Source organism: Paraglaciecola sp. 25GB23A, from assembly GCF_040012495.1.
GTDB lineage: Bacteria > Pseudomonadota > Gammaproteobacteria > Enterobacterales > Alteromonadaceae > Paraglaciecola.
Genome location: NZ_JBDYKM010000017.1, coordinates 1 through 92,959, shown reverse-complemented (window position 1 = coordinate 92,959; position 92,959 = coordinate 1). Strand labels below are relative to the sequence as shown.

At 40.7% G+C, this 92,959-nt stretch carries 87 protein-coding genes and 1 pseudogene; 57 read left to right on the top strand and 31 right to left on the bottom strand.

From position 1 onward, the window contains the following. Nucleotides 1-504 precede the first annotated feature (504 nt). Nucleotides 505-1,056 (top strand): gamma carbonic anhydrase family protein, encoded by a 552-nt coding sequence (locus ABKW31_RS17545; protein ID WP_348617874.1) that lies wholly within the window; start codon nucleotides 505-507, stop codon nucleotides 1,054-1,056. On the opposite strand, the gene ABKW31_RS17540 is transcribed toward ABKW31_RS17545, so the two are convergent. The 9 genes from ABKW31_RS17540 to ABKW31_RS17500 all read right to left on the bottom strand — a co-directional run bounded on the left by ABKW31_RS17540 (nucleotide 1,033) and on the right by ABKW31_RS17500 (nucleotide 7,955). Further along, on the bottom strand, nucleotides 1,033-1,278 hold the full coding sequence (locus tag ABKW31_RS17540; RefSeq protein WP_348617873.1) for a DUF1488 family protein: 246 nt from the start codon (nucleotides 1,276-1,278) through the stop codon (nucleotides 1,033-1,035). The genes ABKW31_RS17545 and ABKW31_RS17540 overlap by 24 nt on opposite strands. Then, nucleotides 1,275-2,093: a shikimate dehydrogenase gene (gene aroE, locus ABKW31_RS17535; RefSeq protein WP_348617872.1), complete on the bottom strand. Its 819-nt coding sequence runs from the start codon at nucleotides 2,091-2,093 to the stop codon at nucleotides 1,275-1,277. The genes ABKW31_RS17540 and aroE overlap by 4 nt, the downstream gene beginning before the upstream one ends. Before the next feature lie 141 nt (nucleotides 2,094-2,234). Next, entirely contained in the window at nucleotides 2,235-2,921 is a 687-nt protein-coding gene (locus ABKW31_RS17530; protein WP_348617871.1) for an OmpW family outer membrane protein, read from the bottom strand. 159 nt (nucleotides 2,922-3,080) lie between these two features. Continuing rightward, on the bottom strand, nucleotides 3,081-4,001 hold the full coding sequence (gene hemF / locus ABKW31_RS17525) for an oxygen-dependent coproporphyrinogen oxidase (protein WP_348617870.1): 921 nt from the start codon (nucleotides 3,999-4,001) through the stop codon (nucleotides 3,081-3,083). 3 nt (nucleotides 4,002-4,004) lie between these two features. After that, the gene (locus ABKW31_RS17520; protein ID WP_348617869.1) at nucleotides 4,005-4,568 is read right to left on the bottom strand and encodes a Sua5/YciO/YrdC/YwlC family protein; all 564 of its coding nucleotides are present in this window, start codon (nucleotides 4,566-4,568) and stop codon (nucleotides 4,005-4,007) included. A 77-nt stretch (nucleotides 4,569-4,645) separates the two neighbouring features. Next, nucleotides 4,646-5,218, bottom strand: coding sequence for a topoisomerase DNA-binding C4 zinc finger domain-containing protein (locus tag ABKW31_RS17515; protein ID WP_348617868.1), 573 nt, complete (start codon nucleotides 5,216-5,218; stop codon nucleotides 4,646-4,648). A gap of 34 nt (nucleotides 5,219-5,252) precedes the next feature. Continuing rightward, nucleotides 5,253-5,729 (bottom strand): DUF494 family protein, encoded by a 477-nt coding sequence (locus tag ABKW31_RS17510; protein WP_348617867.1) that lies wholly within the window; start codon nucleotides 5,727-5,729, stop codon nucleotides 5,253-5,255. 1 nt (nucleotide 5,730) lies between these two features. Continuing rightward, nucleotides 5,731-6,861 (bottom strand): DNA-processing protein DprA, encoded by a 1,131-nt coding sequence (dprA, locus tag ABKW31_RS17505; protein ID WP_348617866.1) that lies wholly within the window; start codon nucleotides 6,859-6,861, stop codon nucleotides 5,731-5,733. A gap of 17 nt (nucleotides 6,862-6,878) precedes the next feature. Beyond that, nucleotides 6,879-7,955 (bottom strand): LysM domain-containing protein, encoded by a 1,077-nt coding sequence (locus tag ABKW31_RS17500; RefSeq protein ID WP_348617865.1) that lies wholly within the window; start codon nucleotides 7,953-7,955, stop codon nucleotides 6,879-6,881. Between the two features lie 212 nt (nucleotides 7,956-8,167). Between ABKW31_RS17500 and def the strand changes: the two genes are divergently transcribed. The 4 genes from def to trkA are packed head-to-tail and all read left to right on the top strand — an operon-like array spanning nucleotide 8,168 to nucleotide 12,373. Continuing rightward, nucleotides 8,168-8,677 (top strand): peptide deformylase, encoded by a 510-nt coding sequence (gene def / locus ABKW31_RS17495; protein ID WP_348617879.1) that lies wholly within the window; start codon nucleotides 8,168-8,170, stop codon nucleotides 8,675-8,677. A gap of 8 nt (nucleotides 8,678-8,685) precedes the next feature. Beyond that, nucleotides 8,686-9,633, top strand: a complete 948-nt coding sequence (gene fmt, locus ABKW31_RS17490; RefSeq protein ID WP_348617864.1) for a methionyl-tRNA formyltransferase — start codon at nucleotides 8,686-8,688, stop codon at nucleotides 9,631-9,633. A 7-nt stretch (nucleotides 9,634-9,640) separates the two neighbouring features. Next, nucleotides 9,641-10,966, top strand: coding sequence for a 16S rRNA (cytosine(967)-C(5))-methyltransferase RsmB (gene rsmB, locus ABKW31_RS17485; RefSeq protein ID WP_348617863.1), 1,326 nt, complete (start codon nucleotides 9,641-9,643; stop codon nucleotides 10,964-10,966). 27 nt (nucleotides 10,967-10,993) lie between these two features. After that, nucleotides 10,994-12,373: a Trk system potassium transporter TrkA gene (trkA, locus tag ABKW31_RS17480; RefSeq protein ID WP_348617862.1), complete on the top strand. Its 1,380-nt coding sequence runs from the start codon at nucleotides 10,994-10,996 to the stop codon at nucleotides 12,371-12,373. Between the two features lie 33 nt (nucleotides 12,374-12,406). On the opposite strand, the gene ABKW31_RS17475 is transcribed toward trkA, so the two are convergent. Then, on the bottom strand, nucleotides 12,407-13,858 hold the full coding sequence (locus ABKW31_RS17475; protein WP_348617861.1) for a TrkH family potassium uptake protein: 1,452 nt from the start codon (nucleotides 13,856-13,858) through the stop codon (nucleotides 12,407-12,409). Between the two features lie 320 nt (nucleotides 13,859-14,178). Here ABKW31_RS17475 and ABKW31_RS17470 point away from each other — a divergent pair, with 320 nt between their 5' ends. From ABKW31_RS17470 to polA, 3 genes are all read left to right on the top strand, one after another. Beyond that, a complete protein-coding gene (locus ABKW31_RS17470) occupies nucleotides 14,179-15,519 on the top strand; it encodes a pitrilysin family protein (protein ID WP_348617860.1) in 1,341 nt (446 codons plus the stop codon). Beyond that, nucleotides 15,503-16,888, top strand: a complete 1,386-nt coding sequence (locus ABKW31_RS17465) for a pitrilysin family protein (RefSeq protein WP_348617859.1) — start codon at nucleotides 15,503-15,505, stop codon at nucleotides 16,886-16,888. The genes ABKW31_RS17470 and ABKW31_RS17465 overlap by 17 nt, the downstream gene beginning before the upstream one ends. 509 nt (nucleotides 16,889-17,397) lie before the next feature. Then, nucleotides 17,398-20,169: a DNA polymerase I gene (gene polA / locus ABKW31_RS17460; RefSeq protein ID WP_348617878.1), complete on the top strand. Its 2,772-nt coding sequence runs from the start codon at nucleotides 17,398-17,400 to the stop codon at nucleotides 20,167-20,169. 616 nt (nucleotides 20,170-20,785) lie between these two features. Here polA and yihA read toward each other — a convergent pair. Further along, the gene (gene yihA, locus ABKW31_RS17455; protein ID WP_348617858.1) at nucleotides 20,786-21,409 is read right to left on the bottom strand and encodes a ribosome biogenesis GTP-binding protein YihA/YsxC; all 624 of its coding nucleotides are present in this window, start codon (nucleotides 21,407-21,409) and stop codon (nucleotides 20,786-20,788) included. 203 nt (nucleotides 21,410-21,612) lie between these two features. On the opposite strand from yihA, the gene ABKW31_RS17450 reads away from it, so the two are divergent. The 6 genes from ABKW31_RS17450 (at nucleotide 21,613) to ABKW31_RS17425 (ending at nucleotide 27,393) form a co-directional block, all read left to right on the top strand. Further along, nucleotides 21,613-22,236: a c-type cytochrome gene (locus ABKW31_RS17450; protein ID WP_348617857.1), complete on the top strand. Its 624-nt coding sequence runs from the start codon at nucleotides 21,613-21,615 to the stop codon at nucleotides 22,234-22,236. Nucleotides 22,237-22,726: 490 nt separating this feature from the next. Further along, nucleotides 22,727-23,251, top strand: coding sequence for a Der GTPase-activating protein YihI (gene yihI, locus ABKW31_RS17445; RefSeq protein ID WP_348617856.1), 525 nt, complete (start codon nucleotides 22,727-22,729; stop codon nucleotides 23,249-23,251). 12 nt (nucleotides 23,252-23,263) lie between these two features. Beyond that, nucleotides 23,264-23,704, top strand: coding sequence for a DUF2489 domain-containing protein (locus ABKW31_RS17440; protein WP_348617855.1), 441 nt, complete (start codon nucleotides 23,264-23,266; stop codon nucleotides 23,702-23,704). Nucleotides 23,705-23,949: 245 nt separating this feature from the next. Next, nucleotides 23,950-24,858 carry a glycine--tRNA ligase subunit alpha gene (gene glyQ / locus ABKW31_RS17435; RefSeq protein ID WP_348617854.1) on the top strand — a complete coding sequence of 303 codons (909 nt, stop codon included), beginning with the start codon at nucleotides 23,950-23,952 and terminating at the stop codon, nucleotides 24,856-24,858. Continuing rightward, nucleotides 24,858-26,927 (top strand): glycine--tRNA ligase subunit beta, encoded by a 2,070-nt coding sequence (gene glyS, locus ABKW31_RS17430; RefSeq protein ID WP_348617853.1) that lies wholly within the window; start codon nucleotides 24,858-24,860, stop codon nucleotides 26,925-26,927. Before glyQ ends, glyS begins: the two co-directional genes overlap by 1 nt. A gap of 88 nt (nucleotides 26,928-27,015) precedes the next feature. Further along, nucleotides 27,016-27,393 (top strand): hypothetical protein, encoded by a 378-nt coding sequence (locus ABKW31_RS17425; protein WP_348617852.1) that lies wholly within the window; start codon nucleotides 27,016-27,018, stop codon nucleotides 27,391-27,393. A gap of 105 nt (nucleotides 27,394-27,498) precedes the next feature. Here the strand turns inward: ABKW31_RS17425 and gyrB are convergent, their stop codons facing one another. Genes gyrB through dnaA form a run of 4 tightly spaced genes read right to left on the bottom strand, consistent with a single transcriptional unit; the run spans nucleotide 27,499 to nucleotide 33,559 of the window. Next, a complete protein-coding gene (gyrB, locus tag ABKW31_RS17420; RefSeq protein WP_348617851.1) occupies nucleotides 27,499-29,919 on the bottom strand; it encodes a DNA topoisomerase (ATP-hydrolyzing) subunit B in 2,421 nt (806 codons plus the stop codon). 4 nt (nucleotides 29,920-29,923) lie between these two features. Then, nucleotides 29,924-31,021, bottom strand: a complete 1,098-nt coding sequence (recF, locus tag ABKW31_RS17415; RefSeq protein ID WP_348617850.1) for a DNA replication/repair protein RecF — start codon at nucleotides 31,019-31,021, stop codon at nucleotides 29,924-29,926. Between the two features lie 27 nt (nucleotides 31,022-31,048). After that, entirely contained in the window at nucleotides 31,049-32,155 is a 1,107-nt protein-coding gene (gene dnaN / locus ABKW31_RS17410; protein ID WP_348617849.1) for a DNA polymerase III subunit beta, read from the bottom strand. An 18-nt stretch (nucleotides 32,156-32,173) separates the two neighbouring features. Next, on the bottom strand, nucleotides 32,174-33,559 hold the full coding sequence (gene dnaA, locus ABKW31_RS17405; protein WP_348617848.1) for a chromosomal replication initiator protein DnaA: 1,386 nt from the start codon (nucleotides 33,557-33,559) through the stop codon (nucleotides 32,174-32,176). A gap of 529 nt (nucleotides 33,560-34,088) precedes the next feature. Between dnaA and rpmH the strand changes: the two genes are divergently transcribed. From rpmH to ABKW31_RS17285, 24 genes are all read left to right on the top strand, one after another. Then, complete coding sequence (gene rpmH, locus ABKW31_RS17400) at nucleotides 34,089-34,223, top strand: 50S ribosomal protein L34 (RefSeq protein ID WP_007615483.1); 135 nt, start codon at nucleotides 34,089-34,091, stop codon at nucleotides 34,221-34,223. A gap of 14 nt (nucleotides 34,224-34,237) precedes the next feature. Then, complete coding sequence (gene rnpA / locus ABKW31_RS17395) at nucleotides 34,238-34,591, top strand: ribonuclease P protein component (protein WP_348617846.1); 354 nt, start codon at nucleotides 34,238-34,240, stop codon at nucleotides 34,589-34,591. After that, entirely contained in the window at nucleotides 34,561-34,809 is a 249-nt protein-coding gene (gene yidD, locus ABKW31_RS17390) for a membrane protein insertion efficiency factor YidD (protein ID WP_348617845.1), read from the top strand. Before rnpA ends, yidD begins: the two co-directional genes overlap by 31 nt. A gap of 100 nt (nucleotides 34,810-34,909) precedes the next feature. Beyond that, entirely contained in the window at nucleotides 34,910-36,556 is a 1,647-nt protein-coding gene (gene yidC / locus ABKW31_RS17385; protein WP_348617843.1) for a membrane protein insertase YidC, read from the top strand. 104 nt (nucleotides 36,557-36,660) lie between these two features. After that, nucleotides 36,661-37,143: a YajQ family cyclic di-GMP-binding protein gene (locus ABKW31_RS17380; protein ID WP_348617842.1), complete on the top strand. Its 483-nt coding sequence runs from the start codon at nucleotides 36,661-36,663 to the stop codon at nucleotides 37,141-37,143. 8 nt (nucleotides 37,144-37,151) lie between these two features. Further along, nucleotides 37,152-38,534 (top strand): tRNA uridine-5-carboxymethylaminomethyl(34) synthesis GTPase MnmE, encoded by a 1,383-nt coding sequence (mnmE, locus tag ABKW31_RS17375; RefSeq protein ID WP_348617840.1) that lies wholly within the window; start codon nucleotides 37,152-37,154, stop codon nucleotides 38,532-38,534. 78 nt (nucleotides 38,535-38,612) lie between these two features. Continuing rightward, a complete protein-coding gene (gene mioC / locus ABKW31_RS17370; protein WP_348617839.1) occupies nucleotides 38,613-39,059 on the top strand; it encodes an FMN-binding protein MioC in 447 nt (148 codons plus the stop codon). Beyond that, nucleotides 39,059-39,739 carry a DnaT-like ssDNA-binding domain-containing protein gene (locus ABKW31_RS17365; RefSeq protein WP_348617838.1) on the top strand — a complete coding sequence of 227 codons (681 nt, stop codon included), beginning with the start codon at nucleotides 39,059-39,061 and terminating at the stop codon, nucleotides 39,737-39,739. Before mioC ends, ABKW31_RS17365 begins: the two co-directional genes overlap by 1 nt. A gap of 27 nt (nucleotides 39,740-39,766) precedes the next feature. Next, entirely contained in the window at nucleotides 39,767-40,585 is an 819-nt protein-coding gene (locus ABKW31_RS17360) for an ATP-binding protein (protein ID WP_348617837.1), read from the top strand. Nucleotides 40,586-41,171: 586 nt separating this feature from the next. After that, nucleotides 41,172-43,085 carry a tRNA uridine-5-carboxymethylaminomethyl(34) synthesis enzyme MnmG gene (gene mnmG / locus ABKW31_RS17355; RefSeq protein ID WP_348617836.1) on the top strand — a complete coding sequence of 638 codons (1,914 nt, stop codon included), beginning with the start codon at nucleotides 41,172-41,174 and terminating at the stop codon, nucleotides 43,083-43,085. Further along, nucleotides 43,085-43,723 (top strand): 16S rRNA (guanine(527)-N(7))-methyltransferase RsmG, encoded by a 639-nt coding sequence (rsmG, locus tag ABKW31_RS17350; protein WP_348617835.1) that lies wholly within the window; start codon nucleotides 43,085-43,087, stop codon nucleotides 43,721-43,723. Before mnmG ends, rsmG begins: the two co-directional genes overlap by 1 nt. Before the next feature lie 63 nt (nucleotides 43,724-43,786). Then, entirely contained in the window at nucleotides 43,787-44,575 is a 789-nt protein-coding gene (locus ABKW31_RS17345) for a ParA family protein (protein WP_348617834.1), read from the top strand. A gap of 40 nt (nucleotides 44,576-44,615) precedes the next feature. After that, nucleotides 44,616-45,476 carry a ParB/RepB/Spo0J family partition protein gene (locus ABKW31_RS17340; RefSeq protein WP_348617833.1) on the top strand — a complete coding sequence of 287 codons (861 nt, stop codon included), beginning with the start codon at nucleotides 44,616-44,618 and terminating at the stop codon, nucleotides 45,474-45,476. Between the two features lie 162 nt (nucleotides 45,477-45,638). After that, a complete protein-coding gene (locus ABKW31_RS17335; protein ID WP_348617831.1) occupies nucleotides 45,639-46,028 on the top strand; it encodes an ATP synthase subunit I in 390 nt (129 codons plus the stop codon). A gap of 65 nt (nucleotides 46,029-46,093) precedes the next feature. Next, nucleotides 46,094-46,894 carry a F0F1 ATP synthase subunit A gene (gene atpB / locus ABKW31_RS17330; RefSeq protein WP_348617877.1) on the top strand — a complete coding sequence of 267 codons (801 nt, stop codon included), beginning with the start codon at nucleotides 46,094-46,096 and terminating at the stop codon, nucleotides 46,892-46,894. 123 nt (nucleotides 46,895-47,017) lie between these two features. Beyond that, the gene (atpE, locus tag ABKW31_RS17325) at nucleotides 47,018-47,257 is read left to right on the top strand and encodes a F0F1 ATP synthase subunit C (protein ID WP_007634685.1); all 240 of its coding nucleotides are present in this window, start codon (nucleotides 47,018-47,020) and stop codon (nucleotides 47,255-47,257) included. A gap of 43 nt (nucleotides 47,258-47,300) precedes the next feature. Next, nucleotides 47,301-47,771: a F0F1 ATP synthase subunit B gene (gene atpF, locus ABKW31_RS17320; protein ID WP_348617830.1), complete on the top strand. Its 471-nt coding sequence runs from the start codon at nucleotides 47,301-47,303 to the stop codon at nucleotides 47,769-47,771. Nucleotides 47,772-47,784: 13 nt separating this feature from the next. Then, a complete protein-coding gene (gene atpH, locus ABKW31_RS17315; RefSeq protein WP_348617829.1) occupies nucleotides 47,785-48,318 on the top strand; it encodes a F0F1 ATP synthase subunit delta in 534 nt (177 codons plus the stop codon). A 14-nt stretch (nucleotides 48,319-48,332) separates the two neighbouring features. Then, entirely contained in the window at nucleotides 48,333-49,874 is a 1,542-nt protein-coding gene (atpA, locus tag ABKW31_RS17310; RefSeq protein ID WP_348617828.1) for a F0F1 ATP synthase subunit alpha, read from the top strand. 61 nt (nucleotides 49,875-49,935) lie between these two features. Beyond that, nucleotides 49,936-50,796 (top strand): F0F1 ATP synthase subunit gamma, encoded by an 861-nt coding sequence (gene atpG / locus ABKW31_RS17305; protein ID WP_348617827.1) that lies wholly within the window; start codon nucleotides 49,936-49,938, stop codon nucleotides 50,794-50,796. A gap of 31 nt (nucleotides 50,797-50,827) precedes the next feature. Further along, nucleotides 50,828-52,213 (top strand): F0F1 ATP synthase subunit beta, encoded by a 1,386-nt coding sequence (gene atpD / locus ABKW31_RS17300; RefSeq protein WP_348617826.1) that lies wholly within the window; start codon nucleotides 50,828-50,830, stop codon nucleotides 52,211-52,213. 47 nt (nucleotides 52,214-52,260) lie between these two features. After that, complete coding sequence (locus ABKW31_RS17295) at nucleotides 52,261-52,674, top strand: F0F1 ATP synthase subunit epsilon (RefSeq protein ID WP_348617876.1); 414 nt, start codon at nucleotides 52,261-52,263, stop codon at nucleotides 52,672-52,674. 210 nt (nucleotides 52,675-52,884) lie between these two features. Then, entirely contained in the window at nucleotides 52,885-53,244 is a 360-nt protein-coding gene (locus tag ABKW31_RS17290; protein WP_348617825.1) for a hypothetical protein, read from the top strand. A 62-nt stretch (nucleotides 53,245-53,306) separates the two neighbouring features. Next, nucleotides 53,307-53,645 carry a DUF5329 family protein gene (locus tag ABKW31_RS17285; RefSeq protein WP_348617824.1) on the top strand — a complete coding sequence of 113 codons (339 nt, stop codon included), beginning with the start codon at nucleotides 53,307-53,309 and terminating at the stop codon, nucleotides 53,643-53,645. Nucleotides 53,646-53,702: 57 nt separating this feature from the next. On the opposite strand, the gene ABKW31_RS17280 is transcribed toward ABKW31_RS17285, so the two are convergent. After that, on the bottom strand, nucleotides 53,703-56,768 hold the full coding sequence (locus tag ABKW31_RS17280; protein WP_348617823.1) for a response regulator: 3,066 nt from the start codon (nucleotides 56,766-56,768) through the stop codon (nucleotides 53,703-53,705). Between the two features lie 333 nt (nucleotides 56,769-57,101). Here ABKW31_RS17280 and ABKW31_RS17275 point away from each other — a divergent pair, with 333 nt between their 5' ends. Continuing rightward, entirely contained in the window at nucleotides 57,102-59,084 is a 1,983-nt protein-coding gene (locus ABKW31_RS17275) for a hypothetical protein (RefSeq protein WP_348617822.1), read from the top strand. Between the two features lie 18 nt (nucleotides 59,085-59,102). Further along, entirely contained in the window at nucleotides 59,103-59,468 is a 366-nt protein-coding gene (locus ABKW31_RS17270; RefSeq protein ID WP_348617821.1) for a methylated-DNA--[protein]-cysteine S-methyltransferase, read from the top strand. 14 nt (nucleotides 59,469-59,482) lie between these two features. On the opposite strand, the gene ABKW31_RS17265 is transcribed toward ABKW31_RS17270, so the two are convergent. The 6 genes from ABKW31_RS17265 to ABKW31_RS17240 all read right to left on the bottom strand — a co-directional run bounded on the left by ABKW31_RS17265 (nucleotide 59,483) and on the right by ABKW31_RS17240 (nucleotide 67,372). After that, on the bottom strand, nucleotides 59,483-59,665 hold the full coding sequence (locus ABKW31_RS17265) for a hypothetical protein (RefSeq protein WP_348617820.1): 183 nt from the start codon (nucleotides 59,663-59,665) through the stop codon (nucleotides 59,483-59,485). A 278-nt stretch (nucleotides 59,666-59,943) separates the two neighbouring features. Continuing rightward, nucleotides 59,944-61,077, bottom strand: a complete 1,134-nt coding sequence (gene nagA, locus ABKW31_RS17260) for an N-acetylglucosamine-6-phosphate deacetylase (RefSeq protein ID WP_348617819.1) — start codon at nucleotides 61,075-61,077, stop codon at nucleotides 59,944-59,946. 7 nt (nucleotides 61,078-61,084) lie between these two features. Continuing rightward, nucleotides 61,085-62,083 carry an SIS domain-containing protein gene (locus ABKW31_RS17255; protein ID WP_348617818.1) on the bottom strand — a complete coding sequence of 333 codons (999 nt, stop codon included), beginning with the start codon at nucleotides 62,081-62,083 and terminating at the stop codon, nucleotides 61,085-61,087. A gap of 10 nt (nucleotides 62,084-62,093) precedes the next feature. Continuing rightward, nucleotides 62,094-62,975 (bottom strand): BadF/BadG/BcrA/BcrD ATPase family protein, encoded by an 882-nt coding sequence (locus tag ABKW31_RS17250; protein ID WP_348617817.1) that lies wholly within the window; start codon nucleotides 62,973-62,975, stop codon nucleotides 62,094-62,096. 138 nt (nucleotides 62,976-63,113) lie between these two features. Beyond that, nucleotides 63,114-64,595, bottom strand: a complete 1,482-nt coding sequence (locus ABKW31_RS17245) for a tryptophan halogenase family protein (protein WP_348617816.1) — start codon at nucleotides 64,593-64,595, stop codon at nucleotides 63,114-63,116. Between the two features lie 44 nt (nucleotides 64,596-64,639). Beyond that, complete coding sequence (locus tag ABKW31_RS17240; protein ID WP_348617815.1) at nucleotides 64,640-67,372, bottom strand: TonB-dependent receptor; 2,733 nt, start codon at nucleotides 67,370-67,372, stop codon at nucleotides 64,640-64,642. A gap of 225 nt (nucleotides 67,373-67,597) precedes the next feature. Between ABKW31_RS17240 and ABKW31_RS17235 the strand changes: the two genes are divergently transcribed. After that, complete coding sequence (locus tag ABKW31_RS17235; protein ID WP_348617814.1) at nucleotides 67,598-69,061, top strand: tryptophan halogenase family protein; 1,464 nt, start codon at nucleotides 67,598-67,600, stop codon at nucleotides 69,059-69,061. Between the two features lie 45 nt (nucleotides 69,062-69,106). Here the strand turns inward: ABKW31_RS17235 and ABKW31_RS17230 are convergent, their stop codons facing one another. After that, a complete protein-coding gene (locus tag ABKW31_RS17230) occupies nucleotides 69,107-69,970 on the bottom strand; it encodes a YicC/YloC family endoribonuclease (RefSeq protein WP_348617813.1) in 864 nt (287 codons plus the stop codon). A 144-nt stretch (nucleotides 69,971-70,114) separates the two neighbouring features. Between ABKW31_RS17230 and rph the strand changes: the two genes are divergently transcribed. Genes rph through tusA form a run of 3 tightly spaced genes read left to right on the top strand, consistent with a single transcriptional unit; the run spans nucleotide 70,115 to nucleotide 71,766 of the window. Further along, nucleotides 70,115-70,828 (top strand): ribonuclease PH, encoded by a 714-nt coding sequence (rph, locus tag ABKW31_RS17225; RefSeq protein ID WP_348617812.1) that lies wholly within the window; start codon nucleotides 70,115-70,117, stop codon nucleotides 70,826-70,828. A 34-nt stretch (nucleotides 70,829-70,862) separates the two neighbouring features. Further along, the gene (gene pyrE, locus ABKW31_RS17220) at nucleotides 70,863-71,504 is read left to right on the top strand and encodes an orotate phosphoribosyltransferase (RefSeq protein WP_348617811.1); all 642 of its coding nucleotides are present in this window, start codon (nucleotides 70,863-70,865) and stop codon (nucleotides 71,502-71,504) included. A 7-nt stretch (nucleotides 71,505-71,511) separates the two neighbouring features. Then, the gene (gene tusA, locus ABKW31_RS17215; RefSeq protein ID WP_348617810.1) at nucleotides 71,512-71,766 is read left to right on the top strand and encodes a sulfurtransferase TusA; all 255 of its coding nucleotides are present in this window, start codon (nucleotides 71,512-71,514) and stop codon (nucleotides 71,764-71,766) included. Nucleotides 71,767-71,845: 79 nt separating this feature from the next. Here tusA and ABKW31_RS17210 read toward each other — a convergent pair whose 3' ends face one another. Beyond that, entirely contained in the window at nucleotides 71,846-72,388 is a 543-nt protein-coding gene (locus ABKW31_RS17210) for a DUF1285 domain-containing protein (protein WP_348617809.1), read from the bottom strand. A gap of 3 nt (nucleotides 72,389-72,391) precedes the next feature. Then, nucleotides 72,392-73,204, bottom strand: coding sequence for a DUF3014 domain-containing protein (locus ABKW31_RS17205; protein WP_348617808.1), 813 nt, complete (start codon nucleotides 73,202-73,204; stop codon nucleotides 72,392-72,394). A gap of 244 nt (nucleotides 73,205-73,448) precedes the next feature. Here ABKW31_RS17205 and ABKW31_RS17200 point away from each other — a divergent pair, with 244 nt between their 5' ends. The 3 genes from ABKW31_RS17200 (at nucleotide 73,449) to ABKW31_RS17190 (ending at nucleotide 75,600) form a co-directional block, all read left to right on the top strand. Further along, nucleotides 73,449-74,687, top strand: a complete 1,239-nt coding sequence (locus ABKW31_RS17200) for a sterol desaturase family protein (RefSeq protein ID WP_348617807.1) — start codon at nucleotides 73,449-73,451, stop codon at nucleotides 74,685-74,687. A 55-nt stretch (nucleotides 74,688-74,742) separates the two neighbouring features. Next, entirely contained in the window at nucleotides 74,743-75,054 is a 312-nt protein-coding gene (locus tag ABKW31_RS17195) for a DUF6482 family protein (protein ID WP_348617806.1), read from the top strand. A gap of 78 nt (nucleotides 75,055-75,132) precedes the next feature. Continuing rightward, a complete protein-coding gene (locus tag ABKW31_RS17190) occupies nucleotides 75,133-75,600 on the top strand; it encodes a CreA family protein (protein ID WP_348617805.1) in 468 nt (155 codons plus the stop codon). Here ABKW31_RS17190 and ABKW31_RS17185 read toward each other — a convergent pair. From ABKW31_RS17185 to ABKW31_RS17175, 3 genes are all read right to left on the bottom strand, one after another. After that, nucleotides 75,597-75,719: a hypothetical protein gene (locus ABKW31_RS17185; RefSeq protein ID WP_348617804.1), complete on the bottom strand. Its 123-nt coding sequence runs from the start codon at nucleotides 75,717-75,719 to the stop codon at nucleotides 75,597-75,599. The two genes, ABKW31_RS17190 and ABKW31_RS17185, sit on opposite strands and share 4 nt — an antisense overlap. Before the next feature lie 108 nt (nucleotides 75,720-75,827). Continuing rightward, the gene (locus tag ABKW31_RS17180; RefSeq protein ID WP_348617875.1) at nucleotides 75,828-76,319 is read right to left on the bottom strand and encodes a DUF6702 family protein; all 492 of its coding nucleotides are present in this window, start codon (nucleotides 76,317-76,319) and stop codon (nucleotides 75,828-75,830) included. A gap of 29 nt (nucleotides 76,320-76,348) precedes the next feature. Then, entirely contained in the window at nucleotides 76,349-78,829 is a 2,481-nt protein-coding gene (locus ABKW31_RS17175) for a M1 family metallopeptidase (RefSeq protein WP_348617803.1), read from the bottom strand. 275 nt (nucleotides 78,830-79,104) lie between these two features. Here ABKW31_RS17175 and proB point away from each other — a divergent pair, with 275 nt between their 5' ends. The 4 genes from proB (at nucleotide 79,105) to ABKW31_RS17155 (ending at nucleotide 82,529) form a co-directional block, all read left to right on the top strand. Further along, nucleotides 79,105-80,199 carry a glutamate 5-kinase gene (gene proB, locus ABKW31_RS17170; RefSeq protein WP_348617802.1) on the top strand — a complete coding sequence of 365 codons (1,095 nt, stop codon included), beginning with the start codon at nucleotides 79,105-79,107 and terminating at the stop codon, nucleotides 80,197-80,199. 73 nt (nucleotides 80,200-80,272) lie between these two features. Next, nucleotides 80,273-81,523, top strand: a complete 1,251-nt coding sequence (locus ABKW31_RS17165; RefSeq protein ID WP_348617801.1) for a glutamate-5-semialdehyde dehydrogenase — start codon at nucleotides 80,273-80,275, stop codon at nucleotides 81,521-81,523. A 174-nt stretch (nucleotides 81,524-81,697) separates the two neighbouring features. Beyond that, complete coding sequence (locus ABKW31_RS17160) at nucleotides 81,698-82,105, top strand: GFA family protein (RefSeq protein ID WP_348617800.1); 408 nt, start codon at nucleotides 81,698-81,700, stop codon at nucleotides 82,103-82,105. Between the two features lie 43 nt (nucleotides 82,106-82,148). After that, nucleotides 82,149-82,529, top strand: a complete 381-nt coding sequence (locus ABKW31_RS17155; protein WP_348617799.1) for a hypothetical protein — start codon at nucleotides 82,149-82,151, stop codon at nucleotides 82,527-82,529. Between the two features lie 42 nt (nucleotides 82,530-82,571). Here the strand turns inward: ABKW31_RS17155 and ABKW31_RS17150 are convergent, their stop codons facing one another. Both ABKW31_RS17150 and ABKW31_RS17145 read right to left on the bottom strand, forming a co-directional pair. Next, nucleotides 82,572-83,873 carry an amidohydrolase family protein gene (locus ABKW31_RS17150; protein ID WP_348617798.1) on the bottom strand — a complete coding sequence of 434 codons (1,302 nt, stop codon included), beginning with the start codon at nucleotides 83,871-83,873 and terminating at the stop codon, nucleotides 82,572-82,574. 45 nt (nucleotides 83,874-83,918) lie between these two features. Beyond that, nucleotides 83,919-85,379, bottom strand: coding sequence for a M20 family peptidase (locus tag ABKW31_RS17145; RefSeq protein ID WP_348617797.1), 1,461 nt, complete (start codon nucleotides 85,377-85,379; stop codon nucleotides 83,919-83,921). Between the two features lie 171 nt (nucleotides 85,380-85,550). Here ABKW31_RS17145 and ABKW31_RS17140 point away from each other — a divergent pair, with 171 nt between their 5' ends. The 5 genes from ABKW31_RS17140 to ABKW31_RS17120 all read left to right on the top strand — a co-directional run bounded on the left by ABKW31_RS17140 (nucleotide 85,551) and on the right by ABKW31_RS17120 (nucleotide 91,888). Then, nucleotides 85,551-86,456, top strand: a complete 906-nt coding sequence (locus ABKW31_RS17140; RefSeq protein ID WP_348617796.1) for a DMT family transporter — start codon at nucleotides 85,551-85,553, stop codon at nucleotides 86,454-86,456. 228 nt (nucleotides 86,457-86,684) lie between these two features. Further along, the gene (locus ABKW31_RS17135) at nucleotides 86,685-87,629 is read left to right on the top strand and encodes a sodium-dependent bicarbonate transport family permease (RefSeq protein ID WP_348617795.1); all 945 of its coding nucleotides are present in this window, start codon (nucleotides 86,685-86,687) and stop codon (nucleotides 87,627-87,629) included. Between the two features lie 65 nt (nucleotides 87,630-87,694). Then, entirely contained in the window at nucleotides 87,695-88,285 is a 591-nt protein-coding gene (gene can / locus ABKW31_RS17130; RefSeq protein WP_348617794.1) for a carbonate dehydratase, read from the top strand. Between the two features lie 231 nt (nucleotides 88,286-88,516). Continuing rightward, nucleotides 88,517-90,448 (top strand): prolyl oligopeptidase family serine peptidase, encoded by a 1,932-nt coding sequence (locus tag ABKW31_RS17125; RefSeq protein ID WP_348617793.1) that lies wholly within the window; start codon nucleotides 88,517-88,519, stop codon nucleotides 90,446-90,448. A 207-nt stretch (nucleotides 90,449-90,655) separates the two neighbouring features. After that, on the top strand, nucleotides 90,656-91,888 hold the full coding sequence (locus ABKW31_RS17120; protein WP_348617792.1) for a multidrug effflux MFS transporter: 1,233 nt from the start codon (nucleotides 90,656-90,658) through the stop codon (nucleotides 91,886-91,888). 188 nt (nucleotides 91,889-92,076) lie between these two features. On the opposite strand, the gene ABKW31_RS17115 is transcribed toward ABKW31_RS17120, so the two are convergent. Next, nucleotides 92,077-92,226, bottom strand: coding sequence for a hypothetical protein (locus tag ABKW31_RS17115; protein ID WP_348617791.1), 150 nt, complete (start codon nucleotides 92,224-92,226; stop codon nucleotides 92,077-92,079). A 277-nt stretch (nucleotides 92,227-92,503) separates the two neighbouring features. On the opposite strand from ABKW31_RS17115, the pseudogene ABKW31_RS17110 reads away from it, so the two are divergent. Further along, nucleotides 92,504-92,959, top strand: a pseudogene (locus ABKW31_RS17110) (transposase); the annotation flags it as partial.

Sequence of the window (92,959 nt, the reverse complement as noted above, 5' to 3'; positions counted from 1 at the left end):
AGATTGTCTTGTTATTAATTGTTAAAGAGCGTTTAGTACAGGATTGTTGAAGCGAAATGCGTGAACGTAGTGAACACAGATTTCTGAAACAACGCTTGTACTGGGTGACCATCCTATTTGACGACCGCCGTTTAAATCTTGTCTGCTTAAGCTGTCAGAAGACCCTCTTAAGCGGGAGGCGCATATTACGCTATCCGTTTACTTTGTCAAGAAAGTTTTTAAATTATTTTTTAAAACCTTTTCTCTACAACCCGCTAATCACTTGACTCCGAGGAGTCTCGTATCACCGGCCGAAGCCTGTGTCGTGTCAGACGTTTATTGTCTGTCCCGAAGCGAGGAGGCGCATTATAGACAAGCCATCATCACTTGCAACACCTTTTTTGAAATAATCGTTTAAGTGCTTATTTAAGCAGCAAAAGCAGCTGTTTTGCGTTTAAAAGCAGCAATTCTAACGATGATTTTGTTAAGCTTTAAATCGATAAAGCTATTTAACAGGAAGATTTTATGTCATTACGCAGTTATAAAAATATTACACCTACTATTGAGCATGGTTGTTATGTTGATGAATCGGCCGTTATTGTTGGAGACGTAAAGTGTGGTACCGACGTCAGTATATGGCCGCTAGTTGCTGCGCGAGGCGATGTTAACTATATCAAGATTGGTGCACGTACTAATATTCAAGATGGAACGGTTCTGCACGTTAGCCGTGTCAGTGAGGCAAACCCTCATGGTTTTCCATTGATTATTGGTGAGGATGTAACGGTAGGGCATAAATGTATGTTGCACGGTTGTGTATTAGGTGATCGCATCTTAGTGGGCATGGGCGCTATTATTATGGATGGTGTAATAGTTCAAGATGATGTCTTTATAGGCGCAGGTAGCTTGGTACCCCCTAATAAAGTACTGGAGTCTGGTTATCTCTATGTCGGCAACCCGGTAAAACAGGCAAGACCGCTGAAGGAAAGTGAATCGGTCTTTCTTAAACAGTCTGCCCTTAACTATGTGAAACTTAAAAACGAATATCTAGCAGAATCAGATAATTTGCTCGACGTTTAGCTTAATACTGCCATCTTCATCAAAGGTTTGTTGTTCTATAAGTGATTCAAGTCTTTCTTCTATATCAAACTGGTGGTCGCTATAAAATGCCAATAGGGTCTTTTCATCGCCACCGGCTATATAGCAGGTAATGAGTTGACCTTGGTAAAAGCCTTCTATCTTCAAACATTCTAAACGCGCAACGTAGGTCGCTCCATCTAAGATTTGGATCGCTTGATTCATAACTTTTCTCTCAGAGCTTGAATGACGGGTTCAACCATTGGCCTCACACCGCGCCAAATAAAAAAGCTTTCGGCCGCCTGCCCCACTAACATTCCCAGACCATCGTATACATTTGTAAGACCTAGGTTTGCAGCATGTTGCATAAAAACTGTTGGTTTATCACCGTAGCTCATATCATAAACATACTTTGCTGCTGCAATCACCGACGGTTCAACTGCGGGTAACTCAGCGGTTAAACTAGCGGAGGTAGAATTTATGATTAGGTCAAAAGAGGAGCCAGCAGAATTCAATTCGTTAAAACCACAAGCTGTTAAGTTGTCGCTTGGAATAAGTGATGCGAGTAAAGTTGCTTTAGAAGGCGTTCGGTTAGCCACCATCAGAAGAGCGGGTTGCTGAGCCATCAAGGGTTGTAAAACTCCTCGCGCTGCACCACCTGCGCCTAAGATAAGGATCCGTTTGTTTTTGAGTGGAATTGATAAGCGCAGTAAATCCTGAACGAGACCTGGTCCGTCGGTGTTATCACCAAAGATACTGCCGTCTGCACATTTTTTCAGGGTATTGACCGCCCCAGAAATAGTGGCCCTGTCAGATCGATTACTAGCAAACTCAAAAGCTGCCAGTTTAAAGGGTGCGGTTATATTGGCGCCCTTTCCACCATCGGCAAAAAACTGAATAATAGCAGAGTCGAAGCCATTAATTGCCGGTTCTACTCTTGTATATTCGAGGCTTTGTTTGGTTTGAGTGGCAAACAAACTATGAATTAGTGGAGATTTACTTTGACTAATTGGTTTACCAAAAACGGCGTAGTGATCCATGAGTGTCTTGTGAAGTCTTTGCTGTAAATAGCAAGGTTAACTGATTTATGGAGAAGACTAAACTAGCTCAGCAAAGAAACGAAGGGAGATTTTCAACATTATGGCGTATAACTACACCACAATGTGAAAACAGTTATTTATCTAAAATTTATAACCCAACATCGCTGAAACAACCCAAGGATTAATATCAACGTCGACCTTGCCTGTTGTTGCAAGCACGTCAAAATTTGCTTGAGTATCGATATCGATGTAGCGCACAGAGGCGTTAAGCAACCAATTATCTTGCAGCTGGTAGTCAAATCCCGCTTGCAAGGCCAAACCAAAGGAGTTATCTAATTTCACATTAGCAAAAGATTGGGCTTGCCTGTCTGCTGTGAATTTTTCATCAAAGAACACCGTATAATTAAGACCAGCACCGATGTATGGCTGCATAGCAGTATTGGTATTAAAGTAATACAACACACTGACTGTAGGCGGCAACTGCTTAGCATTGGCTAGCTTACCATCTCCCAGTCCTAGCGCATTATCTGTGGTATCAGTTAACTTGATATCGTGAGAAAACGGCGTTGCAGCCAATACTTCAATGGCCAAACTTGAATCAAACATGTAAACAAAATTTAAGCCTAATTGGGTATTATTATTGACTTGAGCCGCCATACCCACATTACCCACTCCCTCAACAACAACACTACCACTGTCGTCGTTAGGAATAACAGTGGTCAAGCCACCTCGAACGATTATATCTCCAGACTCATGGGCCCATGCTCCACCAGCAGTAACAAGGCCAGCTACTAATATGGTTTTTATAACACTATTTAATTTTTTCATTTTTCCACTCCGTTAAGTTAATAACGATAGTGTAAAGTGATCAAAGAGCAATACCTTGATCTGGCTCAAGTTCTGTTGCCTATGGTGGAAATATATACACATTAAAAGAAACATTATCTTTAGCTTTCAAACAGGCTCTGACTGATTTAAACCAGCGGCTTATTCAACCCAAGTACGAGGATGCAGATATTCTTTATACAATATTTCTTCTTGGCTACCGACTTCTGGCTGATAGTCGTATTCCCATCTCGCCAAAGGTGGCATAGACATCAAAATTGACTCGGTGCGTCCGCCACTTTGTAAACCAAATAAGGTGCCGCGATCATAAACAAGATTAAATTCTACATAACGCCCTCGGCGGTATAATTGAAAATCTCGTTCTGCTGGCGTAAATGACAATCCTTTGCGTTTCTCAACAATCGGAATATAAGCATCAAGAAAACCGTCACCTACTGCTTGCATAAATTTGAATGAGCGCTCAAATCCCCATTCATTAAGGTCATCAAAAAACAAGCCACCTACGCCACGAGTTTCATTGCGGTGCTTTAAATAAAAGTAATCGTCGCACCACTTTTTATACGTCGGATAGACCTCGGTGCCGAAAGGTTCACACAGCTTATGTGCCACTGTATGCCAATGCACAACATCTTCTTCTATAGGATAAAACGGTGTGAGGTCAAAACCACCACCGAACCACCAAACAGGTTCCTCACCTTCTTTTTCAGCAATGAAAAATCTCACATTTGCATGTGATGTAGGTATTTTAGGGTTGTGAGGATGAATGACCAATGAAACCCCAACCGCTTGAAAACTGCGACCCGCTAGTTCTGGGCGAGCGGCTGTTGCGGAGGGCGGTAACATACCACCAAAAACATGGGAAAAATTCACTCCACCCTGCTCAATAACAGCACCACCAGTAAGCACGCGGGTGCGGCCGCCACCACCTTGCTCACGTTGCCAATTGTCTTCTTTGAACTCGCCCTTTCCATCGGCTAACTCAAGAGTTTGGCAAATATTGTCCTGTAACTTTAACAAATACCGTTTTACTTTTTCTAATTCAATTATTGGTTTATCGCTCATTATTTAATTGTCTCTTATTACCTTGCCACTGATACCGTGACGGATCATGCTAGGTAATAAAGACTCACCTAGTTCACCTGAAATTAATATTACCTGATTGCCAAACTGCGCCAGGACCTCTTGAGTAGTTTTTGCTGCTGGCATACCGGACAGATTCGCACTGGTTGATACCAATGGTTTTTGAAATAGCTCACATAATGCTTTTACTACTGGATGATTTGAGACCCGCACCGCAATTAAATCTGACCCGCCAGTTAGCCAATGGGGTGCGAGAATTGAAGCGGGTAAAAGCCAAGTATGAGGCCCAGGCCAACTGGAAAAAACATCAATCCGAATTTTTTCTGTTATGGCTCTATCATCTACATAAGGCAAGATTTGCCCATAATTAGCAGCGACTAATATCAAACCTTTTGACAATGGCCGTTTTTTTAAAGCGAGCAAACGCATAACCGCGACTTCATTATCTGGGTCACAACCAAGACCAAACACAGCTTCTGTCGGGTAAGCAAAGATATGCCCTTGTGAAAACTGTTTTTGCAGTGACTGTGGGTCGTGAGTTTCTAACATGAATTAAGCTAACTAGAAATTAATGAGCAAAAGTGTAAAGCACTGCTCTCACTCAATAAAGCAAATTATCAATAGTATTATTTATCTTGCTTGTATCCACATAAACGCTGAGGACATTGTAATACCATGCCATGAGCCGATTTTTTCTCGATCATTATTGGCCATTCGCATGCAGGACAGGCCATTTCTATTGGTTGAAAGTTGACGACATATTTACATTTTGGATAGTTATCACAAGGATAGAATTGTTTGCCAAATTTATTGGCGCGCTTAATTAGATGACCGGATTTGCAACTGGGGCAACTTACTTTGATTTCATCTTCTTTGCTATGCGACTCAGTAGATGACTCAATATAGGTACATACAGGGAAATTACTGCAGCCAATAAAAAGGCCGAAGCGCCCTTTTTTAATCACTAAATTGGCACTGCAGTCGGGGCAAGAAGAGCCTTCTATGACTTTAACGTCTGCAGTTTCGTACTCATGCAATGGTTTAGAAAAATCACATTGGGGATATTGGCTACAACCAATAAAAGCGCCGGACTTTCCGTGTTTAATATTCAGTGTAGATTGACACTTGGGACACGAGCCTGTGACTTGTTGCAAAGCGTGTTCATTGGCTTTAAACAATGAGTGATCGATTTTAGACACTAACAATCACTCATTGAAATGTTCACAGTTGAAATTAGTGTAAAGGGCCTTCCGGCTCTTCAAACAGCAAGTCTTCCATTTGTGCATAAGCATTTTCTTTTCCGGGTACGTTAAATAACACCATTAATACTACCCATTTCATGTCCTCAAGGCAGAATTCTTTTGAATCGATTTCCATTACTCGATCGATAACCATTTCACGAGTAGAAGAATCGAGAACATTAATTTGCTCTAAAAACATCAAGAAGCCACGACATTCAACATCAAGACGCATTTCTTCGTCATGGGTATAAATGCGGGTGGAATAAGTTGCCGTGCCCTTAACTAGATAGGGATTGATATCCGTTTCTTGTAAAGCAGCTAACTTTTCTAACCAAGACAGAGCCTTGTAAATTTCATCGTGGTGAAAACCCGCGCGGATAAGTTCATCGGTAAGCTCATCTTGGTCGACACGAATTTCAGTTTCACTGTGAATGAAGTTTTCAAATAGATACATGAGGATATCGAACATATTATTTTTCCCCCAATTTGATGTAGCCGCCAGAAACAGCAACCACTAAACCACGCAACTCATATTCTAATAATTGTGACATAACCTCTGACGCTGGCATGCCGCTGCGCTCGACCACTATATCTAGCGGTGTGGCTTCAAAATCTACACTATCTAACAAACGCTCTGTTGCCAAGCTTTGAGTGCATTTTTTTTGTATTTTATTTTCATTTGTAACATTAGTGTTAAATTCAAGATGACTAAACTCCTCATTGATATCGGCAAACTCGGTCACTAACTTTGCTCCCTGTTGAATTAAATAATGACAACCCTTCGACAATGGGTTGTTTATATTCCCAGGAATAGCAAAAACGTCTCGATTTTGTTCAGTCGCATAACGAGCAGTGATCAGTGACCCACTTTTTAGAGCTGCTTCTACCACCAAAGTTCCCAACGATAAGCCACTTATAATGCGATTGCGCCTCGGAAAATTTTCTGGCCTTGCAGGGGTTAAAGGAGCAAATTCAGATACTATTACGCCACCTGCTGCCAAAATATTTTCTGCTAGTTGTTGATGCCGCTTAGGATAAACAGTATCAATGCCAGTACCTAATACTGCGATGGTAATAGCCTTTGCTGCTAATGCTCCTTGGTGAGAAAAGCCATCTATCCCTAGTGCAAGCCCGCTGGTAATAGTCCATCCAGCCAAGCCTAATTGTTGTGCAAATAACTTAGCGTTAGCTTTACCATTCAAACTAGGATTGCGACTTCCCACCATGGCAATTTGTAAGTTTGATAGTTTTTGTGGATCTCCATAGCCGAATAACAATAAGGGGGGGCTAGAAATCTCTTTTAACAGGGCAGGATAACGTGGGTCTTCATAATGCAAAATGAAGCTATTTTTGTTACACCCAAGCCAATCTAAACTACGCTGAATGCCCTTTTGGTCAGGATGTTGAATACATTCAACTTGCTTGGAGTTTAGACCTGCTTGCAGTAACTCGCCCTGTCCCATACACAGCAGATCATGTGCTTGGCAAGCCAACTTTTGGCTTAGTTTAGTTAAGCTTGCTACACCAAATCTGGGGATAGAAGATAGGTGTAGCCATTTAATAAGTGTTTCTTGATAGGGTATTTCAACATCCTGTCGCATACATGTTCCTTCATCAATCAAGGTCTCGCAACAATTGCTCCTCTACTTATTACTTTAGATGACCGTGTGATAAGTGCATAACTTGCCTTCTCAAAAACTTTAAAAACAACTATCTCGCCAATTTTCAATGCGGGCTGAATAATATCACTGTCTAGTATGAAGGCATTGGCTAAAGGATTGTTTTCACCTTTATATTTAGGCGTAACATCATCAATAATGTTAGGGCCTTGAGCATAAATACCCATAACCATTCCAGCGGATACTTGATCACTGCCCAAATCCACAATAACCACGTTGTATTTACCTAGAAGTCGATGTTGTTCCAAATCGTCAATGATAAAACCGCGCTGATCTGTCGCCCCACTCAAGGTAATACTAGTAGGCTCGTTATCTTCTTGGGGAACTAAACGGTCGCCTCGTTGCACTTCGTAGTTAGCATCTTCTATTTTAATTAATCTCTGATTGTCTAAATCAGCATCTACTGCTTCAGCATTAGCAACATGCCTGACCTGCAAGCCAATGAAGTTACCTGCCATATCGTAAATTTCGTTCTGTTTGTGCAATACGTTAAACTTTGTCTGATATGAACGTGAGGCTTTACTCAAGGCGATATTATTACTGGCAAAAAGCACTGAACCCTCTTGGTTTCCCAAAATATAGGGATGACGGTCGTACTCTACTTGCTGCATTATTTGGTCGTTTTCTATAAATGGTCTAATTGTCGACCACGGCAATGCGGGAATGGGTTCGGCCAGTTTGACTGATTTAGTGCCTTCTGGAGATATTTTTATTTCCGCTTTAGCTGGCTGACGAACAAGGTCAATAACAGTATCGCCTTGCTCATTCTTTCGCAAACTGAGTTCATCGCCAGGATAAATTAGGTGGGGATTTTTAATATAAGTATTGGTACGCCATAACTCTGGCCACAGCCAAGGTTTATCTAAATACATTTTGGAAATATCCCATAGGGTATCGCCTTTTTGCACGACGTATTTTTGTGGTGCATCCTGTTTAATATTAATGACATCGGCCCAACATAATGTAGGGAGTAGCATTAACACCGTAAAAAATCTCAGTAACTTTTTGCTCATCATTGTTTAAGCCTTGCCGCTTGCACTATTATGTTTTGGATCCATTTAGGCTAGAATAGCCCAAAGTAGCCGTTGTTAAATAGTCAATTCTATTTGCACGTATAGTTAACAATACATGCTTTGCAGGTATTTGATCCATATTTTACGTAAAATATGGATAGTTATTGAAACATGTTCCGCAAATAATAGGCGGACCCTTAATAGATGAAAGCACTATGGCGATATTAGAAGTATTACGTTTCCCAGATGAACGCTTGCGCACCGTTGCAAGTCCAGTAAAAAAAGTAGACAAAACAATCCTTAAATTGATAGACGACATGTTAGAAACCATGTTGGATGAAAAAGGAATTGGTTTGGCTGCTACCCAAGTTGACATCCATCAGCAGGTTGTGGTGATTGATGTGTCTGAAAAGCAAGATGAGCCTTTAATTTTAATTAATCCGATCATTACTCACAAAGATGGTGTCACCATTAGTGAAGAAGGTTGCTTATCTGTGCCAAATAACTACGCAAAAGTTGAACGAGCTGAAAACATTACCGTTAAAGCCTTAAATAAGGGCGGTAAAGAATTTAGTTTGGATACAAGTGGTTTATTAGCTATTTGCATTCAGCATGAGCTTGACCACCTTAAAGGTAAGTTATTTGTTGATTACCTTTCTCCGCTAAAACGCCAACGCATTAAAACTAAACTAGAAAAAGAAGCACGTTTAGAAGCAAGAGGCTAAGAGCTGCATTGAATACTCCGTTAAAAATTGTATTTGCTGGTACACCAGAATTTGCCGCCATTCATCTCCAGGCTTTAATCAATTCACACCATGAGATAATTGCCGTATACAGTCAACCAGATAGACCTGCGGGAAGAGGCAATAAACTGCAAGCCAGTGCAGTAAAACAATTAGCGCAAATCCATAACATTCCAGTATTTCAGCCTGAATCATTAAAAGATAGTCAAGCGCAAGACCAACTGAGTGCGCTTAACGCAGACATTATGATTGTGGTCGCCTATGGCTTGCTTTTGCCAACTAAGGTATTAAACACGCCTAAATTGGGTTGTTTAAATGTGCACGGTTCTTTGTTGCCTCGTTGGCGCGGAGCGGCGCCTATTCAGCGAGCCATTTGGGCGGGAGACCAAGAAACGGGTATCACCATTATGCAAATGGATGAAGGTTTAGATACTGGCCCTATGTTGCTCAAAAGTAGAGTTGCCATAGAAGCAAAAGAAACCAGTGAGTCGCTGTATCATAAGTTATCGTTGAATGGCCCCCAAGCCTTATTAGATTGCTTAGCGCAGATTCACCAGCTACCACAGGAAATTCAAGACAACAAATTGGCCAACTACGCCAAAAAGCTCAGTAAAGAAGAAGCGAAAATAGATTGGCATACGGATGCTGAGCAACTAGAAAGAAACTGCAGAGCATTTAATCCGTGGCCTATCAGTTATTTTGAGTTAGCGGGATTAAATATAAAAGTGTGGGAATGTGATGTAGTGGCAAACATCACCGACAGTGGTCATAAAATCGGGGAAATAGTGGCAATCAATAAACAAGGTATAGTCATTCAAACCGGTAAAGATTGTTTATGTTTACGTAAGCTTCAACTACCCGGTAAAAAACCAATGTCCTCTAGTGATATTCTCAATGGTCGAAGTGACTTGTTCACTCTTGGCACAACCATAGCTTGATGGAAGCATGAAACATAATCAGTCAAAAACTTTAGCACGAAACCTTCGAGCCGATGCTACTACGGTACTGTTTCAAATACTTGAGCAAGGAAAAAGCGCTAGAGAATGTTTACCCGCCATGCAGCTATTGCATAAAGACCAAGATAAAGCCTGGTTGCAAGAGATGGTTTATGGAGTATTAAGACAATTACCCTTATTACAATACTGGTTAAGACACTTACTTGAGACACCTCTCAAAAATAAATTCAAAATAACTGAGCATCTCATTTTACTCGGATTTTACCAATTGGCCTTCAGTCGCGTCAGTCAGCATGCGGCAGTATCTGAAACCGTCAATGCCTGTCATTCTCTGCGTGTAGAAGCCATGCGGGGTTTGGTTAACGGCATATTAAGAAACTTTATTCGCAATGAAACAAGCAGCAACAAACCAGATGACGAGCAGATTAATTCCGGTCTCCCGAAGTGGTTATACAAAAAGTTAGCTCAAGCTTATCCAGAGAATTTTTTAGGTCTCCTCGCGCAAATTGAATCTAAAGCACCAATTTGGTTGCGAGTAAATCGCAAGCAAATTGCAGCTGCTGATTTTCAGCAGAAATTGCAGGAGCATGCGATTGATTTTAGTTTGTCATCCCACCATCCCGATGCCATCATTTTAACCAAAAGTATGGATATAACCCAATTGCCTGGCTTTGAGCAGGGTTGGTTTGCGGTACAGGATGGAGCAGCACAATTGGCTGCGGCTTATTTAGCGCCGCAGGAAAATCAAAAAGTGTTAGATTGTTGCGCTGCACCAGGTGGTAAAACAGGACATCTACTTGAGGTCGCAGATAACTTAGACCTAACAGCCTTAGAAATTGATCATCAAAGAGCGAATAAAATTGAAGAGAATCTGCACAGATTAGGTCATCAAGCTAACTTACTCATTGGTGATGCAAGTCAACCGCAAACTTGGTGGGATAATCAGCAGTTTGACCGCATACTACTAGATGCACCTTGTTCGGCCACCGGCATCATTAGACGCCATCCAGATATTAAATGGCTGCGCAAAGCCACTGACATTCAATCTCTTGTTGCTATTCAACAAGCTATTTTAGATGCTTTGTGGCCATTACTCAAAATCAACGGCAGCTTGCTCTATGCCACGTGTTCAATATTACCTGAAGAAAACTATCAGCAAATAGAGCACTTTTTATCACGCACACCCAGTGCGAAACTGGACCCTGACTTTCCACACGACAAGCACCACCCTGGCCGACAGATACTACCCGGCGAACAACAAATGGACGGTTTCTATTATTGTAGACTGATAAAATCAGGCGAAAACAATGCCTAAATTCCAACACGTTAGATTCGGAACACTATGAAAATCATTATTCTTGGCGCAGGACAAGTTGGGGCGACTCTGGCGGAAAATCTAGTCGGAGAGAAAAACGAGATCACCGTAATCGATTCGGATGCGGACACACTAAGAAACTTGCAAGATAGGCTTGATTTGCAAGTTGTACATGGTGTCGGTTCTCATCCTGATGTATTGAAAAAAGCTGGGGCCGAAGACGCTGACATGTTAATTGCAGTGACCAACAGTGACGAAAGCAACATGATGGCTTGCCAAGTCGCTTACACCCTTTTCAAAACTCCAACTAAGATTGCCCGCGTGCGCTCAGAACAATACATTATTTACCAAGAGCAATTATTCAAACACCAAGACATACCCGTTGATCATCTCATCGCACCCGAACAATTAGTGACTAAAGCGATTAAACGCCTTATCGACTATCCAGGCGCACTGCAAGTCGTTGAATTTTCCGATGGTAGAGCGAGCTTAGTGGCGGTGAAGGCCTATTATGGCGGTTTATTAGTGGGTCACGCACTTTCAACCTTAAAAAAACACATACCTAATGTTGAAACCCGGGTAGCGGCTATATATCGCCGCGGTAGACCCATCCGTCCTTTAGGCACAACGATCATCGAAGCAGATGATGAAGTATTTTTTATCGCAGCTACCAAACATATTCGTACTGTGATGAGCGAATTGCAAAAATTAGAATCGAGCTATAAACGTATAATGATAGCCGGTGGTGGCTTAATCGGTGCAGGTTTAGCTAAATTACTGGAACACAATCATAATGTTAAACTGATTGAATTCAATCAGGAGCGCGCCAAGTACCTTTCTGCGCACTTAGATAAAACCATTGTTTTTTGCGGTGATGCCTCTGACCATGAATTATTAACCGAAGAAAATGTTCAGCAAGTTGATGCCTTTATCGCAGTTACCAATGACGATGAAGCCAACATAATGTCAGCGATGTTGGCAAAGCGACTGGGGGCGCAAAAAGCCATGGTGCTTATTCAGCGCAGCGCCTATGTCGATTTAGTCCAAGGCGGAGAAATCGATATTGCATTCTCTCCTCAGCAAGCAACTATTTCAGCCTTGCTTACACATATCAGACGTGGAGACATTGTTAACGTTTATTCATTACGCCGTGGCGCTGCCGAAGCAATTGAAGCTATAGCTCATGGCGATGAAAAAACCTCAAAAGTTGTCGGCCGAGAAATTAGAGAAATCAAACTACCACCGGGCACCACTATCGGTGCAGTAGTAAGACACGAAGAGGTTATCATTGCCCATAGCACGACAAAAATTCAGGCTAATGACCACGTTATTCTCTTTTTAGTTGATAAGAAGTTTATCGGAGATGTTGAAAAGCTGTTCCAACCTAGTGCTTTTTTCTTCGGTTAATTAACCTAAGCTCGACTCCCTGATTAGTCGAGCTTAGCTGCGCCAAAATGTAGGTGAAAATAAAACAAGTAATGAAAAGACCTCTAAGCGACCAAATAACATAGCCAACACCAATAACCATTTACCACTATCACTGACTTCAGCGTAGGTTCCAGCAACAGAGCCTAAGCCGGGACCGAGGTTATTAAGAGTCGCAGCCGTTGCCGTAAAGGCTGAAACATCATCCATTCCTGTACCAATTAAACACACCATAATAATGACAAAAATCATCGCATAAGCAGAGAAAAACCCCCATACGGCCTCTACTACCCGGTCAGGTAGCGCCCTGCCTCCTACTTTTACAGAGTAAATTGCTTTTGGGTGTATCAAACGGTTTACCTCTCTTTTACCTTGCAGGTAAAGTAGAAAGACTCGTATTACTTTCAAGCCACCACCCGTTGAACCGGCACAACCGCCGATAAAGCTGGAAAATATTAACATAATAGGCAAAAAGGCAGGCCAATGAGCAAAATCGGTAGTCGCAAATCCTGCCGTAGTACTCATCGAAACTGACTGAAGTAAGGCTTGATCTAATGCTATGCCTGCATCTTCAAACCATGAATATTCAATAAGTGTGACAAAACAGATCAATACGAGGGCTATCTGTATGATAAAAAACACCCGCAATTCAGGATCGTATAAATACCCTTTAAGTGTTCGACCGTTTACTGCCGCATAGTGCAAGGCAAAATTCAATGCCGCTATCCACAAGAACACCACACAAACAAGGTTAACAAAGACACTATCAAATTGCCCTAAACTTGCATCATAGGTTGAAAAACCGCCAATAGCTACTGTAGAAAAAGAATGACAAATTGCGTCAAACCAGCTCATTCCGGCTAGCCAATATGCTATTGAGCAGGCGATTGTTATAGAAAAATAAATGTACCAAAGATGTTTTGCCGTATCGGCAATTCTTGGCGTCATTTTTGAATCTTTAACTGGCCCAGGGGTTTCTGCTCTATATAATTGCATGCCTCCCACCCCTAAGAGGGGTAATATAGCAACGGCTAATACGATAATCCCCATGCCGCCAAACCATTGTAATTGTTGGCGATAAAATTGAACCGCCTTGGGTAAGTAATCAATACCTTCAATCACTGTGGCACCGGTTGTTGTCAAACCGGAAAAGGCTTCAAAAAACGCGTCAGTTGCACTCATTTCTGGTTGTTCAAGCAATAAAAAGGGTAGCGCACCAAAACTGGCTAGTACTGTCCAGAACAATACGACAATGAGAAACCCTTCTTTAGCTCTAAGATCTTTGCGGAATCGGCGATTTGGATACCAAATTAATAGCCCTGTGATTAGACACAAAACAAAGGCCATAATAAAAGGTAGACCACTACCATCTTGAAAAATTAACGAAACAATAGCGGGGGGGATCATGGTGACACTAAAAAGTGCCACTAGTAGTCCCAGAATTCTGACAATAGTGCGGTATTGCATAGTTTAAATTGAACTCACAGCTGAATCTCGATGTTATTCACAAACAAGTAATTAGAGTTTATTGCTAAAGCAGTCGTAAATCATTGATTTATTCATCTTATTAATAAATATATTGTTTTGCACTCATTACCGTAAGCACAAACCTATATTATCGACAAAACACTATTGACTGAGAATCATGTCACTAAGCACTCTGTTTTTAATCTTGTAAATAGTTTGAAACAAATTGCTGGTGGTAAAATCAAGCATTTTACTGCGCTTTCCTTTCAGCAAATAAGTTAACTGGATACACTGCGGCAGCATAACTGGAGAATTATTAAATGAAAAATCTATTTCAAGGAATATTGTACACCCTATTGCTGTGTTCGTTTACGAGCCAAGCAATAACAAAAACTGAAGACATACAACAGTTTACACTTAACAATGGAATGAAGATTATCGTACTCGAAGATCAGTCAATTCCCAACGCTAACATGTATCTATTTTGGCGTGTTGGCTCACGTAATGAATACCCTGGTATCACAGGACTTTCGCACTTTTTTGAACACATGATGTTTAACGGTGCTAAAAAATATGGCCCTAAGAAGTTTGACCAAGCAATGGAAGCCGCGGGCGGTGCCAACAATGCTTATACCACAGAGAATTCTACTGTTTATACCGACTGGTTCCCTACTGAGTCAATGGAATTGATGTTTGATTTAGAAGCAGACCGTATTCAAAATTTAAATATTACCCCCGAGGTTCTTGAAAGTGAACGAGGTGTGGTTACCTCTGAACGTTCTACCGGCTTAGAAAACTCAAACTTTCGCATGTTGAGTGAGCAAGTTAAGGCGACGGCTTTTAGAGCCCACCCTTATAGTTGGTCTGTCATTGGTCATGAATCCGATATCGCTAATTGGAAACTACAGGATTTAGTGGACTATCATAGAATTTACTACGCCCCTAACAACGCTACTGTCGTTATCGTAGGTGCCGTTAGTGTGGCTGAAGTAAAAAAACTAGCCACTCAATATTTTGAACCTATACCAGCACAAGCACCACCGCGGGAGGTTCATACGGTAGAGCCTGAGCAAACCGGAGAACGCCGGGTTTACGTTAAAAAAGCCTCCGTTTCTACCCCCAATGTTTTGTTTGCTTATCATGTGCCCAAAACCCAAAGCGATGACTACTATGCCCTGTCTATCTTAAGCAGCATTTTAAGCAGTGGTAACAGTTCACGATTGAACAAGGCCTTGGTCTACGACAATAAGACCGCAAGCGAAGTGTTTACTTACTTACCTTTATCGATCGACCCTAATCTATTCTATGTTAGTGCTGTCGCCGCACCGGGAGTGTCCAGTGCTGAACTAGAACAGGCCATCATTACACAATTAAATGAGGTTATGACTAAGGGAGTGTCAGAGCAAGAATTGCAAAAAGTAAAAAATCAAGCCTTGGTAGATTTCTACCGCGAAATGTCAACTATTAATGGCAAGGCCAATACCATCGGAAGTTATGACTTTTACTTTGGTAGTTACAAAGCCCTTTTTGATGTACCTGCACAATTATCAAAAGTGACCTTAAGCGATATACAAAGGGTTGCAGCAAAATACTTGAGAAAAGCCAACCGCACGACAGGTGTTCTAGCCTCACAGGAAGATAGCAATGAATATGATCTTTAAATCTGCCCTACTGGCAACGATTGCCCAATTTAGTGCAACAGCATTTTCAGTAGAATTTACCCTGCCTCACTATGAAAAAATACGTTTAGAAAACGGCTTGAACATCTATCTGATGGAACAACATGAAGTGCCGCTTATAGATGTCACGCTAGTGGTAAAAGCGGGTGCAACATTGGATACCATTCCGGGTTTAGCGAAAACCACAGCAGAGAATCTGTTACTTGGTACACAAAGCTTGAGTCGTGCTGAATTTGAACAACAGGTGGAATTTGTGGGTACACAAATCGATTCTGGAGCAGGAATTGAGTCCTCTTATATTAGCGCATCAATGGCGAATAAAGATCACAAACTTATCATTCCAATGCTACGCGACATATTACTCAAACCTAGATTTGATGAAAAAGAATTTGCGGCACAAAAAGAAAGATTAATCGCAGATTTAGAGCGGAAAAAAGAAAGCCCTAGAGCAGCTATTGGTGGTTACTTTAATGCCCTTTTGTTTGATAAACACCCTTATGCCAATGATATAGATGGCAATTCGCAGTCTCTCGCAAGTATGGAATTGGCCGATATAAAAGAGTTTCATAAGGTTTGGTATACTCCGGATAATAGTGCCATCATTATCGCAGGCGACTTTAAAAGTAGCGAAATGCTGAACTTACTAAAAAGTTTATTCGGCCAATGGCAGGGTTCCACCAAAAACGTTGCGCCAACTATTGCCTTACCAATACCCACTCAATCAAAAGTATTGTTGGTCAATAAAGGCGACGCCACTGAAAGTACTTTTGTTATTGGAGGCCCCGGCATCGCAAGGGACAATAAGGATTTTGTCGCTATATCAGTTGTTAATACTGTTTTAGGGGGACGTTTCACCAGTTGGTTAAACGATGAACTACGAGTTAATAGTGGCTTAACTTATGGCGCTAGGAGTCGATTTGACACTAAAATCCAGGGTGGAAGCTTTGTCATTTCAACTTTTACTAAAACTGAAACGACTCAACAAGCAATTGATTTAGCCTTAAAAACCTACGCTAGAATATGGGAAAAAGGTATAGATTCAGAAACCTTGGAATCAGCAAAAGCGTATGTGAAAGGCCAATTCCCACCGCGCTATGAAACATCAAGTGATTTAGCCTCTCTATTGGCAGATATGTTTATCTACGACTTTGATGAGCAATATATTAATAGCTTTTCTGAGCAAGTTAATCAGCTTACGCCAGAACGAAGTAAAGAAATAATTGCAAAATATTTTCCGAAGAGCAATTTACAATTTGTGGTAATTGGGCAGTCAGAAGTGCTTAAAACACAACTGCAAGCATATGGGAAAATCATAGAAACTGACATTAAGTTCGATAGTTTTTCGCTATAAATATAAAAATCAAAAAAAAGGTCACTTTCATAGTGACCTTTTTCAAATACAGAGCATGTTAGTAAGCACCAACATACATAAAAATATATTTTTTGTTGGTTTTAATTCAATTTTTACCCTATGACTCAGCTATAGGCTGCGTCCTTAATGACTTATACTTTTTTGCCACTATAGACTGGCAGGTATAGTCTAATTTTTTATGTAGAAATCGCTTTAATTCCTCGGCATTTATGTGTATCTTCTACTTCCAATTTTTAGCTTTGTAGATTTTTCTAGAAAGTTATCCCCAAATTAAAATTTAGCTTCTCCAATTTTATCAACATTGCTGTAATGCCCGCTTTAAAAGGGTTTATGTCTTAAATCGCGCACAACTACAGTGTCAATTTTTTCCTTTATTAAATATTAATAAACAGAGTTATCCACATTTCTGCTCACAGTCAAAGTGGATGAAGACACTTTGTTGTGGCAAACTCTATTTCAGCAACAAAATCACTCTGAGTACCTTATATATGTCATCAGCACAAACCTTAGCCATTAGTTCTCCTCTTATCCTAGTTGATGGTTCTTCCTATTTATTTCGCGCTTATCATGTGCCTTACCTGCAAGCCTTAAGGACATCAAAGGGGCAACCTACAGGCGCCATTACAGGGGTTCTTAATATGATTAAGAGCCTGCAAAAAGACTACCCCACTGGCAATGTAGTGGTTGTTTTTGACGCCAAAGGCAAGACATTCAGAAATGATCTTTACCCAGAGTACAAAGCCAATCGACCTCCTATGCCAGATGATCTTCGTACGCAGATTGAACCATTACATAAAATAATAACAGCGATGGGGCTGCCGCTACTGGTGATAGAAGGTGTTGAAGCAGATGACGTTATAGGCACCTTAGCATGTCAAGCAACCCGCTTAGCCATTGAAACCATCATATCGACGGGTGATAAAGATATGGCGCAACTGGTCAGTCCCCATGTCACCCTCATCAATACGATGACAAGCCAAAAATTAGATGAAGCAGGTGTAATGGAAAAGTTTGGTGTAACGCCAAACCAAATCATCGACTACTTAGCCTTAATGGGCGACAAGGTTGATAATATACCGGGAGTAGACAAGTGTGGACCTAAAACAGCAGTAAAGTGGCTGGCTGAGTTTGGCAGTTTACAAAAAGTAATGGTGAATGCTGACCAGGTTAAAGGCAAAGTCGGAGAAAACTTGCGAGCAGCATTAGAAAAATTGCCATTATCGTACGAATTAGCCACCATTAAATTGGATGTAGAACTGCCCTTCTCTGCTGATCAACTGAGGGCAGGCCCGCAAGATACTGAATCGCTAATTGCCTTGAGCACGGAATTTGAACTAAAACGTTTACTTAATGAAACACAAAAGACAAACACGCAAAATAGCGCAACTAGCAATACGCAGAGCAATGCTTTACCTGCGGACTCTGCCAACGAACAAGCGATAATAAGCCAAGAGAAATATGAAACCATACTCACTTGGGGCAAACTTGAAGTATGGCTAGAAAAACTGAAAAAATCAGAGCTATTTGCCTTCGATACCGAAACGACTAGTTTGAACTATATGGAAGCTGATTTAGTTGGTATGTCATTCTGTATTACTGAGGGAGAAGCGGCTTACTTGCCTCTGGCACACAACTATCCTGATGCCCCAGAGCAATTAAATCTAAAAGAGGTACTTGCGCTTTTTAAACCTATTTTAGAAAACCCCAACATTAAAAAAGTAGGACAACATCTAAAGTACGACAAAAACGTGCTGGCTAACTACGATATAGACTTAAACGGCATTGCATTTGACACAATGCTTGAATCTTATGTGCTAAACAGCGTTGCTTCAAGGCACAATATGGATAGCCTTGCATCACACTACTTAAATCATCAAACAATCCATTTCGAAGATATTGCCGGCAAAGGAGCTAAGCAAATTAGCTTTAATTTAATTCCTTTAGTTGAGGCCGCTCCGTATGCAGCTGAAGATGCTGATATCACTTTACGATTACACCACGTTTTGTGGGCTAAATTGTTGTCCGAAAAACCTCTAGCAGAGGTTCTACAACACATTGAGTTACCCTTACTTACGGTATTAGCCAAAATGGAACAGTTCGGCGTATTAATTGATAGTCAAAAGTTGGCACAACAGAGCCAAGATTTAGCCACTCGAATTTTGCAATTGGAAAAAGAAGTACACGAATTAGCAGGGCAAACATTTAACTTAGGCTCTACCAAACAATTACAAGAAATATTGTATGACAAAATGAATTTGCCTGTTTTGAAGAAAACGCCTAAAGGCTCACCTTCTACATCTGAAGAGGTACTTCAGGAGCTTGCCTTAGACTATCCCCTGCCTAAACTGTTAATGGAATACCGTGGGCTGACTAAACTAAAAAATACTTATACAGATAAGTTACCCAAGATGATTAATGCTAGAACTGGGAGAATACATACCTCCTATCATCAGGCTGTAGCAGCTACCGGACGATTATCATCAACCGAGCCAAACTTACAAAATATTCCAATAAGAACAGAAGAAGGTCGTCGGGTTAGGCAAGCCTTTATTGCTCGGCCCGGTTATAAAATAGTGGCAGCTGACTACTCGCAAATTGAATTGCGCATTATGGCGCATTTGTCCAAGGATGAAGGTTTAATTAAAGCGTTTGCTGCCGGAAAAGATATTCACTCGGCGACTGCAGCTGAAGTATTTAGTGTTGCATTAGCAGACGTTTCAACCGAGCAGAGGCGCAATGCCAAGGCCATTAACTTCGGCTTAATTTATGGCATGTCAGCCTTTGGTTTATCTCGTCAGTTAAATATATCTCGTCATGACGCACAGAAATATATGAATCTCTACTTCGAGCGTTATCCGGGGGTATTGCAATACATGGAAGAAACCCGTCAATTAGCCAAAGAACAAGGATATGTTTCGACCGTTTTTGGTCGCCGACTCTATCTACCAGAAATAACGTCGAGTAATGCAATGCAAAGAAAAGGAGCAGAGCGAGCGGCTATCAACGCACCTATGCAAGGAACAGCGGCCGATATTATTAAAAAGGCGATGATTTCTGTTGATGCTTGGATTGATACCTTAGCCACGGACGAGGTCAGAATGATCATGCAGGTACATGACGAACTTGTTTTTGAAATAAAACAACAGGAATTAGAAAGTTACCGAATGAAAATAATCAGTCTAATGGAGCACGCCGTTGAGCTTGACGTGCCTTTAATTGTTGAAGCGGGTGTTGGAATTAACTGGGACGAAGCTCACTAAACTCTTATTAAAATCGTAATTTACCCTCTTTTTTGTAATTAAATTACAAAAACTCATTGGCTTTAGTTTCATATTTGAATAGACTTGCTGATGTAGGGTACAGAGGTTGGAGTTTCCATCCTTTGATTTGGCCTCGGCAAATTGCCGAGGTTTTTTTTGTTAGAAATTTGAAGGTCTCTGAATTTTTCGTAAATGACACGTTTAGTCATGTAGAACTTATGTGGTTGCCTAGTGCCTACAATAGTTTTATGAGATTTTTTTATCTGCATCATTTTATTATGCAAACGTGAACTTATAGAGGATATGACACTCTGACTATATAGTTTTCATGTGTGTTCCCAAAGTCCCTTAGCCCCATAGTTTTATGGGGCTTTTTTTATTTCCAAATTTTATTTGGCAACTCTGAACTTAATAGAGATATTACACTCTGAATATATAGTTTTTATGTGTGTTCTCGAAGTCCCTTAGCCCCATAGTTTTATGGGGCTTTTTTTATTTCTAAATTTTATTTGGCAACCCTGAACTTAATAGAGATATTACACTCTGAATATATAGTTTTTATGTGTGTTCTCAAAGTCCCTTAGCCCCATAGTTTTATGGGGCTTTTTTTATGTGCTTATTTTACTTCTGCTTTTGCGGTTTTAGGTGCATAGCCAAACCATTCATCCAGCTTTAATTGCAGCTCTTCAAGACCTACACCACTGAGGGACGAAAAAACATTAACCGTAACATCTCCGCAAAATGCTAACGCAGCCTCTCTCGCCATTAGTAGCTGATTTTTACGATTGCCCGATTTAAGCTTGTCCGCCTTGGTTAATAGAGCTAGAACAGGAATTTGGGCGCTCACTGCCCAATGTATTAAATCTTGATCGGAGTCTTTAAAAGGGTGGCGTATATCCATTAATACGATTATGCCCTTTAAACTTTCACGTTTTTGCAGATACTCACCGAGAGATTGTTGCCATTTTTCTTTAATTGCCATAGGTACTTTTGCGTAACCATAGCCAGGCAAATCAATTAGTCGCCGATTTTCATCTAAGTCAAAAACATTGATTAGCTGAGTTCTTCCGGGTGTTTTACTGGTTCTAGCCAAGGCATTTTGACGAGTTAGTTTATTTAATGCACTGGATTTGCCAGCGTTAGATCTGCCGGCGAAGGCGACTTCAATACCCTCATCTTTTCCTAGATGCCGAATATCAGGCGCGCTAATACTGAATTTGGCTTGATTATAATGACTCACAACGCGATCCCTATTGGTACTTAAACGTAATAATTGATGTAATTATGCAAAGTATATCAGTAAAACGTCGGAATTCTTTGCTTCAAATAGTAGATTATATTTAACTTAAATTGTGGAAGTTATTTTACTGTTGCTGTAAATGTGTAAAATAAGGCATCGATAAAAAAGAATAGTCAGCTAATCAAAAGCTTAATGAGAAAATTATGAAACAACTAAGTCTGTTAATTTGTTTGGTATTAGGTGTGAGTGGCCCAGCACTAGCGCAAGGTAATGCTGAAGAAGGTCAGAAAAAGTCTGTGGCATGTGGTGCATGTCATGGGGCCGATGGTAATAGTGCTATTGATATTAATCCCAAATTAGCCGGTCAATACGCTGGTTACCTTGTGAAGCAACTAAAAGAATTTAAATTGGCGAGCCAAACCGGCGGCAAACAAGGCCGCAACAATGCTGTAATGAATGGTATGGCTGCAGCGTTAAGCGAAGAAGATATGCTTGATATTGCAGCTTATTTTTCAAGTCAAAAAGCAAGCCCTGGGGAAGCACCTGAGGATGTAATCGTTGAAGGTCAGAAGCTATATCGGGGCGGCGATACTGCGCGTGGAGTCACTGCTTGTATTGCCTGTCATGGCCCACATGGCGATGGTACAAGTTTATCCGGATTTCCAGATATCAGCGGTCAACATGCTGCCTACCTGAAATCGCAGTTAGAGTTGTTTCGTTCTGGCGATCGGAATAACTCACTCAACGGTATGATGGGAGATATTGCAAAACGGCTTACCGATAAAGATATCGATATACTCTCTAAGTATATCGCCGGTTTATATTAGACCGAACGAAGAGAAAGCGACTTAGGTCGCTTTTTTTTGTCAAAAATTCGGTCTAATGAATGTCGTATTGAAAACTTTCAATTGTAAAGATATTGTAATTTTTTGTTAACAGGGTATTATGCTCGGCAATTAAAACAACAAGGACTACAAACCTTAACGTTTGTCATGGAAGAAAATAAAGATGGTTTATATCATCTACTTAAAAAGCTAACTCCTCCAGGGAGCTACAGGGACTACTAATAAAGAGTCAGGAAGACCTTAAACGATAAGTAACTTCGTTAATTATAATAAAAAGAGAGTTACAGTCAGATTCATCGTTCAAAATGGTGAATCTTTATTGGGAGATGTGTCAGCTGACACTATTATCTGCAAAAAGGCGATGGTTCTATCCATCGCCTTTTCTAATTATGCCATCTAGTCAACTATATTGACGCAGCCAAGTTAATTTTAAGATAGAATGGCGCCATTAATTTTGTATGGATATTGTGCCATGGCTAGAAAAACCAAATCTCGAAAAATAGGCCTCATAGGTGTGCGTAAATCACCAGATTTCAAACGTGTTGAAAAAGAAAAACGTGCTAAAAAAGCCTTAGGCAAGCCTGCGGGAAATCGAAATAGTCTTATTGCTGCAAAAGAGGCAAGTAATTCGAAAATAATTATAGACCCCCGCTTAGGCAGTAAAAAACCCGTTGAATTGTTTGTAGCGCTTGATGAAAACAAAAACAGCCCAAGGAAAATTACCAATAAGCCACTGATCAAACATGCTGCTCCAGAAGCTGAATTGGCGCAAATCGAAGGTGACGAAAGACTAACTGAATTGCTGGGCAAAGCCGATTCTGGCCTAAACTTAGATAGAAAAGATCAACTTTATGTCTCTGAAAAATTGGCGCGACATAAAGAGCTGTGTGAATTGCTGGGAATATCTGATGAACTAAAAGATTCTAGTTCCACCGACGAAGATGATCTGTACGAGATGTTTGAAAGTATTGATGTGAACAAACTCAATAATTTTTAGGCCCATTATTATATGACCTTACCCATATTAGCGCTGATGTTAGTAATTGTTTTACCACTGGCATTTTATGCTGGAACTTTGGTGTTTAGGGTACGGGCTCAGTCTCAAAAAAACAGACAAAGAACAACAGAGCGTATTGATAAAATTGTTGAAAGTATTACTACCATAGCATCGGCTATGAACCAACAACAATGTAATATGTCAGAGGGCTGCATTAGGTTATACCATTTATTAGAAGCCCTTCCTCTCGTTGAGAGACCAGATTATAGTAGGATTTATGCGGGTGTATATTCTTTGTATAACGACGTAAAAGAACTAGCTTCCCATGAAGCGAGAGCAGGACTCTCACCTCAAGAACGTCATGCCCAAGATACATTCAGAGAAGAAAGAGAAGCACTGTTAGAAACGGCTATTTTAAGGGACGTTGATCAATTAAGACGTTTTTCTATTTAGATCGAAAATCAATCAAGCCGCATCTGTTAACTTCAAATTACGGTGATTACCCATAAAGATTAGCTTCACCCAAATTCCCTACTCCAACTCACTTTGTCTCTAACACTTAATTAAACCATCGCGTCTAAATATATTCTCTTTTCAGGCTTTTTATTAAGTAATTAGCTTATTTGGCCTACATTCGGCCATTCACAGAAGGTATACTTACGGCCATTTTTTAGTTTTTGATATATTGGCAGAGGAAGATGCAGAAATTTGACTGTAAAACGTTTCAGGGCCTAATCTTGGCCTTGCAAGATTATTGGGCAAGGCAAGGTTGTGTCATTATCCAACCCCTCGATATGGAAGTGGGTGCTGGTACTTTTCATCCAATGACTTTTCTACGTTCAATTGGTCCTGAGCCAATGAGCAGCGCATATGTGCAACCTTGTCGTCGTCCTACTGATGGCCGCTATGGGCAAAATCCAAATCGTCTTCAGCACTACTATCAGTTTCAAGTTATGCTCAAACCCTCTCCCGATAATATTCAAGAATTGTATTTGAAATCTCTCGAAGAGTTGGGGTTTGATCCCTTAGTCAACGATATTCGCTTTGTAGAAGACAATTGGGAATCACCCACTTTAGGAGCATGGGGATTAGGTTGGGAGGTTTGGCTAAATGGCATGGAAATAACTCAGTTTACTTATTTTCAGCAAGTTGGCGGCATTGAATGCTCGCCTGTTACAGGCGAAATCACCTATGGTTTAGAACGTTTAGCCATGTATATTCAAGAAGTAGATAGTATCTATGACCTTGTGTGGACTGATGGTCCCATGGGCAAAGTGACCTATGGTGATATTTTTTTACAAAATGAAATCGAGCAGTCTACATATAATTTTGAACACGCCGATGTCGCAGCCATGTTTGCCAATTTTGACCAGTACGAGAGTAGCAGTCAGAAACTTATTGCTGAAAACCTTCCTCTACCAGCTTACGAGCAAGTCATGAAAGCCTCTCACGTATTTAATCTGCTAGACGCAAGGCACGCTATTTCAGTAACAGAGCGACAACGCTATATATTACGAGTCAGAGCGTTATCTAAGGCCTGTGCAGAGTCTTATTTTAAGGCCCGTGAAGCATTAGGGTTTCCACTGTGTAAAAAGGATGAAAAATAATGAATTTGGAAAATTTACTTATTGAAATAGGTACTGAAGAATTACCGCCAAAATCATTAGTTAAGCTAGCAACTAGCTTTGCATCCAGTGTTGAGAATGCTCTGCTAGCAGCCGAAATACAGTTTTCGGAGGTTACTTGGCTCGCGACACCACGTAGGCTTGCTGTTTCAGTAAAACAATTATCACCGGTGCAAAAAGACAGGCTTATTGAAAAACGTGGACCTGCAGTAGGTGTCGCTTTTGATGCAGAAGGAAAGCCCACTCAAGCAGCACTTGGCTGGGCTCGTTCTAATAATGTAAATATTGAAGATGTAGGCCGTTTAAAAACCGACAAAGGTGAATGGTTGTTGTACCAAGGTTCAGAAAAAGGCTTGCCCATCAAAACAACTTTACCTGATATCATTGAAAAAGCCCTTAGCAGTCTGCCGATACCTAAACCAATGCGTTGGGGGGCGGGTTCCATTCAATTTATACGGCCGATTCATACGCTTACTATTGTGTTTGGAAGCGAACTTGTTCCGGCTAATGTTTTAGGTATTGAGTCAAACCGACTAGTTATGGGTCATCGTTTCTTAGGTGAGAAGAGTTTTTTACTTAATCATGCTGATGATTATGTGGAAGAAATGAGACGTCACTTTGTCGTTGCTGATTATAACGAACGAAAAGAGAGTATCCGCGCAGCAGTAAATGACATGGCCCTAAAAGAAAACGCTGTGGCCGATATGAATGAAGAGTTATTAGAAGAAGTTACTGCTCTAGTTGAATGGCCTGTGGCAATGACGGCAAGTTTTGATAATTCATTTTTAGAAGTGCCAAAAGAAGCACTGATTTACACCATGAAAGGCGACCAAAAATATTTTCCTTTGGTGGATAATAGGGGCAAGCTTTTGTCTCGTTTTATCTTTATCAGTAACATCGAAACCGCACACCCAGCCCTTATTATAAGTGGTAATGAAAAAGTTATCCGCCCTCGCCTTGCAGATGCTCAATTTTTCTTCGCAACCGATCGTCGACATACACTTGAGTCAAGACTAGACAGTTTAGATAGTATTTTGTTTCAAAAGCAATTAGGCACTTTGCTTGATAAATCTAAGCGTATTGCTGATTTAGCTGGTTCAATTGCAGCGCTATTAAATCAAGACATTGCGGCAGCTGCGAGAGCGGGATTGTTAAGCAAAACTGATTTAATGACCAATATGGTAATGGAATTTCCGGATGTACAGGGTGTCATGGGCATGTATTATGCAAAACTGGACGGCGAATCTGAAGAGGTTGCAAATGCCCTCAACGAGCAGTATAAGCCAAGATTTTCAGGGGATTCTTTACCCACTTCACCGGTTAGTATTGCAGTCGCTTTAGCGGACAAAATTGATACCTTAGTTGGAATATTTGGCATCGGACAAACGCCTAAAGGAGACAAGGATCCCTTTGCATTAAGAAGAGCAGCAATTGGTGTATTACGGATAATCGTAGAGAATAATTTGGCGCTCGATTTAAATACCCTAGTTGAAAGTTCAATTGATTCTTTTGGCGATAAGGTCATTAGGCAAGGATTGAAAGATAGCGTTATAGACTTTATCTTGGCACGTTTCAAGGCTTGGTATCTTGAACAGGGAGTGACGGTTGATGTTATTCAAGCCGTATTAGAAGTAAGGCCGACAAAACCTGCTGAGTTTGCAGCGCGAGTTGATGCAATACAGCAGTTTAAGTTAAATGTTTCGGCAGAAGCTTTGGCTGCTGCAAACAAGCGTGTAGCCAACATACTTTCAAAAAATTCAGTTGAGCTTATTGGTAAGATAGAAACGTCTCTATTAGGTGATGAAGCTGAAATACGGCTTTATGAAGCCCTTAATCATACTCAAAGAGAAGTAGACTCTTTAGTATTGGTATCCGATTACATTGGGGCATTAAATCGCTTAGCAGAACTCAGAGAGCCCATAGATAACTTTTTTGAATCAGTTATGGTCATGGTCGAAGATGAAACTGTTCGGAAGAATAGACTCGGCATATTGTTAAAGTTAAGGCAGTTATTCTTAAGTTGTGGTGATATTTCATTACTCAGCAAGTAAAAACAAAGGAATTATAAAAATGGCAATCAGTCGATTTATTAAAGTTGCTTTTAGTTGCTTGTTAGTGAGCGGATGTGCCTCGAATATCATGCCAATATTTGAAGATACACCTGATTACAGCAAGCTTTATTTACGCGGAGTTTTCACGTGGTGGGAAGCTGACGAAAAATATAAGTTAATTGCTGTAAAAGAGGAAAAGTATGCCACGCAAATTCGCTTGATTGCCGATGGGCAACCTTATGATTTTAGATTCGCTGATATTAATTGGTCTCCCTCATTAAATTGCGGATATGTTAAAGCCAGTGTTGATCAAATTGTCACGCTTGGAGAGACTGTAAGAGCAAATTGTGAGTCAAAAGATGAGAATTTTCGTTTTACCCCAAAGGAAACAGGCCTGTATCAGTTCAGTATTGACTTTAGCAGTGTCGGTTCACCAAAAGTTAAAATAGAAAAGTTAAGCGATTGATTTTTAACTAGATTAATAGTAAAAAGCCGCTACGTTGTAAACAACATAGCGGCTTTTTTAATGCCAGTGATTACTTGAAATCACAGCTTATTGTATTTAAATAAACTAGACATCAAGGTTAGCAACCCTTAATGCATTTTCTTCTATAAAGGCTCGGCGTGGCTCAACGTGATCGCCCATCAGTGTTGTAAACAATAAGTCGGCACCAATAGCGTCTTCAACTGTAACTTGCAGCATTCTACGATTCATCGGATCCATAGTGGTTTCCCATAATTGATTAGGGTTCATTTCACCTAATCCTTTATAACGCTGGATGTATTGCCCGCGTTTTGATTCAGCCATTAACCAATCAATAGCGTCAACAAACGAAGTAATAGCTTTGGTTTTATCGCCGCGTTTAACGTAGCCTCCCTCTTCAATTAAATCATTAATTGCTGCGTTGAGTTCTTTGATACGACCATACTCAGTTGAGTCAACAAAATCTTGGTCAAGGACATATTCGGTATCAATACCATGAAGTCTCAAAATAATTGTAATGTAATAATTATTTCTCTCTTCATTGTGTCGAATTTCAAATGAATATGTTGCTCCATCAATTTCGTCAGCAGTCAGGCTGTTGGTAAAATTGGTGGCAAACTCAGTTAGTAATGCTTGGTTGGAAAGGTCTTCAACAGCTAAAGTACCACTGTAAACCAATTTATTTAGAATGACCTTCGGCATGATACGACTCACACGCGTAATCATTTTTACTGCCAATTGGTATTGGCCAACCAATTTTTCTAAAGCAACACCGCTAATAGCCGGTGCATTTTCGTTAACATGAATAGAGGCCTCATCAAGGGCGATAGAAGTCAGGTACTTCGTAAGAGACTCATCGTCCTTCAAATATTGCTCTTGCTTGCCTTTCTTGGCTTTATACAGAGGAGGCTGGGCAATATAGATATAACCACGATCAATTAATTCAGGCATTTGACGATAAAAGAAAGTCAGCAATAAGGTTCTGATGTGTGAACCATCGACGTCAGCATCCGTCATAATGATTATTCTGTGATAACGCAGTTTATTGGGATCATATTCGTCACGGCCTATGCCACAGCCTAAAGCAGTAATTAAAGTTGCTACTTCTTGTGAAGATAACATCTTATCAAAACGCGCTTTTTCAACATTCAGAATTTTACCTTTGAGAGGTAATATAGCTTGGTTTTTACGATTGCGCCCTTGCTTAGCTGAACCGCCAGCAGAGTCTCCTTCCACGATGTATAGCTCTGATAATGCCGGATCTTTTTCTTGGCAGTCAGCTAGCTTTCCTGGTAAGCCTGCAAGATCTAAAGCGCCTTTACGGCGCGTCATTTCACGCGCTTTACGAGCAGCTTCTCTTGCTCTAGCAGCATCAATTATCTTACCAACGATGATTCTACTTTCACTAGGATTTTCAAGCAAAAACTCTTGCAGTTTTTCACCCATAATAGTTTCAACAGCAGGTTTTACTTCAGAAGAAACCAATTTATCTTTAGTTTGAGAAGAAAATTTAGGATCAGGTACTTTTACGGAAACAACTGCAGTAAGTCCCTCTCGAGCGTCATCTCCACTAGTGGTGGTCTTAGCCTTCTTAGCGAGAGCCTCTTTTTCCATATAAGTATTTAGAGTTCTGGTTAATGCACCTCTAAAACCAGCTAAATGACTACCACCATCACGCTGAGGAATATTATTGGTAAAACAAAAGACGTTCTCTTGAAAGCTATCGTTCCATTGCATGGCAACTTCAACAGTTATGCCATCATCACGTTCTGAGACAAAGTGGAAAACCTTTTGATGAATAGGCGTTTTGTTTTGATTTAAGTACTCAATAAAGGCTTTAATTCCTCCTTCATATTCATATTTATCTTTCTTACCATCACGCTCATCTTCTAGAATTATACAAACACCAGAGTTAAGAAAGGATAACTCTCTTAGTCTTTTAGCTAATATATCATAGTGATACAGAACGTTAGTAAAAGTACCTTCACTGGGCCAAAAACGAATACTTGTTCCGGTAGTTTGAGAGTCACCAGTCGGAGCCAATGGCTTTTGCGGGACACCATGCTGATACTCTTGTTCGTATAATTTACCGCCTCGTCTTATTTGTAGCAGTAAACGTTTAGACAAGGCATTAACAACAGATACACCAACACCATGTAGTCCACCAGAGACTTTATAAGAATTGTCATCAAATTTGCCTCCCGCATGGAGTACAGTCATGATAACTTCGGCCGCAGAAACGCCTTCTTCTTCGTGTAGTTCAGTAGGAATGCCTCTACCGTCATCTCGAACTGATACCGAGCCATCGGTATGTATTTTGACATTAATATTTTTACAATGGCCTGCAAGAGCTTCATCAATAGAATTATCGACAACTTCGAATACCATATGATGTAATCCAGTTCCATCATCAGTATCTCCGATGTACATCCCTGGTCTTTTTCTTACTGCATCAAGTCCTTTTAAAACTTTAATACTCGATGAATCATAAACATTTTCTTGTGCCATTTGATTAAATCTCCTCTATCACTTGGCCATGTTCCACGTGAAACAATTTTTTATCTGTATATTGGTCTAAATAACCCATATGCTTTTTATCAATTGCGGTAATAAATATTTGTGACCCAGTTCGAATCAAACTGTTAATAAACAACTGCTGCTTCTGCAAATCAAGCTCCGCACCAATATCATCTAATAGAAACACCGCTGACTTCTCATTCTTTAAAAATAAATGCTGGGCCTGAGCTATTTGCATCGCTGCCACTAACATTCTTAACTGGCCGCGGGATAACACCTCATTTGCTAGGATACCATCAGCTTTGATTCTAATGTCTGCTTTATGAGGACCAACACTTACAAATCCCATTCTTCTATCTTTTTCTCGGTTTTTTTCAAAAGACTCTTGCAAACTATAGTCTTTCTCCCATCCACTATAGTAGTTAAACTCAAAACTAAACTCTGGTAGAAACTCTGCCAAATTATACTTAATAATCGAAAGAAATTCACCTGACATCAACGCTGAACGCAGGCTTGATATCCTTTCACCGGATTCAGAAAGCTGGGTCAACCAATACTCTTGCTCTGACCTAGAACCAACGACACTATTTTTTTGCTTGTAGATTGCATTAACTTGTAACAAACATCTTCGATAGATTGAAAATTCTTTGGCAAAAGAAGGTTCCACGTGAAACAACAGCCAATCAATATACTTTCGTCTCAGTCTAGGTGAACCGATTATCAACTCTGAACTTTGAGGAGTGAAAATTTGAACTGGCAACAAACTGACTAGATCGACTGCAGACTTAGTCTTAATCCCATCGACGCTAACTATGCAGGAGTTATCTGTTTTACGACTAAGCCCCAGCTTGTGACTTGAACTTTTAGTTGAAACGGAACCAAAAACCGTAAACTCACTTCTATCATGTTGAATTACGTTTTTATGTTTACTCGTTCTAAAAGAACGAGCAAATCCTAAATAATGAATTGCCTCCAGTACTGATGACTTACCACTACCGTTTGCTCCAAACAATACATTTAACTGACTGGATGGCTGAAGTGAAAATTCGTTTATATTCCGAAAGTTACTTACCTGGACAAGGTCCAGTCTCATAGTTTTATAATTACCATTTAACGAAGATTACAGCCTCATCGGCATAATAACGTAAAGTGCAGAATCATCGCTGGCATCTTCAATCAGTGCACTACTATTTGAATCAGCTAAGGTAATTTTAACTTGCTCACAGTTTGTTAAGCCATTCATCACATCAATAAGATAGGCAACATTAAAGCCAATTTCTAGATGATCTCCCTGATAATCAACATCAACAATCTCTTCAGCTTCTTCTTGCTCTGGATTGTTAGCCGTGATTTTTAGCTCCCCACTCGACAAATTTAACCTTACACCTTTAAACTTTTCATTTGATAAAATTGAGGCTCGCGAAAAAGCATGCTTAAGAACATCTTTGCTAGACTCGATTTTCTTGTCCCCGTCTTTGGGTAATACTCTTCTATAGTCTGGGAAACGACCATCTACTAATTTACTAGTAAATATAAAATCAGTAGAGAAAATCCGAATATGATTTGAGCCTACTTGGACCTTAACCCGCTTATCGCTGTCTTCAATTAAACGTGAAATTTCTAACACACCTTTACGAGGTATAATGACTTGTCTGTTTTGCAATGGCGAACTAGTGTATTCAAGGCGACAAAGTGCCAACCTATGACCATCTGTTGCTACAGTGCGAATTGTGGTGCCTTCAGTTTCTAAAGACATGCCATTCAAGTAATACCGAACGTCTTGCTGCGCCATACAAAAATGCGTGCTGTCTATCAACCTTTTCAGTGAACTTTGAGAAATTTCGAACTCAAGCTCCCCTTGCCAATCTTCTAGATTTGGATAGTCAGCCGCAGACAAAGTTGACAGACTATATTTACTTCTGCCTGATCGAATCAATGCTTTGTTGCCTTCGACTTCGAATTCAATAGTACTGTTATCAGACAGACCTTTGCAGATATCAACTAATTTTTTGGCAGGAACTGTTATCTCGCCTTCGGTAAATGCACCTGTAAGAGTTACGTTTGATATTAATTCAACCTCTAAATCCGTACCTGTTAACCAGAGTGAGCTATCACTAACTTTTACCAAAATATTGGATAAAATAGGTAAAGTGTGGCGACGCTCTACTGCACCTGAAACCAACTGTAGAGGCTGTAAGAAGTTTTCCCTGCTGATACTAAATTTCATCTTATTACTCGTGAATTTTTATGAAGATAGTGTTCGAATCAAATTTTGATAGTCTTCTTTTATATCATGACTTTCTTCTCGTAGCTGCACTATTTTTCTACAAGCATGCAATACAGTAGTATGATCTCTACCACCAAATGCGTCACCTATTTCAGGCAGACTGTGATTCGTTAATTCTTTAGATAGAGCCATCGCCATTTGTCTTGGGCGAGCGACACTTCTATTTCGTCTTTTCGACAGAATGTCAGCCATTTTTATTTTGTAATATTCAGCCACCGTTTTTTGAATATTATCAATTGTGACCAACTTTTCTTGTAAGGCCAACAAATCGCGCAATGCTTCTCGAACAAAGTCAATGGTAATAGGTCTACCAGTGAAATTAGCGTTAGCAATCACCCTATTTAACGCACCTTCTAACTCTCTTACATTCGACCGTAATCTTTTTGCAATAAAAAACGCGACTTCATCAGGTAAAAATATTTTATTTTCCACCGCTTTACGTTTGAGAATTGCCACACGTGTCTCGAGCTCTGGTGGCTCAATTGCAATAGTGAGGCCCCAACCGAAACGTGATTTAAGTCTATCCTCTACTCCAACGATCTCTTTTGGATATCTATCTGAGGTCAAAATTATTTGCTGGTTACCTTCGAGCAACGCGTTAAAGGTATGGAAAAACTCTTCTTGTGAGCGTTCTTTATTGGCAAAAAACTGAATATCATCGATCAGCAATGCATCCACTGAACGGTAATATCGTTTAAATTCTTCAATAGCATTATTCTGCAGTGCCTTAACCATATCTTGAACAAAACGCTCAGAATGCATATACACAACAGTAGCATCCTTCTTTTTATCAATAATGCCGTTACCAACCGCGTGCAATAAGTGAGTTTTACCTAAACCTGTACCGCCATAAATAAACAGTGGGTTGTACGCACCACCAGGATTATCAGCAACTTGCTGAGCCGCAGCTCTTGCTAACTGGTTAGATTTACCCTCTACGAAGTTTTCAAACTTATAACTCAGATTGACATTGCTTTTGTGCACGTTAGCTTGAGCGGCTGCACTTTCTATTTCTCTTGACTGCACTGAGGAGTAGGTACTCGTTGGGCGGATATTATTGTCATTTCTAGCGTAAGCAGGTGCAGCGCCTCTGACAAACCCACTATCATTACGTTTAACTTCGAAACGCAACTGGGGCGCATCGCTACCGCAAAACTCAGTAAACAATGAATTGATCTGAGTGAAATATTTATCTCTCACCCAGTCGAGCACAAATCGGTTCGGCGCAAATAGAGTTAGATGTGTGTCTTTGTGATCTGCCTGCAGTGGTCTTATCCACATGCTGAATTGCTGGATAGGTAAATCTTGCTGTAGCCTTTCTAGGCATTGATTCCATAGTGACATCTAAAAAACGACTCCAGCCCAATAAAAATGGGGGCTAATAATAAAATACGCAAAAAAAGTAATAGAAGAAAGAAAACTCAGATCGCCTGTTTATTAACCGCCAAATCACCTAGCGACTAATTGACTGTGAATTATCTCGCTATTCGTATACCAAGCGCAACTACCAATTCGAAATAAATTAGCATATAAACAACATTAACTATATCCTTCTGTTTTATAAGCTTATTTTGGCATTTATCTTGAATCATACAGTATGATTCAAACTCCGCCTGAAATGGTAAACTAGTCAATTTATTATGTTCTAGTTGCCTTGTAACTCTATCCTTTCAAGACAACTCTGTGGATAAAAATACTATTTTTTCTAAAACGGCAGCTTTATTTCTAAGCACTTTCAAAATAATATCAAGTTTACTGTTTTAATAGCTAATGTTTGATTGACAAAGCCCCTAGTGATCTCTATTATTCAGCGTCATTTTTGAGCGCTTACTGTGTTCAAATTGACATTAATCTTATGTATCAGGACTAGGCCATGAAAAGAACTTTTCAACCAAGCAACTTAAAGCGTAAGCGTTCACACGGTTTTCGTGCCCGTATGGCGACTAAAAATGGCCGCAAGGTTATAGCTAATCGCCGTGCTAAAGGCCGTGCTCGTTTATCTGCTTAATTTAATTATCCAAGGTGGGTGAAAATCACTTTTCTCGGGAGATAAGACTACTTACTCCCACCCACTTTGAATATGTGTTTAATAACGCAATTCCCTCGGTCTCACCCCAACTTACCCTCCTTGCTCGTAAAAATGATGGATCAGCACCTCGTTTAGGCATAACTATAGCTAAAAAGCGTGTCAAACTAGCGCATGATAGAAATAGACTCAAACGTATTATCAGAGAAAGCTTCAGACATCAGAGACAAACATTGCCGAGTGTTGATATAGTTGTGGTTGGCAAGAGTGGATTAGATAAACTGTCTAATCAGGAGCTGTTTTCTTTACTGAATAAGTTATGGAAAAAATTAGCACAACGTTGCGTATAATACCGATAGGGTTAATTAAGGGTTATCAGAATTTCATATCCCCTATGCTTGGACCCCATTGCAGATTTCATCCCAGCTGTTCTCATTATGCTGTTGAGGCAATAAACGAACATGGTGTGAGCAAAGGTGGCTGGTTAAGTATTAAAAGAATTTCAAGATGTCATCCATTTAATGATGGTGGTTTTGACCCAGTACCAAAAAAAAATAGTGATAAATAATAAACTGCCCTTATTAAAGGAAGGTTAATTTAAACTTAATTCGTCGTGGTTTGTTTTTAAAAAGTCACAAATATCAATGAGTAGTTAATTAGAGTACTTTATGGAATCCCAACGCAGCTTTTTGTTAATTGGCCTAGCAATGGTCAGCTTTCTATTGTGGCAACAATGGCAAATCGATTATGCCCCACAAACCATTGAACAAAATTCTTCTACAACTGTTCAAGCCAATAATACCACTACTCAAAGTAGTGGCAGTGATGCTCCCCAAGTTAGCTCGCCTAGCCAGATGGGAATGACTGCAACCAACACTGTAAATGATAAAATAATAACAGTCATCACCGACGCTTTGGACCTCAGGATTGATACCAGAGGCGGTGATGTAATATCCGCTGATTTACCTGATTTCCCAGTCAGTCAGGGGTCAACAGAACCTTACAGTTTACTTAGACCCAGTGGTGAACATATTTTTGTTGCACAAAGTGGCTTGGTAGGACGCGATGGAACAGATAGTAAAGTGCGCCCTGTTTATTCTGTTGAAAAAGACAGTTACACCTTGGCTAGTGATGTTCTAAAAGTGCCATTAACTTATACTACTGCTGATGGAATGACAGTCATTAAAACCTTTAGTTTCAGTAAAGGTAGCCATCAAATTGATGTTAATTATACCATTGTCAATAATTCAACTTCGAGCAAACAATTACAGCAGTTTGGCCAACTTAAACAAAGTATGATTAACGAAGACGGTAGCATGTTTATGCCCACTTATCGTGGTGGCGCTTATTCAACGGGAGAAGATCGTTATCAAAAATACGACTTCGATGACATCGCCGACAAAGAAACTAAGCTTAATGAAGTAACTAAAGCGGGTTGGGCAGCCATGATAGAACATTATTTTGTTTCTGCTTGGGTTCCACCGCAAGACCAAACCAACACCATCTATAGCGCCGTTAGACAAAACACTAATGCAGTTATCGGTTTTACTGGCCAAGTAACAACTGTTGAACCTGGCCTAACGGCTGAAATAAATAGCATTCTATATCTTGGCCCTAAAGACCAAGACACCTTAGCGCTTATCGCTCATGGTTTAGACCTTACTGTTGACTATGGTTTCTTATGGATGATATCGCAGCCCTTATTTGTGCTTCTACAATGGATCCACAGCATTGTTGGTAACTGGGGTTTCGCTATTATCATCATTACTATCATTGTCAAAGGTAGTATGTATTGGTTGACTAAGAAGCAATACGAGTCAATGGCTAAAATGCGTGCCCTAAAACCCAAAATGGATGCTCTTAAAGAGCGTTTTGGCGATGACAGACAAAAAATGCAACAAGCCATGATGGAATTATACAAAAAAGATAAAGTTAACCCTATGGGCGGCTGTTTACCTTTGTTATTCCAAATGCCAATTTTCTTAGCATTATATTGGGTACTGCTTGAAAGCGTAGAGTTACGCCAAGCTGACTTTATTTTGTGGATTACCGATTTAAGTGTCAAAGACCCTTATTTCGTATTGCCGATATTGACCGGTATCTCCATGTACTTGTTACAAAAGCTCCAGCCGATGACTATGACTGATCCAATGCAACAAAAAATCATGCAGTTTATGCCTGTTGCAATGAGTCTTTTCTTCTTCATCTTTCCTGCTGGACTAGTGCTTTATTGGCTTATAAGTAACGTAATCACCCTAGTACAAGCAAAAATAATTTATGCTTCAATGGAAAAACGTGGTTTACAAACCAAATAACTAACATTATTCGCTCAGCCCGTTGCTTATCTTGTAATAAGATATAAAACGGGCTTTTTTTTGCTTACAATACCCAATTCGCTATTCCACCAATAGGAACCCATATGCCTTCTTTTGATATTGTTTCTGAAATAGATCTCGTTGAACTAAAAAATGCTGTTGATAATGCCAATAGGGAAATCACTACCCGTTTTGATTTCAGAGGAGTTGAAGCCAGCTTTGAACTAAAAGAAAGTATTGTCACTATGATCGCCGATAACGACTTTCAACTGCGCCAGATGTTAGATATTTTGCGCGGTACCTGCGTAAAAAGGGGCGTAGATACGGCAGCATTTGAAGAAAAAGATGTGCAACATATTGGTAAAATATACAAACAAGCCATCGCCCTTAAACAAGGGATTGAGCAAGCTACTAGTAAGAAAATTATTAAACTGATTAAAGAAGCAAAAATTAAAGTTCAGGCCTCAATTCAAGGTGAGCAAGTCAGAGTAACAGGCAAAAAGCGCGATGAGTTACAACAAGTGATGGCCTTGGCTAAAAGTGCCGAGCTTGACCAACCTGTGCAATTTACTAACTTTAGAGATTAATCGATCTCGTGTCGAATTCATCAACGCCATTCAAACAAGATACTATTGTTGCACAAGCTACCGCGCCTGGACGAGGCGGTGTCGGCATTATTAGAGTCTCAGGGCACCTTGTTAGCCAAGTGGCTCAAAAAATCCTCGGCAAATTACCTGAACCTAGAAAAGCTGAATACCTCAGTTTCAATGATGAACATCAGCAAGTCATTGACCAAGGTATAGCCTTATTTTTTAAAGCTCCTAACTCATTTACCGGCGAAGACGTACTAGAACTGCAAGGACACGGCGGACAAGTTGTACTCGATATGTTACTGCAATCTGTACTCAAGATTGGCAATATTCGTATTGCTAAACCTGGGGAATTCAGCGAAAGAGCTTTTTTAAACGATAAGCTCGACTTAGCCCAAGCTGAAGCTATCGCCGATTTGATTGATGCCAGCTCAATACAAGCTGCTAAAGGCGCATTACGCTCGTTACAAGGCCAATTTTCCCATCAAATACACATCCTTGTAGAACAAGTTATTCATTTACGCATGTATGTTGAAGCGGCTATCGATTTTCCAGAAGAAGAAATAGACTTTTTAAGCGACGGTAAAATTCAGGCCGATTTAAATGCTATTATTAGCTCATTCGAACAACTGCGCCAACAAACAAAACAAGGCACCTTATTACGCGAAGGAATGCGGGTGGTCATCGCAGGAAAACCTAATGCTGGTAAATCCAGTTTACTAAATGCCTTGGCTGGCAGAGATGCGGCTATTGTTACTGACGTAGCAGGCACAACTCGCGATGTGCTAAAAGAACATATTCATATTGATGGTATGCCCTTGCATATCATCGATACAGCCGGTTTGCGCGACAGCCCAGACAAAGTTGAAAAAATAGGCATTGAAAGGGCTTGGCAGGAAATAAATCAAGCCGATCGGGTTTTATTTATGCTTGATAGCACTGAGACAACTCACACTCACCCGCAACTTATATGGCCAGAGTTTTTTGCCAAACTACCCGCCAATATGGGTCTTACTGTTATTCGCAATAAAATAGACTTAAGCGGTGAATCAATTGGTATAAATGAACAAGGTGACTATCCTGTCATTTCAATTTCTGCCAGCGAAGGCAAAGGTATCACAATCCTTAGTGAACATTTAAAAGCTTGTATGGGCTTCGATGCCAATAACGAAGGACAATTTATAGCTAGGCGTCGTCACTTAGATGCAATTGACCGTGCGGCTGAACATTTATATTTAGGTAAACAACAGCTAGAGGAGCATCTTGCCGGTGAGCTACTAGCCGAAGAATTGCGTTTAACGCAAAACCACCTGAATGAAATAACCGGAGAATTTAGTTCAGATGATCTGTTAAGCAAAATATTTTCTTCCTTTTGTATTGGCAAATAATAATATCGAATTGAGCGTAGAGCCTAAGCAACAAGCAATGTACAATTAAACTCAATCGAGTTTATTAAGATAAGCATAATGGCCAAGTTTGACATCATTGTAGGTAGTGTATTAGGTGCCAGTGAATATGTTGCCGATGCCGTGTCCGAAACCCTAGCAGAGCATGGTCACAGCGCAGTTATTCATCTCAATCCCAAATATTCAGAGATAAGTAAGGATTCAGTTTGGTTAGTGTGTACCTCAACTCATGGTGCAGGAGACCTACCTGACAATATTCAAAGCTTCGCCCAACAAATTAGTGAGCAAAACCTAGCCGATATTTCTTTTATGATAGTTGGTCTGGGCGATAGCAGTTACGATACCTATTGTAATGGCGCAAGAACGATGGAAGATCTGTTAATTAAATCGGGGGCTAAACAACTCTGTGAAGCGCTGCATATTGATGTGTTGGTAAACCCCATTCCAGAAGAAATTGCCATTTTATGGCTTAATGATATTTTGACGAAAATAACTATTTCTCAATAATGAATATTAACCAAGCTGAACAAAGTGCCTTACAACAAGCCTTAAGCAATGATGCTAGAGTATTATATTTATTAGGGATAAAAACGACTGCCGATAGCAAAACAGGCTTAACGTTACCACTTAATTATAAGAACTTAATTAAATTGCTGAATGCCAAAGAAGAAAAGTTTACTTTGGGCAGGCAGATAAATAGTCTAATAAAAGAACTTCTTAATATTGGTTTAGTTACCTTTGAACACGAGGTTGAACTAAACCATAGTTTTAATGGTAAAACATTAGTGCTGCCCCTAATGCTAATGAAAAAAGATGACTATTCTAAGCTACATTTAGAGTGGCAAAGCATGCACATGGCCTGGCAACCCGATACCGATTTGCTAAGTGATTTGGCCAAACTAATGGGTATCATCGACCAAGAATATTCTGTACAAGAATTAGGTGAATTTATCTCCTATTGGTTAAGTCGGCCTGAAAGTCATTTTACCCAGTTTCAATGGACACAAAAATTTGTATTCAATCTCAAGCACAAACGCTTGGCTCATGGTGTTAAAAATGTACACAAAGTAGGCCAGCAAATTGTACCTGTGAAGGCAGGGATAGTGGCAGATGATAATGCGAAGAAGCTAGTTGAAAAATACAGCAAAAAAGACAGTAGTATAAAATCTGATTCAACTAATACTTAAGCTAATTAACTTTGGATAATGAATTCTGTGGACAACATTAAAAATAAAATTCAACAATTAGGTAAAGCTTTAGGCCGTCAACATGTGCCAGATAACTATACCGACTATCAATCTTTGCGCACAGAATATGAAGCACTGGCTAATCGAGATGTTAGATTAATTCAACAAGAGAGTAAAAAACAGCGTATTCAATCTATCCAAGGTCGCTCGGACTTAAATACGAAATGGACCTTTGCCAATCTAGTTGAAGACAGTGAAGATGTTATTGAGGCAGTCAGTATCGCTAGGTCGTTCATCGCCGCCCATGAAGATATCAATTGGCGTAGAAGTGGTTCACATATGATGATCTTTTACGGCGACTATGGCCGCGGTAAATCACACACAGCGGGTGCCATTGCCCATGAACTTATCGAAAAGTTTGAAATATCAGTTTTATATCGTCAATTGTCTAGCATATTGGAAATGCGCTTTTTTTCTTATGACTACAATGCCCAGGATAACGTTGCCCAAAAATTTCGAGAAATTAACCAAGAATTATTAGATGTTGACTTACTTATTCTCGATGAAGTGTGCGTCAATGAAACAGCCTTAAAGAAAAATGCCCAAAGTTGGCTAGGTAATTTATTACGTCAACGTTTAGCTAATCATAAAAATTGCATTTTAATCACTAATCATAATTTGGCTGAACTAGAACAAGCGCTAGGTAGTTATTGTTTTGAATCAATCAAAGAATACGATACTTATAAAGTGAAATTTTCAGGACCAAGTCGAAGAAAAGAAATTATTCCAACCCAAGTAGAGTCTAAGCCTGCCTATACGGGTTACAGACCCAATCAAGTAAGGTGATATTAACCTTTCACCGACTAGTATTTTGCCTATTACATTAAGCTCGATTATTTCATGATCAAGCTTATGTATTTTTTTCATCGAATCACCACAGGCTTTATTGTCAATTCCAACAAACTAAGCCGGCAATCCAATCCTCCATAACGATCATAAAACCACCTTAAATACGCACTAATTGATCACAGGATCACAGTTTACTCACAGGTAGATCACTGCTTTTAAAAAAATGTGTGTAAAAGTATGTATAACCCTTTAATAACCGGTTTATATCCACTTTATAAAATCACTAACAACTATGTCTGTGGATAAAAGCACTGGTTACACCCAGTATATACCGCTTTGATCAAGCCTTATACACACCCTAAACAGTCATACAACTAATTGATATTAATAGATAAAAACGCCTTACCCACAGAAAATGGCTTACTTAATAGTAGTAATAATAAGTAAAGATCTAATAGATCATATAAAGATTACTCAGGATCTAAATTTAAATTTGAATAAATTTTAAGCATTTCAAAAAAGACAAAAGCCGTATAGAATACGCGCCCGTTTTGACTGGGTGTAGATCATTAAGAGGCATACCATGTTTTATCAGCAACAATTTGACGTTATCGTTGTAGGTGGAGGCCACGCAGGCACAGAAGCTGCACTTGCAGCTGCCCGTATGGGTGCCACAACTTTATTATTAACTCATTCCATTGAAACCTTAGGTCAGATGTCCTGTAATCCAGCTATTGGTGGGATCGGTAAAGGCCATTTAGTCAAAGAGATTGATGCCTTAGGCGGTGCCATGGCATTAGCGACGGATCAAGCTGGGATCCAATTTAGAACCCTTAATTCAAGCAAAGGCCCTGCTGTCAGAGCCACTCGTGCACAAGCTGATCGCGCCTTATATCGAAAATCGATCCGTCACATATTAGAAAACCAAGTAAATCTCACTTTATTTCAACAGTCGTGTGATGATCTTATTGTTGAAAATAACGAAGTAGTTGGTGTCGTCACCCAGATGGGGCTTAAATTTAGAGCTAAATCAGTTGTACTTACCGTAGGTACATTTTTAGGTGGCACTATTCATATTGGTTTAAATAATTACAAAGGCGGCAGAGCAGGCGATCCGCCTTCGATCGCACTTGCCGATCGTTTAAGAGCATTACCTTTCAGAGTTGATCGCTTAAAAACTGGCACACCTGCCCGCTTGGATGCCAGAACCTTAGATTTCAGCGTGATGCAGGAACAACGAGGCGATGACCCTATTCCAGTGTTTTCTTTTTTGGGTAAAACCAGCGATCATCCTCGTCAAATATCTTGTTATATCACCCATACTAACGAGCGTACTCACGAAATTATTCGTGGTGGACTTGACCGTTCACCCATGTATACCGGAGTAATTGAAGGTATAGGTCCACGTTATTGTCCCTCTATAGAAGATAAAATTCACCGATTTGCTGATAAAGATTCACATCAAATATTTGTTGAACCTGAAGGTCTAGATAGTATTGAAATATACCCAAACGGTATTTCAACGAGCTTGCCTTTTGATGTGCAAATGAATTTAGTGAGATCGATTAGAGGCTTTGAAAATGCCCATATCATTCGTCCAGGTTATGCGATCGAGTATGACTTTTTTGATCCGCGCGATCTAAAACAGAGTTTAGAAACCAAATTTATTAGCAGATTATTCTTTGCCGGACAAATTAACGGCACAACTGGCTATGAAGAAGCTGGCGCTCAAGGCCTCATAGCAGGCGCTAATGCGGCTTTATCAGCACAGGGCAAGGACTCATTCACTTTACGTCGTGATGAAGCTTACATGGGCGTTCTAATTGATGATCTAGCGACCATGGGGACTAAAGAACCTTATCGCATGTTCACCAGTCGCGCTGAGTATCGATTGTTACTGCGTGAAGATAATGCTGATATGCGATTAACTGCATTAGGTCGTAAAATTGGTTTAGTAGACGATCATCGTTGGCAAGTGTTTAACGATAAACTCGAAGCAATTGAGCTAGAAGGTCAACGGTTACGATCTACTTGGATCCATCCACACCATGCTGCGGTTGAGGAGCTCAATAAAGTGCTTAAAAATCCAGTGACCAAGGAAAATACTCTAGAAGATTTAATTAGACGCCCAGAGATGACTTATCAACGTTTAATGCAGATTGAATCATTGGGTCCGGTTATCGCTAATGTTCAGGCCGCAGAGCAAGTTGAAATTCAAATTAAATATGCTGGTTACATTGAGCGTCAAAAAGAAGAAATAGCTAAAACCTTACGCAATGAAGATACTCTAATCCCATTTGATTTTAATTATCAGCAGATCTCTGGTTTAAGTAACGAGGTGGTAGCAAAATTAAGCAATGCTCGCCCTGAAACTATCGGTAAAGCTGGCCGAATTTCTGGTGTTACACCTGCAGCTGTTTCTTTATTGCTGGTTTACTTAAAAAAGCATGGCTTGCTGGTAGGAACGGCTAACAGTAAAACTAGAATCTCTGCCTAATGTTAGCCTTGCAAGAACAATTAATAGAGCAGCTAACGAGCTGTTTAAAAGACAGTGATGTAACACCCAGCTCAGAGCAAATTGAAAAACTGGTTGCTTATGTTTTAATGATGCATAAATGGAATAAAACTTACAACCTCACCTCAGTACGTGACCCTCAGCAAATGCTGATAAAACATATTGTTGATTCGATTGTAGTAGCGCCATTTTTAAGTCAGAAATATTATATTGATGTGGGAACAGGTCCAGGATTACCGGGCATACCATTAGCGATAATGTGTCCTGATAAACACTTTGTACTGCTTGACAGTCTGGGTAAACGCGTGCGTTTTATGAAACAAGCGGCCTATGAACTTAAACTTTCGAATATTGAGCCTGTACAAAGTCGAGTAGAAGATTATCAGTCTAAGCTAAAATTAAATGGCGTGATCAGTCGAGCTTTTGCCTCATTAAAAGATATGTTGCACTGGTGTCAGCATCTGGTAGATTCTCAAGGGGTATTTTTGGCGCTCAAGGGCCAACTACCCGAAGATGAGCTAAAAGAAATAAGTGATAAATTTGATTTAGTTGAGATAATTAAACTAAAAGTGCCCCACTTAGTCGGTGAGCGGCATATAATAAAAATTCGCAAGAAATAGTACGATTTCTTAATCCATCAATTAGCATTTTTGACAAAACATAAGCATTATTGGAAAACTATTTTGGGTAAAATTATCGCAATAGCTAATCAAAAAGGTGGTGTGGGTAAAACCACAACAGCTGTCAATGTTGCAGCGTCTATGGCGGCGACCAAACGCAAAGTGTTACTTATTGATTTAGACCCACAAGGCAATGCCACCATGGGTAGCGGTGTTGATAAATATGCAGTAGAAAATACCTGTTATGAATTATTGATTGAAGAAAAACCGATTGAAGAAGTCGTCATTAAAGAGACAACGGGTAAATATCACTTAATTGCTGGTAACAGTGATATTACTGCCGCAGAAATAAAATTAATGGAAGTGTTCGCCCGCGAAGTCAGATTGAGAAATGCGCTGGCACCGGTTAAAAATTATTATGACTATATTTTTATAGACTGCCCCCCTTCTTTAAATCAACTCACAGTCAATGCGATGGCTGCAGCTGATTCTGTGCTGGTGCCTATGCAATGTGAATATTACGCCTTAGAAGGCTTAACAGCTCTAATGGACACTATTAAAAAGTTGGCGTCTGTAGTTAATCCTGAATTAAAAATCGAAGGTGTCTTACGAACCATGTATGATCCTCGTAATCGATTGGCTAATGATGTTTCAGAGCAACTAAAACGCCATTTTGGCGAACAAGTTTATCGCACTGTAATTCCGCGCAATGTCAGATTAGCCGAGGCCCCAAGTTTTGGTACCCCTGCTATGTATTACGACAAATCATCAACCGGGGCAAAAGCATATTTAGCCCTAGCTGGAGAAATTCTCCGTCGTGTTAAAATTAATGCAACAGTAAAAGTGAGCTAATTGAGCTGCTTAGTTGTAAATATATGGAATAGAGGAATCTATGTCGGTTAAAAAACGAGGGTTAGGTCGAGGCCTTGATGCACTGTTAGCAACCAGTCAATCTGCCCACAATGACTTACCTGAATTAGAAGGTGAATTGCGTAAAATACCAGTGGAGTTTTTGCAGCCTGGTAAATATCAGCCACGTAAAGATATGTCATCCGATGCTTTAGAAGATTTAGCCGCTTCTATTCGTGCACAAGGTATTATTCAACCTATCGTAGTACGTCAAATAAGTGAGCAAAAATATGAAATTATTGCTGGCGAGCGTCGGTGGCGGGCATCACAAATAGCACGGCTGGATGTTATCCCTTGTTTGGTCAAAGATGTGCCAGACGAAGCTGCCGTTGCTATTGCATTAATTGAGAATATTCAACGTGAAGATCTCAATGCTATGGAAGAAGCCCAAGCTTTAGACCGCTTAATGGTTGAATTTGATTTAACCCATCAAGAGGTCGCTACTGCGGTAGGTAAATCACGAACCACTGTAACTAATCTTTTGCGTTTAAATAATTTAAACGAAGATGTAAAAATATTATTAGAACATGGTGACATAGAGATGGGACACGCTCGTGCCTTGTTGTCTCTGCAGGGTGAACAACAAAATGAAGCAGCTCAAATCGTTTCTGGTAAAGGCTTAACCGTAAGGGATACGGAAAATTTAGTAAGACGTCTTTTAGAACCAGCAAAACCCAAAGAACAGACTAAACCTGATCCCGATGTCCAACGTTTACAAACTACATTATCTGAAAATCTCGGTGCTCCAGTCAGCATCGCTCACAATGCAAAAGGGAAAGGCAAATTAGTCATTAATTTTTCGAGTTTGGATCAATTAGATGGTATTTTGACTCATATAAAGTAAATAAATTATTTTCCTTAAGTTTGTCTTAAGTTAAATGATATTGAAAGTTGATTAGTAACTATACAATCACTCTAACAAAACAGGTATATGTGTTGTAAATTATTACTATTAAAGTATACTTTTCGCGCCTTTTGTTTAAGTTTAGTGGTTAAGAGGGATCAAATGGCAGCGAATTTGGTCCAAGAAGGGCAAAAAATTGCTAGAAAAGTACTTATTTACCAAAGTATTTTAGCCGCAGTTATCGCCCTCCTTTTTACCTTAATGATAGGGGGAAATAGCGGCATATCAGCAACTTATGGTGGAATGATAGCTATAGTCTCGCATTTCATATTTGCTCACTTCACCTTTAAACATGCCGGTGCTAGGCAAAACAACCTTGTAGTGCGGAGTTTTAACAAAGGTAATAAGATTAAGTTTATCTTAACAGTAGTACTTTTTGCATTAGCTTATCGGTGGCCATTTCTTAATATTATGGCATTGATGGTTACTTACATTGCAGTACTTATAGGGCAATGGCCCATAATGATTTTAGTTAGTCGCGTTCAGAAGTAATATTAAAAGTAGATTGCTAACGAGACTAAAATACCAGTTTTTAACTTTAAATTGTGGAACAAAAAATGGCAGATACAGGTGGCGAGCAAAGCGTCAGCGCTTATATCCAGCACCATTTAACCAACGCGTCTGTAGGTGAGGGTTTTTGGACTATTCACGTAGATACGTTAGCTTGGTCAATAGTGTTGGGTTTAGTGTTTATACTAAGTTTTCGATCGGCAGCAAAGAAAGCAACAGCAGGGGTGCCTGGAAAATGGCAAGCCTGTGTTGAAATAGTTGTCGAATTTGTAGATAACACTGTTAAAGGGAACTATCACGGCACTAGCCCTTTGATAGCACCTTTAGCGTTAACTATATTTGTGTGGGTGTTATTGATGAATTTTATGGACTTAATTCCAATCGATCTCATTCCTTACATTGCACAAAATATAGGGATCTTAATGGGTGTTGATCCACAAGATGTTTATATCAAATCTGTACCAACCACAGATACTAGCATGACCTTTGCCTTATCAATTGGCGTGTTTATGTTAATGATATTTTATTCGATTAAAATTAAAGGCTTTGGCGGCTTTTTGAAGGAATTATATGCTCATCCATTTAATACGCCTTGGCTATATTGGTTTAACTTCATCCTAGAAGTCGTCGCACTGGTTGCAAAGCCTTTATCTTTGGCCTTACGTCTTTTCGGAAACTTATACGCTGGTGAACTTATCTTTATTTTGATTGCGGCTACCATGGGATTTTGGCAATTGCCAGTTCATTTTATATGGGCTGCGTTCCACTTATTAGTTATTCCATTACAGGCCTTCATATTTATGATGCTGACCATCGTGTACTTGAGTATGGCGAGCGAAAAGCACTAATTACGACGAGAGATAGCAAACCTTTGCGGATAAGCATAGGTTTGTGACTTTTAGGACAATTTTTACACGTTTTATTTTTTTAACTTTAACTTTAACTTTAACTTTAATACAAGGTGAAAATCTATGGAAAACTTAGGTGACTTATACATCGCAGTTGCAATTATTATTGGTATGGCCGCTGTAGGTACAGCTATCGGCTTTGGTATGTTGGGGGGTAAATTCTTAGAATCTGCTGCTCGTCAACCTGAACTATCAAACCAACTACAAACTAAAATGTTTATTGTTGCGGGTCTTATCGATGCTATCGCGATGATCGGTGTGGCAATCGCTCTTTACATGTTGTTCGTTCTTGGTGCTCAATAGTAGTTATCAAATCCCTTTAACGAACTATTAAGGAGGGTCGGCCGTGTTACCAAATGCCACTCTAATTGGTAATTTAATAGCATTTATTGTGTTCGTGGTGTTCTGCATGAAATATGTATGGCCTCCGATCATAGGCGCTATTGAAGATCGCCAAAAGAAAATAGCTGATGGCTTAGCTGCATCTGAAAAGGGCGAAAAATCCCTTGAGACCGCACAAGCAAAAGTCAATATACAGCTTAATGAAGCCAAAGCTCAAGCAGCGGCTATTATCGACCAGGCTAAAAAGCGTGGGTCACAAATTGTTGACGAAGAAACTCAACGTGGTCATTCCGAACGTGAAAAAATAATTGCGCAAGGATACTCTGAGGTCGAAGCAGAACGTAATCGTGTTAAAGAAGATTTGCGTAAGCAAGTTGCTTCTCTGGCGATTGCCGGAGCTGAAAAAATCTTGGGCCGTGAAATTGATGCTGCAGCACAAAGTGACATAGTTGAAAAACTTGTCGCTGAACTGTAAGGGGTAGAGAGCCATGTCTGAATTGACGTCTATAGCTCGCCCTTACGCCCAAGCTGCGTTCGATTTTGCGGTTGAGAGTAAAACCATCGCTGAATGGCAAGATATGTTGTTTTTTGCTGCGCAAGTAACAGAAAATGAAACAGTTAAGACATTATTAACTGGATCGATGTCAGCAGACAAACTTGCCGAAATATTCAATAGCGTATGTGGTGAACAATTCGACCAACATGGTCAAAACTTCATAAAAGTTTTGGCTGAAAATAGACGATTACAGGCATTGCCTGATATTTCAGCGTTGTTTTGTCAGCTCCAAGCTGATTTTAATAAAGAGATTGATGTTGATATTACATCGGCCACTAAACTTAATAAGAAACAACAAACTGAATTAACTGGCTCGCTAGAGAAACGTCTTGCAAGAAAAGTTAAGCTGAGTTGTAGCGTGGATCCTACATTGATTGCCGGGGCCGTTATAAGGGCCGGTGATACAGTTATTGATGGTTCATTCCGTAGTAAATTAAACCGTCTGTCAGACGCGTTACAAGCATAGCGGGGAAAAAGAGCATGCAACTGAATTCCACTGAAATTGCAGAACTGATTAAACAACGAATTGATCAGTTTCAAGTAGTAAGTGAAGCTCGTAATGAAGGTACCATTGTTGGTGTAACCGACGGTATCATTCGTATTCATGGCCTTGCAGATGTTATGCAAGGGGAAATGATCGAGCTTCCAGGTAATCGTTACGCTATCGCATTAAACCTAGAGCGAGATTCTGTAGGTGCGGTAGTTATGGGTCCGTATGCGGATCTTCAAGAAGGTACTAAAGTTAAATCTTCTGGCCGTATTCTTGAAGTTCCAGTAGGCCGTGGTTTATTAGGCCGAGTGGTTAACACTTTAGGTGCACCTATCGATGGTAAAGGCGCGATTGAAGCAGATGGCTATGAGGCAGTTGAAAAAATCGCACCTGGCGTTATTGAGCGTCAATCGGTAGACCAACCAATTCAAACAGGTTATAAATCTGTTGATTCCATGATCCCAGTCGGTCGTGGACAACGTGAGTTGGTTATCGGTGACCGTCAAACAGGTAAAACTGCTTTAGCAATTGATGCCATCATTAACCAAAAAGATTCTGGTGTTAAATGTATTTACGTCGCAATCGGTCAAAAGGCCTCTACTATTGCTAACGTAGTGCGTAAATTAGAAGAACACGGTGCCTTGGCTCATACCATTGTTGTCGCTGCCTCAGCTTCTGAATCGGCTGCTTTACAATATCTAGCTCCATATTCTGGTTGTACCATGGGTGAATATTTCCGTGATCGCGGTGAAGATGCACTAATTGTATATGATGATTTGTCTAAGCAGGCTGTTGCTTATCGTCAAATTTCATTGCTGTTACGTCGTCCTCCAGGTCGTGAAGCTTACCCTGGTGACGTTTTCTACTTGCACTCACGTTTATTAGAGCGTGCCGCTCGTGTTAACGAAAAATACGTAGAGCGTTACACTAATGGTGAAGTAACAGGTAAAACAGGTTCATTGACCGCCTTACCTATTATTGAAACTCAAGCAGGTGACGTATCAGCTTTCGTACCTACCAACGTAATTTCGATTACTGATGGTCAGATTTTCTTAGAAACTGACTTATTTAACTCAGGTATTCGCCCTGCTGTTAATGCCGGTATATCAGTATCACGTGTTGGTGGTGCAGCTCAAACTAAAATCATTAAAAAACTGGGCGGCGGTATTCGTTTAGCCTTGGCTCAGTACCGTGAATTGGCTGCTTTCTCGCAATTTGCTTCTGACCTTGATGACGCTACTCGTGCTCAATTAGAACACGGTGAGCGAGTAATGGAATTAATGAAACAAAACCAATATTCACCACTATCAGTCGGTGATATGGGCGTTTCATTGTTCGCTGTTGAAAAAGGGTATCTGAAAGACATCGAACTAGTAAAAATACTAGATTTCGAGGCTGCTTTACACTTTTATATGAACAGTGAACATGCTGAGCTAATGGGAACTCTTAATAAAACTGGTAATTTCAATGCTGATATTGAAGCCACATTAAGTGAAGCTTTAACTAAGTTTAAAGCAACACAAACGTGGTAATCAATTGTTGCTACTGTGCCTGGCACAGAAGCAACTCAGTTGAATAATCGGAGATAGAACTATGGCCAGCGGTAAAGAGATAAAAGGTAAGATCGGCAGTATTAAAAATACGCAGAAGATCACCAGCGCTATGGAAATGGTTGCCGCTTCTAAAATGAAAAAGGCGCAAGACCGGATGGCTTTAAGCCGTCCATACGCTGCAGGTATTCGCAGTGTAATTGGTCACTTAGCCAATGCAAACCTTGAATATCGCCATCCCTATTTGGAAGAACGTGAAGTCAAAAGGGTGGGTTATATCGTCATTTCGACTGACCGTGGATTATGTGGTGGTTTAAACACCAACGAATTCAAATTAGTTATAAAAGATGCAAAGAAATGGCGTGATCAAGGTGCACAGGTGGATTTTGCGGCACTAGGCTCCAAGGCTTGTGCATTCTTTAACCGATTCGGTGGTAGCGTTGTTGCCGCAGAATCAGGAATTGGAGATGCACCTACGGTCAAAGATATTATTGGCTTAGTGCGCATTATGTTGTCGGCATTTAACGAAGGTAAAATCGATCGCTTGTATTTGGTGTTTAACAAATTTGTTAACACCATGACCCAAGCACCTAAGATTGAGCAGTTGTTGCCTTTGCCTAAATCAGATGAAAAAGCATTACAACATCGTTGGGACTATATTTACGAACCTGATGCAAAACCTATATTAGATAGGCTATTAGTTCGTTTCGTAGAATCCCAAGTATATCAAGGCGTAGTTGAAAACTCTGCGTCTGAGCAAGCTGCTCGTATGGTTGCTATGAAAGCGGCAACTGATAACGCGGGTGACATTATTGAAGACTTGCAACTGATATACAACAAAGCACGTCAAGCGGCAATTACACAAGAAATCAGTGAAATTGTAGCCGGCGCGGCAGCGGTGTAGGCAAAGGTTTAAGAATTTAAGAGGAATTAACATGAGTCAAGGTAAGGTCGTCCAAATCATTGGCGCCGTTGTGGATATCGAGTTTCCACAGGATTCGGTTCCAAAAATATATGACGCGTTGCGCATCACTGAAGGTGATTTGCAGGGTTTGACCCTAGAAGTACAACAACAACTAGGTGGTGGCGTTGTCAGAACAATCGCCATGGGTACTACTGACGGTTTACGTCGTGGACTTGCGGTCATGAATACAGGTGAATCAATTCAGGTTCCAGTGGGTAAAGCAACATTGGGCCGCATCATGGATGTATTGGGTAACCCAATTGATGAAGCGGGTCCTATTGGTGAAGAAGAGCGCATGTCTATCCACCGTGCAGCACCAACATATGAAGAGCAATCTAACTCAACTGAACTACTTGAGACAGGCATCAAAGTTATCGACTTGGTATGTCCGTTTGCTAAAGGTGGTAAGGTTGGTTTATTCGGGGGTGCTGGTGTAGGTAAGACCGTTAACATGATGGAACTTATCCGTAACATCGCTATCGAGCACAGTGGTTATTCTGTTTTCGCTGGTGTAGGTGAGCGTACTCGTGAAGGTAACGATTTTTATCATGAAATGAACGAATCTAATGTACTTGATAAAGTATCGTTGGTTTACGGTCAAATGAATGAGCCTCCCGGTAACCGTTTGCGCGTTGCATTAACCGGCTTAACCATGGCGGAAAAATTCCGTGATGAAGGCCGTGATGTACTGTTCTTTGTGGATAACATTTATCGTTATACCTTAGCTGGTACAGAAGTATCAGCTCTGCTAGGGCGTATGCCTTCTGCAGTAGGTTATCAACCAACGCTTGCTGAAGAAATGGGTGTATTACAAGAACGTATCGCATCAACCAAAACAGGTTCTATCACTTCAGTACAAGCGGTATATGTACCTGCAGATGACTTAACAGATCCATCACCTGCCACGACCTTTGCTCACTTAGATGCAACGGTTGTATTGTCACGTGATATCGCCTCTTTAGGTATTTACCCAGCGGTTGATCCACTTGCCTCTACCTCACGCCAACTTGATCCTTTGGTTATTGGTAAAGAGCACTATGATACTACTCGTGGAGTGCAATCGGTTTTACAGCGCTATAAAGAGTTAAAAGACATCATCGCCATTTTGGGAATGGACGAGCTTTCTGAAGAAGATAGATTATCGGTATCGCGGGCGCGTAAAATTCAGCGTTTCTTATCGCAACCTTTCTTCGTAGCAGAAGTGTTTACCGGTTCACCTGGTAAATATGTTTCTTTGAAAGATACTATCAGCGGCTTTAAGGGCATTTTGGAAGGTTCTTACGATCATCTGCCTGAACAAGCTTTTTATATGGTTGGGTCAATCGAAGAAGCCACTGAGAAAGCCAAAAAAATATAAAGCGTATCTTTGATACGTTTTAATTTAACCCAGATTAGGAGGTTATGGTGGTGATGACAGTGCAATTAGACGTGGTAAGTGCAGAAGACAGCATATTTTCTGGCCTAGTGGAATCTATTCAAGTGACGGGTAGCGAGGGTGAGTTAGGTGTTATTTCTGGCCATGCGCCTTTATTAACTGCCTTGAAACCTGGTATGGTTCGTTTAGTTAAGCAGTTTGGTGTAGAAGAAACGATATACATCGCTGGTGGTGTACTTGAAGTTCAACCCGGACATATAACCGTATTAGCTGATACAGCAATACGTGCTGAAGACTTGGATGAACAAGCTGCCATTGAAGCTAAAAGACGCGCGGAAGAGCATATTGCTAATCCTAGCGCCGACTTTAATTATGCAGAAGCCGCCGTTGAGCTGGCAGAAGCAATCGCGCAGTTAAGGTTAATTCAAAAACTACGCAAGTAATTAAAACAACTGAGCTTATTCATACAATAATGTTTCATGTGAAACCCGGCATCAGCCGGGTTTTTTATTGCACCTAAATCAATTCCAATTTAGTCTAGTAGCCAACAATAAGTTAGTCGTTTAATTAAGCAAAAGATTTTAAGTCTATCTTTTTAAGATGAACTAAAGTCTCAACTTATAAAATCACTTTCAAGTAAAAGCAGGGAAAACATGATTGGCACTAACGTTATCAGAGCGTTCACCTTGAAAAATTTGAGCGTATTCATCTTCAGTTTTTTACTTTTTGCATGCAGTAAAATTGATCAACAAACCGCAGAAAAAATTGAATACTGGGATAAACAAGCCGAAATAATGACCTTAATTGGACCAGACAAATCGAGTGTTTTCGAATGGGTTTATGCAATAGATAAAAATGCCGTATATAAAGGTGAAAGTTTGCACGCGATACTTGAGACTTTGCACACTACTGCAACACCCAAGCGGTGCATTAAATTAACGATTAAATTTGACGAGCGGGAACGAGTTCGTGAACATATTGTCTTCTTAGATGAGAAATGTGCTATTGATTAGACAAGGTTAATAACTATCAATAAAGCACAGTTTAGACTTAGACTCTTGAGGAGTAAGGCGACGTGATAAAAATACTCTGTTCAATCGTTTTACTGTTTTCTATTAGTAGTCACGCTAACACTATTGAAATTAATCACCTTATTGAATTTGTATCGTTAACTTCATGTTCCTATGAGCGAAATGGCGACCTTCATACCGGCCCAGAAGCGGCGAAACATATTCAAAAGAAATACCAATATTACAAGGATGATATTAACTCAACTGAAGATTTCATTAAATATGCGGCGACCAAAAGCAGTATATCAGGTGATGCTTATAGAATCATTTGCCCGAACCAAGAAATACTTGATAGCAAAACTTGGTTAACCAAAGAGCTTATGGAATTTCGCAGTAAACACTAACAAAAGTTAATTTGAAAGTGAGCCTCCCTCCCCTTTGCATACGAGCGTATAAGCTGACTATTCTGCGCTAAAACGATGAGCACTTATTTGATTTGATAGTTCTAATAGTTGAGCATTTAGTTGTTTGAAGTGTTCATTAATCAGTTCCGGCTCAAGCTCGTTTTTCTGTATTTTGGATTCTAACTGAGTAACAACATCTAGCGAATTTGCCAAAGCACAATGTAACAAGTGGGCTTTAAAATCAGTTAATTTGACTAAGGCCAAAGTCGTTGTTTCATTAGCAAGGGCGTTCTGTATCTCTAATAAATCCTTATCCGATTGCTTTATAAACTCTGCTAAAGAGCTGAGAAGGTGCTGAATGCTATTATTGTGGTTAGCTATACCTTGAGGAACATCAACCCCGGGGATGTTGATACATAAACGGGTTAACTCCAATATTATGGGGAGCTCAAAACCTACAGCTATTTCATCATCTTGTTGAGCGAAAAACTCAAGATCTGTAAATTTAGCCTCCAAAATATCAAAGCCAAAAGCCCCTGCAGAACCTCTTATTCTATGAGCCAAATTTTGTAAGGCAAACATATCCTTGTTTTGCCATGCAGCCTCTATTTTTGTTAATTGGAGACTCAAATCTTGTTGATAGTCCCGTGACAAGACTAGTATATCTTCCCTTTGAGAAGGCCTGTGTGCCAGCCCAGAATTGGCTAAATAACTACTTAAGGTGGCAACTACTTTTTGTCGTGAGATTGGTTTAGCTAAATGACCATTGAACCCAATTCGCAAATAATGTTGGATTTCATGGTTCATACTATTGGCTGTTAAGGCGATGACTGGCGTATTGTTACCGGCGGCCCTTATTCGCTTCAATGCATGCACGCCGTCCATTTTTGGCATATGAATATCTAACAATATTAAATCAAATTTCTGATAAAAAAGTGTTTCAAGAACCTGCTCACCATTTTCCACCTCAACCACGGCAATATTCATGCGCTTTAGTAATATGCTAATCAATTCTCGGTTGTTAGCGTGATCATCTGCAAGGAGTATTTTGCTACCAGAAAAATCAGGTAATTTGGTGTTTTCACTTCCGAATTTAGGTATAGCTAGCCAAATTTCGCCAACCGAATTAATCCAAGATGTATTTTTGACATCTCGTAATTTAAAGCTAAAACTAAAGTTTGTTCCCTTGCGAGGCGTGCTTTTGACCTTTATTTCGCCATCTAAGCCATGAGCAAGGCGTTGTGAAATACTTAAGCCTAGACCGGTACCGCCTTTACGTCTGTTTATCGAGTTATCAGCTTGTGAGAAGGGCTCAAATAGCTTTGGCAGATGCGCTGCTGTAATTCCCTCACCTGAATCACTTACCATAATCGTCAAAACATCGCCGTCAGTTTTGACCGACAAGCCAACAAAACCGTGTTCAGTAAATTTTATGGCATTATTGGTTAAATTAAATAAAATCTGTTTTAATCGAGTTGGGTCGGTCAAAATCTCTGCTGGCAGTGGGAACTGATAATCGATATGAAAAGCCAAACCCTTATCACGAGCTCGCTTAGCAACTACTGATTCTATTTGTGCCAAAATTGCAAATAATGGCGTTGGGATAAATTCGAAATCAAGTTTATTAGCCTCAATTTTGCTCAAATCTAAGATATCATTTATGACGTTCAATAAATGATTACCATTTTCGCCTATGATATTGATGACTCTGTCTTGTTCAGTTTTACCAATATCTCCTAACAAAATCCCATCAGCGTAACCAATAATAGACGTCAATGGTGTTCTTATCTCATGACTCATTGAAGCAAGAAACCTTCCTTTTGCTAAATTCGCTTCAGTTAATTCACTATTACTTTGTGCTAACTCTTGATTAAGCTTGATAAGCTCATTGGTGCGTAGATTAACAGTCTTTTCTAAATCAAGAGTTAATGCGGTGTTTTTAATTCTTACCTCTTGTACTTTAACTGCGATAGCAAAGGCAAGCAGTAACGTTTCTATACTGTTACCCATCAAGCCAAAAAGATAGATATTTAGATTATAGGCAGGAAGCAAACCAAGATTGATAAAATTACCGCAAATATTAGGCAGTAATACTGCCAACAAGGCTAGAGTAAAATAACGGGCTGTCGCTGAGCCTTCACGCCAAGCTCTTACTCCTGCAAACAAGCCGATTAATAAAACTAAAGAGGTCGAAATCGATGCCAAATACAAACCAGCCGCCGGCTGATATGCCGCGTAAGGAACTGATATTAAGGATAGTATGGCAACCGTTTTCAATAAAGTCGCTAATTTAGCTTGGCGTTCAGACAGCTTTAATAATTGAATAAAAAAGAATGCGTAAAAAAAGGCGCCCAGTATAAAACTAGACATAAGAAAGGGTGCCGAAGAACCCATTCCGACAAACTCTACTAAACCAAAAATACTCGCCCATCCAATCGCAAAACACAGGGTTGCTGCAGCATAGTTAAGATATTGATATTTTTTTACAGTACAGAATATAAATACATTATAAATAGCTAAGGCCAAACAAATACCCAAGCAAAGTACTGTGATGATATTTTCTATATTAAATTGTTGAATCGTACTATCTAGTGGCTGTAGTTGGATTTTGATTGGCGCAAAAAAGAACTGACTAGTAAACTTCATGACAATGGTTTTACTGTCGCCTTTTTCTATGTGTACAGCTGCGCCGTAATGTAAATCATGTTGATTAGTTTGATTTAAGCCACTTGTGAAGACATTGCTGTCGAAATTCGTCCGATTCGAGTCGTAAATAGCGATATTAATGTTTTCAACCACTGAACCAAAAGGATAAACAAACCAGGCTGTCTGAGTGGTATCGTTGGTTACCTCGAACACAGTCAAAAACTCGTCTCCAAAGCCAGAGATATCACCATGAGGCTTGAGCTCTTTCAGCCAATTTTGTAATTGTATTTGCGAGGATGGTCTAATGAGAATTTTATCAATATCACCACTAAAATAAGTAATGTGTTGGCTTATATCTTGTTGCTTAATTTCGGACAAATTGAATTTTGGGATCGAATGATTAGCTGCCTCACAAACCTGCATAAAGGAAGCTATCGCAATAAATATAAACGCGTTAGTAAATCGACTAAAATTCAAAAATACACCAACATCAGTTTAACTATAGTAAATATACCAACAACTCATTTTTGTTTGGTCTAAAAAAATATGCTTGAAACAAGGCTGAAAAATTAGCGTCAAGAATGCCACAACTCAGGCTTAATGCAAAATAAATGCAAGTGATATTTTATTACCCAAATTAACATCACTCTAGGGTATTTGTAGTAGGCTCAAAGGTTATCTTGTTTAAGTCTATTTTTGTTAGTCAGCCTATTGTTTTATTAAGTAAGTCTTGGTGTTTAGGCAAAGCCTTGTTAAATTTGTTGAACTTAATTAAGTTTAATTAAAACTTAACTCATCAAGGAAATATTCATGTTCGCAGATCAGAAAATCGATTATTTACCTAAGGATCGATTTGTCGACGGTAGCTATCAAGAGCATGATAAACACGCGCAAATTCGGCAAAAACGTAAATGGCAAATATTACTGGTCACTTTTTTATCAACCGCTATTTTGATGAATCTATTGGTTTGGCTCAGACCACCCATCTATCAGAGCCAAGCAATTTTACAATTTACCTCAAGCAATAATTTGTCGACTTTTGATAATGCACTTTGGCAACAAGCTATCGAAGTGACTAGGCAGCGATTGATGAGTGACGGTGTGCTAGTTGGTTTGTCTGAACGCTTAAGGCAGCAGCACGATATAAATAGGCAGGCTCCTGAGTTAATTGACATGCTGAGTATTACCAGTAATTTAACGAGCAATGTCCTTATATTGGAAGCTAAGGGGTCTGAACCTGAAATATTAAGCTTAATTATTGAAACTTGGATCAGTGACTATTTGGCTAACCTTAAAGGAGAAAGTAGCAGCCAGAATAAAGATGAACTTAATGTTATTCAGCAGCAATTGTCTGTTTTACATGACAAAATAAGCAATCAACGAGAAACCATCCAAGACTTCGCACAATTAAATCAAATCATCTCCGTTGAGCGCGACGAAAATCAGATTCTGAGTAAAATGAAAGGCCTTAACCTAAGTTTAGAGGCCGCTGAGAATCAAAAAACGGAAGCCTTAGCAAAACTGGAGAATCTCAATCAAGCACTTGAACAAGGAAGTGTCATTGAACGTCCCAGCGACACTGTCACTATCAATGCCCTTAAAGCGCAACTAGCGACAATCCAAAGTGAACTTAAGGCTCTAAAGAATAAATATACTGCAGAATATTTGCAAAGAGACCCGGCTATTGTGGCTAAACAACAAGAGGCGACAGACTTAGAATTTAAATTGAAAAATATTGTTAATGAAAGCCAAATCGCTAACTTAACTGATAATCAACGAATATTAGAAGTTGCTGTCAGTAAAGCTAAATTGCTGCGAGTTCAATTAAGCGAGCAACAACAACTCGCTCAACAATTTAATCGAAAGTTAGAACAATATAAAGGACTTGAAGCTGAATTACTCGAGTTACAACGACAAGAACAAGTACTTAAAAGTCGCTCAGTTGAGTTAGAGTTAACTCGGCCCTTTGAAGCTAATATTAATGTATTGGAGCCTGCGAGTAAGGCGCAATATCCTATTGGACCTGATTATTGGCGCGATTCCATGCTTGCTTTGGCTCTGGCTGCTATATTTTCATTATTGGCTTTAGGTCTATTCAGTTTTATTGTTCGACCTAAGCAAACTAATCAAGCTGCACCCAATATCGTCGTGGTTCCACACTATGGCGCCAAACTTAATGACGACAGTACAGACTCTCGAACATTAATGGACAAAAGTCTCGGCTCTGTTGCAAGTCTAGCACTTTCTGATAATACAGAATCCAAGCAAACTCGTATTTTGCAGAGCAGTGAAATAAAACCCCTATATCAAGCCGCTAACCAGCAGGGTAAAACATTGATCGGCCTGATTCTTTGTGGGGTCGCCTTAGATGAGATCAGCAAACTAAGCCTGGCTGACTTTAGTGCTAATTTTGCGTCCCTGAATATTAGTGGTGATACCCCACGAAAATTGCAGTTACCTCAGCCTTTTGTCCAATATTTAGTTAGCTGCTATGCCTCTAATGATAGGTCATCGCCGATTATAGCCAGTCGCCTGAGTGAGAGTGATCTTAATTCATTAGTCATTAATGCCGCCTATGACGCAGATTTGATTTTACCCGAACAGGTTTCGCTCTTTGCATTACGCCAGAGTTATATTCGGTTTCTTATTGAGCAGGGGGTAAGACTCAATGATATTGAGTTGCTATGTGGTTATATTGCCCCTGCAGAACTAACGCACTTTCGTCAATTCAAAGCTAAGACCCTAATTGAGTTGGCAGAGGTTAAAACTGACTATCCATTTTTAGATAGTTAGGGGGTTTAGCAAAATATAATGCAATCACCCACTAACCAGCAAAAGATTTGGCACACTGTACAAAGTATTCCTGCTGGAAAAGTAGCTACTTATGGTCAAATTGCAGATTTAGCTGGCTTACCTGGCCGTGCAAGGTTAGTCGGTAAAGCATTGGGCTCAGTTCCCCACGATATTGAAGTAAATTGGCATCGAGTACTGCGTTCTAGTGGCCATATTGCCTTCCCCATAGGCTCAGAACAAGCAAGCTTGCAGCGTGGCTTATTACAAGAAGAAGACGTAGTCATAGTGAATAATCGAGTCAATCTTCGCCACTTTCAGTGGCAACCAGATTTGACAGAATTACTCTTTACTCTTTACTCTGAGCTACTAAAGTTGTGGAAATAATCCAACCACAAGCCTTAACGTTCTTCAACCTGCTTTAAAATAAGCCGTACTTGATCCGTAGTGACATCTGAAGGACATACGCCCTTAGTAACCAAGGCGACCCTAACACCTTCCGGATCCTGATGAGAAAATTCAGCACTATTTTTTTGAATATATCGACAAAGTTGATTTTGTAAATTTCGAGTCAAACAAGACATATCATCACCTTAAACAGCAAGGAATTATTTCCCACTAAAAACAGATAAATTAAACACATCCGCTTTAAAAGCATAAATCAATCCAAAAGTTTTATTTCAGTTAATTCAATTATTTAGCTGATTTCAAATTTTTTACTATTAGTAATTTGTAAATAAACTCGACACTGATGTGCCCTGCAATTTTCCGTTTCTTTAAGTCCTATATATTGCTATCGACTGCTAGTAGCAATAAATCAATGTAAATTGATTAAATTTCGCACTAATAACTAGCGCTACACTTATTTCGTATAGACCTTGTGCCCACCAATCCATGTTTGTGTAAGCTGAAGTTTTTCATCCAAGTTGACCCAATCTGCCGCAAAGTTAGCTGCAATTCGACCACGCTGTTGCGCAATAGATAAAAATTTTGCTGGGCTTAATGAGGCCATTTGTAGACTTTCTTTTAATGGAACCTTTAGGTCGTAATGCACATTACGCACTGCGCTAGCCATATCCAGAGCAGAGCCTGCTAATGTGCCACCAGCTATGGTTAATTTATCTGCTTGACGGGTAATATCCATATCTAAAAAGGTTTCTGTGACCAAATCACTTCCAACATGGGACATTGCGTCTGTAACCAGTATTATTTTGTCGCTTCCTTTGCATTTTATGGCTAACTGGCAACTAGTTTTGCTGACATGATGATGGTCGACTATTAAACCACAATAGGTTTGACTATCTAATAGAGCAATTCCGACCATGCCACTCTCGCGACTGGTTAAGGGCGACATAGCATTATATAAATGGGTAAAACCGGTGGCGCCTGCAATTATGGCATCTTCTACTTGCTGAGCATTGGCATTTGAATGGCCCAAGCACACGATTACCCCTTGTTTAACTAAATCTTGAATAACGTCGTTGGGGACGTTTTCTGGCGCCAGAGTGACGATGACCTTGCCAAGATCTTTACGGGTAAATAAAGCCAGCTCTTTGTCACTCACCGCGCGAATGTGACTCTGTGGGTGAATACCTTTTTTCGGACGACTTAAATGTGGCCCTTCATAATGAATGCCGATAACACCAAGCAGTTTACTGGCAATCGCCTCAGCCATGGCTTCTGCAGCAGCCTGCATGGTTGTATAACCATCGGTAATTAGGGTTGGTAACATTGCTGTTGTACCGAAGGCTTGATGCGCTTCAGACATGGTTTTAAGCGTCTTAAAAGTAGAATGATTATTAAATAAGACTCCCCCTCCTCCATTGACTTGAATATCGATAAAACCAGGTACCAGTAAACCGTCTAATACTTCATCTGCCTGTGCTGCAGTGCCTTGAAAAACCTTAAGGATCTTACCGTCAAAAATTTCAATGCACTGATTTTGTTTAAATGTATGACCATCAAATAATTGGGGCGTGTAAATAATTTTATTCATCGTTACATCACAGGGTTTGGGTTACTTTTTTAAGGCCGACGGGTTTATCCGGATCAAAGCCCATATTCAGCGCGATCTGCTCAACATCGAGATAAAAGCGTTGCAGAATCGCCAGCGGCATACAACGTCTGTGTAGGCCAGCAATATCGGCACTCAATTGAATCAAATGGGCTCCACGGCGACCAACATCTTTTATCATTGAATTATGGGCCTCAGTAGTTTCATCGGCTACAAAGACATCAACCACCGCCAAATGCTTTTCAACTAGAGTAACAGGACCATGTAAAAACTCTGCACTACTAAACGCTTCAGCATGCACCGCGCATACCTCTTTAAGCTTGAGGGCAATTTCTCGGCTGATAGCATAACCAAAACCACGTCCAAGTACGACACAATGCGCCAAACTAGCCACAAACTCTGTGCTTAACTGCGGTGCTTGTTGCACCACTTGCGCTAAGGCATTAGGCAAGGCCGATAAAGCTGTCTTCAATTCAGTATCATCCTTCCAATACGCCACTAGTTGTAAAATGGCGCTTAAGGTGGCGAGGTAACTCTTAGTTGCAGCGACAGCAAGCTCTTGTCCCGCTAACAATGGCAGCACAACATCGGCTAGTTCAGCCAATGGTGACGTAGTGTCGTTAACTAAGGCAACGGTTAAGGCTCCCGATTCTTTGGCTGATTTGGCCTGCGCCAATATGTCGTGACTGCGACCGGACTGTGAAATGATTAATACCAGCGCGTTATTCAGTTTTAAATTTTGTTTAAAAATACTATTTACCGATGGCGCTGAAGAACTGACAGGAATACCTAGTTCAACTTCGATCAAATATTTGGCAAATACCCCCGCATGATCAGATGAACCTCGCCCTACAATGTAAACTAATGAAGGGTTAAAGGTCTTTATTTTTACTGCCAATTGTTGGCAAATTTCTGCGTTATGCTGTAATTGCTGGGCTATGATATTGGGGGCTTCAGCTGCTTCCCGAGCCATAATACTACTAGTCATTATAAAGTTCTCACTGAGTTAATTGGGTTTTAGCTAAAATAATTGCACCGGCTTCTGGTTGTAAAATGGCATCACTTAAGGTTGCCTTTATATCACTATCAAGCCAGGGAATAAGTAGGGTTGAAACGCCGCCTATAATGGATAAACGTTGTGGCGCTTGACTGAGTAAACGCCGCGCAAGTTGGCTAATATAGTGTGCGCCCTCATTGACCAAACTCACTGCGCTAGTTTGTTGCTCTGCTGCCAGTTTAAGCACCATAGGAGCCAGTTGGGCAAACAAGCTGGGTTTGGCATTAATGGTGGCGCTTACTAAGTCGTAGGCTGTTTTACACGCTAATATTTCAAGCACTTGCTCTGTCATATTGCAGTGCGGTCGTAATTTGTCTAGCGCTTCTAAGCAATGGCTGACAGCCATCTTACCTAACCAAGCACCACTGCCCTTGTCTCCGACAATAAAGCCGTGACCACCTACTTCTAGGCACTCTCCTTGGGCGATAACCGCGCCAGAAGAGCCCGTACCAGTGATGATAATGGCTCCATCATTACCATTATGCGCACCTAGGCAGGCAATATGGAGGTCAGTACTTAAATTCAAACTTAAAAATGGATGGGCACGGCTGAGCACGCTCTGTTTAATGTTTGGTAGGTTAACACCCGCTAGACCAATACCCGCATGGATCTGGCCATAAGAAATAGCGTGCTCACTCACTTTGGCCAATAAAACGTCACAGGCCGCATAAATTGAATATAAGGTTCCCTCAATATCCCGTGAAGCATTCGCTGGACCAGCAATGGCTTCAGCTAATAGCACACCGTCGGCATCTTCTAGGCGAGCTTTACATTTTGTGCCCCCGCCATCTATACCAATAAAATAAGGTGAATTAATTTGCAAAATGAATAATCTCCGGAAATATAAAACCTGCGCCTAAGCGGCATTTTTTATCGATGAACTTTGTCCGAGTTGTAACAACAGTGTGAGGCTGTAGTGCCAAACTAAGGGTAATAAAATTAGTCATAAGAGTGAAATAGCCTAAGGAACAAGGTAGCTAGCCTGATCAATAAATTGCGCCGCGAGTTGTTGACACTGCTGTTGTGCTCTTTGACGTTTTTTTCTGGTTAAACGCAAAGCGCCTTTTGTAGGGGCTGAGTAATGATGCATCCCAGCTAAAATACAATACCAAGATGTTTTCTTGTAAGTTAATAGTTGCTGGTGTCTAGCCAAGCTATGTTCGAATACGCCACTTGTCGACCAAGCGCTCAAAATATCTTTGAGTGCTGCTGATTGGACCCTATTCTCGCGGTTAAATACCCAATAGGGGGTGTCAGTTCGGCTATTTAGCTTATAGTGGGCTTGTAAATAGTCCCGTGTTCCATCAATCATATTATTGATCAACAAATTAAACTGCTGACGACTTTGCTCTGCGTTTGTGAGCGTTTCAACAAATTCGATAAAGGCTTCACAGGTTTGTTGTGCGATATTTAGCATGGGAGCTTCAAGTGGTTCGAGAAAACCTTGTGATAAACCCACGGCTAAACAGTTTTGCTTCCAATGTTGGTTTATTCGTCCAGGCGTCCAACGCAAATGCACAGCCTTACTTTCAAAGTCATTAATTTCCTCCCGTAACTCCTGTTCAGCGGCTTGTTCACTGACAAAGTCAGAACAATATACATAACCGTTACCCGTGCGACTTTGCAGAGGAATAGACCATCGCCAACCATGTTTGAGGCCTTTAGATAAAGTAAAAGACTTAAGTACCGAGTTTTCGGCATTTTCTGACTGAATTGCCACCGCGCGGTTATTGGGCAGATAACCCGAATAATCGATGAGCTGTTCACCCAAAGTTTGTTGTATTAATAAACCACTAAATCCACTGCAATCAATAAAAAAGTCAGCATACAAGATGCCGTTTTGCTTCGTTTCAAGGGCTTCTATACCTAATGGGCCACTATTGACCTTGGTAACTTCGTCATCGATACATTTTACGCCCAGCGAGAGCCCATGGTTTTTTAAAAATAGCCCCAGTTTTGTCGCATCAAAGTGATAAGCGTAATCGATATCAGATTGGGCATGCTGTGCAAGTTTAGGGGCTTTATTTTGCTGCGCTACATAGGCCGTAACAAAATAGTGATCAGGGTGACTATCACAGTCAAATCCTTCGCGTCTTTGATTACAGGCGCTAAAAAAGTCTGTAACAAGCTGGCTATCTATTTCACTGTAAAAAGGGTGAAAGTAGCTGTTATTTGCTTGTTTACTGCACCAGTTTGGAAAGGCAATACCGCATTTATAAGTGGCATCACAGGCTGGCATCCATTGTTCTTCACTGATATTTAGTTGTGCAAAAAAAGTACGCAGGAAAGGCGTTGAACCCTCTCCTACGCCCAGAGTGCCAATACTACTCGACTCAACCAAGGTAATCTGGGTACCTGTTGAGGCCCATTTGGCAGCAAACAAGTTGGCACACATCCATCCTGCTGTTCCACCACCAACGATAATTATTTGCTTGGGTCGCATATTTGCTCTCTGAAAAACCGGGGCTACTAACCCCGGACTACACACTAAAACCTGAAGTTTGCACCTACGTAGAAACGTCGGCCATTGGCGCTTTGGGTACCACCTAAACGCGCGCTATCGGTAGAGCGAACATAGTAGTTCTCCCAGATTTCGTTAGTTATATTGAGAGCTTCAACTTTTAAGCTAATATCTTCGGTCAAGTTATAACTAAACTGCGCATCCATTTGAGCCTGCTCATCACGATAGTTATTACCAATTTCGGCTGCTGCAATGAAATACTCTGAACGATAGTTGTAGTTCAAACGCGCACTGTAGAGATCATTTTCATAAAATACGCCCAAGTTATACGAATTCTTGGAGGTATTTGGAAACATCACCACTCGCTCAGCTAAGGTAGCGCCAACAATATTGCCATCAGCATCTGTGACTGCTACTGCTTCATCAATGGTGGCATTACCCACGTCGGTATAGGTGTAGTTAAAGTAACCACCAAAGCCATTATCCATAATATGTTGTACTTGAAATTCAATACCATCAATTGCCGTTGAGCCACCATTTTCAGGGGTTCTTAACTGGTTTATTTGCTGCCCATTAATTTCTTTAGCCACTGTCTTAGTAAAGATAAAATCGTTAATATCTTTTTTGAACATGGTGATTCCCACAACTGAAGCGTCATCAAAATACCATTCCAAGCCCAATTCAAATTGATTTGCCGTTAACGGACTTAGGCCTGGGTTGCCTGCTGAGCCAGAGCTTGTTTCTGGGGTTAAGTTAACTGCAGGCGCTAATTGGAATGGGGCTGGACGAGTGAGTACTCTAGACGCTGCAAAACGTAAAATAGTATCTGCGGCTAAATCATAAGCCACGTTTAAGCTCGGTAACCATTCGTTATACTGACCCTTAAATGAGACCGGAGCACCAGAGGTTAAATCATAACCATTTGAGGTAGAATCGGTTTCTACATATCGCAAACCGACGTTTCCGCGCAAACCCTCGCCATCAAAGTTAGCCATAACGTAAAGGGCGTTAATATCTTCGTCAATTTTAAATGAAGAAGCTGACTGGAATATATCGGTGGTGCGACATAAGGTGGATTGTCCATCGCTACATTCAGCCACGTCATATAGAGCAGCATACATTAAGTCGCGATCAGGCATAAAATAACTCGCGCCAAAAGCATTAGTGTTGCTGTGGTCAACGTTGACCATATCACCTGTCCAAAAATCGCTAGCTGGCCCTAAACTGCCCGCTCCGATAGGATCCAAATTAGATAGGCTCGTTTGCACGCGGGTTTGGGTAAAGCTGCGAGCGCGCGTTTTAAAACCGGCTTTGATTTCTTTTACCGCCCCTAACTCTACAAAGTAGCTATAATCGACTTGCGCATAATCTTCTTTATCTTCCGTTTTATTGGCTTGATCGAAAATACCGCCTAACCACATTTGGTCGCTTGGATTAGCTAACCAAGGGCTGGCTGTTGTGAAATCAATAGCAGGGCTGGTACCACCGGGATTATAGAAATCAAAATTTGCTTCAGGATCATTCGGATCTACCCAAAATTCGGTAAAGAAATCACGGTTATCGCCTTTACCTGAGGTGGTACCGATTTGCCAATGTAATTTAGCAGAAGGGAGGTTGTAACTTCCTTCAAAATCGATAATTTCAGTAGACATTTCTGAACCATCACGGAAGATATTGTCGTAGGCCATATGACGTGACCAGCCAGGACGACTGGCAACACCACGCACGGCTAAGGTCTCAACAATATTATTGTTTACCGTTCCTGTACTAGTATCGGTGCCGGTATAAGCGATGCCACGGAATGGAATGCCAATTAAGTTAGAGTTAACATTATCGGCATTCATGGTTGAACTCATATAGTGGAGGTTCATTTCTAAATCATCATTGGGTGCCCATTGCACATCAATGTCGTAACCTATACGTTCACGATCTTGTTCGAATAAAGCGGAACCCATTCCCCATGGAATAGCACCTTTTGTACTTGCACCTTGCGGGGCTTCAATGAGGGGATCAATGCGCGCAATGGATGGCCCAAACCAACCAAAATCTTCGTTAGTTTCACGTTGTACGGTGCGTTGCTGGTAGGTCAATGAAGCCAGAACACCAAAGGTCTCATCGTCATTTTTCCAGCTGTAAAGACCTGAAAAAGAAGGATCAAATTTTTCGCTAATGTCGTTGTATTGACCTTCAGTTGAAAATTGAATGGTATTACTGTCTAGTTCAAAAGGCTTACGTGTGCGCAAAATAACGGTACCGCCAAGGGCACCTTCATCTAAGTCGGCCTGAGACGACTTATACACTTCTAAGCCGCTGACCATTTCTGAAGCGAGTAATTCAAAGTTAAAATTACGCGTGGCATCCGACAATACAAACCATTGGCCAGTACCAACCGCTTGACCGTTAACCAAGGTTAAGTTTTGGTCTGGTTGAACACCACGAATGGTGACACCCTGTCCTTCACCAAAAGTGCGGTCAATGGTAATACCTGGAATACGAGAGAGGGATTCTGCTACGTTTTTGTCTGGAAACTGTCCAATGTCTTCGGCAGTAATGGCATCAACAATCGCATTGGAAAAGCGTTTTTGATTGAGGTTTTCTTTGGCACTGGCGCGAATTCCGCTAATTTCGATGATCTCTACATCATCTACAGCGGCAGTTTGAGCATAAACATTGTTAATAGAAACACCGCTTACCGTTGCACCTACTAGGCAGGCAAGCTTTATTCCTCGAGTAATTTTATTGAACTTTGACGTTTGCATAGTGTTCCCCGTGCATATTGACAGCGTTGTCATTTGGTTTTAATAAAAATGACAACGCGATATTTTAAACTTAAAATTGGTGACAGCGTTGTCATTGATGGTTAAGCTACAACAAGGTGATTGAATAATCAACAAGAATTACAAATTAGTAACAAAATTGCCGTAAACATGTACAAGTTAATGCGCTAAATTAGCTTGCTTAACCTTAGAGGGATCCATAAAACGATGCTTAAAATTCCAGATTCAATCTTAATTGTTGGTGGTGGTACGGCAGGATGGATGGCAGCCAATCTGCTTTTACATCGTTGGCCATCAACAAAAATAACCTTAATTGAATCTGCTGATATAGGTACTGTGGGTGTTGGTGAAGGGGCGACGCCTTATCTTAAACAGTACTTTCGTCAACTTAATATTGCTGAAAGTGAATGGATGCCAGCCTGTGATGCCACATATAAAGTGGGTATTAGTTTTGAAAACTGGTCGACAGTTGCAGGCTATGAGCAATACTTTCACCCCTTTTTTTCAGTATTAGACAAGCCACCAGCTGAACTGTTTTTTCACAACTGTGGCCTGCGCCGCAGAGGATGGCGAGCTCCTGCTCTACCTAATGATTATTTTGTTAATGCTGAATTAGCGCGGCGAAGATTGTCACCGGTGTCTGATAAACAGGACATTGATTACGCTTACCATTTTGATGCAAATAAGTTGGGACATTTTTTACGGGATAAAGCTAAGCAACAAGGTTTGCTGCACATTGTTGATAATGTGGCAGAGGTTATTGTTAATCAGCAGGGTAAAATTAGCGCAGTACAAAGCGATAAAACCGGTTTGCTTAAGGCAGAACTGTATATTGATTGCTCAGGCTTTAGTGGTTTGTTGATACATAAAGCCCTTAAACAAGCCTATGTGTCCTATGCGGATAATTTATTTAATGACGCCGCTGTGGCGATTCAAACGCCACTTAATTTAGTGCAGCCACATTCTCCCCAAACGCACTCTATTGCCTTAAGCAATGGTTGGATGTGGCAAATCCCCTTAACAACACGCACTGGCAATGGCTATGTTTATAGTCGCGGTTTTATCTCGCCCGACCAAGCAGAAACAGAATTACGTCAGGCTTTGCAAATAAGTGAAAATGCAGATGTGAAGGTTAAGCATCTAACTATGCGTATTGGCCGACTCGAATCTCATTGGGCAAAAAATTGTTTAGCGCTGGGTTTATCACAAGGTTTTATCGAGCCTTTAGAGGCGACGGCACTGATGCTGACACAATTAAGTATCGAACAATTCATTCAGTGTCATGAAGGGCAATCGGACAATGAAATAAAGCAGCAAGCCGACTTTAATCGTGAAATCAATCGTGTATTTGACGGAGTGCGTGATTATATTGTGGCCCACTACAAACTTAATAGTCGTATCGATAGCGATTACTGGCGGGAAAATGCAGCTAATAAAAATGTTCCGGCTAGCTTAGCCAATATTGTAGACGCTTGGGATAAAGGCTTAGATGTTGAGCAGGTATTAAACCAAGAAAAACAACAGCTAGTGTATTTGCGCCCGTCATGGTACTGCATACTGGCGGGCATGGGGCGATTTCCTACCCAGTTACAAAGTACTAAAAAGGCTGCGCCTGTTACGCAAGCCACAGAATATTGTCAGAAAGTAGCTACTCAATATTTTACCCAATAACGCTTATCGAGCGCCTTTGATCAGAAGGCGCTTGTTTTAAGTGTATTATTCAATATTCGCTATCTGCTCTCTCATTTGCTCAATCAATACCTTTAATTCAACCGCCGATTGAGTAATGTCTGTATTGATAGATTTTGAACCTAAGGTATTCGATTCGCGGTTAAACTCTTGCATCATAAAATCGAGCCTACGGCCAACCGCTCCGCCCTTTTTAAGAATTTTGCGTGTTTCACCAATATGAGAACTCAGACGATCGAGTTCTTCGGCGACATCAACTTTTTGCGCAAGCATAATCATTTCTTGCTCAATGCGAGTCGGGTCAAGATCAATCTTAGCTTCTTCGAAGCGGGCTAGTATTTTTTCACGTTGCCATTTTATTACGTCAGGCATGTGGGCTGTCACTTTAGCTACTTCAACATCAATAGCATCGAGTCGTTGTTCAATCATGGCCTTTAAGTTATTACCTTCGGTGGCCCTACCCGCTATAAAATCTTGCAATGTCAGATCAAATTCAGCCAATATATCAGCCTGAATCTCATCCATGTCAGTTTCTTCTGCGGCAATAACACCTGGCCAGCGCAGTACATCGACTGGATTGACTCCGCTTGATTGACCTTGGGCTTGCACCCATTGGGCAGCCTGCATAATTTGTTTAGCTAGGTCTTCATTTAAACTGAGTTTGCCAACCGCGGCATCATTAGCGACAAAACGCAGGGAACATTCGACTTTACCCCGTTGCAATTTGGCACGAAAACGCTCGCGTAACAGCGGCTCCATGCTTTTAAATTGTTCAGGTAAGCGAAAAAAAGTCTCTAAAAAACGTTGATTAACCGAGCGAATTTCCCACACGGCTGTACCCCATTGGGCTTTGCATTCGCGACGGGCAAAAGCAGTCATACTATAGATCATGGTTTACTTCCTACAACTTGAATGCATGCATTATAACCTTGTTGTTTGCTTTAGCAGCAAGTAATGCGTATTAGCTGTATTTTTTCACCCACCAAAGTCGCTTTGTGGTTATAATTCCGCGTAATTATTTAAATGGAGTTCCACATGCGTCCAAGCGGCAGAACAGCAAGTCAAATTCGTCCCGTTACTATCACTCGTCACTATACCTGTCATGCTGAAGGTTCAGTATTGATTGAGTTTGGTAATACTAAGGTTTTGTGTAATGCCTCGGTAACAGAAGGCGTACCTCGTTTTATGAAAGGCCAAGGTAAAGGCTGGGTTACAGCAGAATACAGTATGTTGCCACGTGCTACTCATACTCGTTCAGATCGTGAAGCCGCTAGAGGCAAACAGGGTGGTCGTACGCTAGAGATTCAACGTTTGATAGCTCGGTCTCTGCGCGCAGCTGTAGATTTAAAATTGCTGGGTGAAAATACCATTGTAGTTGATTGTGATGTTATTCAAGCCGATGGTGGCACTCGCACTGCTTCAATTACTGGTGCTTGTGTGGCCTTAGTTGATGCACTCACTTGGATGCGTAGTAAAGGGATCATCAAAACTAATCCGATTAAACACATGATAGCCGCGCTTTCAGTGGGCATCTATAAAGGTAATGCTGTAGCAGATCTTGAGTACCTTGAAGACTCTGAGGCAGACACCGACATGAACGTGGTGATGACAGACACGGGTAAATTAATTGAAATACAAGGGACTGCTGAAGCCGAACCTTTCGACTTTGATGAGCTGCAAGAGATGTTAGAGCTGGCAAAACAAGGTTTACGTGAATTATTTGACGAGCAAAAATTGGCGTTAAATTAAGATAAGATAAGAATTACCCATTGTAGGAGTTGGCATGCAGGATTATCAGCGTGAATTTATTGAGTTTGCTTTAGCCCGTCAGGTGCTTAAATTTGGTCAGTTCACCCTTAAATCAGGGCGAACCAGCCCATATTTTTTTAATGCGGGTTTGTTTAATACCGGTGGTGATTTAGCTAAGCTTGGCCAGTTCTATGCGCAAGCACTGCAACGTTCAGGCATCGAATTTGACGTGTTATTTGGTCCCGCATACAAAGGTATTCCAATTGCTACCACAACGGCAGTGGCCTTGGCCGATAAACACGGGGTTGATGTACCCTATTGTTTTAATCGTAAAGAGGCCAAAACCCACGGTGAAGGGGGCAACTTAGTTGGTAGCCCTTTAATGGGTAAAATCATGCTGGTGGACGATGTTATTACTGCAGGTACTGCCATCCGTGAGTCAATGCAGCTGATTGCTGCCAACAATGCCCAGTTAGCAGGGGTGTTAATTGCGCTTGACCGCCAAGAACGTGGGCAAGGTGAACTGTCCGCAATTCAGGAAGTTGAACGTGATTTTCATACCCAGGTTGTCAGTATTGTAAGTTTGAAAGATTTGATTGATTATTTGACTGAGCGCGGCGATATGACTGAGCATTTAGCCAATATTAAACGTTATCGTGAAACCTACGGGATCTAGTTTTCCAGTGTTAGATAAGCCATCTGTTTTTGACAATACTGACCATCAACTTAATGCCTTAGGTTTGCGTTGCCCTGAACCGGTGATGATGGTGCGTTTGAAAATACGTGAAATGTTAGTAGGTCAAACCTTACTGGTGTTGGCGGACGATCATTCTACTACCCGAGATATTCCGAGCTTCTGCCGTTTTATGGACCATCAATTGTTGGCCACTGATAATGCACAAAGTCCCTATCGTTACGTTATCAAAAAAGGCCGCTAAGCGGCCTTTTTTGAACTTTGTTAAAATTCACTCCAGCATTTATGCTAAGAAAAGCTTAATACCGACACTATGTTGAAATTTAAACACATTTACCTAAGCTAAAAGAATGTCCACCGCTACTAATAGTTAGATGTGCTTCATCGTTAATCAACTGTTCTTGTCCCAATTGAGTAAGTTGATAAAACACATTTTGATGCAATCTAGCCCATAAATTTCTTCTCACTAAAGCATAGGGCAATAACTCAGCGTTGGTTTTATCCTGCATTAATTTGATCGGGTTTTCAGGGCCGACAACAAAGCTGTCATCCACATTACTTGTAAAAATGAGATTATCGTCTTGTTGTTGCCACTGGGTGACTAAAAAGGGCGAATCAACTACTTTGATACCGACTTTTTCAACAGGAGTAACTAGAAAATAATCTTCATTCTCTCGCTTTAATACATTAGCAAATAACTTAACTAACGCGGGTCTGGCGATGGGAGTACCCATATAATACCAACTACCGTTATGTTTGATCTCCATGTCAATATTGCCACAAAATGCCGGGTTCCACTGCTCGATAGGCGGAAGTTTGGCATTATCAGTGGCTAAGTCTTTCTGCAGCTTAGCGAGATCAATCATTGTTTACAGTGACTCTTTAATTTCACGCAATTTAGCTTTAATGCGCCGCATGTTTTCAGGTCCGGTACGCAACAACTGTTTTTGTGGTGCGGCTAGCGCTTCTAGTTGTGGGTCGGCGAACTTAAACATGACACTGTCATTATAGACTTCAACAGGCATTGGCACTTCTGGCGTATCCAACAAAATATTGATTGCATCGGCTAATTTGTCGTTAAAATTATCCGATGGGCTGCTTATTTCAGCAAAAATATTGTCGATTGCTGGTTTGTACAATGAATATAGTTGTAACAATGATGCTGTATCGATTGATGCTAGTGCATCGACATAGGGTGTATAGCGTTTGTAACTAGCTGGGTCTATCCACTGTTTTTCGGCTTGTTGAAAAGTACGAAAAGGTTTGTCTGGTCGCACTAATACACGATTATTAGTTGCTACGGTTTCATCTGCTAATGTATTTGTCATTACTACAAAGCGTTCGAGTAAAGCATCATCAACTATTAATCTGGCTAGTGAATCGTAGTCAGAAAGCTGTAATAGTTTAGTTTTTACTGTGCCATCGCTGATGTCAAGGGGTTCGGGGGCCGGTGCGGGTTCCATCTCAAGTGTCATAGGCGTTTCTTCTACGACAATTTCAGGGGCTTCTTCAATTTGGGGGGGAAGTACTTCCTGTTCAATAAGCGGGGTAACAACCTCTGCTATGACAGGAGTTTCAGGCTCAGGCTCTGAAGGCCAAAAAACAATCGCTAAAATTACAACTAATACGATTGCCCCTATTACAAAGTGGGGAACTAAAGATTTACCATTTTCTGTATCCATGAGGTCTCCTTGGATGTTCAATTGTAGGAAAATCGAGACTCTAGACTACTTAAAATCTCTACAAAATGATACGGCAAGTTATTTAAGTTTTGGTTCCATTTATTTCTAGTTGTGCGATCAACAAAGAAAAATTAAAACTTAACCTTGTTTTAACATTATCCTAGACGCTTATTAACACAAAGCATAAACTTAACCTTAGTATACGTGAGGTCTAATTGACCTAGATATGTGATCAGGTGTATTCATGAATATTATTTTATATGCAGTGCCGTTTTTCTTTTTGTTAATCGGCCTAGAGTTGCTTTTAGAAAAGATAAGGCAGACTAATTATTACCGAGTAAACGACGCAATCAATAGCCTAAGTGCTGGGGTATTGAGTCGTATGTTGGATATTGTAAAAACCCTAGTGCCCTTAACTATTTATGTATTTATCTACGAAAATTTTGCACTTTTTACTTTATCTGACAGCCCATTAGTTTGGGTGAGCATTTTTGTATTATATGATTTTTGTTATTACTGGAATCATCGTCTTGGTCATGAAGTCAGCTTGTTATGGGCTGCCCATGTCGTACATCATTCCAGCGAAGAGTACAATTTGACCACCGCCTTGCGTCAATCGAGTAGTAGTTTTTTCAGTTGGATATTCTATTTACCACTGGCAATCTTAGGCGTCGACCCTATTTTATTGATCTCAGTTGGTTCACTCAATCTGGTTTATCAGTTTTGGGTACATACCCGTCATGTTCCTAAATTAGGTTGGTTTGAATGGGTGTTTGTAAGTCCGTCAAACCATCGAGTTCATCATGCGCAAAATAAAGTTTATATCGACCGAAACTATGGTGGTGTATTTATTCTTTGGGACAGGCTGTTTGGCACATTTCAAGAGGAACTCGATACTGACCCTGTTATCTTTGGCATTCGTAGCTCGCTTAAAAGTTGGAACCCTTTGTACGCTAATGTGCAAGTTTACTCTCAGCTTTGGCAAGACAGCTGGCATACCAAAGGTATTTGGAACAAAATACGGGTCTGGTTGGGTCGCACTGGTTGGCGTCCTGACGATGTCGCCCAAGCTTTTCCCATTGTGAAAACTGACTTAAACCAATTTGAAAAGTTTGATATTACTCTTCCTACCCTTAACAAAGCTTATTGTTTGGTTCAGCATGGGGTCACCACCTATATTGCTCTATTACTGCTATTAAACATTCATTTATTGGCAGGATACCAGCAGCTAGGTTTGGTCATTTGGGTAATGTTTGCCAGTTACTCAGTGGGCTGTATGCTAGAAAGAAAGGACTTTGCACCTCGTCTCGAGTGGCTTAAACACCTTTCACTTATTTGCGGTGTCATGCTATTTGGCTTGCCTTTGTGGATTATGTCTAGTGTGATTATTTTGGTATTGTTTAGCGTGGTTTTACTTGTTTGGCTACAATCGAGCAAACATAACGCAGATAATTCCTTGCCATCTCAGGTGCAGGGTCTGTGATCGTTTTGAGCTAAATGACGGTATATCAACTTAGTTCATTTAACTTGGTGTACGTATGCAAGAGTCAAAATTTCAATTGTTAGAGTTAGACCCTAAAACTACCGTAATTGATAAGTTGACGGTGTTGTCTTACGAAATGAATTTATACTTTGTAAAACTGCAGATTGCCCAGCAGCACGGTATGGTATTTAAGGGTGAAAGCCCGCTGCGCTTCCATAGCTCTCAGCATATTCGAGATGTTTTTGATGGGTTTACGGTGGTCTTGGCTGAAATGCGACATGATTCTCCTTATGACGAAATGATCGGTAATCCAGATTCTGTCCAGTATTTAGGCACCTTACCTTTTTCGATGCAACAACCTTACTGATACTGATAATACCTAGCCTTGACCGAATTAAAATATGTTAGCCTATAGGCAAATATCTGGGTCATTGAAGGAATTTTTATGTATAGAAAGTTGTTGGTACTAGGGCTTATTGGTCTTATCACTGCATGTGATAGTAACGAAGTTGGGGATATTTCATTAGGGGTGTTTACTACCCAAGATATCAAACTTGATATTATGGTTGACCCAATCGTGACCGGCGTTACTTGCCACATTGCCAGTATTGAGGCCGATTTAAGTTTTTCTGATCCCTCTGATAGCTCTATCTCTTGTCGACAAACCGGTGAAATTACCGCCCAAATGATAAACGCTATCGATTTGTCAGATAGTGGTGAAATCGTATTTAAAAAGTCGAAAAGTATCTTCTTTAAAAATATGAAAATTCGCCGTGTCTTTGATCCTAGGTCACAAACATTGATGTACGTGTCGTATTCAACCAAAGAAACGTCAGGCAGTTTTAAACATAGTTTGTCAACAGTACCACTGTGGGGAACTCAAGCGTACAAGTCAGCCCCTGCGCAAGATTAACGGTTCAGTTTAGTGTTATGAATAAATAAATAGGTGTAATAACCAGCCATCGCGACGATGATACTAATACCCAAGATTGAGCCCCAAGCTACTGGGTCGTGTAAAATAAGATCTAACATGATGAATCTCCTTAAATTAGATTGTAAATAATCTAAGGAGATTATAGTTGTTTAGGCTTTAAGCATTTTGATTTAGATCAATAAGATGAAAAACCCTTTGGATTAACACTATGGTGAGTGTTCACCACCAAACTCTACACTTAATAACTCTACTGAGTCACTAAACGTCAGTGTTTGCAGGTTGCCCTTACCTTCAACGTTGATGGTATTGACCTGTAGCGGCCAAATATCACGTAAGGCGTCATTGCGGATGATCATATTGGTTAGTTCAGTGGGTTGTTCCGTTTCTTGATAGACCCAAAAAAACTTGCCGTCTTTTTCAAATCCAACCAACTTTAAGGGCAAAGGTTTATTTTTACTATTAAATAGGTAAAAACGCTTACTTACATAATCACTAAACTGCTGTTGAGTTTCGGACGAGTCGAGAATATCGGCGCCTTTGCCAAATATTTCTTTGACCGCATGTTCGGCATCATGGATATCAAATCTATGCATGATTTCTATATTATTACTGCGCTGGTTGAATAGCACAGTACTAATCGCGGTTTTTTGTTGATGGGCATAAACAGAAGACGCTGCTAACAGCAGCGTCCCCCAGATTAGCGCTAAGCACTTATTTCTCACGATTATTACTGTCCGTCAGAGTCAGTTTTTTCTTCATCGCCGGCATCGTCATTTTTCAGTTCAGTTTTAATGTCCTGCATGATGTCGCGTGCCACTTTACTGGTACTTTTCTTCGCTTTATACGCTTCAATTCGCGAAGGAATAATCTGACGTGGATAATGATTATTGTTCACGTCAACATCAGCTGTTTCCCAGCGTGGGTCAACGGTAACACTGACTAGCTCCTTATCTTTATCAGTAATAATTAATTTACTCACAGTCTTTGCTGAACGACGCCAGATCTCAGCAGGAATATACTGATTCTCTTTGGTGCCATCGGTGAACGTCAGTTCTAAAATGATAGGCATGACCAAACCACCCTTATTAGAAAAATCTAATACGTAGTAGTTCTTATCTTCTTTTACTGCACGCTCAAATGCTGCTTTTTCCCAAGGTTTTAAGTCCTTAAGGAATTTTTTATAGGTGTTACGTTCTTTATTGGTCACCGTAAAACGGTCATTGTCATCATAAAAATCTTTGATGTCAGGGAAACGTTCAACCCAAAGTTTACCTTCTGCTGCGTTACGCTCAATGGTTAGAGACAGCGGCTTGTCTGCTTCATATTCACGTTCACGCGAAAAATCGATATCGGGATCTTTAGTATCCAAACGCAATTTATAAACAGTATCTAAAGAGATATCGACATGATCGGTAGTGTAAAACCAACCACGCCAGAACCAGTCTAAATCAACACCTGATGCTTCTTCCATTGTACGGAAAAAATCTGAGGGTGTGGGACGTTTAAACTTCCAACGTTGGGCATATTCTTTAAAGGCAAAATCAAATAACTCGCGGCCTAAAATAGTCTCACGCAGTATATTGAGTGCTGCCGCAGGTTTGGTATAGGCATTAGGTCCAAGTCTTAGTACGCTGTCAGACTGAGTCATGATAGGTACCTGAACACTGCCTTTCATATAGTCAACGATATCCCGTGGTTCAACACCCCATGGAATAGTTGGATCCCATTCACGACCTGCTACGCCATCTAAGAAGCTGTTGAGCCCTTCGTCCATCCATGTCCATTGACGCTCGTCAGAGTTAACCGTCATTGGAAAGTAAATATGGCCGACTTCATGTATCACTACGCCAATCAAAAAACGCTTTTCTGACTGAGAGTAGGTACGTGTACCGTCTTTTTGTAATTCGGTACGTGGACCATTGAAGGTAATCATGGGATATTCCATGCCACCTACTGGACCATTTACCGATTGTGCGACAGGATACGGATAGTCAAAGGAAAAACGAGAATAGACTTGCAAAGTATGTACGATTGACTCGGTAGAATACTTCTTCCATAAGTCGCCGCCTTCTTTCGGATAAAAAGACATCGCCATGACTAAAGGTTGGTCATTTCCACCTTGCTGATAACCCTTGGCGTCCCACATGAATTTACGTGATGAAGCCCAAGAAAAATCACGCACGTTTTTAGCGCTAAATTTCCACGTTTTTTGTTTATCAGTGCCTTCTTTTTCATTCTCTAAGGCTTCTTCTTCCGTCACAACAAATACGATGCGATCGGCTTTTTCAGCCTCTTTTAAGCGTTTACGCTGAGTTGAACTGAGTACATCACTTGCATTTTGTAAGGTACCGGTAGAGCTGACAATATGGTCGGCAGGCACGGTCATTTCAACATCAAAATCACCGAATTCAAGCGTAAATTCACCCCGCCCTAAAAATTCTTTATTAGTCCATGCTTCGTAATCTGTATAGGCATGTAAGCGCGGATACCACTGTGCTAATAAGAAGATATCATTGCCACCTTCTCGTTTATCATCTGGGAAGTGCTCGTAGCCCGCACGAGCCGAAACCGCATCTTCTTCGACAATATTGAAACCAAATTCAATACTAAAATCGACGTTTTTACCAGGCTTTAACGCTTGTGGTAAATCGATACGCATATTGGTGCCAACAATCACGTAATGCAATTTTTTACCGGATTTGTCTTTGACAGCTTTGATGTCATAACCAAGTTGATTGTCATCTACAAATTGCTGACGACGTAGGGCGCCTAAGCTTAATTGAGCGGGTTTGTCGTTGCTGGCAGATTGTGTTGCAGGGCCACGATTACCGATACCGCCAAAGGAGTCAGTTTTTGATGCCATAGAGTCAGGGCGGTAAATATTTTGATCCAATTGCAACCACAGATACTTCAATGTATCAGGTGAATTATTGTGGTAAGTAATATCTTCAACACCGTCGATGCGGCGTTTTTCTTCGTCAAGTTTGGCTTTGATTTTATAATCTACACGCTGTTGCCAATACTGATGACCGGGCTCACCGGCCGCGTTACGATATACATTGGGTGTTGGTAGCTCTTCATCAAGTTGACGAAACTTGTCTTCAAAGTCACCTTTAGTCTGTTGTATTCCAGCGTAGGCCGTAAAAGAACCTAATGCAGAAGCTGCAATAACTGACAGGACAGTTATTTTTATGAATTTATTGAACATGTTGTTCCCTGAGATTGGAGTTATAATTATGGGTCCAAATGATGGCGTTGCCACAATCTGGGTATTAGCACTTTACTATAAATTTAAATGGACGTCAGTTGTTTGGTTTTTCGGCCGAAAGCCATATTTTTAGGACTGATTGCATCAAGCTCGGTATATATGGCCTTTACCTATAGCTGGGTAAGCGTATTTTAGATCATAGCTTATAACTACTAGGCCTTGTTTAATCGCCTGTTTATCGTAATCTCAACACATAATTTTTTTCGGAGCTAAACATGGCACGCTTTGAGTGGAAACGGGCAGTAATAAAAGTCGGAAGTAGTCTCATTGCCCCCAATAATCAATGTTCTACCTTATACTTAGCTGCAATTGCGCATTTTATTAATGAAAGCCACAAGCAGGGTAAAGAGGTCATATTGGTTTCCTCTGGCAGTGTTGCCGCGGGCAGAAGTAAAATCGCCTATAAACACCGCCCTTCTATCGCCGAAAAACAAGCGATGGCAGCAATAGGGCAGATGCATATGATGGCCAATTGGACCTCGCTTTTTGAGTGTGATTGCGCCCAAATTCTACTCACTGCTGACGACCTCCACAACAGAACTCGCTATGTTAATATTAAGAATACCTTGCGTGAGTTATTGAAAAATAATGCTCTGCCCATAGTTAATGAAAACGATACTGTAGCAACAGCCGAGCTAAAAGTTGGGGATAATGATAACCTAGCAGCGTATACGGCCTTAGTTGCGCAAGCAGATACCTTGATTATTTGTTCAGATATTGACGGATTATATGACGCCGACCCGCGTAATAACCCACAAGCGACCTTGATTAAAGAAGTACTAGAAATTACACCAGAGATTCATCAACTGGCTGGTGGTGCAGGGAGTAGCGTGGGAACCGGTGGAATGCGAACTAAGATTCAAGCGGCTGAAAAATGTGTCAAAAGCGGTATTCAAACTTTGATTGTTAATGGCCGAGAGGCCAGCGTTTTTGAAGCGTTAGCCAAGGGGGAATTGACAGGAACGCTGTTTGTTCCTCATCAAAGTCGACAACGTGCACGTGATATGTGGTTAAAACACAGCTTACTGACAAAAGGCAGCATTATTGTTGATGAAGGAGCCAAGCGTGCACTAACAGATAAGGGTGCCTCATTGCTTCCATCAGGAATCGTGGCTGTAGTCGGTAATTTTGTCGCGGGTGAAGCGGTAAATATCGAATGTAACCAAGCCGTAATAGCAAAAGGTCTAGTGTTATATAACGCTGCAGATCTGGCCAATATTAAAGGTCTCAAGAGCAGTTTAATTGAAGCAACATTAGGATTTTCTGTCGGCGAAGCTGCCGTACATAGAGACGACTTAGTGTTGATGTAAGGTAAAACTAAGCCTACTGCTCCTCTCAAATAATGATCTTGTTAGATATAAGATCCAAACATAAGGAAACTTTATGTCATTTTCTATTTCTCATTCTGCCGCCCTAGCTAAAAAAGCGGCGCGACAGGTAGCCAATTTATCATCAGTGCAAAAAAATGCCTTGTTGACTGATATTGCGAACTCGATGTTAGAGCAAACATCGCAAATTTTAGCGGCCAATGAAATTGATTTGCGTGATGGCAAAGACAATGGTTTAGATGCCGCGATGTTAGACCGTTTAAGCCTTTCACCCGAGCGCATTAAAGATATTGCCAATGCCGTATTAGAAATTGCCGCGCAAGCTGATCCTGTCGGTTCAATCTCGAATATTCAGCGTATGCCAAGCGGTATTCAAGTGGGTAAAATGCGTATTCCTTTAGGTGTGATTGCGATGATTTATGAATCGCGTCCCAATGTCACCATCGACGCGGCAGCACTGTGTTTGAAGGCGGGTAATGCAGTGATTTTACGCGGTGGTAAAGAAGCCCTTCATTCTAATTTAGCCTTGGCAGAGTCGATCAAACTAGCTCTGCAAAAGCATGGTCTTGATCCTGCAGCTGTGGTTGTTGTCCCCGATACCGATCGTAAAGTCATGAATGAATTAATGACCCTTAATCAGTACGTTGATCTCATCATTCCCAGAGGTGGCGAAGGTCTGATTCGATTTGTGAGTGAAAATAGCCGTATTCCAGTTATTCAGCATTTTAAAGGCGTCTGCCATTTATATGTAGATAATGCCGCGGATGAAACCAAAGCCCTTAAACTACTAGAAAACGGTAAAACTCAGCGTACCAGTGCGTGTAATTCACTCGAGACTTTATTGGTGCATAAAGATATTGCGGCCAGTTTTTTGTCCAAAGCCGCTACTTTACTGGCTGAACACGCAGTGAAAGTGCACGCCTGCGAACGCAGCATAAGCTATTTCCAGGGAGCCACAGCGGCAACCGAAGAGGATTGGCATGCAGAATATCTTGCGCTGGAAATCGCCATTCGGGTAGTTGATGATTTTGATCAAGCAATAGAACACATTGAAGATTATGGTTCGGGTCATACTGAAGTGATTGCAACACAAGACTATTCAAATGCGCAGGCCTTTATTCGTCGAATCAATTCAGCCGTAGTCATGACGAATGCTTCGTCACGTTTCTCTGATGGTGGTCAATTAGGCTTGGGTGCTGAAATTGGTATTTCAACCAGTAAACTGCATGCTTACGGACCCATGGGTGCGGAGTCATTAACTACTGAGAAGTTTATTGTGATGGGCGAAGGTGAAGTGCGCGCCTAAGTGCACAAAGCACAATAGTTACAACATATAACACGACACATAGTGTCTATTAGTTGTTAAATAATATCTCTCCGGCACTCGTTGCTGGGGAAATATTTGTTGGGTTTAAGTCCAAGCGATAGCCATTCCTCTGAAAATCCAATCAATAAATCACTTTGAACCTGGAGTCCTTACATGAGTAATCTTATATCTGGCAGTTGTTTGTGTGGTGAAGTCACCTTTTCCTTAACTAATGATTTCAGCCGTTTTTATTTATGTCATTGCACGCAATGTCAAAAAATGACAGGTTCAGCTCATGTTGCTCATCTTTTTACCGCACCCGATAATCTTAGTTGGACAAGCGGAGAAACTTCACTTAAACGTTTTGAACATCCGTCGCGCAGTTTCACTAAGGTTTTTTGTACCGAATGCGGCAGCGGTTTACCTTTTGTAAACAAAAGCGGTAAGGCTCTGATTGTGCCCGCAGGAAGTTTAAATGCAGAGCCGAATATTCAGCCAAGTCATAATATTTTTTGGCATGAACGTGCCTCATGGTACGACAAGGGCATTACAGCAAAACATTGCGCAGGCTTTCCAGAATAAGGTAGGCTAGGTCTTCAATTTATTCAAACCAGACTAAACTACTATGCAGAAAAAACTCAGCCTAAATAACTCTTTCGACTGGCTAATGGCCTTACTTGCTTTGCTGGGTTTTTTGGCTGTGCTGCAAACTTTTATTATAGGTAAACACTATATTATTCCCACGGTGTTATTAGTGATAGCGGTTCTTTTGGGGAATCTAGCTTGGTTTGGCTTACACAAAGCAAAGTGGGCCAACTTAATTAACTTTTGGTGCGGTTTTTTGCTGAGTGCCCATTGTTTTTTTGCTTTATTTTGGTCGGTAAAGTACCGCGCGATATTGGGTGAGCAATTTGAATTAGTTTTGGTACCCTTGACCCTCTTTTTGAGCGCATTGACTTGGCTATATGCTAAAAACAATAAGTTGTTTGTAGCAGGTTCAAAGTAATTAAGACAGAGCGCTAACATCCCACGCTCTGCCTGGTGATGTTTATTTCTGCACAAACACCTTGCCACCTTTCATAACAAAATCCACATCAAGTAATTGTTTGATGTCATCCAGTGGTGAGCCGTCAGTGGCAATGATATCTGCTTGCTTACCGACTTCCAAAGTACCAATTTGTTGGCTCATACCGAGTAAGTCAGCGCCATTAACGGTTGCTGACTTCAGCACATCCATGGAACTCATACCAGCGTCTACCATCAACACTGCTTCATAGGCATTGGTGCCATGTTGAGAAACGCCGCTGTCAGTACCAAAGGCTATTTTTACCCCAGCTTTATAAGCACGACCTAAATTACCTTGCATGTCGCCACCCACCTTTATTGCCTTCTCTTTAATGGCAGGGCTCATAAAGTCTGAATCTTTTGCCATGCCTACCACTGTATGTCCGGCTAGTAGGGTAGGAACTAGATAAGCCCCCGTTTTTTTAAACAATTTAATCGCTTTTTCGCCGGTATAAGTTCCATGCTCAATGCTGTCTACCCCAGCTTCTAGTGCGGCGATAATACCGTCTTCCTGATGCGCATGACTGGCTACTTTACGCCCCATGCGTTTTGCTGCCAACACCACTTCTTTTAATTCATCCATTTCCATTTGCTGGCCAGTACCGGTGGCGCGGTCTGTTAAGACTCCTCCGGTAGAGGTTATTTTGATAAGATCAGCACCATATTTAATCGCGTCACGAGTAGCGCGTCGACAATCATAAGGGCCATCACAAACGGAGGGCTGGGTATACAATTCCATTAACTCTGGTTTCATTCCACTCACGTCAGCGTGCCCGCCAGTAATGCCAACCCCTCCAGCAGCAATAATACGTGGACCGTCTACCCAGCCGCTGTTGATTGCGTCACGCATGGCGTACATTTCTTGGCTCATCGAACCTACATCACGCACAGTTGTAAAACCTGCTTTAAGAGTACGCATGGCAAACATTAGTGAGCGCATCTCCACCAGTTGGTCAGACATTTTTAATGTCTCACTATCATTTTTAGGACCCAGTTCAAATTGTAAATGCACATGCATATCCATTAATCCCGGCATCACAAAGCGATTTTTCAAATCAATATACTGCGCGTCGTCACCAAAGGAGTTGGCATCAAGGTAGCCATCGCTGATTTGACTAATAAGCCCATCTTTAATAATCACGGTTTGTTGTGCTTTAGGGGCCTGACCGGGTATGGCGAGTAGATTTCCTACATGTAATACCTGGGTCGTTGCCTGCAAGGCGAAGCTTGATAAGGTCGTTAAAACTAGCAGGATGCTTGTTAGACTAATAAGGTGCTTAAACATTCTATGCTTTCCTTTTAAATGATAAATATCTCGAATTCAGTTTGATTAACCTTGCGCTGCCTGATTAACCATAGCGTAATAAAACTGAATTGCTTGCAAATAGTCTTCTACGCTTATTTGTTCGTTAACCCCATGGAATTGTTTTAAGGTGGTAGGATTGAGACTGACCATCATAAAGCGATAAATGTTATCAGATAATCCTTGGAAGTGTCTTGAATCTGTGGCGCCAAGAACTAAGTAAGGGCTCACTAATACATCAGGGTTAAGTCGTCTAATAGTGCTTTCGATAAGTTTAAATCCTAATGAGTCGGTGGTCGATACAGCGGAGGCTTCATTGGCTAACTCAGCCTCAATTTCAACCAAAGGATTATCAATAACCTCAACTAGGTGTTGGCGAATGCTGGCAATTGTATCCCCTGGTAAGATTCTAAAGTTGACTACTGCACTTGCCACTTTGGGTAAAACATTCGATTTATTACTGCCCTGAAGCATGGTGACCGCAGTTGTGGTGCGGATACCGGCCGCTGAGCTGGCTTTGGCTAAAAGTACTTGTTCGACTACAGGAGAGAGTAACCATAAGTTGGCTAAAGGCAAACGCGTTGATAAGGGGGTGGCAAAACCAATGCGCTCAAACATCAATTCAAAAAAGTCGAGTTTAGTGTCAAAGGGGTGGTTTTCTACCTCGACTATTGCTTGCGCTAATATGCCTGCTGTAGTGTGATCAGGAGGCTGAGATGAATGACCTCCCTCGCCTTTCACACTAAGGTGAAAGTTGACATAGCCTTTTTCCGCTATGCCGACTAGAGCCACCGGTTGTTGAGGTCCGGGAATAATCCCATCAGTGATAACACCGCCTTCATCCAGCACAAATTCAAAACGAATGTTTTCTTCAGCAAAATATTGTGCAATGGCTTTAGCGCCCTCTCCTCCAGCTTCTTCGTCATGGCCAAAAGCAAAATAAATACTGCGCTGTGGTTGAATACCTTGTGCGATGAGGAGTTCCAAGGCTTCCATTAAAGCCACCACACTGACTTTGTCATCTATGGTTCCTCGTCCCCAAACGATGCCATTTTCAAGCTTGCCACTAAAAGGAGGCTGTTGCCAATCAGCTAAGCTGGCGGCTTCGATGGGAACAACATCCATATGTCCCATAAACAAAGCGGGTTTGAGTTGCTCGTTTTGTCCTTTGAGGTGATAAATTATACTGTAGTCAGCTATGCGCGTTTGTTCGGTTTTCTGATTCACCAAGGGAAACGATGTGGCTAAATAATCATGAAAAGTGCTAAAGGCTTGATGGTCAAAATTACTGCGATCATCATACGAAATGGTGGGTATTTGAATGGCTTGACTAAAACGTGCTATTACCGCAGATTTATCTAAAATAACGGGCTCAAGCGCTTGGGTGACGCGATATTGTTGATCAATAAAAACGGTGTTAGCGCGATATACAACAACAGCGGCAATAACAAATAACAAAACAAGCGTCGACAATAGAAACTTTTTCATCGTAATGGTTCGGCGGCAAATAAACGTGGGTAGCAGTATAGCCGCCGAAGCGGTAAAAATGCCACAACTGTGGGTAACTTGCTGCTTGGTATCATTTTTTCAGTCAATTATTTGTAAAAAAAGCTCATAAATTTTTAACCGTTTTTGCTCCCAAAATAGGGTTTATATATCGTGACTAACACCCAATTATTTACTGCGGTTGTGCTGATTTGGGGCTCAACGTGGTTAGCCATTACCTTTCAATTTGGCGAGGTGGATCCGATTTTATCGGTGGCTTTTCGTTTTTTCTTAGCGGCTATTATCTTAGGGGCTTTTTGTTTATTCAAAAAGTTATCATTAAAACTGCCACTGCATATTCATTTTAAAATGGCCATAGCTGGCTTGTGTTTATATGCCTTGGACTACACCCTGTTGTACCAGAGTCAACAATACATTATTAGCGCTATTGTTGCGGTAATGAGCTCCTGTATGGTGTATATCAATGTGGTATTACGCCGTGTGCTATTGAAAAAACCTATGCGCCGAGAAGTCATTATCGGTGCGACCTGTGGCATGGTAGGTATCAGTCTGATTTTTATGCCAGAATTTGGCAAAATTAAAGCGGACCATTTGTTGATCTTAGGTATTAGTTTTGCTTTTGTTTCCTTCTTTTTTGCTGGTTTAGGCAATGTGTTATCAGAACGCATTCTTGATCACGGCACACCTGTGATCCAAATGAATTTCTGGGCCATGAGTTACGGCGTATTATTTATTCTTTGTTATGTTTTGTTCCAAGACCTTGAATGGCGGCTGCCCACAAATCCCCATTATTATTTTTCTATGCTGTATTTGTCTCTTTTTGGCTCAGTTTTGGCTTTTGGAGCCTATATGAAATTACTACGACAAATGGGTTCAGATAAGGCCGCCTATGTAGTGTTAGTTTATCCCATTGTTGCTTTGTTATTGTCTACCTTGTTCGAAGGTTACCAGTGGCACTTAGAAGCACTCATTGGTGTCTGTGTAGTATTGTTGGGCAACGGTATTGCCATGGGGAAGATACCATTAGTGCTGCCAAAATGGCCGCACGCTAAGCAATAATACGATTTGTTGATACCCACTCTTTGTGTAATGTTAACTGTCTATTTTCACGTATCGGTTATCGAACCAATGAGTTTTTAAAAAATGCGATAAGCTTGAACATATCTTAGTGAACAAAGATACATTACAAAATATCTAGCGCTGATATACTAAGGTCCAATGGATGCCTGAAGATATTATTCATGCATTAATCCCATTCATTCAATTGCAAAACGGAAGCGATTTAAAATGCCCGATATCGTGGTGATGTTCTTTTTGCTGGGCTTAATTGCTGGCCTAGTTCGCTCTGACCTTAAAGTGCCTAAAGCAGCCTACGACACCATGAGTTTGTTGCTTATGTTAACCATCGGTTTAAAAGGCGGAATGGCACTGCATGGTAACTTACATTGGCAACTGGTTCCTGAGTTACTGGTGGTCGCAGCTATTGGGGCGATTATTCCCTTAGTATTATTTCCACTGCTCACTAAAGTAGTGCGTTTGTCGTTAGCTGATAGTGCCAGTATTGCCGCCCACTATGGCTCAGTTAGTGCCGGTACCTTCGCGGTGGCTTTAGCGTACATTGAAGCCAATCAATTAGAAACGTCTGCGCAAGTGACCTTATATTTAGTCTTACTTGAGTTGCCCGCTATTGTAGTAGGTCTACTTTTATACCGGCGCTACTCTCAGGGCCAAGCTGAAGGCTCAGCTATGACTAATTTATGGCATGAGTCCTTTACCAATCGAGGGGTTATTTTATTGCTTGGTGGTGTGGTGATTGGTTTTATGTATGGTTATCAAAGTGGTTCAGAAGTAACAGAACTATTTACGGGTGCATTTAAAGCCGTATTAGCCATATTCTTGCTGGAAATGGGTCTAGTGGCGGCTGAAACTTTGCGCCCATTGCCGATTAAACATTGGCGTCTTTTGGTGTTCGCTCTGCTTGCTCCAAGTGTATTGGCCCTAGTCGGCATAGCTGCAGGCGTGGTGTTGGGTCTATCTGAAGGTACAATGGTCATCCTTGCCAGCTTACTGGCGAGTGCCTCTTATATCGCTGCGCCTGCAGCAATAAAAAGTAGTATTAAGGAAGCTGATATAGGTTTAGCAATGCTGGCTTCATTAGGTATTACCTTTCCCTTTAATGTGATTTTGGGCATCAGTTTTTATCATCAAATTATCAATTGGGTGATGCATTAGTCCTATGGTTGGACTTGTTCAACCCTATTGATTCATTATACTGCGCGCACAAAAAGTGAGGGCCTATGAACGAAATTAATCAATTACTTGAAAATAATAAAAATTGGTCAGAGTCGACTAATGAAGCAGACCCGGGTTTTTTTGATCGATTATCTAAGCGACAAAAGCCTGAATATTTATGGATAGGCTGTTCAGATAGTCGTGTTCCGGCGAACCAAATCGTGGGCTTAATTCCTGGCGATATTTTTGTACATCGTAATGTAGCCAATTTAGTGGTGCATACAGACTTTAATTGTTTATCGGTGCTGCAATATGCTGTTGATGTGCTCAAAGTTAAACACGTTATCGTTTGTGGACATTATGGTTGCGGCGGTATTGATGCCGCCTTACAAGATCAGCCCTTGGGGCTTATCGATAATTGGTTAGGCCATATCAAAGACATTGCTTATAAACATCGCGCGGAATTAGCCGAGCTTAATGCTCATGATAAATCTGCCCGTTTATGTGAGTTAAATGTAATGGAACAAGCCGCCAATGTGCGCCGCAGTAATATTTTTAAAGAGGCTATTAAACGCGGCCAAGACCTAACTATTCATAGTTGGATTTATAGCTTACGCAATGGACGCTTGAAAGATTTATCCAAAATAAATGAGTGAAGTTTTTTGTATGATTTTAAAAAAGTAGTGGATTGGCAGCACTACCCTCGCGCGCTAAACGCACAAAGTGCCTGTATGGCTGAGTAATGTCACGAGTGATTTTTTATGCAGACGAATCAATCAAGACAATGTGCTCTTGGTAGTCAAAAGTCATATTAAAGTTGTTTCTTGATGGCAATAGTTGGTGTTAAACTCTGATCTAACACAAGCTTAGATTAGAGTTATAGTTGTATGACAAGGAATGTTAAATATCTTGGTTTTTTTGTCCTGCTTTTTATATCAAAAACGCTATTTTCGGCAGAATTAGCGGTCAGTAGTTTTAGTCAATTACCCAGCGTCAGTGGCTTAGATTTATCGCCTAACGGTAGTCAAATTGCCTTTATTCAAAATTATACTAATCCACAAATATCCGTATTAACTGCGCTAAATTTGCTCACCGGTGACAAAAAGTATTTGGTGAAGTCTGATAACGAAGATATCAAGATTAATTGGTTTCGCTGGGCTAATGAAAAAACCCTGATTGTTAGCGTAAGATTTGCCAGTAAAACAGGCACAGTTGCATACAAAGAAACTAGGTTGGTGGCTATTGATGTAGATGGTAAAGAAGCCAAACAGCGCAATTTAATTAGAGCTGGCGCCAATGATAACCATGTTTCCCAGTTTCAGGACGATGTCGTGTCATTTCTACCCGATGATCCTGAGCATATACTCATTGCGATCGACTTGGATATCCCTAACTTACCCTCAGTCTATAAACTTAATATCTATACCCGCAGAAAATCACGCATTGAGAAAGGCAAGATGGATGTTAGAGATTGGATGGCCGACCGCCAAGGTAATCTGCGTTTAGGTCAGGCGCTTGATTATAATTCTGGTGAGGCATCAATACGCATCAAAATTGGCGACGATGATACTTGGCATACCATGTTTGAATACAATGCTTTAGAAGAGCCTGGCATAACACCATTAGGCTTTGCCAAGAATCCAGACATACTGTATTACCGAGCATATAAAGAGGATAAATTGGCCTTGTTTAAAATCAATTTAGTTAGTAAAAAAATTAGTTTGGTGTTTGACGACCCTGACTATGATTTTGATGGCTCCTTGATTTATTCCCGTAAAAGTAATGATGTCATTGGTATTCGTCATTCAAATAGTGATGGTGGTCGTATCTACTGGAATGACGATTACGCAAAATTTCAGCAAGCCATTGATATTGCTATGCCTGATACCAGTAATTATTTAGTCGATTTCAGTGATGATGAAAATATTTATACCATTTATGCAGAAAGTGACTTTATTCCTGGCGCCTACTTTTTGGGTAACCGTGAGGAAAAAACCATTAATTTGGCCTTTGAACAATATCCAAGCATACCAATAGAAGGATTAAGTGAGCACAGCTTAGTTACCTATACTGCCAGAGATGGAACACCAATAGAAGGCTACCTAAGTTTACCTAAAAGTACCGAGGGTCCTATTGCGACCATTCTGCATCCTCACGGTGGACCGGGTGCCAGAGAATACGATGGTTTTGATTACTGGACCTCTTTTTTTGTGAGCCGCGGTTATGCGGTATTTAGGCCTAATTTCAGAGGCTCAACGGGTTACGGGCGACAGTTTGCGGAAAGTCAGATGCAAGCTTGGGGTTTAAGCATGCAAGATGATTTAACCGATGCCGCCCACTGGTTGGTAGAGCAAAAAATTGCTGACCCAAACCGTATGTGTATTGTGGGTGCCAGTTATGGCGGCTATGCGGCTATGATGGCAGCGGTTAAAACCCCTGATTTATTTCAATGCGCCGTGAGTTTTGCCGGCGTAATGGATTTAGATAGATTAGTCAGAGGCAGTCGCCATTTCCTCAATAAAAAATTTGTTAAAAAACAAATTGGCGAAGACGACGATGATCTTGAGGCACGCTCACCTTACTATCAAGCCAAACAGATAAAAATCCCAGTGTTGTTAATGCATGGAGAAGATGACCGAGTGGTTGATGTTAAGCAAAGCCGAGAGATGGCTGACGAGTTAGAAGACTTGGACAAAGAGGTTAAATATGTTGAGCTTGAGAATGGCGATCACTACCTGTCAATTCAACGAAATAGGCATAGAGTATTTAGCGAAATGGATAGTTTTTTGAAAAAATATCTCGGTGCTAATCAGCTTTAAGTCACCTTAAACCGGCCTTTCTAACCAGCGATAGGCCTGTGTTAGCCTTACCCACTTTGAGCCTTATATCGAGTACCGAATGGACTTTACATAGGAATCAATCATTGATTTTCACCAAAATATAAAAATACCATAAAATCAAATAAAGTGGTGAGTCACTTTAGTCTAAGATGTTAGAATTCACCCCTTAGAAAAGGGTGTTAATAAATGTCTTCCAGTATTGCAGTAAAAAAGAAAAAAGTTAAACCTGCCTTAGGTTTAGTCGAGTTTGTGTCATTGATGGCACTAATGACCTCATTGGTTGCCCTTAGCATTGACGCAATGTTGCCTGCGCTGGACCAAATCGGCCGAGATCTCAAAATTGTTGATCCCCAACAAACCCATTTGATCGTTTCACTATTTTTTATCGGCATGGGTTTCGGACAACTCTATTACGGCCCTATTTCCGATGATAAGGGGCGTCGTTATGCCATAATTTCTGGCCTTATTATTTTTGCAATTGGCTCCGTTGTTTGTATGTTTGCTGAAACACTAACCGTCATGTTAATCGGCCGAGTTATTCAGGCATTTGGTGTGTCAGGCCCACGTATTGCAGCGCTGGCGGTCATTCGTGATCAGTATGAAGGTGTTGCCATGGCCCGCGTTATGTCTTTCATTATGATGGTGTTCATACTGGTTCCTATGTTGGCACCAAGTTTTGGGCAAGCTATTTTATTTATGTTTTCTTGGCACCATATATTTTCATCATTTTTAGTCATAGGTTTGTTAACGGGTATCTGGTTTTTTATCCGCCAACCTGAAACCCTGCCAAAGGAAAAACGCAAACCTTTCAGTTGGCCTCAGCTTTGGATTTCTAGTAAGTTTATTCTGACCCACAGGTTAGTGATGTTTTACACCATTGCTATGGGATTGATTTTTGGCGGCTTTTTGGCCTATATCAGCGCTTCACAAACACTGTTTCAACACGTTTATGATACAGGTGAACTGTTTCCACTGTATTTTGCCTTACTCGCGTTTTCTATTGGATTAGCATCGTTTATTAACGGAACATTGGTTATGCGCTTGGGCATGAGATTATTATGCAATTGGGCAATATTTGGCTGGTTGGTATTCTCAATTTTATTAACCGTATTATGTGTTATTTACGATGGTATTCCGCCATTGTGGCAATTTGTTTCGGTTTTATTTTGTGCTTTTTTCTGTATTGGGATTTTGTTTGGTAATGTCAATTCAATGGCCATGCAACCTTTGGGTGACATGGCGGGTTTAGGTGCAGCCATCATAGGCTCTTTGAGTAGCTTGTTCTCTGTACCTACCGCTGTGTTAGTGGGTAGTTTTATTGAAGATACGGTTACCCCAGTCGCCATCGGTTTTGTAGTATTTGGAACCTTATCACTAAGCTTTTATTGGTTCGCAGAGCAAAAACCAAAAACACCTTAGCGAGACAGCTTAAACTTTGAGTTGCGAGTAACAAAAAGTATCGTGTCGTTTGTGTCAGTTACGGGAATCTAGCTAAAGAGTCATATATCGTTCTAAAAACGTCTTGATGCTAATGGCGTTTCCTTCTGAGTTTAGACAAAGTCCATTGTAATAATTTGACAGGGGCCCGAAAGTTTAGAGGCAAGCTCTTACTTTTCGTCAGGGTCGTCACTGTCTTTTGATTCACTCTCGACCGGCGTGTCTTTGGCTGCTGCCTTTTGCAACCGCTTCTCTTCTTTCTTTTTTTGTTTTGCAATTTCTTTCTGGCGCTTATCAAAAGCGTAATTGGGTTTTAACATGATTAAGGTAACTATGTAATTTAGTAGTCGTACAGAGTAAAACATTTTTGCTGAGATAGCGTGGTTAATTGTGCTTGTTCACTAATCTCAACTCTGAATAATGAATGTTACCAATAAGACTATTATTACTATGACACCCATCATGACTATTATTACTATGACACCCATCATTGTTACCAATAAGACTATTATTATTATTATGACACCCATCATAAACTGGCAAAAAAACAGTTTTGAACTACCCTTTAAAGGTTCAAACAACCACGGATGGTCTGTCATGCCACAATCACGTCAAAGCCAAATCAGTCTTATTGATACTCCTTATTACCACTGTGTCTCGCGCTGTGTTCGTCACTCTTTTTTGTGTGGTCGAGATACTGTTACCGGTCAAAGCTATGAGCACCGCCGCGGCTGGGTAGAGGCGCGTTTGTTGTTTTTATCTTCCCTTTTCGCTATTGATATTGCGGCCTATGCGGTGATGAGTAATCACACGCATATGGTGGTCTATGTGGATAAAGCGCTGGCTGAAAGCTGGTCAATGGAAGAAGTCGTTAGGCGCTGGCATGGTTTACACAAAGGCACACTGTTAACACAGAAATACGTTCGTCATGACGAATTAAGTGAAGGTGAGCAGTTGAGCTTAAAGGAAACCGTGAGTATTTACCGCCAGCGTTTATACGACATCAGTTGGTTTATGCGCAGCCTCAATGAATACATCGCCCGTGAAGCGAAT

What these genes read in the sequence shown, in the direction of transcription:
- ABKW31_RS17545 (WP_348617874.1), top strand. Translation starts at nt 505, where the DNA reads ATGTCATTACGCAGTTATAAAAATATTACACCTACTATTGAGCATGGT.
- glyQ (WP_348617854.1), top strand. Translation starts at nt 23,950, where the DNA reads ATGCAGAAATTTGACTGTAAAACGTTTCAGGGCCTAATCTTGGCCTTG.
- ABKW31_RS17540 (WP_348617873.1), bottom strand. Translation starts at nt 1,278, where the DNA reads ATGAATCAAGCGATCCAAATCTTAGATGGAGCGACCTACGTTGCGCGT.
- ABKW31_RS17145 (WP_348617797.1), bottom strand. Translation starts at nt 85,379, where the DNA reads ATGAAAAAGTTTCTATTGTCGACGCTTGTTTTGTTATTTGTTATTGCC.
- ABKW31_RS17190 (WP_348617805.1), top strand. Translation starts at nt 75,133, where the DNA reads ATGTATAGAAAGTTGTTGGTACTAGGGCTTATTGGTCTTATCACTGCA.
- atpB (WP_348617877.1), top strand. Translation starts at nt 46,094, where the DNA reads ATGGCAGATACAGGTGGCGAGCAAAGCGTCAGCGCTTATATCCAGCAC.
- ABKW31_RS17195 (WP_348617806.1), top strand. Translation starts at nt 74,743, where the DNA reads ATGCAAGAGTCAAAATTTCAATTGTTAGAGTTAGACCCTAAAACTACC.
- ABKW31_RS17245 (WP_348617816.1), bottom strand. Translation starts at nt 64,595, where the DNA reads ATGCGACCCAAGCAAATAATTATCGTTGGTGGTGGAACAGCAGGATGG.
- ABKW31_RS17450 (WP_348617857.1), top strand. Translation starts at nt 21,613, where the DNA reads ATGAAACAACTAAGTCTGTTAATTTGTTTGGTATTAGGTGTGAGTGGC.
- atpG (WP_348617827.1), top strand. Translation starts at nt 49,936, where the DNA reads ATGGCCAGCGGTAAAGAGATAAAAGGTAAGATCGGCAGTATTAAAAAT.
- ABKW31_RS17465 (WP_348617859.1), top strand. Translation starts at nt 15,503, where the DNA reads ATGAATATGATCTTTAAATCTGCCCTACTGGCAACGATTGCCCAATTT.
- pyrE (WP_348617811.1), top strand. Translation starts at nt 70,863, where the DNA reads ATGCAGGATTATCAGCGTGAATTTATTGAGTTTGCTTTAGCCCGTCAG.
- mioC (WP_348617839.1), top strand. Translation starts at nt 38,613, where the DNA reads ATGGCCAAGTTTGACATCATTGTAGGTAGTGTATTAGGTGCCAGTGAA.
- ABKW31_RS17335 (WP_348617831.1), top strand. Translation starts at nt 45,639, where the DNA reads ATGGCAGCGAATTTGGTCCAAGAAGGGCAAAAAATTGCTAGAAAAGTA.
- nagA (WP_348617819.1), bottom strand. Translation starts at nt 61,077, where the DNA reads ATGAATAAAATTATTTACACGCCCCAATTATTTGATGGTCATACATTT.
- polA (WP_348617878.1), top strand. Translation starts at nt 17,398, where the DNA reads ATGTCATCAGCACAAACCTTAGCCATTAGTTCTCCTCTTATCCTAGTT.
- glyS (WP_348617853.1), top strand. Translation starts at nt 24,858, where the DNA reads ATGAATTTGGAAAATTTACTTATTGAAATAGGTACTGAAGAATTACCG.
- hemF (WP_348617870.1), bottom strand. Translation starts at nt 4,001, where the DNA reads ATGAGCGATAAACCAATAATTGAATTAGAAAAAGTAAAACGGTATTTG.
- dprA (WP_348617866.1), bottom strand. Translation starts at nt 6,861, where the DNA reads ATGCGACAGGATGTTGAAATACCCTATCAAGAAACACTTATTAAATGG.
- gyrB (WP_348617851.1), bottom strand. Translation starts at nt 29,919, where the DNA reads ATGGCACAAGAAAATGTTTATGATTCATCGAGTATTAAAGTTTTAAAA.
- ABKW31_RS17120 (WP_348617792.1), top strand. Translation starts at nt 90,656, where the DNA reads ATGTCTTCCAGTATTGCAGTAAAAAAGAAAAAAGTTAAACCTGCCTTA.
- ABKW31_RS17135 (WP_348617795.1), top strand. Translation starts at nt 86,685, where the DNA reads ATGCCCGATATCGTGGTGATGTTCTTTTTGCTGGGCTTAATTGCTGGC.
- rpmH (WP_007615483.1), top strand. Translation starts at nt 34,089, where the DNA reads ATGAAAAGAACTTTTCAACCAAGCAACTTAAAGCGTAAGCGTTCACAC.
- ABKW31_RS17530 (WP_348617871.1), bottom strand. Translation starts at nt 2,921, where the DNA reads ATGAAAAAATTAAATAGTGTTATAAAAACCATATTAGTAGCTGGCCTT.
- ABKW31_RS17155 (WP_348617799.1), top strand. Translation starts at nt 82,149, where the DNA reads ATGCAGAAAAAACTCAGCCTAAATAACTCTTTCGACTGGCTAATGGCC.
- atpA (WP_348617828.1), top strand. Translation starts at nt 48,333, where the DNA reads ATGCAACTGAATTCCACTGAAATTGCAGAACTGATTAAACAACGAATT.
- ABKW31_RS17125 (WP_348617793.1), top strand. Translation starts at nt 88,517, where the DNA reads ATGACAAGGAATGTTAAATATCTTGGTTTTTTTGTCCTGCTTTTTATA.
- ABKW31_RS17365 (WP_348617838.1), top strand. Translation starts at nt 39,059, where the DNA reads ATGAATATTAACCAAGCTGAACAAAGTGCCTTACAACAAGCCTTAAGC.
- can (WP_348617794.1), top strand. Translation starts at nt 87,695, where the DNA reads ATGAACGAAATTAATCAATTACTTGAAAATAATAAAAATTGGTCAGAG.
- yidD (WP_348617845.1), top strand. Translation starts at nt 34,561, where the DNA reads ATGGAAAAAATTAGCACAACGTTGCGTATAATACCGATAGGGTTAATT.
- ABKW31_RS17275 (WP_348617822.1), top strand. Translation starts at nt 57,102, where the DNA reads ATGTTCGCAGATCAGAAAATCGATTATTTACCTAAGGATCGATTTGTC.
- rsmG (WP_348617835.1), top strand. Translation starts at nt 43,085, where the DNA reads ATGTTAGCCTTGCAAGAACAATTAATAGAGCAGCTAACGAGCTGTTTA.
- ABKW31_RS17235 (WP_348617814.1), top strand. Translation starts at nt 67,598, where the DNA reads ATGCTTAAAATTCCAGATTCAATCTTAATTGTTGGTGGTGGTACGGCA.
- ABKW31_RS17150 (WP_348617798.1), bottom strand. Translation starts at nt 83,873, where the DNA reads ATGTTTAAGCACCTTATTAGTCTAACAAGCATCCTGCTAGTTTTAACG.
- aroE (WP_348617872.1), bottom strand. Translation starts at nt 2,093, where the DNA reads ATGGATCACTACGCCGTTTTTGGTAAACCAATTAGTCAAAGTAAATCT.
- ABKW31_RS17500 (WP_348617865.1), bottom strand. Translation starts at nt 7,955, where the DNA reads ATGATGAGCAAAAAGTTACTGAGATTTTTTACGGTGTTAATGCTACTC.
- ABKW31_RS17340 (WP_348617833.1), top strand. Translation starts at nt 44,616, where the DNA reads ATGTCGGTTAAAAAACGAGGGTTAGGTCGAGGCCTTGATGCACTGTTA.
- ABKW31_RS17475 (WP_348617861.1), bottom strand. Translation starts at nt 13,858, where the DNA reads ATGCAATACCGCACTATTGTCAGAATTCTGGGACTACTAGTGGCACTT.
- ABKW31_RS17425 (WP_348617852.1), top strand. Translation starts at nt 27,016, where the DNA reads ATGCCAATATTTGAAGATACACCTGATTACAGCAAGCTTTATTTACGC.
- ABKW31_RS17230 (WP_348617813.1), bottom strand. Translation starts at nt 69,970, where the DNA reads ATGATCTATAGTATGACTGCTTTTGCCCGTCGCGAATGCAAAGCCCAA.
- dnaN (WP_348617849.1), bottom strand. Translation starts at nt 32,155, where the DNA reads ATGAAATTTAGTATCAGCAGGGAAAACTTCTTACAGCCTCTACAGTTG.
- ABKW31_RS17380 (WP_348617842.1), top strand. Translation starts at nt 36,661, where the DNA reads ATGCCTTCTTTTGATATTGTTTCTGAAATAGATCTCGTTGAACTAAAA.
- ABKW31_RS17255 (WP_348617818.1), bottom strand. Translation starts at nt 62,083, where the DNA reads ATGACTAGTAGTATTATGGCTCGGGAAGCAGCTGAAGCCCCCAATATC.
- ABKW31_RS17210 (WP_348617809.1), bottom strand. Translation starts at nt 72,388, where the DNA reads ATGATTGATCTCGCTAAGCTGCAGAAAGACTTAGCCACTGATAATGCC.
- trkA (WP_348617862.1), top strand. Translation starts at nt 10,994, where the DNA reads ATGAAAATCATTATTCTTGGCGCAGGACAAGTTGGGGCGACTCTGGCG.
- yidC (WP_348617843.1), top strand. Translation starts at nt 34,910, where the DNA reads ATGGAATCCCAACGCAGCTTTTTGTTAATTGGCCTAGCAATGGTCAGC.
- ABKW31_RS17520 (WP_348617869.1), bottom strand. Translation starts at nt 4,568, where the DNA reads ATGTTAGAAACTCACGACCCACAGTCACTGCAAAAACAGTTTTCACAA.
- ABKW31_RS17290 (WP_348617825.1), top strand. Translation starts at nt 52,885, where the DNA reads ATGATTGGCACTAACGTTATCAGAGCGTTCACCTTGAAAAATTTGAGC.
- yihI (WP_348617856.1), top strand. Translation starts at nt 22,727, where the DNA reads ATGGCTAGAAAAACCAAATCTCGAAAAATAGGCCTCATAGGTGTGCGT.
- mnmG (WP_348617836.1), top strand. Translation starts at nt 41,172, where the DNA reads ATGTTTTATCAGCAACAATTTGACGTTATCGTTGTAGGTGGAGGCCAC.
- ABKW31_RS17165 (WP_348617801.1), top strand. Translation starts at nt 80,273, where the DNA reads ATGTCATTTTCTATTTCTCATTCTGCCGCCCTAGCTAAAAAAGCGGCG.
- def (WP_348617879.1), top strand. Translation starts at nt 8,168, where the DNA reads ATGGCGATATTAGAAGTATTACGTTTCCCAGATGAACGCTTGCGCACC.
- dnaA (WP_348617848.1), bottom strand. Translation starts at nt 33,559, where the DNA reads ATGTCACTATGGAATCAATGCCTAGAAAGGCTACAGCAAGATTTACCT.
- ABKW31_RS17200 (WP_348617807.1), top strand. Translation starts at nt 73,449, where the DNA reads ATGAATATTATTTTATATGCAGTGCCGTTTTTCTTTTTGTTAATCGGC.
- ABKW31_RS17185 (WP_348617804.1), bottom strand. Translation starts at nt 75,719, where the DNA reads ATGTTAGATCTTATTTTACACGACCCAGTAGCTTGGGGCTCAATCTTG.
- atpH (WP_348617829.1), top strand. Translation starts at nt 47,785, where the DNA reads ATGTCTGAATTGACGTCTATAGCTCGCCCTTACGCCCAAGCTGCGTTC.
- ABKW31_RS17440 (WP_348617855.1), top strand. Translation starts at nt 23,264, where the DNA reads ATGACCTTACCCATATTAGCGCTGATGTTAGTAATTGTTTTACCACTG.
- ABKW31_RS17240 (WP_348617815.1), bottom strand. Translation starts at nt 67,372, where the DNA reads ATGCAAACGTCAAAGTTCAATAAAATTACTCGAGGAATAAAGCTTGCC.
- rsmB (WP_348617863.1), top strand. Translation starts at nt 9,641, where the DNA reads ATGAAACATAATCAGTCAAAAACTTTAGCACGAAACCTTCGAGCCGAT.
- ABKW31_RS17510 (WP_348617867.1), bottom strand. Translation starts at nt 5,729, where the DNA reads ATGTTCGATATCCTCATGTATCTATTTGAAAACTTCATTCACAGTGAA.
- atpE (WP_007634685.1), top strand. Translation starts at nt 47,018, where the DNA reads ATGGAAAACTTAGGTGACTTATACATCGCAGTTGCAATTATTATTGGT.
- proB (WP_348617802.1), top strand. Translation starts at nt 79,105, where the DNA reads ATGGCACGCTTTGAGTGGAAACGGGCAGTAATAAAAGTCGGAAGTAGT.
- atpD (WP_348617826.1), top strand. Translation starts at nt 50,828, where the DNA reads ATGAGTCAAGGTAAGGTCGTCCAAATCATTGGCGCCGTTGTGGATATC.
- ABKW31_RS17175 (WP_348617803.1), bottom strand. Translation starts at nt 78,829, where the DNA reads ATGTTCAATAAATTCATAAAAATAACTGTCCTGTCAGTTATTGCAGCT.
- ABKW31_RS17205 (WP_348617808.1), bottom strand. Translation starts at nt 73,204, where the DNA reads ATGGATACAGAAAATGGTAAATCTTTAGTTCCCCACTTTGTAATAGGG.
- rph (WP_348617812.1), top strand. Translation starts at nt 70,115, where the DNA reads ATGCGTCCAAGCGGCAGAACAGCAAGTCAAATTCGTCCCGTTACTATC.
- ABKW31_RS17115 (WP_348617791.1), bottom strand. Translation starts at nt 92,226, where the DNA reads ATGTTAAAACCCAATTACGCTTTTGATAAGCGCCAGAAAGAAATTGCA.
- recF (WP_348617850.1), bottom strand. Translation starts at nt 31,021, where the DNA reads ATGAGACTGGACCTTGTCCAGGTAAGTAACTTTCGGAATATAAACGAA.
- ABKW31_RS17160 (WP_348617800.1), top strand. Translation starts at nt 81,698, where the DNA reads ATGAGTAATCTTATATCTGGCAGTTGTTTGTGTGGTGAAGTCACCTTT.
- ABKW31_RS17470 (WP_348617860.1), top strand. Translation starts at nt 14,179, where the DNA reads ATGAAAAATCTATTTCAAGGAATATTGTACACCCTATTGCTGTGTTCG.
- ABKW31_RS17265 (WP_348617820.1), bottom strand. Translation starts at nt 59,665, where the DNA reads ATGTCTTGTTTGACTCGAAATTTACAAAATCAACTTTGTCGATATATT.
- ABKW31_RS17270 (WP_348617821.1), top strand. Translation starts at nt 59,103, where the DNA reads ATGCAATCACCCACTAACCAGCAAAAGATTTGGCACACTGTACAAAGT.